General features: G+C 32.2%; 94 protein-coding genes. 79 read left to right on the top strand and 15 right to left on the bottom strand.

All coding sequences use genetic code 11. The features are described from left to right. The 4 genes from BUA21_RS10450 to BUA21_RS10440 form a co-directional block, all read left to right on the top strand. Positions 1-827, top strand: an 827-nt coding sequence (locus BUA21_RS10450; RefSeq protein WP_143147159.1) for an RNA-guided endonuclease InsQ/TnpB family protein, incomplete at its 5' end; no start/stop codon positions are given. A gap of 246 nt (positions 828-1,073) precedes the next feature. Then, on the top strand, positions 1,074-1,211 hold the full coding sequence (locus BUA21_RS14740; RefSeq protein WP_234973707.1) for a hypothetical protein: 138 nt from the start codon (positions 1,074-1,076) through the stop codon (positions 1,209-1,211). 48 nt (positions 1,212-1,259) lie between these two features. Beyond that, positions 1,260-3,050 (top strand): ABC transporter ATP-binding protein, encoded by a 1,791-nt coding sequence (locus BUA21_RS10445; protein ID WP_084604253.1) that lies wholly within the window; start codon positions 1,260-1,262, stop codon positions 3,048-3,050. After that, positions 3,047-4,879 (top strand): ABC transporter ATP-binding protein, encoded by a 1,833-nt coding sequence (locus BUA21_RS10440; protein ID WP_072744772.1) that lies wholly within the window; start codon positions 3,047-3,049, stop codon positions 4,877-4,879. The genes BUA21_RS10445 and BUA21_RS10440 overlap by 4 nt, the downstream gene beginning before the upstream one ends. A 207-nt stretch (positions 4,880-5,086) precedes the next feature. Here BUA21_RS10440 and BUA21_RS10435 read toward each other — a convergent pair whose 3' ends face one another. Then, a complete protein-coding gene (locus BUA21_RS10435; RefSeq protein WP_072744771.1) occupies positions 5,087-5,506 on the bottom strand; it encodes an acyl-CoA thioesterase in 420 nt (139 codons plus the stop codon). A 190-nt stretch (positions 5,507-5,696) separates the two neighbouring features. Between BUA21_RS10435 and BUA21_RS10430 the strand changes: the two genes are divergently transcribed. Beyond that, the gene (locus BUA21_RS10430; protein WP_072744770.1) at positions 5,697-6,893 is read left to right on the top strand and encodes a MalY/PatB family protein; all 1,197 of its coding nucleotides are present in this window, start codon (positions 5,697-5,699) and stop codon (positions 6,891-6,893) included. Between the two features lie 44 nt (positions 6,894-6,937). On the opposite strand, the gene BUA21_RS10425 is transcribed toward BUA21_RS10430, so the two are convergent. Next, positions 6,938-8,314 (bottom strand): MATE family efflux transporter, encoded by a 1,377-nt coding sequence (locus tag BUA21_RS10425; protein ID WP_084604252.1) that lies wholly within the window; start codon positions 8,312-8,314, stop codon positions 6,938-6,940. A gap of 209 nt (positions 8,315-8,523) precedes the next feature. Between BUA21_RS10425 and BUA21_RS10420 the strand changes: the two genes are divergently transcribed. From BUA21_RS10420 to BUA21_RS10320, 21 genes are all read left to right on the top strand, one after another. Next, on the top strand, positions 8,524-10,233 hold the full coding sequence (locus BUA21_RS10420; RefSeq protein WP_200796543.1) for an FAD-dependent oxidoreductase: 1,710 nt from the start codon (positions 8,524-8,526) through the stop codon (positions 10,231-10,233). A 13-nt stretch (positions 10,234-10,246) separates the two neighbouring features. Beyond that, a complete protein-coding gene (locus tag BUA21_RS10415) occupies positions 10,247-11,518 on the top strand; it encodes an NAD(P)/FAD-dependent oxidoreductase (protein WP_072744769.1) in 1,272 nt (423 codons plus the stop codon). A 2-nt stretch (positions 11,519-11,520) separates the two neighbouring features. Continuing rightward, the gene (locus BUA21_RS10410) at positions 11,521-11,880 is read left to right on the top strand and encodes a DUF1667 domain-containing protein (RefSeq protein WP_072744768.1); all 360 of its coding nucleotides are present in this window, start codon (positions 11,521-11,523) and stop codon (positions 11,878-11,880) included. A 22-nt stretch (positions 11,881-11,902) separates the two neighbouring features. Next, entirely contained in the window at positions 11,903-13,321 is a 1,419-nt protein-coding gene (locus tag BUA21_RS10405) for an FAD-binding oxidoreductase (protein ID WP_072744767.1), read from the top strand. Between the two features lie 16 nt (positions 13,322-13,337). Beyond that, positions 13,338-14,126: an electron transfer flavoprotein subunit beta/FixA family protein gene (locus tag BUA21_RS10400; RefSeq protein WP_072744766.1), complete on the top strand. Its 789-nt coding sequence runs from the start codon at positions 13,338-13,340 to the stop codon at positions 14,124-14,126. Further along, positions 14,127-15,101 (top strand): electron transfer flavoprotein subunit alpha/FixB family protein, encoded by a 975-nt coding sequence (locus BUA21_RS10395; RefSeq protein WP_072744765.1) that lies wholly within the window; start codon positions 14,127-14,129, stop codon positions 15,099-15,101. 12 nt (positions 15,102-15,113) lie between these two features. Beyond that, a complete protein-coding gene (locus BUA21_RS10390; protein ID WP_072744764.1) occupies positions 15,114-15,359 on the top strand; it encodes a hypothetical protein in 246 nt (81 codons plus the stop codon). Between the two features lie 42 nt (positions 15,360-15,401). Beyond that, positions 15,402-16,937 (top strand): FGGY-family carbohydrate kinase, encoded by a 1,536-nt coding sequence (locus tag BUA21_RS10385; RefSeq protein ID WP_084604249.1) that lies wholly within the window; start codon positions 15,402-15,404, stop codon positions 16,935-16,937. A gap of 105 nt (positions 16,938-17,042) precedes the next feature. Next, positions 17,043-17,978 (top strand): GntR family transcriptional regulator YhfZ, encoded by a 936-nt coding sequence (yhfZ, locus tag BUA21_RS10380; protein WP_159429103.1) that lies wholly within the window; start codon positions 17,043-17,045, stop codon positions 17,976-17,978. 216 nt (positions 17,979-18,194) lie between these two features. Next, entirely contained in the window at positions 18,195-19,136 is a 942-nt protein-coding gene (locus BUA21_RS10375) for a DUF1177 domain-containing protein (protein WP_072744763.1), read from the top strand. Positions 19,137-19,205: 69 nt separating this feature from the next. Further along, entirely contained in the window at positions 19,206-20,813 is a 1,608-nt protein-coding gene (locus tag BUA21_RS10370) for an ABC transporter substrate-binding protein (protein ID WP_072744762.1), read from the top strand. 89 nt (positions 20,814-20,902) lie between these two features. Continuing rightward, positions 20,903-21,868: a nickel ABC transporter permease gene (gene nikB, locus BUA21_RS10365; RefSeq protein WP_072744761.1), complete on the top strand. Its 966-nt coding sequence runs from the start codon at positions 20,903-20,905 to the stop codon at positions 21,866-21,868. Further along, a complete protein-coding gene (locus tag BUA21_RS10360) occupies positions 21,868-22,776 on the top strand; it encodes an ABC transporter permease (RefSeq protein WP_072744760.1) in 909 nt (302 codons plus the stop codon). The genes nikB and BUA21_RS10360 overlap by 1 nt, the downstream gene beginning before the upstream one ends. 31 nt (positions 22,777-22,807) lie before the next feature. After that, complete coding sequence (locus tag BUA21_RS10355) at positions 22,808-23,812, top strand: ABC transporter ATP-binding protein (RefSeq protein ID WP_072744759.1); 1,005 nt, start codon at positions 22,808-22,810, stop codon at positions 23,810-23,812. Next, positions 23,812-24,798 (top strand): ABC transporter ATP-binding protein, encoded by a 987-nt coding sequence (locus tag BUA21_RS10350; protein WP_072744758.1) that lies wholly within the window; start codon positions 23,812-23,814, stop codon positions 24,796-24,798. Before BUA21_RS10355 ends, BUA21_RS10350 begins: the two co-directional genes overlap by 1 nt. 15 nt (positions 24,799-24,813) lie before the next feature. After that, entirely contained in the window at positions 24,814-26,064 is a 1,251-nt protein-coding gene (locus BUA21_RS10345) for a M20 family metallopeptidase (RefSeq protein WP_072744757.1), read from the top strand. 27 nt (positions 26,065-26,091) lie between these two features. Beyond that, the gene (locus tag BUA21_RS10340) at positions 26,092-27,237 is read left to right on the top strand and encodes an amidohydrolase (RefSeq protein ID WP_072744756.1); all 1,146 of its coding nucleotides are present in this window, start codon (positions 26,092-26,094) and stop codon (positions 27,235-27,237) included. Positions 27,238-27,251: 14 nt separating this feature from the next. Then, a complete protein-coding gene (locus tag BUA21_RS10335; RefSeq protein WP_072744755.1) occupies positions 27,252-28,394 on the top strand; it encodes an amidohydrolase family protein in 1,143 nt (380 codons plus the stop codon). Next, a complete protein-coding gene (locus tag BUA21_RS10330; protein WP_084604247.1) occupies positions 28,369-29,067 on the top strand; it encodes an AroM family protein in 699 nt (232 codons plus the stop codon). Before BUA21_RS10335 ends, BUA21_RS10330 begins: the two co-directional genes overlap by 26 nt. Before the next feature lie 22 nt (positions 29,068-29,089). Further along, positions 29,090-30,430, top strand: a complete 1,341-nt coding sequence (locus tag BUA21_RS10325; protein ID WP_072744753.1) for a C1 family peptidase — start codon at positions 29,090-29,092, stop codon at positions 30,428-30,430. Between the two features lie 117 nt (positions 30,431-30,547). Further along, entirely contained in the window at positions 30,548-30,757 is a 210-nt protein-coding gene (locus BUA21_RS10320) for a hypothetical protein (RefSeq protein WP_072744752.1), read from the top strand. A 248-nt stretch (positions 30,758-31,005) separates the two neighbouring features. On the opposite strand, the gene BUA21_RS10315 is transcribed toward BUA21_RS10320, so the two are convergent. Further along, positions 31,006-32,169 (bottom strand): M56 family metallopeptidase, encoded by a 1,164-nt coding sequence (locus tag BUA21_RS10315; RefSeq protein WP_072744751.1) that lies wholly within the window; start codon positions 32,167-32,169, stop codon positions 31,006-31,008. 1 nt (position 32,170) lies between these two features. Then, a complete protein-coding gene (locus tag BUA21_RS10310; protein ID WP_072744750.1) occupies positions 32,171-32,584 on the bottom strand; it encodes a BlaI/MecI/CopY family transcriptional regulator in 414 nt (137 codons plus the stop codon). 316 nt (positions 32,585-32,900) lie between these two features. Here BUA21_RS10310 and BUA21_RS10305 point away from each other — a divergent pair, with 316 nt between their 5' ends. The 7 genes from BUA21_RS10305 to BUA21_RS10280 all read left to right on the top strand — a co-directional run bounded on the left by BUA21_RS10305 (position 32,901) and on the right by BUA21_RS10280 (position 41,608). After that, positions 32,901-34,151, top strand: coding sequence for a radical SAM/SPASM domain-containing protein (locus BUA21_RS10305; RefSeq protein ID WP_072744749.1), 1,251 nt, complete (start codon positions 32,901-32,903; stop codon positions 34,149-34,151). Continuing rightward, positions 34,142-35,164 carry a radical SAM/SPASM domain-containing protein gene (locus tag BUA21_RS10300; protein ID WP_072744748.1) on the top strand — a complete coding sequence of 341 codons (1,023 nt, stop codon included), beginning with the start codon at positions 34,142-34,144 and terminating at the stop codon, positions 35,162-35,164. Before BUA21_RS10305 ends, BUA21_RS10300 begins: the two co-directional genes overlap by 10 nt. 86 nt (positions 35,165-35,250) lie before the next feature. Then, positions 35,251-35,415: a hypothetical protein gene (locus BUA21_RS14735; protein ID WP_158281678.1), complete on the top strand. Its 165-nt coding sequence runs from the start codon at positions 35,251-35,253 to the stop codon at positions 35,413-35,415. Between the two features lie 31 nt (positions 35,416-35,446). Then, on the top strand, positions 35,447-38,014 hold the full coding sequence (locus tag BUA21_RS10295) for an ABC transporter permease (protein WP_072744747.1): 2,568 nt from the start codon (positions 35,447-35,449) through the stop codon (positions 38,012-38,014). 86 nt (positions 38,015-38,100) lie between these two features. After that, positions 38,101-38,763 carry an ABC transporter ATP-binding protein gene (locus BUA21_RS10290; RefSeq protein ID WP_072744746.1) on the top strand — a complete coding sequence of 221 codons (663 nt, stop codon included), beginning with the start codon at positions 38,101-38,103 and terminating at the stop codon, positions 38,761-38,763. A gap of 29 nt (positions 38,764-38,792) precedes the next feature. Then, positions 38,793-39,818, top strand: a complete 1,026-nt coding sequence (locus BUA21_RS10285) for a S8 family serine peptidase (RefSeq protein ID WP_072744745.1) — start codon at positions 38,793-38,795, stop codon at positions 39,816-39,818. Positions 39,819-39,853: 35 nt separating this feature from the next. Next, positions 39,854-41,608: an ABC transporter ATP-binding protein gene (locus BUA21_RS10280; RefSeq protein ID WP_072744744.1), complete on the top strand. Its 1,755-nt coding sequence runs from the start codon at positions 39,854-39,856 to the stop codon at positions 41,606-41,608. Between the two features lie 162 nt (positions 41,609-41,770). Here the strand turns inward: BUA21_RS10280 and BUA21_RS10275 are convergent, their stop codons facing one another. Continuing rightward, positions 41,771-43,420 (bottom strand): helix-turn-helix domain-containing protein, encoded by a 1,650-nt coding sequence (locus BUA21_RS10275; RefSeq protein ID WP_072744743.1) that lies wholly within the window; start codon positions 43,418-43,420, stop codon positions 41,771-41,773. Between the two features lie 229 nt (positions 43,421-43,649). Here BUA21_RS10275 and BUA21_RS10270 point away from each other — a divergent pair, with 229 nt between their 5' ends. From BUA21_RS10270 to BUA21_RS10245, 6 genes are all read left to right on the top strand, one after another. Further along, on the top strand, positions 43,650-44,450 hold the full coding sequence (locus BUA21_RS10270) for a M55 family metallopeptidase (protein WP_072744742.1): 801 nt from the start codon (positions 43,650-43,652) through the stop codon (positions 44,448-44,450). A gap of 70 nt (positions 44,451-44,520) precedes the next feature. Beyond that, complete coding sequence (locus tag BUA21_RS10265; RefSeq protein ID WP_072744776.1) at positions 44,521-45,888, top strand: MATE family efflux transporter; 1,368 nt, start codon at positions 44,521-44,523, stop codon at positions 45,886-45,888. 72 nt (positions 45,889-45,960) lie between these two features. Beyond that, positions 45,961-47,256 (top strand): amidohydrolase, encoded by a 1,296-nt coding sequence (locus BUA21_RS10260; protein WP_072744741.1) that lies wholly within the window; start codon positions 45,961-45,963, stop codon positions 47,254-47,256. 27 nt (positions 47,257-47,283) lie between these two features. After that, entirely contained in the window at positions 47,284-48,054 is a 771-nt protein-coding gene (locus BUA21_RS10255; RefSeq protein ID WP_072744740.1) for an S-methyl-5'-thioinosine phosphorylase, read from the top strand. 10 nt (positions 48,055-48,064) lie between these two features. Further along, the gene (locus BUA21_RS10250; protein WP_072744739.1) at positions 48,065-48,715 is read left to right on the top strand and encodes a class II aldolase/adducin family protein; all 651 of its coding nucleotides are present in this window, start codon (positions 48,065-48,067) and stop codon (positions 48,713-48,715) included. A gap of 126 nt (positions 48,716-48,841) precedes the next feature. After that, entirely contained in the window at positions 48,842-49,270 is a 429-nt protein-coding gene (locus tag BUA21_RS10245) for a ferritin-like domain-containing protein (RefSeq protein WP_072744738.1), read from the top strand. On the opposite strand, the gene BUA21_RS10240 is transcribed toward BUA21_RS10245, so the two are convergent. Both BUA21_RS10240 and BUA21_RS10235 read right to left on the bottom strand, forming a co-directional pair. Further along, entirely contained in the window at positions 49,267-49,518 is a 252-nt protein-coding gene (locus BUA21_RS10240) for a hypothetical protein (RefSeq protein WP_072744737.1), read from the bottom strand. The genes BUA21_RS10245 and BUA21_RS10240 overlap by 4 nt on opposite strands. Before the next feature lie 86 nt (positions 49,519-49,604). Beyond that, the gene (locus BUA21_RS10235) at positions 49,605-50,861 is read right to left on the bottom strand and encodes an MFS transporter (protein ID WP_072744736.1); all 1,257 of its coding nucleotides are present in this window, start codon (positions 50,859-50,861) and stop codon (positions 49,605-49,607) included. Positions 50,862-51,045: 184 nt separating this feature from the next. Here BUA21_RS10235 and BUA21_RS10230 point away from each other — a divergent pair, with 184 nt between their 5' ends. The 19 genes from BUA21_RS10230 to BUA21_RS10140 all read left to right on the top strand — a co-directional run bounded on the left by BUA21_RS10230 (position 51,046) and on the right by BUA21_RS10140 (position 66,544). Next, positions 51,046-51,648 carry a hypothetical protein gene (locus BUA21_RS10230; protein ID WP_072744735.1) on the top strand — a complete coding sequence of 201 codons (603 nt, stop codon included), beginning with the start codon at positions 51,046-51,048 and terminating at the stop codon, positions 51,646-51,648. Between the two features lie 12 nt (positions 51,649-51,660). After that, complete coding sequence (locus tag BUA21_RS10225) at positions 51,661-51,924, top strand: hypothetical protein (protein ID WP_072744734.1); 264 nt, start codon at positions 51,661-51,663, stop codon at positions 51,922-51,924. Between the two features lie 14 nt (positions 51,925-51,938). Continuing rightward, the gene (locus tag BUA21_RS10220) at positions 51,939-53,186 is read left to right on the top strand and encodes an NAD(P)H-hydrate dehydratase (protein WP_072744733.1); all 1,248 of its coding nucleotides are present in this window, start codon (positions 51,939-51,941) and stop codon (positions 53,184-53,186) included. Between the two features lie 19 nt (positions 53,187-53,205). Next, complete coding sequence (locus tag BUA21_RS10215; RefSeq protein WP_072744732.1) at positions 53,206-53,811, top strand: LolA family protein; 606 nt, start codon at positions 53,206-53,208, stop codon at positions 53,809-53,811. Positions 53,812-53,826: 15 nt separating this feature from the next. Next, on the top strand, positions 53,827-55,002 hold the full coding sequence (gene alr / locus BUA21_RS10210; protein WP_084604245.1) for an alanine racemase: 1,176 nt from the start codon (positions 53,827-53,829) through the stop codon (positions 55,000-55,002). Positions 55,003-55,188: 186 nt separating this feature from the next. Next, complete coding sequence (locus tag BUA21_RS10205; RefSeq protein WP_072744774.1) at positions 55,189-55,470, top strand: CopG family ribbon-helix-helix protein; 282 nt, start codon at positions 55,189-55,191, stop codon at positions 55,468-55,470. Next, the gene (locus BUA21_RS10200; RefSeq protein ID WP_072744731.1) at positions 55,467-55,817 is read left to right on the top strand and encodes a type II toxin-antitoxin system PemK/MazF family toxin; all 351 of its coding nucleotides are present in this window, start codon (positions 55,467-55,469) and stop codon (positions 55,815-55,817) included. The genes BUA21_RS10205 and BUA21_RS10200 overlap by 4 nt, the downstream gene beginning before the upstream one ends. A 121-nt stretch (positions 55,818-55,938) precedes the next feature. Further along, complete coding sequence (locus BUA21_RS10195) at positions 55,939-56,394, top strand: hypothetical protein (protein WP_072744730.1); 456 nt, start codon at positions 55,939-55,941, stop codon at positions 56,392-56,394. A gap of 18 nt (positions 56,395-56,412) precedes the next feature. Further along, positions 56,413-57,477 carry a GNAT family N-acetyltransferase gene (locus BUA21_RS10190; RefSeq protein WP_072744729.1) on the top strand — a complete coding sequence of 355 codons (1,065 nt, stop codon included), beginning with the start codon at positions 56,413-56,415 and terminating at the stop codon, positions 57,475-57,477. A gap of 11 nt (positions 57,478-57,488) precedes the next feature. Next, positions 57,489-58,421, top strand: coding sequence for a PIG-L deacetylase family protein (locus tag BUA21_RS10185; protein WP_072744728.1), 933 nt, complete (start codon positions 57,489-57,491; stop codon positions 58,419-58,421). 99 nt (positions 58,422-58,520) lie between these two features. Next, positions 58,521-59,642 carry a glycosyltransferase gene (locus BUA21_RS10180; RefSeq protein WP_072744727.1) on the top strand — a complete coding sequence of 374 codons (1,122 nt, stop codon included), beginning with the start codon at positions 58,521-58,523 and terminating at the stop codon, positions 59,640-59,642. Between the two features lie 4 nt (positions 59,643-59,646). Further along, positions 59,647-60,132 carry a DUF4330 domain-containing protein gene (locus BUA21_RS10175; RefSeq protein ID WP_072744726.1) on the top strand — a complete coding sequence of 162 codons (486 nt, stop codon included), beginning with the start codon at positions 59,647-59,649 and terminating at the stop codon, positions 60,130-60,132. Positions 60,133-60,147: 15 nt separating this feature from the next. Continuing rightward, positions 60,148-60,702 (top strand): hypothetical protein, encoded by a 555-nt coding sequence (locus BUA21_RS10170; protein ID WP_072744725.1) that lies wholly within the window; start codon positions 60,148-60,150, stop codon positions 60,700-60,702. Then, positions 60,693-62,024: an O-antigen ligase family protein gene (locus tag BUA21_RS10165; RefSeq protein ID WP_072744724.1), complete on the top strand. Its 1,332-nt coding sequence runs from the start codon at positions 60,693-60,695 to the stop codon at positions 62,022-62,024. Before BUA21_RS10170 ends, BUA21_RS10165 begins: the two co-directional genes overlap by 10 nt. A 14-nt stretch (positions 62,025-62,038) precedes the next feature. Next, positions 62,039-63,157 (top strand): polysaccharide pyruvyl transferase CsaB, encoded by a 1,119-nt coding sequence (csaB, locus tag BUA21_RS10160; protein WP_072744723.1) that lies wholly within the window; start codon positions 62,039-62,041, stop codon positions 63,155-63,157. Further along, positions 63,150-63,905 carry a WecB/TagA/CpsF family glycosyltransferase gene (locus tag BUA21_RS10155; protein ID WP_072744722.1) on the top strand — a complete coding sequence of 252 codons (756 nt, stop codon included), beginning with the start codon at positions 63,150-63,152 and terminating at the stop codon, positions 63,903-63,905. The genes csaB and BUA21_RS10155 overlap by 8 nt, the downstream gene beginning before the upstream one ends. Positions 63,906-63,924: 19 nt before the next feature. After that, positions 63,925-64,779: a YitT family protein gene (locus BUA21_RS10150; protein ID WP_072744721.1), complete on the top strand. Its 855-nt coding sequence runs from the start codon at positions 63,925-63,927 to the stop codon at positions 64,777-64,779. 15 nt (positions 64,780-64,794) lie between these two features. Further along, positions 64,795-65,622, top strand: coding sequence for a transketolase (locus BUA21_RS10145; protein ID WP_072744720.1), 828 nt, complete (start codon positions 64,795-64,797; stop codon positions 65,620-65,622). Further along, positions 65,615-66,544, top strand: coding sequence for a transketolase family protein (locus tag BUA21_RS10140; RefSeq protein ID WP_072744719.1), 930 nt, complete (start codon positions 65,615-65,617; stop codon positions 66,542-66,544). Before BUA21_RS10145 ends, BUA21_RS10140 begins: the two co-directional genes overlap by 8 nt. A gap of 56 nt (positions 66,545-66,600) precedes the next feature. Here the strand turns inward: BUA21_RS10140 and BUA21_RS10135 are convergent, their stop codons facing one another. The 3 genes from BUA21_RS10135 to BUA21_RS10125 form a co-directional block, all read right to left on the bottom strand. Next, on the bottom strand, positions 66,601-68,283 hold the full coding sequence (locus BUA21_RS10135) for an ABC transporter permease (RefSeq protein ID WP_072744718.1): 1,683 nt from the start codon (positions 68,281-68,283) through the stop codon (positions 66,601-66,603). An 11-nt stretch (positions 68,284-68,294) separates the two neighbouring features. Further along, positions 68,295-69,308, bottom strand: a complete 1,014-nt coding sequence (locus tag BUA21_RS10130; protein ID WP_072744717.1) for an ABC transporter ATP-binding protein — start codon at positions 69,306-69,308, stop codon at positions 68,295-68,297. Between the two features lie 84 nt (positions 69,309-69,392). After that, positions 69,393-70,490, bottom strand: coding sequence for an extracellular solute-binding protein (locus BUA21_RS10125; protein ID WP_072744716.1), 1,098 nt, complete (start codon positions 70,488-70,490; stop codon positions 69,393-69,395). Positions 70,491-70,744: 254 nt separating this feature from the next. Between BUA21_RS10125 and BUA21_RS10120 the strand changes: the two genes are divergently transcribed. From BUA21_RS10120 to BUA21_RS10110, 3 genes are all read left to right on the top strand, one after another. Beyond that, positions 70,745-71,593 (top strand): protein phosphatase 2C domain-containing protein, encoded by an 849-nt coding sequence (locus BUA21_RS10120; RefSeq protein WP_072744715.1) that lies wholly within the window; start codon positions 70,745-70,747, stop codon positions 71,591-71,593. Positions 71,594-71,687: 94 nt separating this feature from the next. After that, positions 71,688-72,812 (top strand): Sapep family Mn(2+)-dependent dipeptidase, encoded by a 1,125-nt coding sequence (locus BUA21_RS10115; protein WP_234973706.1) that lies wholly within the window; start codon positions 71,688-71,690, stop codon positions 72,810-72,812. 219 nt (positions 72,813-73,031) lie between these two features. Then, entirely contained in the window at positions 73,032-73,901 is an 870-nt protein-coding gene (locus BUA21_RS10110) for an AAA family ATPase (RefSeq protein ID WP_234973705.1), read from the top strand. 72 nt (positions 73,902-73,973) lie between these two features. Here the strand turns inward: BUA21_RS10110 and hflX are convergent, their stop codons facing one another. Further along, positions 73,974-75,785 (bottom strand): GTPase HflX, encoded by a 1,812-nt coding sequence (hflX, locus tag BUA21_RS10105; protein WP_072744712.1) that lies wholly within the window; start codon positions 75,783-75,785, stop codon positions 73,974-73,976. 471 nt (positions 75,786-76,256) lie between these two features. Between hflX and BUA21_RS10100 the strand changes: the two genes are divergently transcribed. The 5 genes from BUA21_RS10100 to BUA21_RS10080 all read left to right on the top strand — a co-directional run bounded on the left by BUA21_RS10100 (position 76,257) and on the right by BUA21_RS10080 (position 79,294). Next, positions 76,257-76,841 (top strand): HIT family protein, encoded by a 585-nt coding sequence (locus BUA21_RS10100; RefSeq protein ID WP_200796542.1) that lies wholly within the window; start codon positions 76,257-76,259, stop codon positions 76,839-76,841. Between the two features lie 92 nt (positions 76,842-76,933). Then, a complete protein-coding gene (locus BUA21_RS10095; RefSeq protein ID WP_200796541.1) occupies positions 76,934-77,164 on the top strand; it encodes a nucleoside triphosphate pyrophosphohydrolase in 231 nt (76 codons plus the stop codon). 128 nt (positions 77,165-77,292) lie between these two features. Next, the gene (locus tag BUA21_RS10090; RefSeq protein WP_072744711.1) at positions 77,293-78,045 is read left to right on the top strand and encodes a transposase; all 753 of its coding nucleotides are present in this window, start codon (positions 77,293-77,295) and stop codon (positions 78,043-78,045) included. Between the two features lie 94 nt (positions 78,046-78,139). Then, on the top strand, positions 78,140-78,550 hold the full coding sequence (locus BUA21_RS10085; RefSeq protein WP_072744710.1) for a PH domain-containing protein: 411 nt from the start codon (positions 78,140-78,142) through the stop codon (positions 78,548-78,550). Between the two features lie 96 nt (positions 78,551-78,646). Continuing rightward, positions 78,647-79,294, top strand: a complete 648-nt coding sequence (locus tag BUA21_RS10080) for a hypothetical protein (protein ID WP_072744709.1) — start codon at positions 78,647-78,649, stop codon at positions 79,292-79,294. 71 nt (positions 79,295-79,365) lie between these two features. On the opposite strand, the gene BUA21_RS10075 is transcribed toward BUA21_RS10080, so the two are convergent. Next, a complete protein-coding gene (locus tag BUA21_RS10075) occupies positions 79,366-79,623 on the bottom strand; it encodes a hypothetical protein (RefSeq protein WP_159429102.1) in 258 nt (85 codons plus the stop codon). Positions 79,624-80,075: 452 nt separating this feature from the next. On the opposite strand from BUA21_RS10075, the gene BUA21_RS10070 reads away from it, so the two are divergent. From BUA21_RS10070 to BUA21_RS10035, 8 genes are all read left to right on the top strand, one after another. After that, the gene (locus BUA21_RS10070) at positions 80,076-80,819 is read left to right on the top strand and encodes an SDR family NAD(P)-dependent oxidoreductase (protein ID WP_072744707.1); all 744 of its coding nucleotides are present in this window, start codon (positions 80,076-80,078) and stop codon (positions 80,817-80,819) included. A gap of 230 nt (positions 80,820-81,049) precedes the next feature. Further along, positions 81,050-81,496, top strand: coding sequence for a MarR family transcriptional regulator (locus tag BUA21_RS10065; RefSeq protein WP_159429101.1), 447 nt, complete (start codon positions 81,050-81,052; stop codon positions 81,494-81,496). 18 nt (positions 81,497-81,514) lie between these two features. Then, positions 81,515-82,879 carry an MATE family efflux transporter gene (locus BUA21_RS10060; RefSeq protein ID WP_072744705.1) on the top strand — a complete coding sequence of 455 codons (1,365 nt, stop codon included), beginning with the start codon at positions 81,515-81,517 and terminating at the stop codon, positions 82,877-82,879. Between the two features lie 112 nt (positions 82,880-82,991). Further along, positions 82,992-83,429 (top strand): protease complex subunit PrcB family protein, encoded by a 438-nt coding sequence (locus BUA21_RS10055; protein ID WP_072744704.1) that lies wholly within the window; start codon positions 82,992-82,994, stop codon positions 83,427-83,429. A gap of 122 nt (positions 83,430-83,551) precedes the next feature. Continuing rightward, complete coding sequence (locus BUA21_RS10050) at positions 83,552-84,484, top strand: LysM peptidoglycan-binding domain-containing protein (RefSeq protein WP_072744703.1); 933 nt, start codon at positions 83,552-83,554, stop codon at positions 84,482-84,484. Positions 84,485-84,555: 71 nt separating this feature from the next. Then, positions 84,556-86,940 carry a Lon protease family protein gene (locus tag BUA21_RS10045; protein WP_072744702.1) on the top strand — a complete coding sequence of 795 codons (2,385 nt, stop codon included), beginning with the start codon at positions 84,556-84,558 and terminating at the stop codon, positions 86,938-86,940. A 14-nt stretch (positions 86,941-86,954) separates the two neighbouring features. Beyond that, positions 86,955-87,665, top strand: a complete 711-nt coding sequence (locus BUA21_RS10040; RefSeq protein WP_072744701.1) for an arginase family protein — start codon at positions 86,955-86,957, stop codon at positions 87,663-87,665. A 66-nt stretch (positions 87,666-87,731) separates the two neighbouring features. Then, positions 87,732-88,823, top strand: a complete 1,092-nt coding sequence (locus BUA21_RS10035; RefSeq protein ID WP_072744700.1) for an AI-2E family transporter — start codon at positions 87,732-87,734, stop codon at positions 88,821-88,823. Positions 88,824-88,839: 16 nt separating this feature from the next. On the opposite strand, the gene BUA21_RS10030 is transcribed toward BUA21_RS10035, so the two are convergent. Next, positions 88,840-90,027 (bottom strand): coenzyme F420-0:L-glutamate ligase, encoded by a 1,188-nt coding sequence (locus BUA21_RS10030; RefSeq protein ID WP_072744699.1) that lies wholly within the window; start codon positions 90,025-90,027, stop codon positions 88,840-88,842. Positions 90,028-90,089: 62 nt separating this feature from the next. Next, positions 90,090-90,686: a 5-formyltetrahydrofolate cyclo-ligase gene (locus tag BUA21_RS10025; protein ID WP_072744698.1), complete on the bottom strand. Its 597-nt coding sequence runs from the start codon at positions 90,684-90,686 to the stop codon at positions 90,090-90,092. A 186-nt stretch (positions 90,687-90,872) separates the two neighbouring features. Between BUA21_RS10025 and ftsE the strand changes: the two genes are divergently transcribed. The 5 genes from ftsE to BUA21_RS10000 all read left to right on the top strand — a co-directional run bounded on the left by ftsE (position 90,873) and on the right by BUA21_RS10000 (position 96,108). Then, positions 90,873-91,562: a cell division ATP-binding protein FtsE gene (gene ftsE, locus BUA21_RS10020; protein ID WP_072744697.1), complete on the top strand. Its 690-nt coding sequence runs from the start codon at positions 90,873-90,875 to the stop codon at positions 91,560-91,562. Next, positions 91,546-92,448 (top strand): permease-like cell division protein FtsX, encoded by a 903-nt coding sequence (gene ftsX / locus BUA21_RS10015; protein WP_072744696.1) that lies wholly within the window; start codon positions 91,546-91,548, stop codon positions 92,446-92,448. Before ftsE ends, ftsX begins: the two co-directional genes overlap by 17 nt. Before the next feature lie 15 nt (positions 92,449-92,463). Continuing rightward, positions 92,464-93,606: a murein hydrolase activator EnvC family protein gene (locus BUA21_RS10010; protein ID WP_072744695.1), complete on the top strand. Its 1,143-nt coding sequence runs from the start codon at positions 92,464-92,466 to the stop codon at positions 93,604-93,606. 108 nt (positions 93,607-93,714) lie between these two features. After that, positions 93,715-94,941: a S41 family peptidase gene (locus tag BUA21_RS10005; RefSeq protein ID WP_072744694.1), complete on the top strand. Its 1,227-nt coding sequence runs from the start codon at positions 93,715-93,717 to the stop codon at positions 94,939-94,941. Positions 94,942-94,971: 30 nt separating this feature from the next. Beyond that, positions 94,972-96,108, top strand: coding sequence for a PDZ domain-containing protein (locus BUA21_RS10000; RefSeq protein ID WP_072744693.1), 1,137 nt, complete (start codon positions 94,972-94,974; stop codon positions 96,106-96,108). 5 nt (positions 96,109-96,113) lie between these two features. Here the strand turns inward: BUA21_RS10000 and BUA21_RS14730 are convergent. Continuing rightward, a partial coding sequence (locus tag BUA21_RS14730) for a hypothetical protein (protein WP_159429100.1) occupies positions 96,114-96,341 on the bottom strand: 228 nt, incomplete at its 5' end.

Raw genomic sequence — 96,341 nt, 5'->3', positions numbered from 1 at the left:
ACTTCAGACTATGCAAACAACAAGGCAACAAATTCTATGCAATATTTTGTATAGAAAGAAAAGACATAGACAAAAAAGAAATAAACAAATGGATAGCAATAGACCAAAATCATAAAAACTTCTTTGTAGCCATAGATAATACTGGAGTAAGTTATGAATTTGAAAAACTACCACAAATAAAATATTGGGATAAGGTAATAGATGAAATAAAATCAAAAAGAGACTTATGCAGCAGAAAATCAAAACTAATAGAAACAGAAACAGGAAAAAGCTATTACCTACCAAGCAAAAGATGGACAAAGCTAAACAATGCATTAGACAATGCTTACCACAAGAGACGAGAACAAATAAAGTCAAGTTGTTATAGCATTGCTAATTGGGTAGCAAAAAACTATGATTATGTAGCAATAGGAGACTATACTCCTAGTCTTAATACTGCAACTTATGATAATATGCATAGAAGCATGCTAAATCAAGAAATAATAGGAGAATTTAGAAACATACTAAAATGGGTAATGGAAAGAAGCGGTAAACACTATTCAAAAGTAGACGAAAAAGATACAACTAAAACTTGTTGTATATGTGGAAATAAAGAAAAGAAAGATTCACAGATAAGAGAATTTACATGTCAAAAATGTAAAACTAAATTATCAAGAGATATAAACAGCAGTGTTAATATAGCTAAAAAAGATAAATTATTGTCTGGTTCGGACTATGTTGATTGGGATTTATACAACTCAACATATACAGCTAAATGGAATTTTAAAAAAAGCAAAATTCTATTTACTGGCCATACGTTAGAGAAATCTAATATATGGATGAATTAAATCGAGAAGGTGATAATTCTTGAGCAAAATCTATTTGTATAAATATATTTTGATATATTTGAGTAGGTTTTGTAGAACGGTTTTAATATACTTTTTTATGAAGTGATATTATCAACAGTAATGAAGACTAAAATGTGAATTGTGAGGTATTATATTAAGTACTGCTTACTTTAGGCTCATTATTAGTTTTTAATGGGCTTTTAAGCTATGTAGCTGATCCTACTAATAGATTAGTAAGTGCTAATATTGAAATTCAACGTAGGGCAAGGTGGTAGTAGATTTAAGTTTGATGATGAAGGTGAGTATGAAACATCAAGTATAAACAGGGAAAAAAAAGATATCTTTACTTTTCGATATTTTAATGGTACAATTTCTATTAAATAGCAATATATATTTTTATAATAATAATTATTTAAAAAGGCGGTGATAGAAATGGAGAAAACCGACTATAGTTGGTGGGATATAATAAAAATCCCTTTCAGGTATGCTCCTTCATATTCGGCTTCAATTGCGCTCGAAAAAATTTTAAGCGGTTTAGTTCCCACTTTACAGGTAATAGTAACAGCTAAATTTTTGGATACTGCCATAGCTGTGGTTTCTGGCGATATGAATTATAGCGAGATATTTTTGCCTTTGATTTCAGTAGTTTTGCTTATAGTCTATTCTTGGGTATCGGAAGAACTTGTAAAGCTAATAAATGTGAAGTTACAAATGAGGCTCAGAGAAAAATTTAGGGTTACCATTACTGAAAAAAGGGCAAAACTGAAGTATAAACATGTAGAGAACAAAGACACCTGGGATTTGATTTCAAGGGTGTCGAAGGAACCTGAGATTCAATGCAAAAATGCTTACAACAATTTTTTGGAATTGATAGCTTTATTCATAAGAGTCATAGGATTGTTAGTCGTATTGGTTGCTTATGTTTGGTGGGCAGCATTAATTATATCTGGAATTTTATTTTCTTTATTTATGGTATCCTTGAGAAGCGGAGAAGATATGTATGAAGCAAACAGGGAAGTATCCAAGTACAGAAGAAGATTCGAGTATTTGGGAGAAGTCTTAACGGGAAGAGAAAGTGTGGAAGAAAGAACTCTTTTCGGATATACGGATGAGGTTAACAAAAAATGGGAAGAACAGTATGAAACAGCAAGAAAAATTGAATATAATACGGATAAGATGGTTTATAAGAGGACAATGGGAAGAAGTATATTCACTATATTTGTTTCCGTGATAATAATTATAATTTTAATAAGACCCGTATATAGAGGGCTGTTAAGCACAGGAATTTTTATATCAATTTCTACAGGAGTTATTGAGCTTACACAATTGATGTCTTGGCAGTTTACTTTTTATGTAACACAATTTTCTAAGGACAAGGAGTATTTGAAAGATCTAGATATTTTCATGAAGCTGAATGAAACAAAAGGTGCTTTGGATCTGCCTTCAACTGAAAATATAAAGTTTAATTCACTTGAATTTAGAAATGTATCCTTTAAATATCCGGGTACCGACAATTATATACTGAGAAATATTTCTTTTATTATAAGAAAGGGACTTCATTATGCTTTTGTGGGAGTTAACGGAGCAGGAAAAACTACTATAACAAAACTTGTGACGGGGCTGTATGATGAATTTGAAGGGGATATATTAATAAACGGAAAGAATATTAAAGAATATAGACAGAGCGAACTAAAATCCCTGTGCTCAGTGGTATATCAGGATTTTGCCAAGTACTTTATTTCGTTGAAAGATAATATCGCCATAGGAAATATCAACAGTATGAATCAAAAAGGTTCAGAAAACGATATCAAAGATTCCATGAAGATAATGGGGTTGGAAGAAGTAGCGGAAAAGCTGCCCAAAGGATGGGATACTCCTCTCGGCAAGATTAAGAGTGGCGGTTTGGATCTATCTGGAGGTCAGTGGCAGAGAGTAGGCATGGCAAGAGCAATTGTAGGCAATGCTCCGATCAAAATATTGGATGAACCTACGGCAGCCCTTGATCCCATAAGCGAAAGCCATATTTATGAAGAATTTGAACAGATAAGCAGAGGTGGGACCACAATTTTTATAAGTCACAGGCTGGGTTCAACTAAACTCGCCGATGAAATTTTCGTGATTGATCACGGGTCTGTTGCAGAGAGCGGTTCTCACAGTGAACTGATGAAGCTTGATGGAATTTATGCAAATATGTATGAGAGCCAAAGGAGTTGGTATCTATGATAGATGACAAAAATAAAAATGACATTTCTTTTTTTGAAATATTACATAAGATTGTTCCAATGGCCTTTAAAGCTTGCCCCATTTATGTTATTGTAAGTACTGGAGCTGGGATTCTCCACGGCTTGTCTCATGGATTTAGCGTATACATGACTCAAAAGTTTTTTGATTCCGTTGCTGATTTCATAAAAGTGACCGGTGGATTTAGGAAAATAATATTAATGGCGGCAGCCTTAGCAGCGGCATTAATATTATGCCGGATATTAAACGGTATTGATAATTTTATGTATAACAACAAAGAAAACTTGATTATAGGATATATGGGAAAAAGGATAAACGAAAAGGCTGGAAAATTGGATCCCATAGTTTTTGACGACACAAAATACTTAGACGATATAAAAAAGGCTCAAGAAGGGGCGGCGAGCAGTGTGGAATTGCTATCTGGATTGACAAGTATCTTTACGGTTTATCTGTTTTATTTTTTATTTATGGTTGTGTATCTTTACAGACTAAGGCCTATTCTTGCAGTATCCATAATATTAATATTTATCCCCACTGTTTTTAATCAGATAATGAGAGTAAAGACTTTCAGTGAACTTGCCGATGAATCCGTACCTATAAGGAGAGAGTATGAATACTACGAAAGATGTATGGGAGACAGGGAATATTATAAAGAAACAAGGCTTCTCGGAGCTTTCGGATATTTTAAAGATTTGTATCTATCGTCGTTGAAGATGCTTAACAAAAAAATATGGAAGGCTCAAAAAAAGTCAATTCTTATGGAACTTTCCATGAAGATGATAACCCTCTTAGGATATATGGGAGTTTTGTATTTGCTTTTTGATAGCCTTTTAAAAGGAGATATATCGGTAGGGGCTTTCGGAGCTGTATTTTCATCTATGGGATTTATGATATTTGTAATGGAAGAAATGATATATAGTCATATAGGAATCATTACACAGGACATGGGAACGGTAAAAAACCTTATAAGATTTTTTGAAATACCTGAAAGAACAGGAAAGGATATAATTGTTGATAAAGTTCCCGATATATCGGTAAAAAATGTTTCCTTTAGCTATCCGGGAACAAAAAGTTCTTCTCTGTCCGACGTAAATTTGAAAGTTAAATCTGGAGAAACAATTGCCATAGTGGGAGAAAACGGAGCAGGTAAAACTACGCTGGTTAAACTTATGCTGGGAATATACACTCCTACAGAAGGAAAGGTATTCATCGGAGGAGTCAATACTTCAGAAGCTTCCTTTGAAACCCTTTATGGAAATACCTCGGCGGTGTTTCAAAAATATCAGAAATATCAAATGACACTTAAAGAAAATATCTCCATAAGTTCGTTAGAGAATGGCTCTCAGAAAAGTTATGAGGCTGAACAGAAAGCATTAAAAGAAGCGGCATTGAAAGCTGATTTGGAAGTCAATGAGGAGAAGTTTCCCAAAGGGTATGAAACGATGCTTTCCCGTGAATTTGACGGGGTGGATTTGTCGGGAGGCCAGTGGCAGAGGATAGCAATAGCAAGAGGATTTTACAGAATTCACAATATGATAGTTCTTGATGAACCTACAGCAGCAATAGATCCCGTAGAAGAGACGAAAATATACCGAAAATTTGCAGAGATGTCCGAAGGAAATACCGCAATCATAGTAACTCATAGATTAGGTTCTGCAAAGATAGCAGACAGAATAGTTGTCATGGATAAAGGACGAATAGTTGAAATAGGAAATCATGAAGAACTGATAAATAAAAAGGGCAAATATGCCGAAATGTTTCAAGCCCAAAGTAAGTGGTATGTAAAGGAAGAAAATTTGGTGCATGCATAATTTCACAAGAAATTTGAAAGACAAAATTTCTGCTGGATGTTCAGAGTCAAATTATTTTATGTTTATAGAGAATGCAGTTTTATTTTAATGAAAACAATTATAAAATATATGAACAAATTGAAAAAAGATTATACTAATGTGTAGAGTATAAAAAATAGTAGCTTTATCAGCTACTATTTTTTAATGAAACTTTCATAATCTTTATTTTTATCTTAAATTTTTTGCTCTTTCTCTAATAGCTATTTCTTCACTACTTTTTGCTTCATCCATAGTGATATTGTGGGGAGTAGTTTTGCCATTTTCATCTACGAATACAAAAGTTACAAATCCATCTGAAACAATACGTTCTGAATTGTTTTTTGTGATTTTGCCATATACTGTAAAACTAGTTCTTCCAGCTTTAGCAACTGAAGTTTCCATGTTTATGATGTCTCCTTTGTTTCCAGGCTGGGTGAAAGTGAGACCGTGTATATTGACGCAGACCACATTTTGAGGTTTTTCTGTGACTTTTGCTGCACAAATAAAGCAAGCTTCTACAAACCATTCAGCCATTCTGCCAGCAAATAATGTACCATGATGATTTAAATCTTCAGATTTAACTAAATGTGCTACGTTTATCTTTTCCATAAATAAAACCCCCTTATCTGTCAAGTAAAAATATTCTAACACTTAAATAATTATTTTTCTACATAAGTTTGACAAGTTAGTGTATCAAATTTTTTATTTTCACAGATGAAACTTTGTTATAATATAATTGTGGTAAAGAAGATGTATAAAGAAAATAGCATAAATAAACAAGATGATAGGAGGAAGAAAAATGAACTATGATTTTGATGAAGTTATAGACAGAAGAGGCACCAATAGTTCGAAATGGGACGACTGCAAGGATGTATTTGGTAGAGATGATATAGTCCCCATGTGGGTTGCCGATACGGATTTTAAGGCTCCCATAGAAGTTATAGAAGCTATGAGAAAGAGACTTGAACATGGCATATATGGCTATACATACAGAGGACAATCCTACAATGAAACTGTAGTAGATTGGGTTAAAAAAAGGCATGGATGGGATATAGATAGTGAATGGATAACATTTAGTCCTGGTATTGTACCTGCCTTGAGCATGTGTGTTAATACATTTACACGTCCTGGAGATAAAGTGGTCATACAATCTCCAATTTATCCTCCATTTCAATCAGTAGTAGAAGCTAATGGCAGAATCAAGGTAGACAATGAACTTATTTTAAAAGACAATCATTATCATATGGATTTGGACAAGTTGAGAGAGCAAATATGCATACAAGATAGTGGTGAATTTGACAATAGGGTGAAAATGTTTTTATTGTGTAATCCTCACAACCCAACAGGTAGATCTTGGAGCAAAGAAGAGTTGTTGGAATTAGGCAGAATATGTGTAGAAAACAATATACTTATTGTTTCTGATGAAATACATTCTGATATTATATATAGTGGACATAAGCATATTCCAATAGCTTCATTGTCAGAAGAATTGGCCCAGTGCACAGTAACTTGTATTTCTCCAAGTAAGACTTTCAGCCTTGCAGGACTCTCTACCTCAGCTATTATCATACCTAATAAAAGAATTAGAAGTATGTTTAACAATACACTGGAGACTTTACATATAGATGGTGGAAATATATTTGGAAGTATTGCCTTGGAAGTAGCCTATAGAAATGGTGAAGAATGGCTGGAAGAACTTTTGGTGTATCTTGAAGATAATTTAAATTTTCTCATGAAATATTTTGAAGAAAAAATACCCCAAATTGTGCCAATTAGGCCTGAAGCTACCTATCTTGTATGGCTTGATTGTAGTGGATTGGGTTTAGAAGGGGAGCAACTCATGGACTTTTTTGCGAATGAAGCTAAAGTTGGAGTCAATTTAGGATCTAATTTTTCTAGAAGATGTGGAAGTTTTGTACGATTAAATATAGGATGTCCTCGCTCAACTCTTAAGGAAGGGCTAAAGAGAATAGAAGAAGCAGTGAATAGATTATAATAAATAAACACTCCTTAAACTCATAGTTTGAGGAGTGTTTTAAATTATGAAACTCTTTTATTTTCCCAAGTTCCTCTTTTATAGGCGATAAATACTATTAACATTTCCATAGCATCTGCAACTAAAAAACTAATCCATACGTATATTACTGATAGATGGAATACTTTTGTGGCTAAGAAAATGAGTGGTACTTGTACTCCCCATCTAGATACCAAACTAGACAATAAAAAAGGAGTATTGTGACCTGAACCAGCGAAAACTGAACCCAGTCCCATAGCAGCTCCACCAAAGGCTAATGCAGGTATCATTATTTGAATCATAGATTTTCCAACTTCTATTACATTTACATCATCTATGAATATTTTCATCAATTGTTTAGGAAATATAATAGCTATGATTGAAAGAATACCCATCATGACGAAGTTAAACAGTGCAGAAAACTTTGCTGTATCTTTGGCCCTTTTTATATCATTTGCACCTAAACATTGACCTACAATGGTACTGCTTCCCATGACTATTCCCATTATGGGCATAAATGCAAAGTTAAATAATCTTCCGCCAATTCCCATGGCAGCCACTGTATTGGTTCCATATAGGGAAACAAATTTTAGTGTAAATATACTTGCCAAGTTTCTAGAAAGAATTTCTATACCAGAAGGCAATCCTATAGTCAGTAGTTTCTTATCTATTTCCCAATCCAAGCTAAATAGGCCTTTAATAGAAATTTTAACTTTTTTATCTCCTTTAAGAAGCATTCCAAATCCTATGCTGAAAGCTACTACTGTTGAAATAACTGTAGCCAATGCTGCTCCAAATACACCTAAATTAAGTCCTGGTATATTGGTTCCAGGAAAGTATTCAAACATAAACAAGGGGTCCAAAATTATATTTGTAATGGCAGCTGCTATCATTATGTACATAGGGCTTTTAGCATCTCCTAAGCATCTCAAAGCCGTATTTACAGAATAAGAAGAAAACATTATAGGTAAAAAGAATATCCTTATATATCCATAATCAAGTGCAGCTTGTACAACTTCTTTTTCACTTGTGAAAAATCCCAAAAGAGGTTCTAAGAAAAAAGCCATAAATACTGCTGCTATGATTGCGACAAGTGCTTTAAAAGTAAGGGTTTGTTCAACAACCTTTCTTGTCTTTTCTGTATTTCCCATGCCATAGTTTTGGGATATGAGAGAAATAGAACTGGTGCCTATTATTTCATTTAATACTTCTACCATCCAGAATACTGTAGAAAAAATTGTCACTCCGGCGACAGCAGAAGCTGATATTCTACCTATCCATATCATATCTACTATATCATATACTGCTTGAAGGAAAAATCCCAGCATAGTAGGGATAGACATTTTGAGGAGATTTTTTCGAAGATCTCCTGTAAGAAGTTCATTGTCTAATTGTTCATTCATATTATCATCTCCTACAAATTGTTTAGTGTCTCTAAATATATAATATATACTAGTTCATTTTATAATGTATGTCAATTGGAAACTTCAAAATTTTAAACTTATTTAAATTTTTAGAAAATTTTATAAAAATCTATTGAAGTACGAAGAACTATGTAGTACAATGAAAGTACATAAAAATGTACATTGAAAAAGGAACGGGGGTTTTGGTATTGAAAATAAAGAATAAAATTTTAACTAAAATAAAACAAAATGAAAAACTATCCCGATACAACATTGAAGTTGAAGTCAATGAAGACAAGGTGGTTTTTCTTAAAGGTGAGGTAGATAGTTGGGATCAGGTTGTTGAAATTGGACATATTGCTGGAAAGACCAAAGGAGTATATGGAGTTGTCAATGATATAGGGGTCAAGGGTGCGAATGTACTTAAAAAGGATAAAAAGAAGCTTATAGAAAAAGGGAGAAAGATAGGAGTTGTAGATGAATCAGATGTCATCATAATAGGCGGTGGAGTGACTGGATGTGGCATTGCAAGAGAACTTTCTAAATATAAATTGAATATTGTTTTGCTTGAAAAACATGAAGATGTGGCTGAAGGAGCTTCAAAGGCCAACAATGGTATGATTCATCCTGGGAATGCTGCTTATCCAGGAACACTTAAGGCAAAGTTAAATGTAAAGGGCAATGCAATGTATACTAAATGGGCGGAAGAATTGGGATTTGAATTTAAGAGGACAGGTTCTATAATACTTGCCAACAGCAAAGAAGATATGAAAATTGTAAGACTTGCAAGTATAGCAGGAAAATTAAACAGAGTTCCCCATATGAAAAAGCTTAAGGGCGAAGAAGTAATGAAAATGGAGCCAAATATAAAGAAAAAGCCTCTTATGGGATTATATACTCCTACTACTGCTTATGTAGATGGATTTGGAGTTGTCATTGCGTTGGCGGAAAATGCGGCTACCAATGGAGTGAAATTTCATCTTAATACAGAAGTCGTAGATGTAATGACGGATAATGGAAAAGTCGCAGGTGTCATTACAGATAAAGGTATTTTTAAGGGAAAATATGTGATAAACTGTGCTGGAATTTATGCAGATGATATTGCTGAAATGGCAGGAGATAAATTTTTCACTCTGCATCCAAGAAGGGGTACTATATTGATATTTGATAAAAATAAAGCTGGGGTTACACGTTCTTCAGGACTTGTAAACAGTAAGAGAAATAAAGAGTCAAAGGGTGGTGGGCCACAACAAACTCCTGAAGGGAATCAATTGTGGGGACCTTCTGCTACTGAAATAATGGATAAGGAAGATTTGACTGTGACAAAGGTTGAATTTGACTATGCTTTTGAATCTGGTGCGAGAGTTGAGGAACATATAAGTAGAAGAGATGTGATCACATATTTTAGCGGGATACGTCCTGCAGACTATAAGGAAGATTTCATCATAGGTATGTCAAAGAAAGTAAAGGGATTTATAAATGTTGCCGGAATTCAATCCCCAGGCCTTGCATCAGCTCCAGCAATTGCAGAGATGGTGGAAAACATAGTTCTAAAAGATGCAGGAGGAATTGAAAAGAATCCAGATTATAATCCTATTAGAAAACCACCTGTACAATTTAGAAAATTGTCTTTTGGAGAACAAGACAAATTGATTAAAGAAAATCCATTGTATGGGCATGTAGTTTGCCGTTGTGAAACTATTACAGAAGCAGAAATTGTTGAGGCTATTCATTCACCAATTCCTGCCACAACTGTAGATGCAATAAAGCGTCGTACTCGTGCGAGTATGGGACGTTGTCAGGGTGGATTCTGTGGGCCAAAGATTGTCAAAATATTAGCTCGTGAATTGGGCGTGGATGTTACTGAAATCACACAAAAAGGCAAGGGCTCATATATCATTGAAAGTAAATCACGATAATGGAGGGAAAAATATGAAGACTATTCATAGAGACGTAGTAGTGATTGGGGGAGGACCAGCCGGCCTTGCAGCAGCTTTGGAGGCAAAAAGACAGGGAATAGAAAATGTGATGATACTTGAAAGAAATGATGAACTTGGCGGTATATTAGAACAGTGTATTCACGATGGATTTGGCCTTCACAGATTTAAAAGGCAGATGTCTGGACCTCAATATGCACAACATTTTATAGATGAAATAGAAAAGACTGATATAGATGTAAAACTAAATACTATGGTACTTGATATATCTGAGGACAAAATTATTCATGCTGTAAATAAAGAAGATGGTGTCATAAAAGTAGAAACAAAGGCAATTATTTTAGCTATGGGTTGCCGAGAAAGGACAAAAAATCAAGTATTTATTTGGGGAACTCGCCCATCAGGAGTGCTTACGGCTGGTGCAGTACAAAGATACATGAATGTAGAAGGCTTACTTCCTGGGAAAAAGGCAGTCATATTGGGTTCAGGAGATATAGGCCTTATAATGGCAAGGAGAATGACTTGGGAAGGAATAGAGGTGGAAGGTGTATATGAAGTCATGGCAAATCCAGGAGGACTAAATAGAAATATAGCTCAGTGTTTGAATGATTACAATATTCCATTGCATCTATCTACAACAGTAGTTGAGATACATGGAAATGAAAGGATTGAAGGAGTAACTGTTGCACAAGTTGATAAAAATTTAGAGCCTATAAAGGGGACAGAAAGATATATTGATTGCGATTTATTGGTCCTTTCTGTGGGACTTATACCTGAAAATGAATTGAGTAGAAAAGCAAATGTAAAGATTTCTCAAGTGACCAAAGGCCCTGAATTGGATAGCTATATGATGACAAATATACCTGGAATATTTGCAGCTGGCAATGTGGTGGCAGTATTTGACCTTGTTGATTATGTATCTGAAACTGGTGAATTGGCTGCCAGAGGAGCTTTAAATTATATAAAAGGGAAAAAAGCAAGTGAAATGCCTATTGAAATAACAGCTGGAGAAAATATTTCGTTGGTAGTGCCTTCAAAATTAAATTTGGAGGATTTAGAGGAAAAGGTATCCCTATATATGAGAACTAAAAAGGTCATTCCAAAATGTACTGTGAATGTATATTTAAACAAGGTGCTTATCTATAGTGAAAAACGTAGAATAGTTAGACCGGCAGAAATGGTAGTGGTGAAATTTGATAGTGAAAAGTTTAAAGACTATGAAAATAAGGGTCAAATTGTTGTAGAAATTGTAGAGGAGGGGAAATAGACATGGAAACAAAAAATTATACATGTATTGTTTGCCCTTTGAGTTGTCAAATAGCTCTTTCTATTGATAATGATGAAATAATCCAAGTGACAGGAAATACTTGCAGACGTGGTGAGGAATTTGCAAGGAATGAATACAAAAATCCAGTGCGTACATTGACAACTGTTGTTAGTCTCCAAAATTCAGAGTATCGTTGTCTTCCTGTCATAAGTGATGGAAGTATATCCAAGGACAAACTCATGGAATGTTTAGAATTTCTAAAAAATATCAAGGTGAGTGCACCAGTTTCAGGGGGGGATGTTATTGTTGAAGATATTTTATCAACAGGGGTAAATATCATTGCCGCCAAGACAATTAAATAAATAGATGAAAGGGGACAGAAAAATGATAAAAGAAAATTTAATTAGTGAAATTAAGTCAATAGTTGGTGAGTCTCAAGTATTGACTGATGAATCAACACTCTCACAAAAATCAGTAGATTTATATGCATTGCGTCTTTTGCAAAAACATTATGGTTGGAAACCAACATTGCCAGTTTGTGTGGTTAGACCAAAATCAACAGAGGAAATTTCAAAGCTCTTAAAATACTTAAATGAAAACAATATTCCAACAATTCCCTATGGTGGAGGCTCTGGAGTACTTGGTGGAGCAGAGACAAGAGAAGAAGGAACTGTTGTCATAGATGTAAGTGAAATAAATGAAATAGTTGAATTGAATGAAAAAGATATGACTGTTACTGTTCAAGGGGGAGTATTTTTAAAAGACCTTGAGGCATGGTTAAATGAAAGGGGATATATAACTGGACATTATCCTCAATCTATAGATTTGGCACAAGTAGGAGGATTGGCAGCTACTAGATCTATTGGTCAATTTTCAACTAAATATGGCGGTGCTGAAGATTTGGTTTTGGGAATGGAAGGTGTTCTTGCAGATGGTGAAATAGTTAGAATAAAGGCTGTCCCAAGACGTTCTGTAGGCCCTGACCTTCGCCAGTTATGGATTGGTTCTGAAGGAATGGCTGGAATCATAACGGAACTTACAGTTAAGGTATTTCCAAAGCCAGAGAAACGATGGCTACAAGCTTATGCTGTAGCTGAAATGAAAGATGGACTTGAAATAATCAGAAAGGTAATGCAAAAAGGGTATAAACCAGCTGTAGTTCGTCTACATGATTGGTTGGAATCAGAAAAACCTTATGGTGCATTTTTAAATGAAGGAGAAAGTATTCTATTGTTTTTATGTGAAGGAAATGAAGCCATATGCGATGTTGAAGGAAAGGGTATTGAGGCCATTGCTACTGCTGGTGGTGGAAGGCCTTTGGGAGAAAAGCCTGTAGAAATATGGTATGAACACAAAAACGATGCAGCTGATGAATATGAAAAGTATGGTTTGATGGGAGCATTGGTAGATACAATTGAAATATCAGCTACTTGGTCAAATATTGCTGATATATATGAAGAAACTTGTGATCGTGTCTTTTATGAAGTAGATGAAGCAGTTTATTTTTCTGGACATTCATCTCACAGTTATGTAAATGGAACAAATATTTATTTCCAAATGGGAGCACTTCCAAAAAAAGATGTAAAAGAAGTGGAACGAGTATATTATCAAATGTGGTCAATTGTCATGGAAACTACATTGAAATATGGAGGAACTATAGGGCATCATCATGGAGTTGGAAAACATCGTACAAAATGGCTTAAAGAAGAACTTGGTTCATCCTATGTGATGATGGAAAAAATAAAAGCCGCATTTGATTCTAATGGCATTATGAATCCGGGAGTTATTATTGAAAAGAAATAATGCAGGTGATAATTAAATGGAATTTGTAGTATGTATAAAGCAAGTACCAAGTTCAGATAAAATAGATATAAATCCTGAAACAGGTTCTCTAGTGAGAGAGAGTACAGGAGCTAAAACCAATCCCTATGATTTAAGTGCAATTGAAGCTTGTCTTCAAGTACGAGAAAAAGTGGGGGGAAAAATTCATGCTATATCTATGGGTCCAAAACAGGCAAAGACTGCTTTGAGGGAAGCTCTAGCACTTTCGGTTGATGAAGTTTTCCTCATTTCCGACTCATGCTTTGCTGGTTCAGATGTATTGACTACTTCTTACACATTGGCTCAAGCTATAAAAACAATAGCTAAACCAGATATTATATTTTGTGGAAAGCAATCAACAGACGGAGATACATGTCAGGTAAGCCCTGAATTGGCTGAATTTCTTGGGATTCCTCATGCACTATATGTAGTTGAAATAAATGATATCAATGATGAATATATTGTAGTTACTTGTGATATGGGTTCCTATAGAGAAACAGTTAAAATGAATTTTCCATGTTTGATTTCTGTAGAAAAGGATTCTTTTATACCACGATTTTCTTCTTTAAGAAACAAAATTGAGGCTCAAAAAAAACCAATAAATACAATTGAGCTGAAAGATTTAGAAGATAAAGACAAGAACAATTATGGCTATTGTGGATCTCCCACCAAGGTCAGTAAAATATATGTACCTGAAATAAAAAGAGAAACTACTATTTTAGATGGAGAAACGGATGAAGTAGTGGATAAATTGTTTTTAAAATTAGATGAGTGGGAGGTGCTTTAATTGACTCCTATCATTACAGTATTTATTGAAAATCATAAAAATACTATTGAACCAGTAAGCTACGAACTTTTGGGAAAGGCAAATGAAATTGCAAAAGAAAATAATATGAAGGTTTGTGGAGTATTGGTGGAAAATAGTGAAAATAGTTTAGATTTAGATGAACTAGAGTATTTAGTTGATTATATAGATATTTATAAATACAATGAGAAATTGAATTTAAATGTACTGGATTATAAGGACTCCTTGAAATCCCATATTGAAGAATATAAGCCAATGATTGTACTTGTAGGGGCAACACCCCTTGGAAGGAGTTTTGCTCCAAGGGTTGCAGCATATTTCAAAACTGGTATGACTGCAGATTGTACAGAATTAGATTTTGATGTAGAAAATGGGCTTGTCCAAATAAGACCTGCCTATGGTGGAGATGTAAAAGCAAGGATTATAACTCCAAAACATTGTCCTCAAATGGCAACGGTGAGAGCTGGCATCATGGAAAAATCTTTATGTAGAAAAGAAACTAAAGCTTCCATAAGAGTTTCTCAAGTTGATAGTTTTGATAGAAGAATAGAAGTGATAAAAAGAAAGTCCATAGAAAAATTAGAGGTAAATTTGGAAAAAGCAAATATAGTTGTATTAGCTGGCAATGGAATAAAATATTCTGAGGAATTGGAAATGATAAAAAAACTTGCTTTGTTACTTAAAGGAGAATGGGCAGTGACTCGCCCATTGGTTGAAGGAGGACTTGCAAAACATGATAGACAAGTAGGCGCAAGTGGAAAGACTATAAGGCCAAAATTGGTTCTAGCTTTTGCAGTTTTGGGTACAAACAAGACTTTTTCAGGTATAGAAAAAGCAAAAAAAATAGTGGCGATAAACAATGATGAAAAGGCCCCTATATTTAAGAATGCAGATTTAGGCATATTAGGGGACTGGAAGGTTATTTGTGAGGAAATGATAAATAGATTAAATAATTAGGAGGAATGAAAAATGGCAAAGGATATTATGGAAAATTTAAATTGGGAAGGCAATAGCAAGGCGATGTATGATGCTATAATTGCAGCGATACCAACTCTATATAGAGCAGGCATAAAGAAAAAAATAGGTATATGGATAGAAAAACACAATATTCAAGATGTGACTGAAGATATGGTATTAAAAGTAGTTGATGAAATGGCCCCCGAAGGCTATAAGAAAAAACTTTTATCTGGAATTGAAAATTTAAAGACAAAATAAAGGTAAAAATGTGCAGGGATTTGTATATTTGGGGGGATAGTTGTGGTCGGTACTGAATATGTGATGTCATTAGATATAGGTACTCAAAGTGTTCGTGCAATAGTATTTGATAGATTGGGAAATCAAATTGAAAAGGAGAGAATACTAAATAAACCTTATTATTCTTTGGAACCGGGCTGGGCGGAAGTAGAAGCTAATGAATATTGGTCCAATCTATGTATTGTGCTTAAAAAGCTTATGGAGAAAATGGGGGATGAAAAGTACAGTATAAAGGCTTGTTCTATTACAGCCAATAGGGACAATATAATTCCTCTTGATGAGAACGGAGATTATATAAGGGATTGGATTACATGGATAGATCAAAGAAGGGTACCTGAATTTAAATCCGAGGATATACTTAAATTTTCAAGTAAAGGCAAACTTTTAAGTATATTTGGCAAGAAGACTTTTGAAATGCTAGGGTATCAGTCAAAGTTCAATTGGTTTAAATATCATGAACCAAAAACTTATGAAAAGGCAGATAAGTATTTATCCATTGCTGGACTTATAACTTATAAATTGACTGGTGAATTTAAAGATTCAATTGGAATGCAAGTTGGAGTATTGCCTATAGATCACGAAAAACTTAAATATCATGATTTAGATATAGTATACGATGTGATTGGAGTTAGAAAAGATCAATTGCCTAAACTCTGCAAACCAAATGAAATCATGGGCTATGTGACAAAAGAAGCAAGTAAACTTACACTTCTTCCAGAAGGACTTCCAATTGTGGCAGCTGGAGGAGACAAACAGTGTGAAACTTTAGGAAGTGGATGTTTTAAGGATGGTCAGGCAGTTATAAGTTATGGTACTCTTGCAACTATTGCAATTACATCTAAAAAATATGTGAAGAATAAAAACAATACTTATTATACTTGGCCAAGCTCTATTCCAGATGCTTGGAATCCTGAATTTAATATTTACAGAGGATATTGGCTTATAACTTGGTTTTGTAGGCAGTATGTGGAAGAAAAAGGATTTCCAGATCTTATAGATGAGATGAATGAAAAAGCTAAAGATGTTCCTCCTGGGTCCAATGGATTGTTTGTATATCCATATTGGACTCCTCATCCAGCACTATGTCCTATGGCTAGAGGTGGAATCATTGGATGGACGGATTATCACAAAAAAGAACATCTATATAGGGCAATATTGGAGGGTATTGCCTATGCATTGAGGGATGGACTTGAAATCATTGAGAAGGATACAAAGAGAAAAATAGAAGAGCTATATGTAGTAGGGGGCGGAAGTCAATCAGATGTATCGATGCAGTTGACAGCAGATATATTTAATTTGCCAGTGAAACGATTGAGTACTCATGAAGTATGTGGAGTTGGAGCAGCTATAAATGCTGCTAGGGCTATAAATATGTTCCGTAGTGAAGAGGAAGCAGTTAAGAACATGACAAAAGTGTCTCAAGTATTTACCCCTATTAAAGGAAATGTGGAAGTATATGATGATATATATAAAAATGTATATAAACAGATGTATGCCAATGAGAAAAACGTTTTCAATGTATTGACAAGATACTGTTAAAAAATTACAAAGGCACTTCTGCAATATATCTATGATTATTTTAGAAAAATTTGATAAAATAAATATGATATAATCCATAAAAGATGGTGGAGGGAAGTGTTTTTATTGAATTTAGAATTTAAAATGATGAGTAAAAACGGGATTGTGACGACAAAATTGGCAAGAGAGTTCATGACTATGAAAAAGGGAGATAGAATAGATACGGTTTCAAGTTATGCAAAGAAATTTGAAAGTGCAAGGGGAACAGTTCAAAATGGGCTCAAGTTGCTAGAAGAGGAGAATTGCGTGAAGCTCTTAAAGAGAGGACATTTAGGTACTTTTATCACTTATATTGATTATGAAAAACTGTGGAAATTTACAAACTGGGGTGCACTAGTTGGAGTTTCTCCTCTTCCATATACAAGGAGACATGAAGGAATAGCAACAGCTATTTATTATCAAATGGAAGAAAGACATATTCCTTTCAACTTTGCATATATGCAAGGGGCAGGAAATAGGATAAGGGGACTACTAAATCAGAGATATGATTTTGCAATACTTAGCAAGAAATCTGCAATGAAATATCTAAAAGAATATGGAAATTTGAAAATTGCAATGGAATTTAAACCTTATAGCTATATAAGTGGATATGTATTTCTTTTTTCAGAAGCTATTTATGGAGAAATAGTTGATGGAATGAAATTGGGAATAGATACAAATTCCCCTGACCATGTGGAACTTACGGAAAAAATAGCCGAAGGGAAAACTGTAGAATACATAAATGTACCTTATAGCAGGATGATTCCAAGTATATTGGAAGGTCTTATAGATGGAGCTGTCTACAACAAAGATACTATAAATAAGCCAGAGATCAGGGGGGCTATCTCATACAAGGAAATAGATCTTAAAGGACATGATGCAGGAGAAAAGACTAGAGCAGTTATATTAGTCAACAAAGAGGCTTTTGGAGTAGAAAATTTGATAAAACAGTTGATAGATAGTGATGAAGTAGAACGGATTCAAGAAGAAGTTATATATGAAAAGATAATACCAACTTATTAAAGACATGGAAACATGTCTTTTTTTAGTTTTTGGAAACATGTTTTTTACTTTAATTCAGCAAAGTGCATATAGTTAGTTAAATAAGTTTGTTCACTTTTACATACTCCAATGCGGTAAGATAAAAGAAATAAATAATAAAATTCAGAATTAATTAAATTGTTATTCAAATGAAACTTATACTTTGAAACACATCAAAACATAAAGGAGGAGATAACAATGATTTTAAAACAGGTCATGGAAATGTTTGAATTACTAGATAAACCAAATGCAAATGGCAATGAAGTTGCAAAATATATTAAGGCTCGTGGCAATGAAAATGTAGAAATAAATGTGGAAACAGTTGAAGGTGAACAAGGTAGTACTGATTTTATAAAGATACTTATAAAAGGGAAAAATGGGAAAACTAAAAATGGCACTGCAAAGACATTAGGCATAATTGGCAGATTAGGAGGACTAGGTGCAAGACCAGATATGAATGGATTTGTATCAGATGGAGATGGAGCACTGGCTGCATTGTCAGCAGCTTTAAAATTAGTTGATATGAATGCAAAGGGAGATGTGTTGGAAGGTGATGTAATAGTTGCTACTCATATATGTCCTGATGCCCCAACTTTGGAACACTATCCAGTTTACTTTATGGATTCACCAGTAGATATGGATACTATGAATAGATTGGAAGTTTCACAAGAAATGGATGCAATACTAGCCATAGATACTACTAAAGGTAATGAAGTACTTAACTACAGAGGGTTTTCAATATCACCAACAGTAAAAGATGGATACATTCTTAAGATTAGTGATGATCTTGTAAATATTATGAAAAAAGTGACAGGAAAACTCCCTGTAGTATTCCCCCTTTCACAACAAGATATTACACCCTATGGCAATGATTTATACCATATAAATAGCATTCTTCAACCAAGTACTACAACAAGTTCACCAGTAGTTGGAGTTGCTATAACTACTGAAACTTCTGTAGCAGGTTGTGCTACAGGAGCAACTCAAGCTGTAGATGTGGAAATGGCAGGAAGATTTGCTGTAGAAGTTGCTAAAGAATATGGAATTGAAAAATGCAGCTTCTATGATGAAAAAGAATTTGAGTTGTTACTTAAATTATATGGAGAAAATAAAAGATTTCAGACAAAAGGAAGTATTTAATTTAAATATTAAGGATTTTAGCAAACAGTTGTTTAGGGAAAAACAATAATTTATAAGGAGGAGAAAAATATGAGAAAAAAATTATTGGTACTGTTTTTAGTTTTTGTCATGGTATTGTCATTAGCATTAACTGGTTGTGGCAATAAAGAAACTAAAGATCCATCAACTGGCAGTGAGGATACAACAAATGACAATTCTTCGAACGAACCAAAAGAAGGTGGGACATTAACTGTTGCATTAGCAGCTATACCAAAAACATTAGATCCTGTTAAGTATACTGGAATTTATGAAGGAAACGTTATTCATAGTATAGCTGACAATTTAGTTTATTACAATAAGGACCTAAATGAGATAATTCCTGGATTAGCGACAAATTGGGAAATATCAGATGATCTTAAAACATATAAGTTTACATTAAGAGATGATGTGCATTTTCAAAAAGGTAAATTCCAAGATGGAAGAAAGATGACAGCTGAAGATGTTAAATATAGTCTTGAAAGATCAGCAAAAGAATCTGTCATGAAAAGACTTAGAATGCTTGAATCGGTTGAAATTGTATCTGACACAGAAATTATTTGTCATTTAACGGAGCCAAATGCAGCGTTCCTAACAGTTTTAACAGATGCAGGAAATGTCATAGTTCCCAAAGAAGAAGTTGAAGGCTGGGGAGAAGATTTTGGTACACATCTAGTTGGTACAGGACCATTTGCATTTAAGGAATGGAAAAATAGTGACAGTGTTGTTCTTGAAAGATCAGAGAATTATTGGGGAGAAAAACCATATCTAGATGGTGTTACTTTTAAATTTATAACTGATCAAAATATGATGACAAATGCTTTGAGAACTGGAGAAATTGATGTAGCTACGGATATAACAGGCGAAAGTATGGAAGCTATAAAATCTGATCCAAATTTAGTACTAAATGAAAAACCAGCATTGAAAGTAATATATATGTCAATGAATTTAATGGAAGGGCCTACAAAAGATCCAAAAGTAAGAGAAGCAATCATTTCAGCAATAGATGTAGATGCAATGGTCAAAGGCTTATATCCATGGGGAGAGGCACAAAGAGCATATTTGGCATTACCTCCTGGATCATGGGGATATGATGCATCTTTAGAAGAAAAAGTTCCTAAATATGACCCTGAAAAAGCTAAAAAATTAATGGAGGAAGCTGGATATCCAGATGGTTTCCAAACTGAAATATATGTTGCAGGAACTGATAAAGCAGCAGTCATAATGCAAGACTATTTAAAGAAGAATTTAAATATTGACATGAAGATAAATTTACTTGAATGGGGAACATTTAGTGAAGTAGTTTCAAAGGGAAAAGCTCCTATGTATGCTATGTCATGGACATGGTATCCAGACCCTGACTTTTTCTTATATCAAATGTTCCATAGCAATCAAATTGGTTCGTTAGGAAATGGACAAGGATTTAATGATCCAAAGGTAGATGAATTGTTAGATAAAGCAGTATCAGAAACTGCTGACCAAAATGAAAGAGCAGAATTATATAAAGAAGCTTTAGGTATAGTAACTGAAAACAATGGAAGAATTAATTTTGCAAATGGAAAGATTATAGATGGAACAAACAAGAAAGTGCATGGTTTTGAAAGAAGTGCAGATGGTACTATAGTCATTACAAATCCAGAAATAAATGTATGGAAAGAATAATATATTGAAATTTAAAATTGAAAAACCTTATATAGCAATATATAAGGTTTTTCAATAACATCTAACAAAGAAGGTTGAGGTGAGCTAGATTGGTTAAATATTCATTAAAAAGAATACTAGAATTAATACCTACTATATTTATAGTAGTATTTATAGTATTTGTTGTAACTCGTGTCATACCTGGAGACCCTGCAGCTGTTATGTTAGGACCTCAAGCTAGCGTAGAAGCTGTAGAAGAATTAAGAGAAAGTCTAGGATTGAATGACAATATACTTGTACAATTTGGCAGATATTTAAAAGGGGTTATACAAGGAGATTTAGGAAAATCCTATTATTACAATCAACCTGTCACAAAGCTTATAAGTGAGAGATTTCCTAATACACTAGTATTAGCTATTGTAAGTATAATAATTGGACTTCTGGTAGGTATTCCTGTGGGAGTAGTATCAGCAACTAAACAGTATTCGGCATTTGACTATATATCCATGATTTTGGCTTTAATTGGTATATCAGTGCCTATATTTTGGTTAGCGATGATGGCGGTACTATTATTTAGTGTAAATCTTGGCTGGCTTCCATCTGTAGGAATGGGTGAAGGCAGTTTTATAGATATAGTAAAACATTTGATTTTACCTTCTCTTTGTCTTGCAACAGGACCTACAGCAACATTTGCCAGATTTACTCGTTCAAGTATGTTAGATATAACTAAACAAGATTATATAAAGACAGCAAGAGCAAAAGGGCTGAAAGAAAAATTGGTTATATGGAAACATGCATTTAAAAATGCTTTACCTCCAATTATTACCATAGCAGGTATGCAGTTTTCATCATTATTATCTGGTGCAGTTTTGACAGAAACTATATTTAGCTGGCCAGGATTAGGAAAATTGATAGTTGATGCAATACAAAATAGAGACTATACCCTTGTTCAGGGAAGTGTTGTATATATAGCATTTGTATATATAATAGTTAATTTAATTGTTGATATTTGCTATGCACTCTTAAATCCAAAGGTTAAAGCTTCCTTTGAAGGCAATGGAGGTGGAGATAAATAATGGCTGATGTAAAAGATAGCAAATTAATTGAACAAGAAAAAAAAGACTTAGAGATAATGAAAAAAGAACAAAAGGCCAACAGTTTTATAAAAAAATTATTTAGGAATAAAACTGCAGTTGTAGGCCTTGTAATTATAGTACTTGTAATTTTTCTAGCTATTTTTGCACCGGTATTAGCACCATATGATCCTACAGAGGTTAATTTAACAGAAGTATGTTTAAAACCAGGAACAGCTGGACATATTTTAGGAACAGATGAATATGGAAGAGATCTATTGAGTAGGGTCATATATGGCTCAAGAATTTCCATTGTTGTTGGTGTAGGAGCTACACTTCTAGGAGCCTTTTTAGGAATAGTTCTAGGATTGATTTCGGGATATAAAGGTGGAGTAGTAGATACAATAATCATGAGAATTATGGATGGTATGTTTGCATTTCCGTTTACACTTTTAGCCATAATACTTATGACTGTACTTGGTAGTGGCGTGAATAATGTAATATTTGCTATAGGTATTGCCAATATACCATATTATGCAAGAATAGTAAGAGGACAGGTTCTAATTGTTAAAGAGGAAGACTATTGCCAAGCAGTTAGAGCATTAGGTGCTTCTAGCTTTAAGATAATAAAAGATCATATACTACCTAATATTGCTTCTCCTGTAATTGTATATGCTACTTTGAATATAGCTGGAACTATTATTTCAGAGGCAGGACTTAGCTTTTTGGGATTAGGAATTCAACCACCAACTGCATCTTGGGGAAATATTCTAAAGTCAGGAAAAGATTATTTGTTGACATCCCCTCATATTGCAACATTTTCTGGTTTGGCCATACTCATTACGGTTATTGGCTTTAACCTTTTTGGTGATGGTGTAAGGGATGCATTAGATCCAAAGATGAACAAATAGTTATAAATAATACAAAATGGTGGTGAAAAAAATGAGTGAAAGATTATTAGAAGTCAATAATTTACAAACATATTTTTATACATCCTCAGGAGTAGTGAAATCGGTAGATGGAGTAAGTTTTTCTTTAGACAAAGGAGAGACATTGGGGATAGTTGGAGAATCTGGTTCTGGGAAAAGTGTCACTGCCTCTTCTATCATGAGACTTGTACCTTCACCTCCTGGGAAAATAGTAGGCGGGGATATAATATTTGATGGGAAAGATGTATTGGGATTGTCACAGAAAGAGTTGCTGGATTTAAGAGGAAAAGATATAGCTATGATTTTCCAAGACCCAATGACAGCTTTGAACCCAGTATTTACAATAGGGCAGCAGATAAGTGAAGCAATACTTGTCCATAGAAAGATGTCAAAGGGTGATGCGAAGACCCTTGCTATAAAGGCTTTAGAAACTGTTGGAATACCAGATGCGGAGTCAAGATATAAAAATTATCCTTTTGAGTTCTCAGGTGGAATGAGACAACGTGCTATGATAGCTATGGCAATTGCGTGTAATCCAAAGCTTTTGATAGCTGATGAACCTACAACTGCGCTGGATGTGACGATTCAGGCTCAAGTGCTGGAACTTATGAAAGATTTACAAAAAGAGCTAAACACATCTATTCTTATAATTACCCATGATTTAGGAGTAATATGGGAAATGGCTGATTATGTCATGGTTATGTATGCTGGAAAAACTGTTGAATATACAGATACAATAAATTTATATAAAAATCCTAGACATCCATATACATGGGGACTTTTGGATTCCATACCAAAGAGGAGCAGTGAAAAAAATGAACCTTTAAATACTATAGAAGGAAATCCTCCTGATTTGAGAAATACAGGAATAGGATGCAATTTTGCTGGTAGATGTCCTTATGCAAAAGATATATGTAGTAAAAAGCAGCCACCACTTATAGAATTAGAGCCAAATCACTTTGTTGCTTGTCATTTCCAAACAAAGGAAGAAGCTCTTACGAGAAGGAGTGAGATATAGTGAATAGTCCTATACTAGAAGTAAAAAATTTGAAAAAGTATTTCCCTATAAACAGTGGGAAATTGTTTGGAGAAAAAACTTATTTAAAGGCTGTAAATGATGTAACTTTTTCAATAGAAAAGGGGAAAACATTAGGGCTAATTGGTGAATCAGGCTGCGGGAAATCAACTATTGGCAAGGCTGTCATGGGGCTTTCAAAAGCAACATCAGGCAGTATTAAATATCAAGGTAGGGATATAAACTCTTACAATGCAAAAGAAATGAAAGAATTTCGTAGAAATGTGCAAATGATTTTCCAAGACCCATATTCATCATTGGATCCTAAAAAGAGAATTAGCTATGCAGTTCAAGAGCCTTTATATATACACAATATAGGAACTCCTAAAGAAAGACTTGAAAAAGCAAGAGAATTGCTAGAAACAGTAGGTCTTAGCTATTATCATATGAATAGATATCCTCATGAATTTAGTGGAGGACAAAGACAAAGAATAAATATAGCAAGAGCACTAACTTTAAATCCTGAACTATTGGTGTGTGATGAGCCTACATCAGCATTGGATGTATCTATACAGGCTCAAGTACTAAATCTTTTTAAACAGCTACAAGAGAAATTTGGATTGACATATCTTTTTATTTCTCACAGTCTAAATGTAGTTAAGTATTTAAGTGATGATATTGCAGTAATGTATCTTGGGAAAATGGTAGAATTGGGAGATTCCAATGGGATATATAAAAGACCACTTCATCCTTATACACAAGCACTTTTTTCTGCAATACCTACAGAAGATCCAACTGTAAAAGTTGATAGAATAATGTTGAAAGGTGAAGTACCAAGTCCATTAAATCCACCTTCAGGTTGTCAATTTCACAACAGATGTCCTTTTGTCAAGGATATCTGCAAGGAAGTGTCACCAGAATTAATAGAAATTGAAAAGAACCATAAGGTTGCCTGTCATATATATAAAGATGGTTGGACATCAATGTAAAGGAGAGAGGACAAAATGACAGATAATGAATTGAAAAATGAATTATGGAGAGCTATAGATGAAAAAAATGAAGAACTGTTGAAATTGTGTAGTCAACTCATAGCAATTCCTACAGAAAATCCTCCAGGAAACATGGAGGATATAACTTCATTTATTTGTGATTATTTAAAAAGCAAAGGTATTTCTTATAAGGTTTTAAGACCAAAGGAGAACAAACCAAATATAATAGCTAATTATGGAAAAGAAGAAGGAACCAAGCTTTTGTTTAATGGACATTCGGATGTTGTACCAGTTGGGGATTTAAACAAGTGGAATTTTGATCCGTTTTCTGGAGAAATAAGAGATGGGAAAATTTTAGGAAGAGGAACTTCTGACATGAAGGGTGGACTGGCGTGCATATTATTTGTCATGGGGCTTCTTAAAGAAAAGAACATATCCTTAAATGGACAATTGATACTAACTATTGTTCCTGACGAAGAGATAAGCGGAGACATGGGAACAAAATGGTTAGTAGAAGAAGGAATTGTTGATGGGGACTATTGTGTAGTTGCAGAGCCAACAGGATATGACAATTGTGAAGTTGGACAAAAAGGTGCTCTGTGGTTGAAATTAGATGCAACAGGAGTTTCAGCACATGGAAGCTTGTCACCTTATGTAGGAGAAAATGCTATAAGTAAACTCATGAATGTATTAGATGAAATTCAGAAATTGACAGAACTTCATGGTGAGTATGAAGGTGAAGTCAAGGAAGTCATGTTGGAATCTAAAAGAGTAGCCAAAGAATGTTTAAAAGCTTCAAATGTAGAAAATATATTGGATCATATAACGGTAAATATAGGTGAAATTCACGGTGGTACAAAGACCAATATGGTTGCAGATCATGCAGAAGCTTGTGTTGATATTAGGATACCTATAGGTATAAACTCAAGTGAGATATTAGATAGAGTTGATAAAATAATAGAAGATTTGGGCGGAGGAATCACATATACTTATAGTTGGAGATCTGAACCCAATTATGTTTCTATAAAAAGTCCATTGGTTAAATCAGTTAAAGCCAATGCGAAAGATGTATTGAATATGGATATAACTGCAACGTATCAATGGGCTTCTAGCGATGCCAGATATTTTAGATGCAAAGGTATTCCAACTATACAATATGGTCCTGCCAATACAGAAGGAATTCATTCATACAATGAAACGGTAGATGTAAAGGATTTGATAAGTTCTGCTAAAGTATATACTGGTATGATTTTAGATCTTATTTAATAATGGATTTCAAAAGAGGTGTTAAAAATGCTTTTATTAAAAAACTGCAATATTTTCGATTCTCTAAAGGGTCAGTTTTTTCTAAGTGATATTCTAGTAGAAGGCAGCAAGATAAAAAGTGTTAAGAAAAATATAATTGTAGATAATTTAGATACCCATGTTGTTGATGTAAAAGAAAACATAGTATGTCCTGGATTTATAGATGCTCATAGCCACATAGGAATGTGGACATTGAATGATAGTGGAAATGATGCAAACGAATGTGTAAAGCCTTTGACGCCAGTTCTAAGAGCTATAGATGGTTTGAATCCTTATGATGAAGCTTTCAAAGAAGCTTATTCATCAGGCATAACAACAGTTATGATATGTCCTGGAAGTGGGAATGCTATAGGAGGACAAGCAGCTATTATCAAGACTTATGGTACTAGTGTTGAAGATATGATTATAAAAAGTCCTGCTGCCATGAAACTTGCTCTTGGTGAAAATCCTAAAAATGTCTACTCAGCTCAAAGAAAATCTCCAAGCAGTAGAATGGCTACTGCATTTCTCATAAAAGAAATGCTAAATAAAGCAGAAAAATACTATGAGGAAGAAAAAAATGGGTTGAACCATGAATATGATGAGGAGCTGGAAGCTTTTTTACCTGTATTCAATGGGGAGATGCCTTTAAAGATACATGTTCATAGATTAGATGATATAATGATGGCTATAAGAATTGCAGAAGAGTTTCAAATTGATTATACATTAGATCACTGTACAGAAGGATATTTGGCAGTAGAATATATAAAGGAGAAAAATGTTCCAGTTATGTTGGGACCACTGTTTTCCTTTGCTACCAAAGTAGAAACCAGAGATGCTAGTGCAGAAGCTCCAAGAGTTTTCAATGACAAGGGAGTTTTAATATCCCTTATATCAGATCATCCTTTTATGAATTGTAAGTTTTTGCCTTTATATGCAGGTTTATTGTCTAGATACGGACTTGATATGATAGATGGTCTAAAAGCTCTTACAATAAATCCCGCCAAAGCGTTAAATATAGACGATAGAGTTGGCAGTATTGAAGAGGAAAAGGATGCGGATTTGGTAGTATTTAATGGGGAACCTTTGGAAACTACTACAAAGGTACTTTTAACAATTATTAATGGTAACATTGTATATAAAGATTTGGATTGATTGGGGGATTAAAAATGTTACTACTTAAAAATGGAAAAATATTTACAATGGCAGATAGCCAAGTTATTTATGGTGATATATTGATAGATGAAGGCAAAATTATTGATATAAATAGTTCTATACGAGAAGAAGATGCATTAGTTTTAGATGTGAGAAATCATATTGTTGTTCCTGGTTTTATTGATGGACATTGTCATGCAGGTATAATTGAAGGCGGAGTGGGAAGTGTAGGAAATGATATGGAGGAAGCAAATAACACTTTAAGCCCTGAACTTCTAGCAGAAGATGGAATAAATATTAGAGATTGTGTCTTTGAAGCTGGAGTTAAAGCAGGTGTCACAACAGTATCTGTTGCGCCAGGAGAATCCAATGTCATAGGAGGTAAATCATGTGTGATAAAAACCTATGGCCAAACATTGGAAGATAGACTGGTGAAATCTTCTTCTACTTTAAATATATCTATTGGAGAATTTGTCAAAAGGCTTGATGATGTAAGGGTAGAGATGCCTAGATCTAGAATGGCTATCACATATATGATAAGAAGTTTTCTAAACGGAGCTAAGAAATACTATGAAGAAACTAAAAATGAGGATGTAGATAGGAATACTTTTAATGAGAAATATGAAAGTGTTAAGTCTATATTTACAAAGGATACAAAGGTAGAGATATGTGCTCATAAGGCTCAGGATATACAAACTGCACTGAGATTGAAAGAAGAATTTGATTTTGATTTGATACTAACTTATTGTACAGAAGCTTATTTAATTGAAGACCAAATAGATAAAAGTATTCCTTTGATGCTAGGACCATATCTAACTGATAAATCAAATTTTGAAATAAAAAATAGAAATTCTAGTTCTCCAACTATTTTTTCTAACAAAGGATTCAATACTTGTCTTATCACAAATCATCCAGATATTCCTTTGGATTTTTTACCCATATGCGCAGCTATAGCAATTAAGGATGGGATGAGCTTTGAGAATGCACTTAAATCAATAACTATAAATCCTGCAAAGGCACTGGGTATAGATAATAGGGTAGGGAGTATTGAAATAGGAAAAGATGCAGATATTGCTGTGTTTGATGGAGATCCTTTTAAAGCTAGAACTAAAACATGCTTCACTATAGTTAATGGTGAAGTTGCTTATAGGAGATGAGTATATGGAAAGAGTGGCAACTATAACTATAGGTCAATCTCCCAGGGTTGACTTAGTTCCAGAAATATTAAAACTTATGAGGGATGATATTGAAATTGTGGAATATGGTATTCTTGACTCCTACACCTATGAAGAAGCAGAAAATATGCTTAGACCAAATAAAGGTGACAATGTACTAGTTAGTCGAATGAGAGATGGAAGACAAATAGAAATGAAAGAAGAATTAGTACCAAATCTTATTCAAGAATGCATAAATAATATTGAAAAAGAGGGAATAAACACTATATTCTTATTGTGTACGGGAAAGTTTCCTGAATTTGAACATAAAGGACTTCTTTTAGAACCTTTTTCACTGTTGCATTCAATAGTTAAAGATGTATCAAGTGGAAAGATTGGTGTCATTGTTCCGGATAGTTCTCAAATAGATCAGACAATTGAATATTGGAGAGAAGGAGGGAATGATATTTTTGTAAGAGCTGTTTCTCCCTATAAAGATTTCTTTGACAATATAGAAAAAGAAGCCTTAGATTTTAAAAATGAGGAATTGTCTTTAATAGTGCTGGATTGTATGGGGTATTCTTTGGAGATGAAGAAAAAAGTTAAGGAAATAACGGGAAAACCAGTTTTGCTACCGAGAATAGTTATGTCAAAACTTTTGGAAGAATTGGTATAAATGAGTTGTGGAGGGGATAAGTATGAAGAAAAAACCTATAACTATGGATATCATCAATAGTTGTTCAGAGCATTATAGAGCTGATAAAAACAACAAGGTTTATTCAGACGCAGTTATGAGAAATGGACTTGTAGAGGTTAGTTTAAATAATGATTCTATAAGAAGTATGCATTTTGATTTTTCTCATGAAATAGAAGTCGGAAGAGTTACAGCACAGAAAAAAACTGCAAGGTGTTGGATGTTTGCAGCTTTGAATGCAGTAAGATACAGTATTTCTCATAGTTTAAGGATGAGGGAAGTAGATTTTGAATTATCTCAAAACTATACATATTTTTGGGATAAGCTAGAAAAATCAAATCTATTTTTAGAAAATATCATAGAGACCATGGACAGAAAATTATCTGACCATGAAGTAGCAGGTTTACTAAAGGATCCTCAAAGTGATTGTGGTCAATGGGATATGTTTGCCAAGCTTATAGAAAAGTACGGTGTGGTACCATTATATGCAATGCCTGAGACTCAAAGTGGCACAGATTCAAAAATTATCAATGAAATAGTAAATGAAAAGTTAAGACAAGGTGCAAAAGAACTTAGAGATATGAATAGAGATGGAAAATCAATGGAAGAAATTGAAGAGCAAAAAGAATCCATTCTTCTAGATATGTACAATATTATATGTCATTTTCTTGGAGAACCTCCAAAGACATTTGATTTTGAATACTGGGATTTAGATGGGGTGTTTCACAGGGATCAAGATATAACTCCATTGGAATTCTATCACAAGTATTCTAAAGTTAAACCGATTGATTATATAAGCATCATAAATTTTCCAACAGAAGACAAACCTTTTGGGAATACCTATTCATTAAAATATCTTGGGAGTGTAGTAGATGATGAACCGATCAAGTATTTAAATCTTGATATTGAAGTTTTAAGACAAGCTGCTATTGCTCAAATAAAAGATGGAGAACAAGTTGTATTTGGATGTGATGTAGGGAAGATGTCTCATAGAGAATTGGGAATACTTGATACAAATTTATATAATTATGAAACGGTACTAAATACCAAATTCAATATGACAAAAGAAGAAAGACTTATGTATAGAGGAACAAGTTTAACACATGTCATGACATTCACAGGTGTTAATATTGTTGATGGAAAGCCAAACAGATGGAAGATACAAAATAGCTGGGGTGAGGCAGAAGGAAAGAAAGGCTTTTATATTATGAGTGATGAATGGTTTGATGAATATGTGTTTAAAGTCATCATAAACAAAAAACATTTGAGCAAAGAAATACTTAAACAATATGAAAAAGCTCCAACAATACTTAGCCCATGGGATCAAGTAGGACCATTGTTTTAAAGATAGGGACAAAATAGGCTTTCGTTGGAGCCTGTAAATAATTGAAATGGATAAAATAACGTAAGCGTCAAATAGCCTCCACCTATTAAAGATGGAGGCTATATATTATACTATTTTTTGCTAGGAACTTTACATTCTTATGGAATTGAATTTGACCAAGGTAGAAGATTATTTAGATCTATATTAGGCATTTTTTCAAATTTGAATTCTTTTTTGAATTTAAATAGTTTGTTGCAAAATTCAATGCCTTCTTTGGCATTAGTTCTCACCAGAGTTGAATCTTTAGGCAATGCTTTCAGTGCGTCGGCAAATCTTCTTCTATGTTAAATTTATTATTTTAATTCTATCTTTCTTTCTATATATAACAAACGGTAAATAAATAATTACTTTACTTGATTAGCAAGGTTCCCATTCACCAATCCATCTTTCTTTTGAATAATTATATTGACGCTTGTATACTTTTCCGTTTACTGTTTTATATCTCCAGCCAATGACATCGGAAAATGGAGTTATTGATTGATCGGATTGTACGTTTTCTGTAATCTGAATAACATTAACAGATAGATATTTTTCTATTACTTTTTTTCATCCTTTCGCACCTCCTTTATATTTTTATATATGGGTAAGTCTGCAGGCAAATTTTTAATATTATTGGCAGTACCAAAGAATTTATTATTGACGTAAAGATCATAAGTATTGTCTTGATTTTTAACTAAATATGAATTTTCCTTTGTAAGTTCAACTGTATCGGAAGCATCTTTCGGAGATATAGAATAAGGTTCAAATACAAAACAAAAAGATAAAACAACCAACAATAATACCGGCATAACCATAAAAAAGACATTCTTCAATTTGAATTTTTCTTTTTGATTAGAATTTTGTAAAACTATATGGAATCGCTGAGAAAGAGTAGAAACGTTTTCGCTGTCAAAGTTTAGTGCTACTTTATTTACACGTGTACTAGGATGATATTTTGCTATTTTTAGAAGACATTCCAGATATTCAATTCGTTTCGATTCACCCATTGATTTTGTGGCAGTGAGATCCGTATGTATTTCGAGTACTTTGGATACTTGTCCCCTTAGCAGATATATATAAGGATTCCACCAATATATGATACATAAAAGTTCAACAATTACTTTAATCAATAAATCGCCATGGTAGTAGTGGGCTACCTCGTGACTAAAAATGTAGTACCATTCGTTTTCCGAAAGTTCTATTTGAGGAATAACAATCCATGGTTTTCGCATACCCAGTACCATAGGAGTAGAGATAAGGTTGGCTTGTATAATCTTAAAACTCATCGGCTTGCTGTAGTTTTGAAGTACTTTCCGCAAAGCACCTTGAATCTCTGAATTTTTTACCGCAGGAAATTTATTTATCACTTTTGTAAAATTTTCATAAATGATTATTGCTCTACTCAATTGGATGATTGATCCCATTAACCAAATTAAACCCATAATGTGTAGAGGACAAATATTATGACCGTTTAGTTTTAATATTGGTGTTTTAAAGAAAAAAATAATTTTTGGGAAAAGCCGCTTACAAACTAAATTATTTTCAAAAGAAAATTCAAAAGGAATTAGCAGCCTGATAACAATAACAAAGATGCAAAAAGATAAGGTGCCAATTCCAAGTCCTTTGATCAGTTTATTATTTTGTAAAAAGAAGTACATTAAAATAATCGATATACTACTAAAAAAAAGAATAGTTAAAAAAGCAGTAAAAGAGAAAGACATTTTAATTTCCTTCTTTCAAAAGCTTTTTTCTTTCTTCAAGCATTTTTTCAAGCTCTTCTATAATAGCTTCCTCGTTTTTTTCGTGTTCCAATAAGGTAGCAACAATAGTGGGTGTGGAAATACCTTTATTTAAATTTTGAAACTGTCTGACAAATTGTTTAAGAAAAAAATCATGTGAACTTATAGTTGGTTTATATCTGCGTGAAAGAACGGTTCCGCTATAAACAATATCAGAAACCTCAATAAGCTTTTTTTTCAGTAGATTTCTTAAAACAGCTTGAGCTGTATTTATACTTATGGAACTATCTATTTTGGGGATGTCAGAGGCCAGTAACGGTTTTTCGGCAGACCATAAAATATTCAAGATATCTAATTCTCTCTCAGTTAATTCAAAACGATTATTTTGTTTTGGCATTGAAAACTCTCCTTTTATAAAATTAATATTAAAATTATTTTCAATTTCATTATAAACATAAAAATAAAGTATGTCAATTTTCAATGCATTGTTAAATTATAAAATATATTATATATATACTTGATAAAATATGAAATATATGATTTAATGACATTGTAAAATAAATACATTAACAATATTTTAGCTGCATTACAATTCAGACATAATAGTAAAAAGAATAATATAGTTTTGGGTAATAAACAGACTGTGAATAAATAATGGGTGATCATTTTTATAAGTGAACCTAAAGAATTATTTTTAAAATGGGGTGTACAGAATGAACCTTCCAAAGATTGCTTTTAGTAATTATACACGCACTATTGAATGTGATAATAAAGTTGTAATATATAATAGAAAAAATGGACAATGGATTAGGGTGTCGAAGGAAGTATATGATATATTTAAATATGCCGTAAATAATAAATTAAATATTAATGAATTAAATATTAATGAATTAAATAACTGCATAGTAAATGATGAAGATAAAAAGTTTATGACAGAAGTCTATAACAGACTTTTTAATAAAAAGCTTGTTAATAATACTTTTAAATCTAAGAATATTAAATCCATCAGTTTTGAACTGACTAATAGATGTAATTTGAAATGTATCCATTGTTGTGTAGATGCGGATATTAATCATAGATATGAACTCTCAACAGTACAGATAAAAACTCTTTTTGATAGGGTACTACCTTGGAACCCTGATTCAATAATGTTGAGTGGGGGAGAACCCATGATTAGAAAAGATTTTATAGAATTATTAATATATTTAAGAAATAAGTATAGCGGGGAAATAATATTAGCAACTAATGCAACATTAATCGATGATGAAAATATAAACTTTTTAGTAGAAAATGTTGATAAAATAGATATTAGTATCGACGGTATTGATGAAAAAAGCTGTTCACAAATTAGGGGTAAGGGTGTATTTAAAAAAGTTATAAAGAATATAGAAAAATTGAAAAAGGTGAACTATAATAATATAACTTTGTCGATGGTTGTAGGTGATAAAAATGAGGACATGGAAGAAAAGTTTATTGAATTAAACAAAAGTTTGGGGACTCATCCTGTGCTAAGGAGATTCTCACCTATAGGTAGAGGAAAATATAATGATGGGTATTTTTTAGATGATAGTGGAGGAAAATTTTTTATATCTAAAAAGTATCTTTCCGACGATTATAGCGGTTCGATTAATATATGTACATGCAGTGCAGGGAGTGAAGAAGTTATCGTAAGATATAATGGGGATGTTTATCCTTGCCCTAGTTTTATGAACGAAAATATGTTATTAGGGAACTTATGTTCGAATGATTTTGCCGATAAATTATTTACCAAAAATTATGATTTGTTAGAGGATGTTATTTATAAAAGATTTTCGGAATGCCGAGATTGTAAAGTTAATATATTTTGTTGGACTTGTCCGGGAAGCTTGGTAGATATTAAAAATATTAGAAATTTTTCTAATAGGTGTGATAAATTAAAACCAATTTTATTTAAAAGAGTGTGGGGTGAATATTTATGTCAATAACGTTATGGATAACAAATAAATGTAATATGAATTGCAAGTATTGTTATGTAGGTGATGAAAAAAGTAATTTTTCTATGCCAAAACTAATTATTGATAAGTCGATTGAATTTATATTTGAAAATTTCGGTAAATATAAAGATAACGTGAATGATTATCTTATGGTAAGATTTCATGGAGGAGAACCATTAATTGAGTTTAATTTAATAGAAGATATAGTAAAAAAAATAAATTATAGAAAGAAAGATAAAAATTTTAAATTTGCGATAACTACAAATGGTACGATATTAGATAAAGATATAATTTTATTTTTAAAGAACGAAATATACGACTTAACGGTTAGTTTAGATGGGAACAAAAAAACGCAGGATACTATGAGGCCTTTTAAAGATGGCAATAGCAGTTTTGAAAAAGTTTTAAAAAATGCTGAAATTTTAGAAAGAGAAATAGGTAACATTAGAATTAGAATGACCTATGATTCAAATACTGTTTATAATCTTTATGATGATATTAAGTTTTTAATTGATGAAGGCTTTAAATATATTGTACCGGCCAGCAATAATTATGATATTAATTGGGATGAGGATGATGTGGAATGTTTGAAAATAACAATAATTAAGTTGAGAGAATATATAAAGGCAAGGGGAACATCAAATGTTCATATATCATTATTAGAAAAACCTCAATATATTAATAAAGGAAAATGTAATATGGGGAATAAAAGCATAAATATATATTCAAACGGAGATTTATATCCATGTATTGCTTCTGCCGGCAGGAAAGGGTTTAAAATGGGAAATATTTTTTCTGGTTTAGATGAAGATAGAAGAAATAAAATAATATATGAATCAGAATGTGAAAGAGAATGTGCATGCAGAGGCTGCAGTATATATAATTATTGTGACGGCTCAAGATGCAGAATAGTAAATAAGCTGACTACAGGTGATTATTTTACTCCTCCGGCAATACATTGTGCAGTTGAAAATCTTAAATATAGTTTAAATAAATGTATATAAACTATGTTTTTAAGGATTAATTCCGGCAATAATAATTTGCTGTAATTACCGGAATAAATAAATCAAATCGGGAAGGAGGGGAGAATATGCTGAAGATTAAAAAAATTAATGATAAAAAATTAGTCGATATTATTGCACAAGATAATTGTACTAAACCAGGACAAAGTGTTGTTTACCAAAGAGGTCAAGACTGTCAAGATGATTGTCATAAGCAAGGTGAAGCACCAAGTTATGTAAGTACATTAACTTAATTTGTATTTTGTCAATAAGGAGGTATATTATATGTTTAAATTATCGTTAAAATATATAAGGTATTATAAAAAAAGGACTTTTTCTATTTTGATTGGCATGATTTTGAGTGTTGCCATTATTGTAAGTATCACAATATTAAATAAAAGTGCCAATCAGGCAGATGTTGACCGTGTAAAATACGAGATGGGGAGCTATAATACTGTTTTTAAAAATTTAGACAATATCCGGATAGAAAAAATTAAAAAAGACAAGTCGATAAAAGACAGAGGATTTGCAGGATACTATGATTCAGTTGCCTTAAGTGATGATTTTTATTTATATGTTATAAGAGCAAATACAGAATACATAAAATTAGGAAGTTCTTTTAATGAGAATTCATTTATCAAAGAAGGGAGATATCCGAAAAATGATAATGAAATTGCCGCCGAAGAGTGGGTTTTAGACGTACTTGGAGAAGAACTCAAGGTAGGCAGTAGTGTAAGACTCAAACTGAAAGACAGAAATGAAGAAAGGACATATAAATTAGTTGGTATATTAAGAGACAGGTCTGAATTTAAAAGGACAATGACACTTCAAGTATTTTTGCCTCTGGCTCATAATTTTGAGGGAAATACGAATGTGGGCATGGTGACTTTTAAGGATGAGAACAGTATAGACAAATCAACAGCCTTACTGTCCAAGAAACTAAATATGAAGAGCGATAACATAATAAAAAACAGGGAATTAATAGAGGCTTACAAAAATTTATATAATATTGATAAAAATACTGTTTTTTCATTTTTTATAGTGTTGGCAGTTTCTTTCATAGTTATATACGGGATATACAGCATATCCATCCTTGAGAGGATATCGGAATATGGAATTTTATTAGCCGTAGGGAGCAGCAGGAAGCAGGTGGTCGGAATAACATTATGTGAACTAGTCGTTTTAAGTGCCATAAGCATTCCAATAGGTTATTTGTTGGGACTAATCGGATCAGAGTTATTAAGCGGTTTAGTCGGAAATGTATTCACAGAAGGAGCCGTTACTATAGGGAAGCTTGTTATACCAAAGGAAGCTTTCATTATACCTGTATTTATTATAGTATCGGTTATACTTCTGATTACTGTGGCAGTATGTATGACCATATCAAAGATATCACCTATAGAAGCTATAAGGAAAAATTTAGGCAAGGGAAAAAATCACAAGAAGGAAACCTATAAAAAGGCAGCATCAAGGAATAATTTGTCAGTATATTCAATCATAACTATAAGGAATATTCTTTCCAACGGCAGGAGCTTTCTGATGATTGTTTTATCAATAAGTATTGCGGGAGTATTGTTTATAAACGCAAGTTACTTAAGTTTTATGGAAAAAGGGCAGGCAGACAACATATCAGATATGATGGGATACAATTCGGACTATAAGATAAATTTTGTACCCGGTGCAAAAAAAACGGACGGATTGAGCAGCGATGAATTAGAAGAAATAAAATTTTTGAAGGGAGTGAAGGATTTATCCGCCATACAGGTAATGTATTCGAGGCTGATGACAAGCAGAGAACATATATCGGAGCCAATGTATTTTGAAGACGTAAACAGCAAGCCTTATACAAAAGATATAATGAACGGGATGTTAGTCAAGAATTTAAAGGCAGCGGACAGATCGGAAGAATATATTTTAAAAAATAATATGTACGGCTATGACGATGAATCCCTTGACAAACTGAGAAAATACTTGGTAAAAGGAGAAATCGATATTGACAAGATGAAAAAAGAAAATATTGCCGTTATAAGGATACCTAATCCTGTCAATACGGAAAATAAAAATCCTTATGTTGCAAACTTTAAAATAGGAGATAAAGTAAGAATTGCTTTTTCAACCAAGGGGACAAATACGGAAGAGGGATGGAAAGTCAATTATAATGATGAAAGCTATGAGTATAAGGAGTATACTGTGGGAGCGGTGGTAAACAATCTTCTGGATTATGATAATTATTATACTACGGATAACAGTGTTGATGTTGTCTTATCTTCGGATATATTTAAAAAGGATACCGGAATAACTCAGTATAAAATTGTAAGCGTAAACAAAGAAAGAGGAATAAATCACAATGTTTTGAACAACAAAATTAAATCGGTAATTGAGAAGAAGCCGGGAGTAATTCTAAGAGATTTGGATAAAGAAATAGAAAACTTTAATATATTGAATAAAAATAAGCAGAGATTTATGAATGCAATTGTAATGGTGCTGTTTATTATGGGAGTATTTAATATAGCAAACAACATTAAATACAATATCGCATCTCGAATGAAGGAATTTGGGATGCTGAGAGCTATCGGCACTACGGACAAAAGCCTTAAGGAGATGTTTTTAATGGAAGGTTCCCTATACGGAGCCATATCAAGCATGGCGGTAATTATATTCGGAGTGCTAGTTCAGTATATCTTATATAAGAAATATCTAACTATATATATAAATCCTATTTTTAAGATACAATGGAGGGAATATCTCTTTATTATCGTTGTAAACTTTATAATAACAATTTTAACAACATATTTATCATCTATGAATATAAGAAAAACAGCAGTAGTTGATATGATAAGAAATAATGAATAAAAATTTTTAAAAAATAAGAAAAATTATAAATAAGTTGAACCTGTAAGTATTATAAAATAGAAAAATAATGAAAGGGGATTTAATTTATGCCTATATTAAAAACTGTAAACTTAAATAAGATTTACGGAGAAGATGAAAATAGAGTATATGCATTGAAGAATATAAATATGAGAGTAGATAAAGGAGAGTTTGTAGCAATAATAGGACCCAGCGGAAGCGGGAAATCGACGCTTCTTCATCTTCTGGGAGGCCTTGACAGACCAACGAAAGGTACCGTTGAAATAAACGGTGATGATATATATAAATTTTCGGAGGACATGCTGGCTAAATACAGGAGAACAAATATAGGGTTTGTATTTCAGCAGTATAATTTAATACCTGTATTAAAAGTAAGAGAAAATATAGAGCTGCCAATAAGACTTGATAAAAAAATACCTGATAAAGAATATATAGATAAACTGATAAATTTTTTGGGACTCACTGAAAGACGAGAACATTTTCCAAATCAGCTTTCAGGAGGGCAGCAGCAGAGAGTAGCTATAGGAAGGGCATTGGCAGCAAAGCCAAGTATAATACTTGCAGACGAACCTACGGGAAATTTGGATACAAAAACTACTGAAGAAGTAATGGAGCTTCTTGAAATGTCCAGCAAGGAATTCAATCAAACGCTGATAGTTATAACCCACAATACCAGTATAGCTAAGAAAGCAGAGAGAGTGATTTCTATAGTAGACGGAAAAATTCAATAGATGTTTTATAGTGAGCAAAGGTGGTACATATGAAAAATAAAGTAAAGGCAGTACTGATGGATACGGGAGTTGATAAAAATCACGAATATCTGAAAGATAATATAATAGGAGGAATGTCTTTTAGCTGTGATGATGAATATATAACGGTAGATGATAATTATGAAGATGAAAACGGCCATGGGACTTCCTGTGCCTCCGTTATAAAGAGAGAATTCAAGGATGTGAAAATATTTGCGGTGAAAGTCCTTGATGAAATGGGAAGGACAAACATACAGATATTAGAAGAAGCCTTAAAGTATTTCTTGGATAAGGATTTCAGGCTTATAAATTTGAGCTTGTCGGTTATAGAAAATGAAGAAGTGGAAGATCTGTACGGAATATGCAGGAAGTTGAAAGAAAAAGGCAAGATAATTGTATGTTCCCTTGCAAACGGATTTGAGAAAAGCTATCCTGCTTCCTTTGACAATGTTATAGGTGTTAAGGGTTTTATATTGGAAGATGAGAACTCTTTCTGGTACAACAAAGATAAAGATATTCAGTGCATCATGGACAATAACCCGTATATGAACTGCAAACCAGGAAATTCTTATGCTCTGTTCGGAAAATGCAACAGTCAGGCAGCGGGAAAACTTACGGGAAAGATTGCCCGTATGTTATCGGAAGAACCGGAAATGACATTTGAATCATTAAATGACAAACTCGAAAGGATGGCTTGTAGAAACAACTGGACAGAAAAGGATTTGGAAGCAAGCAAAAGGTACCCCGACTTTAAGAAAAATTTATATGACAAAAATAGTCCCATTCTTTTAAAGACAGCGGATGCCGTAAAAGAAGCACTAAAATTAGATGAATCTGATGGTATATATGAATACAGCCTTTTCAGCAGAAAGATCGGATTAACATATGATAACTGCTTTGAAGTGTTAAAGAAACTGGAAGGAGAATTTAATATTAAATTTGATTATCCTAATATATCAAGATATGATTTCGTATCAATAGAAACCCTAACGAATCTTGTAGCAAAGACCTTATCATATCAAAAAGATAATATATAATTTCCATTAACATAGATAATGATGGAGATGAAAAAATGAACGAAAGGAAAAACATAAAAAGGTTTTTAAAAATATTGTTAAAAAACAGTAAAGGCATTATGCTTATATACTTTATCATAATGCTCTCCATATCTGTATTGGGTCTTTTTCAGCCTCAGCTGATAAAGAGAATCCTTGACGATGCCATAAAGGGGAGCAATATTAAATTATTGATAAAACTTGCAATATTATACGGTTTAATAAGCCTCATAACAGCCATGCTCAATATAATACTGCAGTATATGTATTCCAAGATGCAGAAAAAAGTCTCAATCAATTTGAAGATGAATATCCTAAAACATATATCAAAACTATCGGGAAATTATTTTACAAACATAAAAACTGGGAATATACTCAGCACCATAGAAAACGACATATACACCATAGAAAGCTTCGGAGTCGACGTATTATTCTCATTAATAATAGACATTTTCACAGCCGTCATGGCTTTATTCTTTCTAATAAAAATGGAATCGAGCCTGCTGATTTTAGTTGTATTACTTCAATTCATTCTGATGTTCAGCCAATTTAAATTCAACAAGATCATATCGGAAAGAATAAGTGAAATAAGAAACAAAGCAGGAAACATATCAAACATAATAGAAGAATACATATCGAACATAATGAACGTAGTAATAACAAAATCCGTATTTAAATTCTTTAAAAACTATATACACAAAGAAAAAAGCATCATAAAAAAATTCGTAAAACTTGACGTCATAATTTCCTGCAATTCCTCATGGGGAAGATTTCTGGGCAGCTTAATAACAATATTAATCTATGGATACGGGGGATATAAAATAATAAACAAAGAGATGACCTTCGGTGAACTCATTGCATTTCAGCAATATGTAGGAATGTTCATAGGACCTTGCATGGAAATAATAAACGCAAACACCAAAATACAGAGAACTTCAGTCTCAATTAACCGAGTATTTAATATAATGGACGAACCAATAACCATAAAACAAGACAATAAAGGTAAAAGATGTACCGATGCCTTCAAAGGAAATATCTCATTCAACGAAGTCAGCTTTTCTTATAATAAAGGCAATAAAATCTTGGATAAGATAAATTTAAAATTTGAAAACGGAAAAGCGACAGCATTGGTAGGAGCAAGTGGATGTGGGAAAACAACAATAATCGAACTTTTGTACAGACCTTGGGATACAGACGAAGGGAACATAATAATAGACGGAATACCATTAAAAGAATACAATTTGAAAAGTATAAGAAAAGAGATCTCAATAGTAACCCAAGATCTTTTATTATTCGACGATACAATCATAAACAATTTAACCTTAGAAAAAAATAAAGATAGGAACTATGTAGAAGATTTATGTAAAAAAGCGGGGATCTATGATTTCATCTTAAATCTTCCCCAAGGATTTGACACAATAGTAGGAGAAAGAGGAGTAAAACTGTCAGGAGGACAAAAACAAAGAATAGCCATAGTAAGAGCCATATTGAGTAATTCAAAAATAATAATATTTGATGAAGCAACCTCAGCCTTAGACAACATATCTCAGAAAGAAATATCCGAAAACATGAAAGAATTTTTAAAAGATAAAACAGTCATAGAAATAGCTCACAGGTTATCCTCAATAAAAGATGCAGATGTCATATATGTAATACATAAAGGAAAAGCAGTGGAAAAATGGAACTTTGAAGAATTGGTAGAAAAGAAGGGATATTATTACAGATTTTTGAAGGAACAAAGTATGGATTCAGATGCAGATTCTATTGCATAAATTTTATAATATAAATGCTTCTATTATACAAAAATAAAGCTCCAACAATACTTAGCCCATGGGATCAAGTAGGACCATTGTTTTAAAGATAGGGACAAAATAGGCTTTCGTTGAGAAAATTCAACAACAAAGAAAGCCTATTTTTTTATCTTATGCAATATATTATTTTAAATTTAATGAAAAAAGGTCATGTATTTTAAGTCCTAAATGGAATACAAGTCTGGTTTCAGAACTATCCATATCCAAACCTGTAATTTCTTCAACTTTTTTAAGCCTTTGATATAATGTGTTTCTATGGATGAATAGTTTGTCAGATGTTTCAGAAAAATTGCAATTGTGTTTAATCAGTACTTGAACGGTTTCAAATAATTGAGTGTTGTTTTCTCTATCATATGCATATATTTTTCCTATTCCATTGTTATATAGTCTTTCAAGTATAGGATTGCTAGGATATTTATATAAAAGATGATATATTATCAAATCATCATAAGCATAAATACTTTTCCCATTTTTAAATATTTTAGCACCTATTTTCAAACTAAAAATTACATCTTCATAGGCTAAATTCAAATCATCTAAGGTATCATAAGCCCTACTTAATCCGATAGAAAATTTATATTCAGGCATTTGAAATTCCAATGTATTTAAAAGAGTATTGTATTTTTGAAGTAGTTTTTCATTGGGAATATCATGTTTTATTCTTATAAATACAATAGAGGAAGTATTTGTTATAGCATGGTCATCATAAAAACTAGCTTTGGCAATATTTAAAGTTTCATTTATAATATTTGCAGGTATTTTTTCTGATTCCAATGGATCTGAATGCCTTATTTTTAAAGGTCTTATGTTGATTATCCATACAAATCTTTTTAAATTATATTCTATATTGAAAAATTTGGCTTCTTTTTCAACAATATTTTTATCAGAATACAATCCGTACAATATACCTCTTACAAATTCTTCTTTGGACTTGTTGTATATAAGCTCCTTTTCATGATAAGTCATCAAAGATATAATTATAAAAGGTATAGCTTCATTGGAAATTTTGATATTGTATTCACTGTCACTTATCTTGTCAATTTCTTCCACTATGCAAAGATATCCTAAATCTCTATCATAAGTTTCTAATGGATATATTGTATAGATTTCATCACTACCATTATATACAATTGGATTAAGGGTAGATAAAGTGTTTGATTCATTGTCTTTGATTAAAGTCGACATAGTATCTGTAAGTATTTTTTTCTCTTCATCCAAAGGATTGGCATCGGCAAAATCAATTATTTCTCCATTGGTTGATAATAGCAGTACAAGACCATTTATATAATGTGTGAGTATATTAAGAATGTTGTTTGTAGAGAAATAATTCGTGTTTTTTAAACTAATAAGATTATTCTTAAATTGATTGACTAAGAAACTATTTATGTCTTTTGTATATTTAAGAGTAGAGATGATATCCTCATAAGTGTTGTTTGCTGGTATTTTAATGACTGGGAAATTGACTTCATAGAGTTTAATTATTTGTTGGAAGTGTTTAATAATTTCATCACTTATGCTATTGTTAGATACAAATCCCAATAAACCAATTTTTTGTTCTTTGAGTACATTTAAAATAGTGACAAGATTTATCTTTTCCTTAACAATAATATCAGGAGAAACTATAACAAAATCCCCTTTTTTAAATTGGGAGTTCTCATAAGGAATATCCATTATTCTAATATTTTTAATGCTGTTATTTAAATATTCATTTCCAGAAACAATTTCCAAGTCACTAAAATTTTTGCCAAGATCAAATAGTTCTTGAATTTTCATTGAGAGATCACCCCTATATTTAGAATGTTTTTACTAGTATACTTCATTAAATTAATATATGCAAGTGCGTATAACATTAGAGTTTTCCCATTTTTAGAAAATTTAATGAGTAAAAATTTTTTTAAAAATACAAGTAAAGATGTTGTAAGGATAAATTAAATGATATAATTGTTTTATAAAATATTGAATATATTTATAACTATTTTGTTTATATAAAGGAGGCGGAAATATGAAAGTTTTTTTGAGTGCAGATATTGAGGGCACTACCGGTATTACCCATTGGGATGAGACAACAAAGAGCAAACAAGACTATGAGTATTTTGCACAGCAGATGACAAGAGAAGTAGAAGCTGCTTGCAGGGGAGCCTTAAAGGCAGGAGCAGAAGAAATTTGGGTCAAAGATGCCCATGAGTCAGGAAGAAATATAAATCCAGCAAAATTGCCTGAAAATGTAAAGCTCATAAGGGGTTGGAGTGGACATCCATTTTCAATGGTTCAAGAATTGGATGAATCCTTTGATGCATTGATGTACACAGGATATCATTCTTGTGCTAGCTCAAATTTTAATCCTCTTGCCCATACTATGAACAGTTCTACTATTGACTATATAAAATTGAATGGAACTATTTGTAGCGAGTTTTTATTGCATTCCTATATAGCAGCTTATTTAGGAATTCCTGTTGCATTTTTAAGTGGAGACAAGGGACTTTGCGAAGAAGTAAATAATTTAAATGAGAATATAGTTACAGTAGCAGTAAATGAAGGAATTGGAGATTCAACTGTAAGTATTCATCCAGAATTAGCTACAAAACTCATCAAAGAAGGAGTAGAAAAGGCACTAAAGGGAGATTTAAATAAGTGCAAGATAGAATTACCTGATGAATTTGAACTTGAAATTAGATATACAGCTCATACCATGGCTTTTAGAAATTCGTTTTATCCAGGAGCAGTGCAAACTTCACCCAAGACCATAGTCATAAAAACTATAGATTATTTTGATGTGTTGAGAGCAGTATTATTTTTGACTTAATACTTGTTTAGGGGGACGAAATATATTATAATATCTCTGAATATATGTGTGAGGAGAATTGCTGTTGAAAATGGAAATAGATAAAAATGAAAATAAGATAATAAGAAAAAAGATACTTTCAATGATTCTACCAGTGACTGCGGAAAATATTTTGCAGATGATGGCAGGGTTTATCTCCATGGCTATGATAGGAAGAATAGATGCTATAGCTATAGGTTCTCTTGGAATAAGCAATAGAATCACCCAAATAGTATGGGCTCTTTTTAAGGGAATAGCTACTGGAGCTTCAGTATTTGTAGCTCAAGCTTATGGAGCCAATGACAATGAAAAATTGAGGAAAGTAGCTCAACAAACTATTATGTCATCAGTTATACTGGTTCTTGTTCTCCAGCAGATACTTTTTTGGAATGCATCTTATTTTTTAAAAATTTTTAATCCAAGTCCTTCTTTGCTCCAAAATGGTACAATTCATTTAAGAACAGTTTCCTGGGGGCTTCCATTTTTGACTATAGTTCTAATCGTGGCTGGAATACTTCAAGGAATGGGAAATGCTAAAACTCCTATGAAAATTGCATTGATAATGAATTTTCTAAATGTATTATTTGGCTATACCTTTATATTTGGACATTTCGGATTAAAACCTATGGGAATTCAAGGGGCTGCTCTTGCTACTGTATTATCACAGGCTATTGCAGCTATTCTTGGACTTTGGGTTTTATATAGCAAGGATGGGGTTCTTTCCAATTCCCTTGGAACAAATTCTTTTAAATTAGATAGAAAAGAAGTGTTTTCTATATATAAAGTTGGAATGCCAACATCACTTGAGTCTATATTTTGGCAATTGGCAGCTATTATTATCACTAAAGTCATTCTTTCCTATGGAGAAGTGGCTTTTGCTGCTTATCAACTTGGACTTCAGGCAGAGTCTATTTCCTATATGCCAGCGGCAGGATTTGGCGTAGCTGCCACTACTTTTATAGGTCAGTCCTTAGGTTCTGGAAACAGAGAAATGGGCAAAAAATATCTAAAACAACTGACTATAGGAACTTTTATAATAACTATATTTACAGGTGGAGCCCTTATCTTTTTCCCAAGACAAATCATGAGGATTTTGACAAAGGATGAGGAAGTTATAAAAATAGGAATCCAGTATTTATTTATCATGGGATTTGCTCAAATTCCTCAAAATATTGCTGGGGTACTAAATGGAGCATTGAGGGGTGCAGGATATACCAAAGTTCCTATGATTGTAGCAGGAATAGGACTTTGGTGTATTAGAATTCCATTTTCACTACTCATGGCTTATTATTTCAAAAAGGATATATTGGCACTATGGATAATAATAGCTATAGATATGACTTCAAGACTTATAACAAGCTATGGAATATACAAATCAAAAGATATATACAGTGGAGAGTTATTGATAGAGGAGCATTAGCTTCTCTTTTTGTTTTCAAACAAAGACATATTATGGTATACTAAATTTAAGAACAAAAAAGGAGGTTTTTTTATGAGTATTTTAATTAAAAATGTAACTTTATTGCCAATGGGAGCTAAAAAAGAGCCAATTGAAGATACAAATATTTATATAGAAGGAGATAAAATTCAATATATAGGAGAACTTAAGGAAGAGTTAAAAGTTGATAGGGTTATAGATGGAAAAAATAAAGTAGCTATGCCTGGCCTTGTAAATGCTCATACTCATATATCCATGTCTCTTTTGAGAAATTATGCAGATGATGTACCTCTTTATGAGTGGCTTACACAAAAGATATGGCCAGTAGAGGCAAATCTTACAGAAGAAGATGTATATTGGGGAGCAATGCTTAGTATTGCTGAGATGATTCAATCTGGAATTACTTGTTTTTCAGATATGTATTTTTTCATGGAGGAAGTGGGAAAGGCAGCGGAAGAAACAGGAATTAGAGGGGTACTTTCAAGAGGAACTATAGAAGAAGAAAGCGAAGCACTCAATAAAGAAAAATTGGATTATACAAAAAATCTATATAAAAATTGGAACGGAAAAGCTGATGGAAGAATAAAGGTCATGGTTGCACCTCATGCACCATATACTTGTAGCCCAGCTTATTTAGAAAAAATCATAGATTTAGCCAAAGAACTAGGAGCAGGAATACATATTCATCTTTCTGAAACTAAAAAAGAAGTTGAAGATAGCTTTGAACAATACAAAAAATCGCCAATAAAACATGTATATGATTTGGGACTATTTGAAATTCCAACTTTGGCTGCTCATTGTGTTCATGTATCTGATGAGGATATTGAAATACTAAGTGCAAATGGTGTAAGTGTTGTAAACAATCCAGGTAGCAATTTAAAACTTGCTAGTGGTTTTGCTCCTGTAGAAAAGATGATAAATAGAGGAGTCAATGTAGCATTGGGTACTGATGGTTCTTCAAGCAACAACAATTTGAATATGTTTGAAGAAATGAATTTGGCAGCTGTCATAAACAAAGCTGTAAATGAAAGTGCTGTATCTATACCAGCTATTACAGCTATAGAAATGGCTACATCAAATGGAGCTAAGGCTCTTAATTGGGAAGATGAAATTGGATCTATAGAGGTTGGGAAAAAAGCTGATTTGATTCTTGTTGATATGAATAAACCTCATCTTTATCCAAGACACAATGTAGTTTCAGCTCTTGCATATTCTTGTCAAGCTTCAGATGTAGAAACAGTAATAGTAGATGGCAAAGTTTTAATGGAGAAATATGAATTAAAGACTATTGATATAGAAAAAGTAATGTACAATGCAGAAAAAGCTGCTCATAGTTTAGTCAATAGATAATTTAAAACTTTGAGGGAAGGTGAGATGATGGAAAAAGCTATAATTGGCGGAACTGGAGTTTATGATGTAGGAGAGGAAAGCTACACAAAAAAGGTTTCTACTGAATATGGAGAAGTAGAAATTGAATTAGTGAAAATAGATGGAGAAGAAATAGCTTTTCTACCTCGTCATGGCAAAGGTCATTCAGTTCCTCCGCATTTAATCAATTATAGAGCCAATATGATGGCACTAAAAAATATTGGAGTAAAATATATTTATGCAACAGTAGCAGTAGGCTCTATGAATGAAAAATATACTCCAGGAGATATAGTTGTCATAACGGACTTCATGGATTTTACAAAGGCAAGACCTATTACATTTTATGAAGGTGGGGAGAAGGGAGTCATTCATACAGATATGACAAATCCCTATTGTGAAAATTTAAGAGAAGTTTTTTATAGAGTTGCCAATAGAGAAAATGTTGAGATAAAAGGCGAAGGGACTTATGTATGCACCGAAGGACCTAGATTTGAAACTGCAAGTGAAATAAATATGTATAAAATCCTTGGCGGAGATGTAGTTGGAATGACCAATGTTCCAGAAGTGATACTTGCAAAGGAATTGGGAATGTGCTATGCAGCTGTAGGAATCATAAGCAATTGGTGTACAGGAGTAGAGCCTAGTGGAACAACCATTCATGATATACAAGGAGCTATGAAAGGAAAAAAAGAGATAGTGACTAAATTGTTCATAAGTGCATTTATGAAAAATTTAGATCAAGATCATTGTACATGTAAAAATTCCCTTATAAAATTGTAGGAGGTTTGAAATGACAGTTAAATATGAAAAAGAGAGAAGAGAAGTTATAAATACTGGAATAGACATGGCTAAAACTAATTTAGTTGTAGGAACTTGGGGAAATATAAGCAGAAGAATAGATGACAATCTGATAGCTATCACTCCAAGCGGAATGGACTATTATTCACTGGAACCAGAAGATATAGTAGTACTTAATATGGATGGAGAATTGGTAGATGGAAATAGAAAACCTTCTATTGAGTACAATCTACATTTGGAAGTGTACAAAAATAGAAGTGATGTGGGAGCTGTTGTTCACACTCATAGTACTTTTTGCACAGCTTTTGCTATAGCTAGAAAAGGAATACCAGGAACTGCAGAAGATTTAGTTCAAATAGTAGGCGGAGATGTGAAAGTAAGTGAATATGCTCTTCCAGGAGGAATAGAACTTGCTCACAATGCAGTGAAAGCCTTAGGGGACAGAAATGCAGTTATTTTAGCTAATCATGGAGCATTGTCAGCAGGTAGAGATTTAAAAGAAGCATTGAAGATTTCTTTGATACTAGAAAAGACAGCAGAAGCTACAATATATGCTCAAATACTTGGTGGAGCAGTTTCTCTTTCTCAAAGTGATGTGGATTTCATGAGAGACTTTTATTTAAATAAATACGGTCAGAGATAAAAGAGGCACACAAGGGGACGGTTCTCCTGTGTTAATTAACACAGGAGAACCGTCCCCTTGTGTTTATAAGAACCTCTTAAGATTATTTGAATATTATATATTAGATAACTTAGGAGGTGATTTTTTATGGATTATGGATATTATGACTATGGATATTATATTGGGCTTGTAAAAAGGCTTGAAGAGTATATTCAAGATGAACTTCAAGATAGTGCTTATTATAAAGAGTTGGCTAAACTAGCTCCAACAGATTTTTCAAAAGAAATAATTCTTGGATTTAGCCAAGATGAAGCAATGCATGCAGAAAATTTTCAAAGAACCTATTATATGATAACAGGAAGATATTATATGCCAGGACCAATAGAACCAATAGTTATTTCTGACTATGAAGATGCTTTAAAACAACGTGTACTGGCAGAAACAAGAGATTATAAAAAATATGGAGAAGAATATCTTATGGCTCCAAATAAATATTTAAAAGATTTATTTTTTAATACAAGAACGGTAGAGGCTCAACATGCCATGAGAATTTCCATACTATTTGAAGAAGACTAATAGCAATGTATCCCTTCTTCAAAATTTATAGTGAAACTTATACTTGTAGAAGGATTAAGTGTTATAGTTAGGGTGGCTGATTTTTCTTCACTTCTTGTGGCTTGATCGAAAGATAAACTAAAAGGTATATTCATTTTTATCAATAAATTTATAGCAGCGTTCAGCTGCTCTATTTTTATGAAGTCATTGTCAATTATTTTTTGGAAAATAGATGTAGACAAAATATTTAAAATATCTTCATTTATCATTTTCTAGCCTCCCAACAATATCTACAATATTATATGTTAAAGATAAGGCCGGGGTTCAGACCAAACCATCCTCTTGTGTCATTGTGTTATGCATAAGAATTTTTCTTGTTGTGCTTGTCCCTCATGAAGAAGAATATACTTGCTATAAATCTCAAGATTCCTATAATCACTAATGCAACTTTTATACTGGTTGCATCTTTTATTGCAATGCCAAGTATTGGAGCTATGGCAGATATTATGGCTATAAAAGTATTGTACACGGCTATATATATAGTCCTATTTTTCTTTGGTGTTACTTCTAACAATATATTAAAAAGTATCAAATTAGTGCCTGCTACAGAAATGCCTACAATTACATTGAATATTACTAATTGTTTTATAGAATTGGATAGTGCATACAATATAGGAGTTATTCCCATACCCATTATGGCAATACTTAAAGCTAGACTATTTCCTTTTTTGTCAGCAAATTTTGCCCATTTTGTATATGCTATAATAGATGAAATACTGCTGGCTATGGAAAGGGCACTAAGCCAAATTTCATTGGCTTTCAGAACCTTTATAGAATATATGCTAAATAGTGGCTGAGCGCCCATCCATCCTATGTGAAAGAAAATAGAGCAAAGAGAAAAAAGAATAAAATCTTTTTCTTTTGGTATGTTTTTCAAAGTTTCCTTTAGACAGTCTATATAATGCTTATCTTTGCTTTTCTTTTTCTTCATTCCTCTAAATTTAAAGTAGGATACAACTTCTCCCATAGATACAAGAAATGCTATGGCAAAAAATATTTGATACAAATGAATAGCATCTTCATTTGTTTTAGGAACTCTTGTGAGGAGTTCTCCAGATAAAAAGGTAACCATCATGCCAAATATGGTAGCATACCTATTTCTAAGGCCCATGGCCCTTCCTCTGTCTTCAGGAAAAAATATATCCCCTATACTGGATTGAAAACCCATAGTCCCAATGGAACCAGGCAAATTCATAAGTCCTATTAGCATTACAAATAAAGTGGCTTGGTTTACGCCTTTAAAAAATGGGACACAGGCCAATAGTATATAAAAAAGTTTATGAATAGTCATGATGGAGCCAGTAATTTTTTTCTTATCTTTATAGCTTTCTATGAGAATAGCTCCAGGAATAAATGCAAATATACTTACGAAATGAGGCAAGCTGGTTAAGTAAGCAATTTCATAGTCTGTAGCACCCAATCTCTCAGCAAACTTTGCAAAATAAGGATTGACTAAATTTAATGCTATAGTAGCTAAAATCCCATTTACAATATTAACATTTATATTATAATTAACTAATTTATCTCTAAAAGAATAATATTCTCTTTTCATATAATCATCCTTTGAAGTAAAATTTAGAGTCATCAAATATTATATATCAACAGATGAATTATTTCTATATTGGAGATAAAGAGCATTATTTCAATATTAGAACAAATTCAAACAAATAGCCCTAAAATCTTATTTAAAATAGATTATAAAATATAGTATAATCTAAATAAGGGAGGTTGGAAAAATGTTTTCAAAAGATATAGATTTAGATGAGAATATAATTCTTAAAAATAAAATTCCCATATTAATAGAAGACGAAAATTGGATAAAATTATTTTCTGATGTAGATGATAAATATATAATAAATCATAAAGAAGAATTGGAAGAGCTTTTAAAAGAACAAAAAAAAATTGAAAATGAAATTTCTAGTTTGCAAAAAGAAAAATTGAAATGTATGAAGATGATATTGGGAATATCCGATGCTGTAAACAATGAGGAAAAAGTAGAATCGGTATCTCTACTAGATGAATATAGTGGGAAAATATACGAAATAAATGATAAATTAGATGATTTAACTTTTCAGTTGGAAACCATACCCAAACAAATAAGAGAAGCAAATTATGAACTTTTGAAGGCTACAGTCAAATATGGTTATAGGGAATTAAAAATAAAGGAAAAGAAGCTAGAAGAAACTACAGAAGAACTTGAAGAACTTAAAGAAAGATTAAAAGAACTTATAAATGAAAAACATGATTATGAAGAATGGGTAAGTGGTACATATACTTTTTTACATGGAATGCTTGGGAGCAAAGAAATGGAGAAGTTAGACAAGCAAATACTAGATTAGAAAGGAGAATATATGAAAATCAAGATATTTTTTCTAGTACTTCTTGTAATTGGAGTGTTAGAAATATTTTTTAATTTTTTTTCATCAATTATATATAATAAAATCTTAAAAAAGAAAAATACTGAAATAAGTGAAAAATTGGATACAGGAATAAAATTGTTTTTTGTAGCTATATTTTTTATAGGGCTTATTTATTTTTTGGTACAATTTGTACAAGTGATGGCAAGACTATTTGGAATTTCCTTAGACAAAGGAATTCTAGACATTTTTAAATAGAAGGGAAAGAGCATATGATTCAAGGTATAGGAGTAGATATTGTTCAAGTAGAAAGAATAGAAAAAATTTTAAATAAGAGCAAAGAAGGCTTTTTAAATAAGGTTTTTACAACTAAAGAAATTGAATATATAAGATATAAAAATGAAAATCATAGGACAATCGGAGGAATGTTTGCCTCGAAAGAGGCAGTAAGCAAAGTATTTGGGACAGGTATAGGAAAGGTAGGTTTAAAGGAAATAGAAATTGACCATGATGAATTTGACAAGCCAATTGTGAACTTTAATGGAAAGGCTTTGGAACTTATGAAGAAAAAAGGGATAGAAAATATACATTTATCTATAAGTCACGAAAAAGAATATGCTGTAGCTGTAGCTGTTGGAGAAGGGAAAATTCATTTTAAATGTGACGAAAAAATAAAAGCATTACTTCCTAAAAGAGAAAAAAATAGTCATAAAGGAACTTATGGAAGAATAGGAATAATTGCAGGAAGTTCTGGTATGACAGGGGCACCTTGTCTAGCCAGTCAAGCAGCTTTAAGAAGTGGAAGTGGACTTGTTTACACCATAGTTCCTAAATCCTTAGCTTCTATTGTATCCATAAAACTTACAGAAGCTATAGTTGTACCTGTTGAAGATTGTGAGAAAGGCTATTTTTCGCTAGAATCCATAGAAGAATTGATGGGAATCATTGAGAATTTAGATGCAGTTGGATTAGGACCTGGTTTGGGAGTGAATTTTGAAACGAATAGAGTAGTGGAAGAAATACTTAAAGGAACGGAAAAACCAATTGTACTGGATGCAGATGGATTAAATTGCATTTCTCAAAATCCAAATATTCTTGTGAATAGAAAAAATACTATTATTACACCTCATCCAGGAGAACTATCAAGGCTTGTTGACATAAATACAGGTGAAATACAGAAAAATAGAGAAAAATACTGCAAAGAAACTTCTCAAAAGTATAATATAATTACAGTTTTAAAAGGTTCAAATACACTGGTATCTACAGAAAGTGGAGAAATTTACATGAATTGTACAGGAAATCCTGGAATGGCAACGGCAGGAAGTGGAGATGTATTGACAGGTATGATAACTAGCTTTATAGGCCAAGGTATTGAAGTTTTAAATTCAGCTATTTTAGGAGTATATTGTCACGGATTAGCTGGAGATTTGGCAGAAATGGAAAAAGGTGAATATGGTTTAATTGCCAGAGATATAATAGAATATATTCCACAGGCTATTAAAACTCTTCAAGTATTTTAAAAAAGGTTGGGATATTTTAATGAAAAAAATATTGGTTGGTTTGGTATTAGTTGTTTCCATACTAATGACTTCTTGCAATAGACCAACTGATGAAATTGTTTTAGATGATATGAACAAAACCCTAAAAGATTTTAAAAACTATGAAGGTATATCAACCATAGTAGTTAAGAGCAACAAGGGACAATCAAAATATAAATATAAAGAAACTTTTATAAAACCAGATAAAATTAAATTAGAAATTATTGAGCCAAAAGAAAGTTTTGGGTGTATAATTATATATGATGGCTCTCAAATTTTTTTAAAACATCCCAATATAAGTCAAACCATTTCTATGAAAAGCATAAACTCACTCAACAAGGATTTTTTTATAGGTAACTTTTTCATGAACTTAAGTCTTTTAGAAGAACCTGAATTTCAAACAGAAAAAATAGGCAGGGAAGAGTACATAATATTTAGTATTGACATACCAGCTCAAAACAAGTATAGATGGAGTGAAAAAGCTTGGATAAATAAAAAAGATTTTACTCCATATAAGTTGGAAATTTTAAATAAAGAGGGGGAAGTAAATACTGAGATTTTTTATGAACAGTTCAATTATGATGTCTTGTTAGATACTGACATATAAGGGGGCAAACTGAAATTGAAGGGTTTAGAAGATATTCGACCAGCATGGGCTGAAATAGATTTAGATAATTTAGCTCACAATATGAGAGAAGTGAGAAGAATTGTCAGAGAGGATATATCAGTCATGGCTGTTGTCAAAGCCAATGCATATGGTCATGGTTCCATTGAAACTTCTAAAGTTTTTCTTAAAAATGGGGCTTGCTATTTAGCGGTAGCCACATTAGGAGAAGCAATAGAGTTGAGGAGAGCTGGTATTAATGCACCAATACTTATATTAGGATATATCAAAAATTCACAATATCATATAGCGGTAGAAGAAGATATAACTGAAACTATTTACAATATGGAAAGTGCAAAATTCTTATCAGATGCAGCTGTAAAATTAAAAAGAAAAGCTAAAGTCCATATAAAAATTGATTCAGGCATGGGAAGAATAGGGTTTAGGCCAGATGAAAAGTCTATTGAAGAAATAGTAAATATAGCTAAACTTCCAAATCTTGAAGTTGAAGGGATATTTACTCATTTTGCAAAAGCAGACGAATTAGATAAAACTTTTACAATAGAGCAATATGAAAAATTTCAATGGACTATAAAAGAATTGGGAAATAAAGGCTTAAACATTCCCATTAAACATGCTTCAAACAGTGCTGCTATTATTGATTTGCCAGAATACAATTTAAATATGGTGAGGGGCGGTATAATGCTTTATGGTCTCTACCCATCTGACGAAGTAATTAAAGAGAAAGTAAAGTTAAAACCTGCCATGACATTAAAAGCCGAAATATCAAATATTAAAGTAGTTCCAAAGGGAACTGGAATCAGTTATGGCCAAATATTTGTTACAGAAAGAGAAAGTAAAATAGCTACTATCCCTATAGGATATGCAGATGGATTTACAAGACTTTTAACTTCAAAATCTGAAGTGGCAATAAAAGGGCAAAGAGCACCTGTAGTAGGTAAAATATGTATGGATCAGTCTATGATTGATGTGACAGATGTAGAAAATGTTCATATAGGAGATGAAGTAATTTTATTTGGAGATGGAAGTTTTGGTTCTCCTCACATTGACGAAGTAGCTAAAACATTAGGTACCATAAGTTATGAAGTATTGTGCATGGTTGGAAGAAGAGTTCCTAGAGTTTACGTAAAAGATAAAGAAATTGTAAAAATTGTAGATTATTTGTTAGACTAATAAAAACTTGTATAATATATTCGAATTGTTGACACAATTATAGTTAATAAATATAATTGATTTGGTACTATTAAATATTGGGGTCATAAATTTTGTTTTTTAAATATATTTTCAGAACACATTTGGAGGCTTATCTTTTGTTTGGTTGTGGGGGGAATCTCAAAAGGCTTGGGGGTGCAATTGTTAATGGCTGAAACCAAAAGGATCATGATAAGTTTACCTAATAGCTTGTTAGAAGAAGTTGATTTTATAGTTTCTAGTGAGAAAAAAAACAGGAGTGAGTTAGTGAGAGAAGCCATGAAATTATATATTAGAGAAAAGAAAAGAGTAGATATATGCGAAAAAATGAAAACTGGCTATAAGGAAATGAGCAAGATAAATAGTAGTCTTGCAGAAATGGGCATGGAACAAGATATGAGAGAATTGTATATTTATGAAGCAAAACTTACAGGGTGTGAAAAAGTGTGATAGTTAAAAGAGGAGATATTTTTTATGCTGATTTGAGTCCAGTTATAGGTTCGGAGCAAGGTGGAGTTAGACCTGTCCTTGTCATACAAAATGACATAGGGAACAAATATAGTCCTACTATTATCATTGCGGCTATTACTTCTCAGATAAATAAGGCTAAACTTCCTACTCATGTTGAAATAAATGCTCCTGAATATGGACTACCTAAAGATTCGGTAGTTTTACTGGAACAAATTAGAACTATAGATAAAAAAAGGCTGCGAGAAAAAATTGGCAGGTTTAATGACGATATGATGGACAAAGTTGATGAATGTCTAAAGATAAGTCTTGGACTTGTAGATTTATAACGAATAATTTTAATAAGCATGGATAACATGCTTATTTTTTTGGGAAATTTCCTGGGAAATACATGCTAGATATTTAAAAGGTCACAAATCTATAGTATAATCTAATGAAGGAGGAATTTATATGAAGAAGAAAAATATTATATTATCAGCAATCATTATTTTGACAATAATATTTAGTATAGGGATTATAGCTTTTTCTGAACCAGGTTCACAAGATGATCCATTAGTTACATTGAGTTACGTAGAAAAACAAGTTAGAGAAATCAAAGCTTATGTTGACCAAAAGACAGCAAACAGTAGTTCATCCGGTTCCACTCTTGTAGTAGTAGAAATAGAAAGTGGACAATCTATTGTAGGAAAGGCTGGAACGGAAATAATTCTTCGTGGTGGCAAGGCTACTACAATTGCAGGAGAACTAGGTGGACTTTCAGATATTACAGATGGAAAAGATTTAAAGATGGGAGAAAGAGTGCCGGCAAATCATATGCTGATTGTTCCAAGAGATGATGGAAGAGGAGTTTATGCTGAAACTCACGCCATATTTATGATTCGTGGAAATTATGAAATAAATTATTAGGGGAGAGAAGGGATAAAATTGGCTGAAATAAGACCTTATAGAGTTGGGGATGAAGAACAAATTGTAAATCTTTTTAATGAAGTTTTTAAAAAAGATAGGAAAGTAAATTATTGGCATTGGCAGTTTCTAGAAAGCCCTTATGGACAAACTGCAATGGCATTAGCAGATGAAGATGGAAAAATAATAGGACAATGTACTTTGATGCCATCAAAAATGCAAGTAGGAGATAGAGAAATATTAGGTGGTCAGTCAATAGATGCAATGGTTCACAAAGACTTTAGAAGAATGGGATATTATGAAAATTTGGCTTTTTACTCTTATGATTTAGGTATAGAGATGGGAATCAAATTTAGATATGGTTTTCCAAGTAAAGAAGCATTGCAAGGAATACTTGAAAAACTAGGTGGAAAATTGGTTTGTGATATTCCACTATATATGGATGTATATAGACTAGATAGATTGGCTGCACATTTTTTGAAAAGTAAAGGATTATCTATTGTTTTGACTGCTCCTATAAAGTTTTTCATATGGCTATTTAAAGGCAAAAAAGTGAAGAGTAATGAGAAATATGAATTCGAGGAAATCAAAAACTTTGACCATAGATTTGATGAATTGTGGAGTAGAGTAAGTGAAAATTATGGTACTATGACTACTAGAGAAAGTTCTTTTTTGAATTGGAGGATTAGCAATCATCCCAATATTTCATACAAGACTTTTGCAGCTACAAGAAATGGAGAATTGAAGGGATACATTGTAGTTAAAGACGAAGAAAAGCTTGTACGTGGAAAGTATCCATTGAAAATAGGAAGTATTGTGGATATAATTGGAGAAGACGAAGATAGCTATATTGCTCTTTATGAGAGGGCAAAAGAGTATTTTAAATCTATAAAAATAGATTTTGTATTGTGTTGGATTCTTGATGGAATGTATCGTGAAGAGACTTTGAAAAAATTAGGATTTATGAAAACTAAAAGTAGAATTCCTTTTGCAGTAAAAAATTTGACTGACGACTCTAGTATTGATGAGTATATTTTTAAAGAAGAGAATTGGTATCTAATGCCTATTGAAGCAGATACGTATTAGGAGGTTTTGAAATGGCAAAGAAAATTATAAAAGCAATTTTAAAATATCCTTTAATTTTGATAAATCGGATATATACTTATTTTTATTATAAGAATAGTGATAAAAAAGACAATTATTTAGTTGATGATATGTTTAAAGGAGAAAATAAGGTTTTAGTATTTGCCCCTCATGTAGATGATGAGACCATAGGAGCTGGAGGAACACTTATAAGACACAAGAATAGATCAGATAAAATCGTTCTTGTATATATTTCTGATGGAGGGAGTAGTACTTCAGAACTTTCTAGAGAAGAAGTAGTTTTGGAAAGGAAAAATGAGGGGGAATGTTTAAAGAAAACATTAGGAATTTACAATTTGTATTTTTTGGATGAACCTGATGGAAGTGTAAATTCATCAAAAGAAGAATTAATAGAGAAAATAGTTCAAATACTTGAAATAGAAAAACCAGATATTATATATACCCCTTTTATAGTTGATGGTCATAGGGATCATGTTGAAACTACAATTAGTGCAATAAAGGCAATAGAAAAATGGAATAGTGAATTTGATAGTATATATATGTATGAAGTCAATAGTCCCATACTTCCAAGTACGGTTAATGCTTTATGTATTATGGATGAAAAATTGTACAATGAAAAGGAAGAACTATATAAAATATTTACATCTCAATGGGCTATGGGCTTCAGTGCATTTTCCCTTTTAAATAGGAGAAAAAAATTGATAGCTGGGGAAGGATATGGTGCAGAGGTATTTGTCAAATCCGATGTTGAAGAGGCAAGAAAGGCACTGGAAGTCATATTGGAAAGAGGATTTAAACCAGAACAGTTCAAACAGTTAAGTAGTGAATACAATTTGCTAATGGCCTATAGGCAAAATAGTCAATTGAAAAATGAGTACAATACGTTGGTAGATAAAGTAATAACTGAAGAGCTTGCAAGAAGATAAAATGGTGTAGGACCATAGATATTATTGTGATATAATATAGACTATGCTTATTTTTATTCTATTTGAAAGGAGGAAGCTCATATTTAGAGCTATAATATAATGAAGGTACTTCATCTTATAAGCGGCGGTGATACTGGAGGAGCTAAAACTCATGTAATTTCACTGGTCAAAGGTCTTAAAAAATATGCAGATGTAAAGATCATTTGCTTTATAGAAGATGCTTTTTATAGAGAAGCAAAAGAAGCAGGTTTAAATATTGAGGTATTTAATCAGAAAAAAAGATATGATATGTCCGTTATATCTCGTCTTAAAGAGGAAATATTAAAAGAAGATTACGATATCATCCATTGTCATGGGGCAAGGGCTAATTTTATTGCCATGTTTCTTAGAAACAAGGTAAACAAGCCTTTTGTGACTACAGTACATAGTGATTATAAATTAGATTTTAAAGATAATCCTTATAAAAAAATAGTATATACAGCAATTAATTCAACAGCACTCAAAAAATTTGATTACTATATTGCTATTTCTTCAAATTTCAAAAGGATGCTTATTGATAGAGGATTTGATGAGCACAAAATATTTACTGCCTACAATGGGATTGACATGGAAAGTAAAATAGATTTTGTAGAGAAAGATGAATTTTTAAAAAGATATGGTATTGATGGAAAAGACAAGACTCTAGTAGGAATTGTTGCTAGATTGGATTTGGTTAAAGATCATGACACTTTCATAAAAGCTGCATATAAAGTGCTTGAGGATAGAAAAGATGTTATATTTTTAATTGCTGGAAAAGGAAATGAAGAAAAAAGACTTATATCCATGGTAGAAGAACTTGGTATCAGTCAATATGTCTATTTTCTAGGATATGTGAAAGATCCATATTCTTTTTTCAATGCTATAGATATAAATGTTCTTACATCTGTAAGTGAAAGCTTTCCTTATGTAATTCTTGAAGGTGCAAGGCTTAAAAAACCTATTATCAGTACAGATGTTGGAGGAATAGGAGATTTAATTAAAAATGGGCACAATGGCTGGTTGATAAATGTAGGAGATGTAGATGGTCTTTCTAGATGTATCAACTCTTTCCTAGAAGATAAAAATAGAATTGAGACTTTAGGGGGAAATTTATATGAAACCGTAAAATCTGGTTTTTCATCACAAAAAATGGCTTTAGATCATTTTGAAATATATGAAAAAATATTGGAAAGCAGGAGGTAAAAATATGAAGATAATAAATGAAAAAGGAAAATTATTTGGACTAATAAATGTTATTGATCTAATTGTTTTAGTAATACTTGCATTGCTTATAAGTGGTGGTGTGAAAAGAGTTAGAAATGCTAAACCCGAAATGGTATCAGAGCCTAAGAAAACCTTAGTTACAGTAGAAGTTTCTGAAGTAAGAAAACCTACTATTGATGGACTTGTAGTTGGAGATCCTCTATACCATTATGACAAAGGAACTTATTTTGGGGAAATAGTAGATGTAAAGGTTGACAGTTATAAAGAACCTGTTGAAGGTGATGGGAAATGGATTTTAGCTGATGTTCCAGAAAAATATGTTGCTACCCTTACAGTTGAAGCAGATGGAATAGAAACTAATGATGCTATAATAGTAGGTGGGGAACAAACTAGAATTGGTCATCAATTTAGACTAAAGAATAAGAGAGTAGCAGTATTTGGCACTATATTAGGTGTGGAAATTGAGTAGCATTGGAGTGATATTATGTATAGTAGTGTTACTGTAACAGTTTTAGCAAAAATTTGGTCTGCAATTCAATTAGGATATGAACATAGCCTTTTTAAGAAAATAATGAGTACTATAGGCAAGGGATTTAAATATATAAGCAAAGGCTCAAATTTTTTACGCCTATTTTCTTCAAATAGAAAGATGGCAGGAGAGACTTTGTTTTATAAAATATATTGCAAATTTATTGATTTAATATATAAGCTTGTAGAAGCTATTAGAAAACTCATCAATAAGGGAAAAGGCGGCAGTATTTTAGATAGTAGTACAACTGTATTGTTTAGAGATGAAGTTGAAGTTCAAAACACATTTGCAGTTTTTTCACTTTTCTTTGGATTGACAGTATTTATCTTTAATGCTGTTAGAGGAAAATTTTTAGGGAAATCATTTTATGTATCTATTTTTGTACTATTGATAGGTATATTTGGATTGAAATATGAAGGTGGATACAAGATGCTTTTAGAAGAAAGCAATTCTTTTAAATTTTTAAAAAGCTTATTCACTATAGACAAGGGAGGGGAAAGATGGTGGTAGAAAAATTAAAACAAAGACAGTATATCCTTCCCATATTGCTAGGAATAGTATTTGGACTAATTTATTTTAAACTTCCTTTAAAATATTTTGCATTTGCATTTGTAGGATTTTTGGTAGTTGTTGCAACATTACATGATGTGAGAATAGGAGCTTTTTTGGCTGTATTTATAATGCCTTATATGCCCGATATTTTAAATCTTGTGTTTATGTTGTTTGTATTGGCGGCATTTATATATAGGGGAACTTTTAGAAGTATAAGTCCTTTAACTAAAAATTCTATAGATATGCCTATTGCACTTTTTGTCATTGCAATCATTATTTCCACTATTACATCTATAAATGTTCAAGGAAGTTTTAGAGATTTAGCTATTCATTTAGTGTCTTTGAGTTTTGTATTTGTCATAACCAATACAATAAAGGATAAGGAGGACCTGAATATACTCCTTACAACTATGGTCTTTACAGCAGTATTGGTTTCATTGTATGGATTGTACCAGTATAAAGTTGGGGTGGAAATGGAAGACAAATGGTTAGATGTCTCAAACAATTCAGGGATTACAACAAGGGTTTTTTCTGTATTCGGGAATCCCAATATATTAGCTGAATATTTGATAATGACTACGCCTATTTCCATTGCTCTTTTTTGGGAGACCAAAGAAATGCATAAGAAATTTATTTTCTTATTGACTTCTCTTCTTTTAATGGGGACTTTGGTATTGACTTTTTCCAGAGGTGGTTGGGTTGGATTTGCCTTTGGTATACTAGTATTTGTTCTACTTGTAGAAAAAAGATTGCTTTTATTGTTGATACCACTGGGACTTGGTGCCATGAAATTTCTGCCACCAACAGTGGTAAATAGAATATTGAGCATTGGAAACTTTGCAGATTCATCTAACAATTATAGAATAAAAATTTGGAAAATAACATTAGATATCATAAAGGATCACAAGATTGCCGGAGTTGGATTTGGATATATTCCATTTAAGCAAACTTTTGAATCCTATATTAGAACAATGCCTGCTTATCATGCTCACAATACCTATCTTGAGACTATGGCAGAAATGGGTATTCCAGGGCTTATAGTGCTTATAGTATTTATATTTATACTATATAAATACTCTATAAAAACTTTAGTGAAAGGCCAAGATAGATGGACTAAAATCATTTCAGCAGGTGTGATTTCAGGTATAAGTGCTCTACTTGCTCAAGGAGCTGTAGAAAGTGTTTTTTATTTACCTAAGATAATAATTACTTTTTGGACCTTAGTATCTTTCATACTAGTTCTTATGAGAATATCAGAAGAATTTAGGGAGATTGGTTAAAAAGGAGAATATATATGGAAGCAAAAGAAAGAATACTCATTTCTGGATACTACGGGTTTGATAATAGCGGCGATGATGCTATTTTAAAAGCTATAGTTAAGGATTTAAGAGAAAATAGTGAGAACGTTGAAATTGTAGCACTCTCAAACAAACCTTCCCATACAAAAAGAATATATGGGATCGAAGCCATAAATAGATTCAAAATGAGGGAAGTTAGGAGAGCTATAAAAAGCTGTGATCTATTCATAAGTGGTGGAGGAAGTTTACTACAAGATGTGACTAGCACTAGATCTATACTCTATTATTTATTGCTTATGAATTTGGCAAAGAGGCATAAAAAGCCAGTAATGGTATATGCCAATGGAATCGGGCCTATAAATAAAAAATTTAATAGATTTTTAACCAAAAGAATTTTAAACAAAGTAGATTTAATTACCCTAAGAGATGAAGATTCTAAAAAATTTCTAGAGCAATTGGGAGTTAAAAATACCAATATTCATGTCACTGCAGATCCTGTATTCACACTAATTCCATCTACTGAAGAGAGAATATCAGAAATATTTGAAATAGAGAATATACCTTTAGAAAGGCCTATGATTGGAATATCAGTTAGACAGTGGAAGAACAACGATGAATTGGTCTCTACTATAGCTAAAACTATAGACTATATTTTAGGCAGCTATGATGTGAATGTGTTGCTTATTCCTATGCACTATCCAGAAGATTTAGATATAAGCATGAAAATAAAAGAAAATGTAAATAGGGGAAACTGTTATTTACTCAAAGAAATGTATAGCGTAGAAGATATAATGGGTATCATAAAAAAAATGGAACTTATAATTGCTATGAGACTTCATTCATTGATATATGCCGCTACTCAAGGTACTCCTATGATTGGGTTAATATATGATCCTAAAATTGAGGGCTTTTTAAAGTTTATAGACATGGAATATATGTGTCATATTGAAGATATAGAGCTTGTAGAATTGTACACTGACATTGACAATGTGTGGAAAAATAAAGACAATATACGAAGAAATTTGATGAAAAAAGATGAAAAGTTAAAAGAAAAAGCATTAGAAAATGTAAAAATGGCCTTGAACCTTGTAGAAGAGGGTGGTAAAAATGGATAGTATAAAGATATTTGGTACAAGAGTTGATAAAGTAAGTTTAGATGAAGCTGTAAATATAGTAGATGAATTTCTCAAAAGAGAAGGGGCAAAGACCATATATACACCAAACACTGAAATAATAATGGAAGCTAGGGAAGATGAAAACTTAAAGGAGATATTAAACAATGGAGATTTAATCATTCCAGATGGTATAGGACTTATATATGCTTCAAAGATAAAAAAGAAGCCCTTAAAAGGGAGAGTTACGGGGTTTGACCTTTCTATGAAAATGCTCGAAATAGCTAATGAGAACGAATATAGTCTATTTTTACTAGGTGGGAAAGAAGGAATTTCTAAAGAAGCAGGAGAAAATATATCAAAAAAATATCCAAATATAAAAATAGCAGGTTACAACAATGGTTATTTTAAGGGTGCACATATAGGTTATCCTGGTCATGAGGAAGAAATAGAAGTTATTGAAAAGATAAATACATCTAATCCAGATATTTTATTTGTAGGATTTGGAGCTCCAAAACAAGAAAAATGGATGGATTTATATAAAGATAAATTAAATTGCAAGGTTCTCATAGGAAATGGAGGAACCATGGATATAATTGCAGGAAAAGTAAAAAGGGCTCCAGAAGTTTATCAAAAGCTAGGATTAGAATGGTTTTACAGACTTGTAAAAGAACCATCAAGGATAAAAAGACAAATGGTACTTCCAAAATTCATGTTAAAAATCATATTTGGCAAAAACGTAGTGGAATAGTTAGAAAGAGGGAAAGTGTATGAAAACAAGTGAAAAATGGTATAAAGAAATTATTTCTTATGTGGGAATTGCTCTAGGAGTTTTTCTAATGGCTGTTTCGCTAAACTTTTTTTTAGAGCCCAATGCTATTGCTCCAGGAGGAGTTACTGGTCTTGCGGTTGTAATCAAAAGAGGGACTGGCATACCAGTATATATTACAAACTTGATTATAAATATACCATTATTTATTATAGGAATTAAAATGTTGGGGAAAGCTTTTGGTGCGAAAACTCTTTTTGCGACATTGACACTTTCATTTTTCTTTAAGATTGTTCCCTATGAAGTAGTCACCAAGGACTTGTTGTTATCATCTGTATTTGGTGGAGTGCTTATGGGCGTAGGATTAGGAATAGTATTTAAATCTGGTGGAACTACTGGAGGAACTGATTTAGCTGGAGCAATACTAAACAAGGTTATTCCAAGATTCAGCATATCAACTTTTATGATGGCTATAGACATATGTGTTGTAATTATAGCCGGTATTGCTGATAAAAGGATTGAAACTTCTCTTTATTCAATCATAGCATTATATTCGGCTATTAAAATAGTAGATTTGATTCTTGAAGGGGCAGGTTATGTAAAGGCCTTTTTAATAATTACAGAGAAACCAGAAGAAATGAGCAAGGTTCTTGTGGAAGATTTAAATAGAGGAGTTACACTATTTAAAGGAAAAGGTATGTACACAAAAGAAGATAAAGATGTACTTCTTTGTGTTGTAAATAGATCACAGTTTGCAAAAGTAAAAGATATAGTCACTATGGTAGATGAAAATGCTTTTGTCATGGTGACTGAAATGTATGAAGTAATAGGTGAAGGCTTTAAAAGAGTAAAATAAAGTAGGAGGGATAATGTGAAAAATTATGAAGAATTAAAGTCCATTGCAAAAAGCTTAAGAATTAACATAATTAAAATGCTTGAAAAGTCTCAATCAGGACATCCAGGAGGGTCCCTTTCAGCTTGTGAAATTTTGACTGCTCTTTATTTTAAAGAGATGGATATTGATCCTAAAAACCCACATTGGGAAGATAGAGACAGATTTGTATTGTCAAAAGGTCATGGTGCACCAGTGCTTTATGCAGTATTAGCAGAAAGAGGATATTTTCCAAGAGAAGAATTGAACAGTCTTAGAAAGATAAATTCAATGCTTCAAGGACATCCAGATATGAAAGGAACTCCAGGAGTAGATATGACTACAGGTTCATTGGGGCAAGGCCTTTCAGCAGCTAGTGGTATGGCATTGGCAGGTAAAATTGATAAAAAAGACTATAGAGTATATGCTCTAGTAGGAGATGGGGAAGTCCAAGAAGGTATCATATGGGAAGCAGCTATGTCTGCAGCTCACTATAAGCTAGACAATTTAACAGTATTCATGGATCACAATGGTCTGCAAATTGATGGGAAAAATGAAGATGTAATGAATATTGAACCTATAGATGAAAAGTTCAAAGCCTTTGGATGGCATGTGATAAAAATAGATGGACACAATTTTGAAGAGATATTTGCTGCATTGGAAGAAGCTAAAAACACCAAAGGCAAACCTACTATGATAATAGCTAGTACAGTTAAAGGAAAAGGAGTTTCTTTTATGGAAAATCAAGCAGGATGGCATGGAAAAGCTCCAAGCAGTGAACAAGCACAACAAGCACTTGAAGAATTGGGAGGTGTTAAGAATGACTAATTCTATGGCTACAAGAGAGGCCTATGGAGAAGCACTAAAGAAATTGGGAAGTATGAATAAAGACGTAGTAGTACTAGATGCAGACCTTTCTGGTTCTACAAAGACTGCTGTGTTTAAAAAAGAATATCCTGATAGATTTTTCAATATAGGTATAGCAGAACAAAATCTTATGGGTACAGCAGCAGGATTGTCTACAGCAGGTAAAATTCCTTTTGCCAGCACTTTTTCTGTATTTGCCACTGGAAGAGCTTTTGAAATAATTAGAAATTCTATATGCTATCCAAAATTAAATGTAAAAATTGCTGCAACTCATGCAGGGCTTACAGTTGGAGAAGATGGAGCAACCCATCAATCTGTTGAAGATATAAGTCTTATGAGATCTCTTCCAAACATGGTAGTTTTAAATCCAGCAGATGGAGTAGAAGCAGAAAAATGTATAATGAAAGCTGCTGAATACAAAGGGCCAGTATATATAAGACTTGGAAGAAGTAAAGTACCTACAATATTTGATGAAAATTATAATTTTGAAATAGGAAAAGGTGTACTATTAAAAGATGGTTCTGATGCAACTATCATAGCTACAGGTATTATGGTTTCAAAAGCATTGGAAGCGAGTGAAATGCTAGAAAAAGAAGGCAAATCCATAAGAGTTATAAATATGTCAACCATAAAACCTATAGACAGTGATATCATCATTAAGGCAGCAAAAGAAACAAAGAAAATAATCACGGCAGAAGAACATAGTATCATTGGAGGATTGGGTAGTGCCGTAGCAGAAGTACTTTCAGAAAACTATCCAGTGCCACTAAAGAGAATAGGAATCAATGATACCTTTGGTGAGTCAGGAACAGCCGATGATGTACTCGAAAAATATGGTTTAACCGTAGAAAATATCGTAAAAACAACAAAAGATTTTATATAAAGAAAAGGGTGGCAAGGGGACGTTTTGTTTGCCACCTTTTTCTATTTGTTTTATTTCTAAAAATTTGAATCTTCTATTTTCATAATAATCATAGTCAATATGCTGCTTAATATGACAACTAAGACTCCATAGGCCATAGATAATCCTATGTCAAAATCATATAAGGCATTGACCATAGCAATGGATATAGGCTTATTAGATACTCCGTATAAAAATGCAGAAATACCGTATTCTCCTATACTTCTTATAAAGCCTAGTATGGTACCTGATAGTATTCCAGGAGTTATGATAGGAATAGTTACATGCATAAATGTATGCCACCAAGTAGCACCTAAACTTCTTGAAGCTTCTTCTAGATTATCACTTAAACTAGACAATGCCACATTGGTACTTCTAACAATAAGCGGGAACAAACTGATTGAATAGGCTAGTGGCAAAATCATATATCCACCTATTAATACATTTTGAAATGCAAATATATTAGGCTTATTAAAAGTATTTATAAGATTGATGGCTATAGTACTTGCAGGCATAGCCCAAGGTAACATAGATAGTATTTCTATTGCAATTTTGGACTTGTTGTTAGTTTTTACTATAATATAAGAGCAAGGCACAGCGATAACTAGCCCAAACAAAGAGGCCATAATAGACATGTGAATACTATTTTTAAAAGGTAAAAATGTTCTTTTTTTTGTAAAAATTTTAACATAGTTATCCAAGCTAAATTCTTTTGGGAATATTTCAATCATCCATGTGCCTGGTTTTACGAAAGATAATAGTACAATTGTAAGTATTGGCAATATAATCATTATGATAGATGACAAACAAATTATTGTAAAAATAAGTCTCACTATTCTGTTTTTTATCTTTACTGGCTTGAATGGGGTGCCTTTTACTGATGTTGAGAATTTGTTGTGGTTTTCATAATATCTAAGTAATAATAAAAATGTAATGGATACTAATAATAGTATCATTACTTGTACTGCTGCCATTTCCATATGCTTATTTGCTTTTGATAAGAGTATTTGAGTACTCATTACTCTATAAGTATCACCTAGCAAATTTGGAGCCGAAAATGAGCTAATGCCAGACATAAAGGTTATAATACTAGAAGCTATAAGTGCGGGGGATATCATTGGGAGTATTATAGTAAAGAATATTTTTGTCTTTGATGCTCCTAGATTTCTGGCAGATTCTATTAAAGAATAATCAAGGTATTTGATTGCAACGGATGTATTCATATAAAAATATACATATTGGGTATATGCATGCACAAATAATATACCTTTAAATCCAGAAAACTTGTAAGGAATTGTGTCTAAATTTAAAAGTAATTCTATAGTCTTAGTAACTAAGCCGCTTTCTCCATATAGCTGTATAAAGGCAATTACTATAATTATTCCCGGCAGCATTATAGGAGTCAATAGGATTCTGTGAATTGTTTTTCTAAAGGGAAAATCAAAAAAATTCACATAGAAAGCCAAGAAAGTTCCTATTATTCCACATACTAAAACAGTTGCAAAGCCTAAAACCAAGGTGTTTTTTAATGCAGTAATATTGGTATTAGACGTAAAAAACTCTTTATAATAGTCTAAAGTAAATACTCCGTTATTTGAAAGGCTGGTAATAAGAGTATTTACAGCTGGATATAGAACATATCCAATCAAAAACCAGAATATAACCAAATAAAAGATAATTTTCATAAACTTAGTTCCAATGTTTTTTGTTTTTATATTCATAATAATCACCTTTAATCTATTACTTTTATGGAATCAGGATTAATCTTTAGGCAAATTTCATCGTTTATAGATAAGCCATTTCCTGAGTTTTCAGTATTTAGCATTGTAACTTTTAGTTTTGTGCCATCTATATTACATATGTAATCCATAGATATTCCATTAAATTGAATACTTTCAATTCTAGCTCTAAAACTGTTCTTGTCCCCATCAAATTCTCTTGTTAGCTCAATTTCCTGTGGCCGTATAGATATAAACTCTCCTTTTTTATTTGAAGGTATGTTGAAGGGGAGAATATCATTTACTTTAAATAAGTTAGTTTCGCCTATAAATGAAGCTACAAAGCTATTTGTAGGGTTATTATAAACTTCTCTTGGAGTTCCTATTTGTACACATATTCCCTTATCAAAAACAGCTATTTTATCCGATATAGTTAGGGCTTCTCCTTGATCATGGGTTACAAATATAGTAGTAATCCCTAGCTTTTGTTGTAGTTCTCTTATTTCCATTCTCATTTTATCCCTAAGTTTTGCATCTAGATTTGAAAGAGGTTCATCTAAAAGAAGTATTTTGGGTTCTATTGCTAGGGATCTAGCAAGAGCTACTCTTTGCTGCTCTCCTCCTGATAATTCATATATTTTTCTATTACTATATTCACTTAAGTTTACTAATTTAAGGTAATAATTTACTTTTTCATCTATTGTTTTTTTAGGGAGCTTTTTGACTTTAAGACCATAGGCTATATTTTCATAAACATTTAAATGAGGGAAAAGAGCATAGTTTTGAAACACCATTCCTACTTCTCTAGATTCTGGTGGTAGATTAGTAATATCTTTATTACCTATGTAGACCTTACCATTATCAGGCTCTAAAAATCCTGCAATAATTCTTAATATAGTAGTTTTTCCACAACCAGATGGGCCTAAAAATGTAAATAGCTTTCCTTCATCAATAGAAAAATTTATATTATTTAATGCTATATTGTCACCGAATTTTTTATCTATGTTTTCTAAGCGTAATGTTTCCATCATATCCTCCACTAGAAAATATTGAATTTAATTTTGTAATAAAAAGGAGATATCCTCCTAAGAAGATACTCCTTTCTCATTAAACTATTCATTTACTTCTTTGTTGCCGTCCTTTATATCTGTGTCCCATTTTTGTAACCATTCAGCTTCTTTTTCAGAAACTACAGACCAATCTACATCCATTACTTTATAATTGCTTTCCTTCATCCACTGTTTACCATTTTTTATTGCTTCAGGATGAGTAGGTAGACGGTTGAAATCATTTGCTAATTTAGCTTGAATTTCAGGACTGCCTGCAAATTCTACAAAAGCTTCAGCTGCTTTAGGATGCTTTGCTCCTTTGATGACTGCTATAGCATCTGTGATTACAGGTGATCCACTTTCTGCATCTACTATAGTAAGTGGCATATCGTTTTCTTCAATATTGTCTATTATTGAACTAAGAACAGCATAGCTTATAGCTGCTTCTTTACGTCCTACTGCTTGGAATTGAAGTGAACCACTACCATAATAGTTCTTAATATTGGATTCCATCTCTTTCATAAATTCCCAACCATCATCTATTTTACCTTCTTTGTCGAATTGATAAAGTAAACTAGCATATGTAGCTCTAATAGATGAAGATAGTGTATTTCTAGTTACTATATTATCTTTAAACTCTGGTTTTGATAGATCATACCAGTCTTTTGGAGCTTCTTCTTCACTTAACATTTCGTTATTATAGAATATCATTACAGGAGTTTGGATAGTACCATACCAATATCCTTCTGAATCTTTGTACATTGGGTCGATATCCTTATCCCATGTAGGTATGTACTTTTCAAATAAACCTTCTTTATTAAGGTCTATAAATAGGGATGAAGCACCACCATACATTATATCAGATTGAGGATTTTCTTTTTCAGCACGTACTCTATCTGCTAATTCACCACGAAGGTTGATGAACTCAACAGTGACACCAGTTTCTTTTTCGAATTCCTCAGCTAGAAATTCAAGCATGTCCTCAGGATGAGTAGAATATATAACTAATTTGTCTTCAAGTTCCACTGCATCTTGTTGACTTTCTGAGCCCTGTTCTTCTGAAGAAGGAGGGGTTTGTTCATTTTTAGTAGTATCATTTCCACAAGCTACTAAGCTAAGGGTTAAAATTACTGCAATTATTAAACTAAGAAATTTTTTCATATGCTATACATCTCCTTTAATATAAATTAACATACCCATAGTATCAACATTATTTTTTTTAGTCAATTCAATAGAGATATTATAGAAAAAAATCATAAAGGGCGGACGAACTATAGATTTTTTCTATAGATAATCCAAATGATATTCCTGTGTAAAAAGTTATTTTGTACTATACTATTTATATGAAGTTAAAAATCCAATCTATATGAAATAGTATTAAAACAGGAGGGAAGCTGCTTATACATAGCAAATATATGAAAATACTAAATAGTGAAGTCTTATGTGAAAAAGGGAATCATACAAAAGAAGATATAGCTAATATAGGAAGTAATAGCACTTGGGTATTAGATGGAGCCACTGGGTTAAATGGAAGGAATATTATAGCTTCAGCAGAAAGCGATGCTCAATGGTATGTAAAATGGTGGGATAGTTTTCTATTGAACAATTTAGACAATATGGAAAACTCAATTCAAGATATTCTTAAGGAAGGCATCGGTCAAATAAGGAATGAATTCAATGCTCATATAGGCAATGAAGAAATAACCAATATTGATTTTCCTTCAAGCACTATATCTATAACAAGATGGAAGGATAATATTCTTGAGTATTTTACATTAGGAGATGGAACTATAGCTATTAGAAAAAACTGTAGAACAGAGGTTTATAGAGATAATTCCATTAAAATACTTGATGATAAGGTCTATGAAAGGATGAAGTATCTTATAGACCAAAAAGGACAATCTTTATACGAAGCTAAAGCTAATGCTATGGATATGCTAATTGACCATAGACTTAAAAAGAATAATTCTGATGGATATTGGATATTAGAATTTGATGAAAAAGCAATAGATAATGGATTATATGGAAGGATAGAAGTAAAAGATGAAGTGGAAATAATTCTTACTAGTGATGGATTCTCTGCTATATCTGATAAATATAATCGTTATCCTGTAGAGAAACTAATAGAGGAAGCTAGAATACATGGCTTGGGAAAAATATATAAAGAGATTAGAGATATAGAAATTGAAGATTCACGAGGAGAAAAATACCCTAGGTTTAAGATACATGATGATTCATCGGCTGTATATATTAGATTAGGATAGTCAGGGTGGCAACCTGACGTTTTGTTTGCCACCTTTTTGCCACATGTCTGTTATGTTATAATATAGGCAATAGATAAGAAAGCAGGGATGAATAGTGGAGAAAATTTTGAATGATAAGATTGAAGAATATAAAGAGGAATTGTTGAAATCCATTGTAGAAGTTGTCAATATACCCAGTATAAAAGGAGAAGCAAAAGATACTGCTCCTTTTGGACAAGGTCCCAAAGATGCATTGATAAAAGGATTAGAAATAGCTGAAAGACTAGGATTTAAAACCAAGAACTTAGATAATTATATTGGATATGCTCAATATGGCGAAGGTGAAGATTATATAGGAATTTTAGGGCATTTAGATGTAGTTCCTGTAGGAGAAGGTTGGATTTTTCCACCTTTTAGTGGACATATTGAAAATGGAAAAATGTATGGTAGAGGTGTATTGGACAACAAAGGTCCGATTATATCTGCACTTTATGGATTATATGCTATCAAGGAAGCTTACCTTAAATTAAGTAAACCAGTGAGAATCATATTTGGTACCGATGAAGAAAGTGGATTCAATGATATCCCATACTATTTAGAAAAGGAAAAGCCTCCTATAATGGGATTTACCCCTGATTGTCAATATCCAGTTGTCTATGGAGAAAGAGGAAGAGCAAATATCCAATTTCAAATAGAGTACAATGATGAAAATTATGAAAAGGCTTTTAAAGAATTCTCCAATTTTTTAAATACATATATTCTTTCTAGCAAGAAAAATGGCGATAGATTAGGTATTGATTTTGGTGATGAGGAATTTGGAACTATGGAGATGAGAAATTATAATATTGGAATAGAAGAGTCAAAATTCTTATTCAATATTAGTCTAAGCTATCCAGCCATTGTTGGCATTGATGAAATATTAGAAAAAATACAATCAAAGCTAAGTGATAATATAAAAATGAAATTGCTATTAAACTATAATCCAGTTAAATTTGAGAAAGACTCATTTTTAGTCAAATCTTTGCAAGATGCATATGAAGAAGTTGCAAATTTAGATGGTACTCCTATCATTACAAGAGGAGGCACATATGCCAAAATAATGCCCAATATTGTACCATTCGGCCCTTCTTTTCCAGGACAGGATGGAATATCTCACAATCCAAATGAGTATATGGACATAAGTGATATTGTTCTAAATGCAAAGATATTTGCTCAAGCAATATATAATTTAGCAAAATAGGTGGCAAGGGGACGTCAGGTTGCGTAAAAACGGATGAAACTTCCATTGACTTTCTTAAAAGTGGGACTATTTATTTAAAAAACTACCGATTTTTCACATCCAATCCCAAAATAAAGTCGTTTTAGACCGCAAAGTGGGGCTGGTATACATACCCAATTGAATTTCTGCGCAACCTGACGTTTTGTTTGCCACCCTTTGCCATTATTTACAAAATGTTAAATGAGGAAGATGACAATGATTTATTTAAATGCTTTTACATTTCCAGATAGGGATAGTGAATTTGATTTTTTCATGAGCGTAAAAAGAACATGCTATGATTCGTTCTATCCATTCAACATATTGTCAAGACATGGTTTTGAAAGAATTGATTTTGAGCCAGTAACGATTTTGTATGGTGGAAATGGTTCGGGAAAATCAACAGCATTAAATGTCATAGCAGAAAAAGCAGGAGTAAATCGTGACTCCATCTACAATAAATCTAATTTCTATATAAACTATGTCAATATGTGTGAGATGGAGCTTGAGGATGACATACCTGAAAATAGCAGAATTATCACCAGTGATGATGTATTTGACTATATGCTTAATATTAGGAATCTCAATGAAGGAATTGACCAAAAACGGGAAAAGCTTTTTGAAGAATATTTGGATGCGAAATATTCTGATTTTCAAATGAGTTCTATGAGAGATTATGAGGAACTTAGAAAAGTAACTACTGCAAGAAGTAAAACTCAGTCACGTTTTGTGAGAAATGAATTGATGGATAATGTACGAGAATATTCAAATGGCGAAAGTGCATTTCTGTATTTCACAGAAAAAATCGAAGAAAATGGGCTTTATCTGTTGGATGAGCCTGAAAACAGTCTTTCTCCAAAACGTCAAATGGAGTTGATGAAATTTATTGAGGACTCGGCAAGGTTTTTTGGCTGTCAGTTCATTATATCAACACATTCTCCATTTTTGCTCTCCATGCATGGAGCAAAAATATATGATCTTGATGCAAATCCAGTTGATGTGAAAAGGTGGACAGAATTGGAGAATGTGCGAACATACTATGAATTTTTCAAAAGACATGAAGAAGAATTTTAAGGTGGCAAGGGGATAGTTCTCCTGTGCTATGAAGCAAAGCACAGAAGAACTGTCCCTTTGTGTTTCTTGTGTTTATAGAGTTTTCACTTCAAAGTCTGCACATCTTTCGTAGATTTCTTCATTTACCAATGCCTTAATGTAAGTGCCATTTTCAGTATAATTTTTGTTAATTACGCTAGCATCTTCATGAAGCATTGAGATGAATTTCTGCCTATCATAAGGTATGATGAATTCTTTTTCTACTAGTTTATTTGGTATTTCTCTTTCAATTAAGTGCAATAATTGGTCTAAATTTATTCCCTTTTCTGCGCTGACTTCTACTATTTTTTCACCTTTCAAGAAATCCTTAACTTTATCTAAATTTCCTTGGCAAGCCTTATCAATCTTGTTTAAAACAATTATAGTATTTTTATCTTTAGCGTTAAGTTCATTGAGAACAATATTTACTGACTGTATCTGCTTTATAGCTTCTTCATTTGCAACATCTACTACATGTAAAAGCAAATCGGCTTCAATGACTTCTTCCAAGGTTGATTTAAAGGCTTCAACAAGCTCGTGAGGAAGTTTGCTAATGAAGCCAACAGTATCTGACAAAGTGATTTTTCTATTATCGCTCAAGGTGATAGCCCTAACAGTAGTGTCTAATGTTGCAAAAAGCATGTCAGCCTCTAAAACTCCTTCTTTACTTATATTGTCTGATGCAGAAATTTCACAAAGTTTGTTTCGCAAAGTTGATTTGCCTGCATTGGTGTATCCTACAATAGCAACCTTGCTTATATTGTTCTTGGTTCTTTTTACTTTTTGGACAGCTTTTCTTTCTAATACCTTAGACATTTCATTTTTAATTTCTTCTATTCTGCTTTCTATATGTCGTCTATCAGTTTCAAGTTTTTTCTCTCCAGGTCCCCTTGAGCCAACGCCACCTTTTAATCCAACACCACCTTTAATCCTTGCAAGGTTTGCGTTTGAATTTCTCAATCGTGGCAATTTATGATTAAGAATAGCAAGTTCAACCTGTAGAATGCTTTCCTTGCTCTTAGCACGTCTTGCAAGAATATCTAATATCAAGGTGGTTCTATCGATTACTTTACAGTTAATAGCTTCTTCCAAATTTCTAACCTGAGAACCTGATAGTTCATCATCAAATATTATTAAATTTGCATTTCTAAGTTGTCTTAAATTTGCTATTTCTTGAACTTTACCTTGCCCCATATAGTATGCAGAGAAGACTTTGTTTTTCTTTTGAAATATTCTGTCTATAGGAACAATATTGCAAGCTTCAGCAAGGCCAGCAAGTTCCTCAAGACTTTCTTCTGTGTCAGTTCCAACTAATATAGCTCTTTCCACTTGATCTTCACATGTATTAATGCTGCCAATTATTTTGTCAATATAATCTACCTTATTTTTAAAATTTAACTGCAATGAAGCTTCTAAACTTAGGTTTTTCAGTTCATTATATGTCAGATTGTTATCATAGATATCACAAAAAGCTATATTTATCTTGATGTCTTCCATATTTTCTTGAACTCCTATGGCAGCAATAGCATCTAGTTTAGAACCTATCAAAGCAGAAATATCCAATAAAGAAAGTGTGCTGCTTCCAGAAGGATGGGTATGAATAACCCTAAATCCACTTAGCTTTTTGCTTGAAACCTCGATAGAAGGAATTGGGGCGCTGTCTATTTTGCCAACTGAAATTCCTTCAATTTTACCTCGCCTATTTATAACAACACATAGCTCTTTTTTTATTATTCCACTAATCTCATTCATTTGTTCTACCAATTCATAAGAAAAAACTTTGTCATTATCTATTGTTAGCTCGAATAAGTTTTCAATTTTATCAAGCATTACTTTTTTTATGCCATCAATATTTCCTGTTATCATAAAATCTCCTCCAATAAAAATTTATTAATTTTATTTTTATCTATAATAATCTAATTCTCATTTTCTAAACCCCCAGTTTAATTTTTAATTCTTTCTGCCTATTACGATATTATTTTAGAATCATTTCAATCTCCCCCAGATGAATTTTAGTAAGTGAGTATAAAAAAACCGCAAAAATAGTCTATGCTCTAAAAGTATAGAACTATGTTGCGGTTAAAATATCATTAAAAATTTGAAATTAAAAAACCGCAGGCATACAGTCTGCAGTCAAAATTTTCATACATAAATAATAATATACTATAGCTTAATATATATGATTTACTGACAGTAGACTGTATGTTTTATTGTTAAATTTTGTTCTAATCTTACTTTTATAAATTAACATTTTACAGTCTCCTTTCAGAATTTTTTCTTGTACTAATATAAACATTATAAACCAAATTTTCTCAATTGTAAAGACTTTTAAGATTTTTGTATGAAATAGATGAACTAAATGAAATTGAAAAGAAATGGATTGATACAGTTGGAGAGGAATTTCTCATAGAAATCGAGAAAACTGCTATGTCCAAATCATATAAAATACCCGTTTTGCTGTCATTTATAAAAGGTGATAAAATGGTTACAGAAGTTTCAATAGAAGAAGTAGGAGAGTGCTTTATGGATTATTATTCAAACGATAAAGTACATAGCAAAGATTTCAGAGATAAAAAACATAAAAATTGGAAACAGTGGAGCTTAGAAAGATATACAAAAGAAGCAGTACAAAATCCAATAAAATTTTTATCAAGAAGCAAATTTTTTGCGATAGAGATTTTTTATGAATCTACAGAAGAAGAGCTTGTAGCTATATATGAAATTGTACAAAAATGCAAAGAAATTGTTGATGCTAAATATAAACCTACTGGATACAATATTGGAATAAATATAAATGAAAGCGCTGGACAAACTATTATGCATCTTCATGTCCACATGATACCAAGATATGATGGAGATGTAGAAGATCCAAGAGGCGGTATAAGAAATTTAAAATCTCAACTTGTACCCTATAAAGGATAGGAGGATGGAAATGGAAAAGGTTTATAACAAATTAGTCAGAGACAATATACTTGAAATTATAGAGAAAGCTGGAAAAAAGCGTCATAGAAATTATGGATGAGGATGAATTTTTAGAAGAACTAAATAAAAAGTTGATTGAAGAAACAAAAGAATACATTGAAGATGAAAACATTGAAGAGATAGCAGATATTTTAGAAGTTATATATGGAATATTGAAAGCCAAAGGAGTATCCTTTGAAGAAGTTGAAAAAATCAGGCTCGAGAAAAAACATAAAAGAGGCGGATTTGAAGAAAAAATAAAATTAGTCAAAGTTATAGAATAGGTGGCATATTTGCCACCTAAATTTTCAAAATAAGAAGGAAATTGTAGACAAATATAGAATTTATATATAGCGTGGCACAGGGACGTTTTGTTTGCCACCTATTAGAATAATGAGAAATAGGTGATATTATGCCAAGAGGGACAAGAGAGAAAAGTGAAAGTGGGATATATCATGTAATGCTCCGAGGAATAGATAAAATGGATATTTTTTTATCAAATAGTGATTATGAAAAATTTTTGTACTATATAAGAGAGGCAATGGATAAAAGTGATTTTGTTGTATATGGATACTGTCTTATGACAAATCATGTACACCTTTTAATTAAGACAGAAACAGAAGAAATAGGAGATATAGTTAGAAGAATAGCGGTTGGTTATGCCCAATATCACAATTTAAAAAATGGAAGAACAGGACATCTTTTTCAAAATCGTTTCAGAAGTGAAACTGTTGATAGTGATGCATATTTTTTGACAGCATTAAGATATATTCATCAAAATCCAATTAAAGCAGGAATGGTAGAGAATATGGAGGATTATAAATGGAGCAGCTATACAGAATACATCAATGTTGCGAAAAAGAAGGACATGATAATTGATCCTACATTTGCATTAAATTATTTCTCAGATGTAAAGAGTTTTATGAATTATATGGGAATGAAAAATGAAGATCAATGTTTAGAATATGATGAAAAGATAAGATATACCGATGAAGAACTAATGGAGGTAATTTCTTCTTTTACTGATATTTCAAGATTAAAAAGTTTGGATGTGAAATCAAGAAATGAAATTCTTAAAACGATAAAAGCAAATACAAAGGCAAGTAATAGACAGATATCTAGGATAACTGGAATTGGGAGAGGTGTATTGGAAAAAATAAAGTAGTTGGTGGCGGTAAGGGTGGCAAACAAAACGTCCCCTTGCCACTTTGCCCTTGCCACTTTGAATCCCAAAGGAAATCAGAAACTGGAGGTAAAGTATGCGTGTAAAATCTAAGATTGATTGCTGGTTTAATATCTTAATATGGTTGATAGTATTTATAATGCTTGTAAATATAATATTAGTACCTCAAAGTGAGAAAGTGACTGCCTATGCTGTTGGGATACCAATGATACTTTTTGTATTTTGGATATATTTTGGTACTTATTATGAATTTAGAGATGAATATCTTTACTGTAGAAGTGGACCTTTTTCTGAAAAGATAACCTATGAAAATATAAGATCGATAAAGCTTAGCCGAAATATGCTATCCTCAATGGCGTTATCAATAGATCGCATTCAAATTAAACAACATGGTAAAGGCTATATTACAGGAACTACTTTTATATCACCTTTAAATCGAGAGGAGTTCATGAAGGAACTAATTAGCAGGTGCAAAAAACTAGAATAGTGTTTTGTTTGCCAATTTGGGATAGGGACGTTAGACTGTGTAGAAAATCCAACAATTGGTTGCCACACCTACATTGATATTATAAGGAGTGATTTGATGAAAACAAAACAGGAACGTTCAGAAATGTTTAAGTCCTTTCAAACAAATATAAAGAAGAAAAGTTCTTTTGAACTTGGCAGGCAAAATCTACTTGAGCTTAGAGATGAATTGATGTCAATATATGATTATATATTGACTACTTGTAATAAAGAGGATTTCGTAAAAATGCCTCTTTCAACAGATAAGACAATAGCATATTATCTATATCATCTGACTAGAATTGAAGATATTACATCAAACACTTTAATTGCAGCAAAAGAACAAATTTTCTTTACAAAGAATTATGACAAATCACTGAATTCTCCTATTATAACTACAGGTAATGAGATATCACGTGATGAATTAGTTGAATTTAGCACGATGTTAGATATAAATCAATTGAGAAATTATACAATTGATGTTTTAACTAATACAAATAATATAATAAAAGATATGAGTTATGAAGATTCAAAAATTAAAGTGTCCGACGAGAGAAAAACAGAGTTGTTGAAACTTCATACTGTGTCAGATGATGAGAATGCTTTTTGGCTTGTTGATTATTGGTGCAACAAAACCTTTGCTGGATTGTTGCTAATGCCTTTTTCAAGACATCAGATGTTACATCTTGATGGTTGCTTAAGAATAATCAACAAGATAAATAGGTGATATTATGCAAAGAGTGACAAGATGCAACGTGGCAAGGGTGTCAAACAAAACGTCCCCTTGCCACTTCTACTTTATATAGATCTACCCGCTGTATTGGTAGCCCAAATTGGCACATTTGGTTGATAAATAACCACATTACCGTCATTTTGAAGAACCAAATAAGACCTAGGCCTTCCACTAGTATTTGATGCCCATAATGGACTGTGATTGCGATCATAAATTACAAAGTTACCGTCATTTTGCATAACAGCCATTTGTACAGGTTTGCCATTTGTACCTGATGCCCAAAGTGCACCAGATGGACTAATGAAACCGGTTCTATATAGCACAAGGTTCCCATCATTCTGAAGTACAAATGTGAATCGCCCATCAGAAGATATCAGTTGATTTAGTCCCGGTGTCCCCGTTGGAACAAGATATTGGTTTGGGCTAAGCGTATTAGCCATATTAACACATCCTTTCATAAAAACGTTTTAAATTAATCCTCAATAAAGTGTATTCGGTAAGAATAAATAGTGTGCGTAGGCTTGATTAAATTTTATAATTTAATACTGAGTTAGCTGTATATATTAGAATTAAAAGCTGGATAGGCTATACTAAATAGGACAATTTGCCACTTTTTTAATTAATATAAATTTTTGTTTATAAAAGCATGTAAAGTTGGTATAAATAAGAATAGAAATATTTTTATATTTTGTTGGCTTGAAGTGTAGAACTATAAATAAATAACATAATACCGCATTAAAAGTAAAGATAAAAATTATAGGGAGGGAGATTTAAAATGCTAAAAGGAAAAGTAGCAGTTGTTACAGGAGGAACTAGAGGAATTGGTTTTGCAATTGTTAAAAAGTATCTAGAAAATGGAGCTACAGTAGTACTTTGTGGGTCAAGACAAGAAACAGCAGATAAGGCTGTAAAAGAATTAAAAGAAATAAATCCAAATTATAATGTTGGAGGTATAGGATTAGACCTTAACAATCCAGAGGAAGTTGAAAAACAATTTAATAGAATTAAAGATCAATATGGAAGTTTAGACATCCTAGTAAATAATGCAGGAATATCACAAAGAGAAAGTATATATGATTTAAAACCAGAAGAGTTTGACAATATTCTAGAATTAAATGTGAATGCCATGTTCTACTGCTCACAAGTAGCTGCTAAGATTATGAAGCCTCAAGGCGGTGGAGTTATATTAAATACGAGCTCTATGGTAAGTATCTATGGACAAAGCACTGGTGTAGGATATCCTACTTCAAAGTTTGCAGTAAATGGTATGACAAAATCTTTGGCGAGAGAACTTGGAAAGGATAATATTAGGGTAAATGCCGTAGCACCAGGAGTTACTAATACAGATATGGTAAAAGCTTTACCAGATGAGATTATCAAGCCTTTGATAGCTACTATACCACTAGGCCGTGTAGGAGAGCCAGAAGATGTAGCTAATGCATTCCTATATCTTGCAAGTGATATGGCAAGTTATGTAACAGGAGAAATTTTATCTGTAGATGGAGCAGCTAGAAGCTAATTAAAGGAGGGAAATACAAAAAAGAACCTATTTAGGTTCTTTTTTTTGTTAATTCAACCAAAATGAATCATGCTAAAAGAATTAACTTGTAGTGTAGGGGTGGAAGGCTATCCAACATAATGGGGGTTTGGATATGATGTTCAGAGCCGCTTTTTTAGTTGACTTTTGAACTATATTTGATGTATAATCAATATAGTTCAAAAATAAACTATATTGAAAGGAGAAAAGAAATGTCTTTTTATAAGGAGGAATCTAATATTTTTTATATTTATTTTCAAATAATAAAAAAATATAAAAAATATATGGAAGAATCATTGTTAGAATTTGAATTAACACCAGCAGAAATAGATGTTTTAACATTTTTAATCAACAATATGGACAAGGATATTACAGCAAGTGAAATCAGTATGAATAGGGGAATATCTAAAGGCTTGGTATCTCGTGCTGTCAATCTGCTTAAAGATAAGAATCTAATTGGCACAGAGGAGAATTTGGAAGATGGGAGATCAGTATATCTTAAAATTATAAATGAAGAAGATGATGTAGTTAAAAAGGTAAAAGAGGCAAATGAAGGATTCAAAAACCAATTGATTAAGGGAATGGCTTTAGAAGATTTAGATTTGTTTGTAAAAGTAAATAACAAGATGTTAAACAATGTAAAAGATATAGAAATATAATAAGGGGCGATTGTAGAAATGTCAGAGAAAAATAGATTAGGGACAGAAGATGTAAAAAAGTTGTTGTTTTCATTAGCAATACCAGCTATTATAGGGCAGTTAATAAGCCTACTCTACAATTTGGTAGATAGAATGTATATAGGTCATATAGAAGGAATAGGTGGTGAGGCCTTAACTGGTGTAGGAGTCACAGCTCCACTTTTGATTATAATAGCAGCATTTTCCGTATTGATAGGCATGGGAGGAGCACCAAGGGCTTCTATCAAAATGGGGGAAAAAGACAATGAAGGCGCAGAAGAAATCATGGGAAATTGTTTTGTGTCTTTAATTGGAATGTCAATTGTATTGACAATATTGTTTTTATTGTTTAATGAAAAGCTGTTGATTTTGTTTGGAGCAAGTGAAAAGACCTTGCCTTATGCGCTGGAATATATGCAGATATATACCTTGGGAACATTATTTGTTCAATTGGCGGTTGGAATGAATCCTTTCATAAGTTCCCAAGGCTTTGCCAAAACAAGTATGATCACAGTCTCCATAGGAGCTATTATAAATATAATACTAGATCCCATTTTTATATATGGACTTAAAATGAATGTAAAAGGAGCGGCATTGGCAACGGTTATATCTCAAGCTGTATCAGCTATTTGGGTAATCGAATTTTTAAAGGGAGACAAGAGTATTTTAAAACTAAAAAAGGAAAATTTTAAAATAGATATGAGTATAATGAAGCCAGTATTGTTGTTGGGATTATCTCCTTTTGTAATGCAGATAACAGAGAGTTTTATCATCATAGCATTTAATTCTAGCTTACAAAAATATGGTGGAGATGTAGCGGTAGGTGCAATGACAATATTGTCTGCATCTATGCAATTTACATTTTTGCCACTTTCAGGATTGACTCAAGGAGCACAGCCAATCATAAGCTATAACTATGGTGCAAAGAATAAAAAAAGAATGAAAGATGCTTTTAAATATTTGTTTATTTCAACAGTAAGTTATAGTACATTGTTTTGGCTATTAATGATGATAGCACCACAATTCTTTTCAAGAATATTTACAAATGATAAAGCTATAATAGATATGGCTACAGCAGGGATTAGGATATATATGGGAGGGGTTTTTGCACTGGGAGTACAAATAGCTTGTCAGCAAACATTTATCGCTATGGGAAATGCAAAGACATCTTTATTTTTAGCATTACTTAGAAAGGTATTTTTGTTGATTCCTCTTGTACTTATATTGCCTAAAGTTTTATCGAATAAGGTTTTTGCAGTATTTTTGGCAGAACCCATATCAGATATAATAGCTGCAACAGTGACAGGAATATTGTTTTATAGAAACTTTAGCTCAACTTTGCGGAGCATGCCAGATTCATTGTAATTGGAAAGGGTGGCAAACAAAACGTCCCCTTGCCACCAAATTTTTCTAACATAATTTGTCCTCTTCTGGAATAAAAATATAGATATAAATTTATTTTGGTGGAGGGGGACAAATGAAAAAAGTTGTGATTACTTTAATGGTGTGTATTGCTGTTTTGGGAATTGTTTTTTTGCCTAAATATTTAAATGGAGGAAATAGAAATGTGAAATTTAAGGTCCTTGAAAATGATGAGGTTCCTAAAAAACTTGTAGATGTTCTTCCAAATTATTTGGCAGTTGAAAGGGCTCTTGGATGTAAAATAGATGGAGAAGTGTTTGTAGTAGTGACAAGAGGAGAAAAAAAGACAGAAGGGTATTCAGTTACTATAGACAAAATTGAAAAGGTTAAAGGAGAAAATGGTGAATTTGATATAATTGTCCATGCACTTTTTAAGGATCCAAAGCCGGATGAAATGGTTGAACAGAGAATTATATATCCCTTTGTAATTGTGAAAACCGGTTTAGATGAACTTCCAAAGAATATTGAATTAGAAACTGAATACATTGAGTGAAAAAAGGCATATAAATATATGCCTTTTAAATTTCCAAAAATTACAGGGAGGAACTTTGAAATTTATGTAGAAGTATTATATGATAAATAGAAAAAAGTCAAAAGTTGGAGGGGAAAATACTTATGAAGAAGATAAAGGAAAAAGTTTGCATAGGTCTGATAGTTTCAACGGTGGGAATAAGTTCAACTTCATTTGCAGCGCCCTATACAGTTAAATCAGGAGATTCTTTTTGGAAGATAAGCAATCAATTCAATGTTAGTTTAGAAAGCCTATTAAAGTCCAACAATGCCAATGACAAAACAGTTATTTATCCTGGACAAGTATTAGAAATTCCAAATGGAAAGAAAACGATTGTTACGACTACAAATAGAAGTACGACAAGTAGAGAAATACCTAAAATTATAGTACATACAGTTGAATCAGGAGAGAATTTATGGATAATAAGTCAAAAATACAATGTATCTATGGATCAAATAACAAATGCCAATGAAGATTTAACTGAAAATGCAGTTTTAAATATTGGACAAGAGCTTATAATACCAATATCCTATACTCAAGTGGACAAGCCTATAGATGAAAACTATGGAGAATATTTAGATTGGTTCAGTGACGTAAACAATGGTGTCCTTCCTATAGGGACTGTGTTTAAAGTAAAAGATTTTTATACAGGAAAGACTTTTACTATGAAGAGGACTATGGGTTCTTATCATGCAGATTGTGAAGCTTTAACTTCAGAAGATACCGAAGTTATAAAGGATATTTGGGAAGGATTTAGTTGGGTTAGAAGACCGGTGTTGGTTCAAGTAGGAGATAGGGTTGTTGCTGCAAGTATGACAGCCATGCCTCATGCTGGAAATGACAGTGCAGAAGGTGGAAAATATACTGAATGGAGAAGTGGTGGATATGGTCCTGGGACAAATCTTGACTATATAAAGGGAAATGGAATGGATGGACATATTGACATACACTTTGCTGGTAGCAAGAGACACAAAGATGGGCAAATAGATCCTGATCACCAAAAATGTATAAAAATTGCTGCAGGATTAACTAAATAAAGAGTAAATATTTTTCGTATAAATAATATATATAATATTGTAGGGGTATATGAATATTGGAGGTGCTCAGGGTGCTGGAAAAATATGAAGTACCTATTTCTAAACTAAAAAAAAGATGTGATCCTGATATTTTCGACTATGCTACTACTTTAAATGTTCCAGTTAAAAGAGAACTTATAGGTCAAGAAAGAGCTATGGAAGCGTTAAAATTTGGCTTGTCAGTAAAGAGAAAAGGATACAACATATATGTATCAGGAATGACAGGTACAGGTAGAAATAGCTATTCTTATCTTGTAGCTAAGGAATTTGCTGAAAAAAAAGAAAGCCCTAAAGATTGGTGTTATGTTTTTAATTTTAAAAAAGCCCATTCTCCTATAGCTATATGTTTAGACACTGGCGAAGGCAAAACATTTAAAGCTTATGTAGAGAAAGCCATTTTAAATATCAAATTAGATATTCCTAAAATACTTTCATCCAAGGATTATGAAGACAACAAAAATGTAATCTATAATAGACATCAAAAAAGGGCCCAAGAAATAATAAATGAGTTAAATGAGTTGGCGAGGGATTACAATTTTACATTTAAGCAGACAGAACGAGGAATTTTAAGTTTACCAACAAAGAATGGGAGGACTTTGACAGACGAGGAAATTCAAAATTTAACGGAAGAGGATGTTGAAAAATTAAGGGAACAATCTGAAGAATTGAGTCAAAAAGCTTTTGAATTTGTGAAGAAAATAAGAGAAGTAGAAAGTGATTTGAGAGAAGAAATAAAAGAGCTAAAGGAAAAGATGGTTTTAGAAGTTGCTCAAATTTATATAGATCCATTGATAGATAAATTTAGTGTTAATCAAGGAGTTAAACAATATCTATTAGATATGAAAGAAGATATAGTTAAAAATTTTCATATGTTTTTGGATGAAAAAGAGGAAGAAAGTATAGAGAATTTGCTGCTTCCCGTAGATAAAAAAGAAGATTTTTTTAAGAGATATGAAGTGAATTTATTTATTGGCAATGGTTCTACTCATGGAGCTCCTGTTATAAAGGAGATGAATCCAAATTATTACAATCTTCTTGGAAAGATAGAATATGTAAATGAATTAGGAGGCCTTAAGACTGATCATACAAAGATAAGACCTGGATCTCTCCATGAAGCTAATGGTGGGTACTTAATTATACAAGCAAAAGATATTCTTCAAAATAGAGAATCTTGGGAAGGTCTTAAGCGAGCTATATATACAGAAAAGATAATGATAGAAAATGTTACGGGATTAAGCATTATATCAGAAACCATAAGACCAGAGCCTATACCATTAGATGTGAAAATAATCCTTATTGGAGATTATTTAACTTATCATTTACTTTATCAATATGATGAGGATTTTAAAAAGCTATTTAAAATAAGAGCAGATTTTGATGTGGAGATGGAAAGAAATAAAGAAAATATAAAAAAGATAGGTTCTTTTGTGGCATATCGATGTGAAAAAGAAGGATTAAATCCTTTTGATAGCTCAGCTATTGCTGCTATAATAGAGTTAAGCAGTAGAATTTCTGAAAGTCAAAACAAATTGACAGCCCAGTTCAATGAATTGGTAGAGATAATTTATGAAGCAGATGCTATAGCTGTAGAAGAAAATAAAAGCATAGTTACAAGAAAAGAAGTAGAAAAGGCTATAGCTAAAAAAGTATATAGAAACAATATTTATGAAGAGAAACTATTGGAATTTATTCAAAATGAAACTATACTCATAGATACTGAAGGATGGAAAGTTGGAGAGATAAATGGATTAGCTGTAATTGATATTGGACAATATTCTTTTGGGAGACCAAACAAGATAACAGCAAATACATTTTTAGGCAAAGAAGGTATTGTAAATATAGAAAGAGAAGTAGAACAAAGTGGGGATATATATGACAAGGGAATGCTAATTTTAAGTGGCTATTTGGGAGAAAAATATGCTAAAAAGGTTCAGTTAGCTGTAACAGCAAGTATTGCATTTGAGCAATCCTATGATGGTGTGGATGGAGACAGTGCTTCTAGTACAGGACTCTATGCTCTTCTTTCCAGTTTAGGAGATATACCTATAAACCAAGCTATTGCAGTGACTGGTTCTGTAAATCAAAAGGGAATTATTCAACCTATTGGAGGAGTTAATGAAAAAATAGAAGGATATTATAAAGCTTGCAAACTAAAAGGATTTACAGGAGAAGAAGGGGTTATAATTCCACAAAAGAATATAGAAAATTTGATGTTGAATGATGAAGTGATAAATGCAGTTGAAGAAGGAATATTTAAAATCTATGCTGTCAAGACTATTGATGAAGGAATAGAAATATTGACAGGCATAAAAGCGGGAGAAATGGATGAAGACGGAAATTATGAGGAGGAAACTGTAAACGGATTAGTTCAAAACAAATTAGAATATTATTCTGATTTAAGCAAGGACTATGAATGATTAGGAGGGTTAGAATGATCATACTGAAAAATAAAGGTAGATATGAGGAGGCACATTTTGAAATAGTAGATATAGTGGATGCCTTAAAGGAGTATGATGTTCGGCCAAAATATTTTTCGCTAGATAATGAAATGATTATAAAACAGTTTATGAATTCCCTGCCTGAAAAGTGCTTAGCTTATTTGGGTTCAGGGGATTTTCACTATTTGACTTATTTTCTCATAAAAAGACTAAATATAAGACCCTTTGTGATTTTATTTGACAATCATTTTGATATGAATAAGGCTCCAAAAGGGTTTATTACATGTGGTTCTTGGGCAAGACAGTGTATAGATGAAAACTTGGTTTCAGGTATACTTGTGATTGGGGCCAATAAAAAATATTATTTCAATGATATGAGATATCCTTTTATGTATTATATAGAAGATGGAAATAAATCTATAAATACAAAATTTATGAGAAAAATTAAGGGAAAAGATTTCTATATAAGTGTGGATAAAGACGTGCTTTCGGAAAAATATGTGAAGACTAATTGGGATCAAGGCAATATGGAATTGGTCAATTTGTTGAACAAATTAAAACTTTTCAATAGATTGGGAAAGGTTTCAGGAGTAGATATTTGTGGAGATATTGCAAACAATCCAATAGAAAATTTTATTCATCCTGAATTTAGAAAAGCTCACGAAGAAGTAAATCATAAAATATTTGAGATGTTTTTAAATTAATTCTTTATTATGAAAGTAAAAGATGATAGAATATAGTAACAAATATTCCAATGGGAGTGATTACAAATAGACAAAAAAAATAATTATGGCAAAATATTTTTCTTACTTGTTATTGCATTTATTCTTTTTAAATTGGTCAACAGTGATGAATTTTTAGCTACATTAAATAAAATATTAAAACCTTTTATTTGGGCTTTTGTCATTGCCTTTTTTTTAAATTCACTATTAGTAAGTATAGAGAAAAAGCATAAATCTAAAAGGTGGGTCAATATACTCATTGTATACTTGATATTTTTTGGAATAATAGCTTTGTTTTTTATAGTTATTACTCCAACTGTTGTAGATAGTATCAAAAATTTAGCGAGAGATTTACCTGGATATATGAGAACAACTCAAAGATGGCTTGAAACTCTGCCTTCACGATTCTCTGGTGCTGATAAATATGGAATTGTTGAAGAAATTCAATCGGCATTGGATAATTTGATACTTAAAGCTAGCGAAGGAATCGGACCACTTTTAAACAAGACTTTAACTCAAATAATCAATTTTACATCTGGGTTTGTAAACTTTGTTTTGGGAGCTATAATATCTATATATATATTGAAAGATAAAGAAGGATTTGTAAAAGGATTTAAGAAACTTAATTATGCTTTATTTTCAAAAGAAAGGGCAGAATCTATCATAACTGTGCAAAATGAAATAAAAGAAGCTTTTTCAAAGTTTTTTGTAGGTAAGATAATAGATTCAGCAATTATAGGTGTATTGTGTTTTATTGGGCTTATAATCATGAAAGTACCTTATGCAGTTTTGATTAGTCTTATAGTTGGAGTGATCAATATGATACCTTATTTTGGCCCATTCATAGGAATGATACCAGCAGGAGTTATCACATTGTTTGATAGACCTATAAAAGCACTTTGGGTTATCATATTTATATTTGCATTACAACAATTTGATGGATTGTATTTAGGACCTAAGATACTTGGAATACAAGTTGGGATGAAACCTTTCTGGATAATAACAGCTATTTTGGTAGGTGGCGGATTCTTTGGAGTATGGGGAATGCTATTTGCAGTTCCTGTAGCAGCAGTTGTCAAAACTCTTTTTGATAGATATACTAAAAGACAATTTGAAATAAAAGGATTAAACAATAAATAACAGAGTAGCCATTTGGCTACTCTGTTGCATAATTGTCGAAGTATCCTTGTATGTGTATTATAGGAGTTCCTTTGTCTCCACTTCCACTGGTTAAATCACATAAACTTCCCAACAAATCCGTCAATTGTCTTGGAGTAGTTCCTAAGGATTCAGCTTTTCCTACAAGGTTTTCATTTTTTTCTTTTATTTTATTTTTCATTGCTTCTTTCATTTCTTCTCCACTAAGATTTTTCAGATCTGTATCAGCAAGGTATTTTAGTTTTATCTCATTTGGAGTGCCTCTTAGACCATCAGTATATCCTGGTGAAACTACTGGGTCAGCAAGCTCCCATATTTTACCCACGGGATCCTTAAAGGCTCCATCTCCATATATCATTACTTCTACATGTTTTCCTGTGGCTTCTTTTATCTTTCTTTGAATTTCATCTACATAATATTGACAATCTTTAGGAAACAATTTCAATCTTGTATTTGTAGATAAATTTGACCCTAGTAGTCCATATTCTGGATTGTATCCACTGCCATCTACAGAAGTACTTAATATATCATCTAGTCCATAGACTGTTTTTGCACCAGCATTTTTAAGTATTCTTTTAGTTCTCTTTCTTTCATGAATATTGGCAACCAATACTTCAGCAGTATATTGTAAAATAGTTCTTGGATCATTGGAAAGAATTATCTCAATATTGTCATTTACAGCTAAATCCTTGTACATGCGTACATAGTCGACACCTGTGAAAGGATGAGCAACTACTTCTCCAAATAATTCTCTATATTTTTCTTCGCTTATCACATCAGTATAAGGGTTTAGCCCCAGTTCATCCATTTTGTCAATATCCATAAGAGAATTCCCTTCTTCATCAGAAGGATAATTAAGTACTAGATATATTTTCTTTTCTGTCATTGCTATTGCTTTTAGAATGATAGAAAATCTATTTCTACTTAGTATTGGAAATATAATTCCTATGTCCCCTTTAAATTTGTTGTTTATATCTTTGGCAATTTGATCTATAGTAGCATAGTTTCCTTGTGCTCTAGCTACTAAAGATTCTGTAATTCCTATTACATCTCTATCTTTTATTTCATAGTTTTCACATTTTGCAGAATTTAGCACTGAATTCACTACAATATCTACTATATCATCTCCTTCTTTAATGATAGGAGCTCTTATACCTCTAGCTGTAGTACCTACTGTTCTAACCATTTAAATTCCTCCTAAAATAGAATTAAAGAAATTTCCTTATACATTATACCACCTTTTTGGGCTTAATAGAATTTTTCGCTATTTTTTGTTTTACAATTGATAAATTCTTTTTCTGTGAGGATAAAATCTACTGGCAAATCATAATGTCCCCTTGGTACATTATCTATCAATTGTAAATTGTATGCAAGTCCTATTGTGATAGCTTTTTTATTTAAATTAGGTAAAAATCTATCATAATATCCGCCCCCATAGCCAATTCTATATCCATTTCTATCAAAAGCAGCTCCTGGAACTAAAACTAAATCTATGATAGAAGGATGAATTCTTCTTATAAATTCGCTTTTAGGTGCTAAAATATTGTAGGTACTTATCTCTAATTCTATATCAAAATCTTTCAATTCAGATATCAATAATTTCCGTTCTTCTTTTATTGTGATGGGAATTCCAATTCTTTTCCCGATATCTATAGAATGCCTTATTATTTCTTCAGTTCGTACTTCTTTGTTAAAATCCACATAAGTCATGATGAAAGAACTATTTTTATATATGTCTAGTTTAAATAAATTCATCGCTATATTGTGACTAATTTCTTCTACTTCTATATTTGAAAGACTACTTCGCTTTTCTATACACTGTTTTCTCAAAGTTTTTTTATCCATAAGCTCACCTCTTATAGTTTATTTATTGTTCAATTTATATTATAATATAATAATATAATAGATAATTGAATATGGCAAAAAATAACGAAAAAAATTTGTAAAAAATAAGAGGATTTATGATAAATTAGTAGAAGAAGTTATTGTATATTATTTATATAGTAGATTTATAATAAGGGTGGTAAAAATATGATAAAATTTATCAATGTAACCAAAGTATATGAAGATAATGGTGCTAAAGCATTAAGCAATATAAATATGTTTATAGAAAAAGGAGAATTTGTTTTTCTTGTTGGACCAAGTGGTGCTGGAAAATCGACTATAATTAAATTGCTTTTAAAAGAAATAGACCCAACATCAGGTACTATCATATTAAATGATATGGATATAACAAAGGTTAAAAATAGAAAAGTTCCTTACATAAGGAGAAATATTGGAGTTGTTTTTCAAGATTTTAGATTGCTTCCAAACAAGACTGTATATGAAAATATAGCTTTTGCTATGGAAATCATAGGCTCTCATCCAAAGGAGATAAGAAGAAGAGTGCCGATGGTTTTAAGTATGGTGGATTTAAGTGGAAAAGCTTATTGTTATCCAGACCAATTATCTGGTGGAGAGCATCAGAGAGTTGCTATAGCCAGAGCTATTGTGAATAATCCACCTGTTTTAATAGCGGACGAGCCTACAGGAAATTTGGATCCAGATACAGCGTGGGAGATTATGAAAATAATTAAAGATATAAATAGAAGAGGTACTACAGTACTTATGGCCACTCATGCCAAGGATATAGTAAATTCTATGAAAAGAAGAGTCATAGCTATCGAAGGAGGAAGAGTTGTAAGAGACGAAGAGAAAGGTGTGTATGAGTATGAAGTTTAGGATATTTAAGAATATAGTAAAGCAGGGATTTCAAGGTTCTTGGAGAAATAGAGGTATGGGGCTTGCTTCAGTAGGTTCTATCACAGCCGTGCTTATCATACTAGGAATGGTTTTAATCATTATATTGAGTATAAACAATGTAGTAGTTGAAACTAAAAACAAATTCGATGAAATACAAATTTATTTGGAAGATAACGTAGAAAGTGAGAAGATGGCAGAAATAGAAGATAAGCTCAAATCTTCTGAAGGAGTTACAGATGTGTATTTTGAATCCAAAGATGAAGCTTTAGAGATAATGAAGAAGGATTGGGGAGAGGAATCCTATCTACTTGAGGGACTTGAAGAAAATCCACTACCTAATTCATATATTGTCAAATTAAAAGACATAGAATATGCGGACAATGTAGTTTCTAAATTGGAAGGTATAGATGGAATAGAAGAAGTAAAATATTACAAAGATGTCATTGAAAAACTTCTTGCTGCAGCTAATTATATAAAAGTCGGAGGAATGATCATTATAGCTATTTTGATGTTTATTTCTGTGTTTATAATTTCAAATACTATAAAGATTACAGTTACAGCTAGAAAAAGAGAAATAAATATCATGAAATATGTTGGAGCTACCAATGGATACATTAGGGGACCTTTTGTCATTGAGGGAATCATATTAGGTCTTGTGGGAGCGGGGCTATCAATTCTTATTGTCAATTATGGATATGAATATCTTTTTAAAGTCATAAATGAAAAATTGTATGTAATATTTACAGTTTATTTAGTAGCACCTCATGCACTTTTAAATGATATAATTATCATGTTTATGGCAATAGGAGTTGGAATTGGAACACTAGGAAGTTTAATATCATTAAAGAAGTTTTTAAATGCGTAGAGAGGGGGACTTGAGATGAAAAGAAAAAGAAACATTGCGTTGTTACTTTTATTTGCTATAGTCATAGGGGCATTTACAGGGGCTTATGCTGAAAAGGGAACTGTTGAAAGTTGGAACAAAAAGCTTAAAGAAACTGAAAAAAAACAAGATACAATAAAAGGTGAAAAAAAGGACTTAAAAAAAGAACAAGTTGATTTAGCTAAAGAAATTGATGAATTAGATAGAAAAATATCTGAAACTGGAAAAGAATTAAATGATGTGGAAAATGAATTGGCAAAGATAAATGGCAATATAGAAAAGACTAAGAAAGAATTGAAGGAAGCAGAAGAAAAAATTGGTGAAAAAAATGATACACTAAATTCTAGATTGAGAGTTATGTACAAGAATGGAAATATCGGATATTTAGAAGTACTTCTCTCTTCTGCAAATATCAGAGATTTTCTTTCAAGAAAAGATATGGTACAAGCTATAGTAGATCATGATACAAATTTGCTTAAATACATGAAAGAACAAAGACAAATTGTAGAGGACAAAGAAAGGGAATTGCAAGTAGCAAGGGCTTCGCAAGAAACTGCAAAGCGAAAAATAGAAAGTAAAAAGCATGATTTAATTGTAGCTACAAGAAGCAAAGAAGGCCGAATGAAGGATGTAGAAAAAAATATAAAGCAATTGGAAAAGATGGAAGATGAATTAATCAGAGAGGCAAAAGAATATGAATCTAAAATTAAGGCATTGCAAGTAAAGGCTGGTCCTTATTCAGGTGGGAAAATGGGTTGGCCAGTACCAGGACATTCAAGAATTAGCTCGCCTTTTGGATATAGAATTCATCCAATATTTAAGACGAAAAAATTACATACAGGTATAGATATTCCAGCTCCAACAGGTACAAGTATTGTGGCTGCAGCTGATGGTACAGTTATTTTTGCAGGATGGCTTGGAGGTTATGGAAATGCTGTCATGGTTGACCATGGTGGTGGCATAGTGACTCTTTATGGACACAATTCTTCTATATCTGTGGGCGTGGGTACAGATGTTTCTAGAGGGCAAACTATAGCTAAAGCTGGAAGTACAGGATATTCAACAGGGCCACATTGTCACTTTGAGGTTAGAAAAAATGGAGCTTATCAAGATCCTATACCTTGGTTGAGGGGAAATTAATTTCCCTCTTTTTTTTCTTTTTTTGAAAAGTATTATTGCTAATGGTATAATGTAAAAGTAGTTTTAATAAACTAAACTACATAATGCTTATTAATTGAGGTGAATATAATGTCAAAAAAGAAGAATATTGCCCTTATTGTAACAATTGTCATTATAACTAATATTATGACATATGTTGTTGGAAATGTATTACCGACCCCATTAAATAACAAAGTACTTATTTCTAAATCCGAGTTTGATGAACTAAATACATTTTATAAAAAGTATGCTAAGGTTATGACTGCAGAGGAATCTATAAAGAAAAACTTCTTAAAAGAAGTAGACGATGAAACCCTTACAGATGGTCAACTAAAGGGTATGTTTGAGGTACTAAAGGATCCTTATTCTCTATACATGACCAAAGAAGAGTTTAATGATTTTATGGAACATACAAAGGGCATTTATGGAGGAATTGGTGTTATTGTAACTCCAGGAGAGGACAATTTGATCACTGTGGTTTCTCCTATAGAGGATACACCGGGTGAAAAAGCAGGTATAAAAACTGGAGATAAGATAATAAAAGTAAATGGAGAAGAATTTTCTGCTGATAAAATGGATGCAGCAGTAAAAATCATGAAAGGAAAACCAGGTACAGAAGTAAGTTTGACTATCTTAAGACAAGATAAAGAAGGAAAATCTAATGAAATAGAAATGAAAATTGTGAGAGAAGAGATTAGATTAAAAAGTGTTAAGTCTACTGTATTAGAGGATAAAATCGGGTATATAAAGATAACTTCTTTTGATGATTTGACTTATAAAGATTTTAAGAGTGAATTAAATAGTTTAGAAAAACAAAATGTAAAAGGAATTGTATTGGATTTAAGGAACAATCCAGGAGGATTGTTGGATGTATGTGCAGATATAGCTGATGAATTTTTGGGAGAAGGAACTATAGTATATACTGAGACCAGAGATGGGGAAAGAGAGTATTTGAAATCAGATAAGAAAAAAACAGATTTGCCTTTGGTTGTACTTGTAAATGAAGGAAGTGCCAGTGCCTCTGAGATTTTGGCTGGAGCAATTAAAGATACAAAGAGGGGAGAGCTTATAGGAACTAAGACTTTTGGGAAAGGTATAGTACAGAGGATTATAAAACTTCCAGATGGTTCAGGATATAAACTTACTGTTTCAGAATATTTTACACCAAATGGGACCAATATTCATGGCATAGGAATTACTCCAGATGTTATAATAGAATTGCCAGAAGATGTAGAAATGATTGGTGTTGAAAACATAAAGCAAGATGTTCAGCTTCAAAAAGCTATTGAAATGATGAAAGCTAAAATAGCTAAATAGATATAAATATGTTCATTAGGGGAGTAGTAGATGTTTGAATTGTTATATTCTCTTTTATCTTCTTTGAAATCACCAGTGTATTGGATTGTAGTTGCCATTGTGATTTTTCAGTATAAGAAATTAGGGAAAATGGAAAAGATGATATTGGGCTCCTATAGGGAGCCCTTATATAAAAAGGCTATTGTTTCAACTGTATTGGGACTACTTGGTGGAATAGTTGGAAGCATTGTATTTATGATTTTAGGAACAAGAGTTAATTCAAGTGATTTTATTTATATATTGCCTTTAGCGATTTTACTTTCTTTAATTCATCCACGATTTATTTGCTTTTCTTATGCTGGTGGGATAATAGCACTTATCAGTTTGTTGTTTGGATATCCAAAAATAAATATAATAAGTGTTATGACTATAGTAGCTGTTTTACATTTGATAGAAGCTTTTCTCATCATTATAGATGGGCACAATGGAAAAATCCCAATATTTATGGAGAAAGATAATGAAATAGTTGGTGGATTTAATATGAATAGGTTTTGGCCCGTGCCTTTTTTAGTTTTTCTAGAGGGAGGCAGTCCTCTTCCTGTGACGGTAGTAGCTATTTTAGGATATGGGGATTTTGCCTTGGCAAAGTATCCAAAAGACAAGACCAAAGAAACTGCTGCTATGCTTTTTATATTTAGTGCCTTGCTTTTGGTATTGTCAGAACTTGCAAAATCATATTCCAAAATGTTGTATGTATTAGCTATTGCTTCTCCAGTATTTCATGAGATGATAATTCAAATGGGAAGGAAAAGAGAAAGATTGGGAGAAGCCATTTTTACACCTTCCCAAAGAGGTCTAAAATTGTTAGATACTATGCCTTACGGTGTTGGAGAAAAAATGGGTTTAAAAACAGGTGACATAATATTATCTATAAATGGAAATGGTGTGCAAAGCAAAGAAGATATATTAAATGCGCTTTATTTTTCACCAAAATATATATGGATAGATGTACTTAATGAAAAGGGCAAATTAGTTACTTTAGATTATAAAGACTATAGAGAGGGTATACAAAGTTTAGATGTATTGTTTATTCCTAAAGAGTCAGATTACTCATTTGTTGTTGAGGAAGTAAAGAGCCCATTGTCAAGACTTTTGAAAAGGATAAAAATAAAGGGACTATTTAAATAAGTCCCTTAATTTGTGTTCAATTTTAATTTGCTTAAATCTATAGAATATATAATATGTCTTTTGCTATTTTCTATAGGAGGGGATAAACTTATATATCCCTTATTTAATTCTTCATCGTAAAACAATTTGTCACCAGTTATATTTGCAAATTCTTTAAATGAATTGTCTTTAATATTGTATTTCACAAGGGTATAATCATTGTTGCAAGAGTTCTTTGCAATTATAATCAAATT

The organism is Sporanaerobacter acetigenes DSM 13106 (assembly GCF_900130025.1).
In the GTDB taxonomy this organism is placed as follows: domain Bacteria; phylum Bacillota; class Clostridia; order Tissierellales; family Sporanaerobacteraceae; genus Sporanaerobacter; species Sporanaerobacter acetigenes.
This window is presented reverse-complemented; position numbering and strand designations above follow the sequence as displayed.

Excerpts from the sequence above, each read along its gene's own strand:
- BUA21_RS10445 (WP_084604253.1), top strand. The coding sequence starts at position 1,260 with ATGGAGAAAACCGACTATAGTTGGTGGGATATAATAAAAATCCCTTTC.
- BUA21_RS10440 (WP_072744772.1), top strand. The coding sequence starts at position 3,047 with ATGATAGATGACAAAAATAAAAATGACATTTCTTTTTTTGAAATATTA.
- BUA21_RS10435 (WP_072744771.1), bottom strand. The coding sequence starts at position 5,506 with ATGGAAAAGATAAACGTAGCACATTTAGTTAAATCTGAAGATTTAAAT.
- BUA21_RS10430 (WP_072744770.1), top strand. The coding sequence starts at position 5,697 with ATGAACTATGATTTTGATGAAGTTATAGACAGAAGAGGCACCAATAGT.
- BUA21_RS10425 (WP_084604252.1), bottom strand. The coding sequence starts at position 8,314 with ATGAATGAACAATTAGACAATGAACTTCTTACAGGAGATCTTCGAAAA.
- BUA21_RS10415 (WP_072744769.1), top strand. The coding sequence starts at position 10,247 with ATGAAGACTATTCATAGAGACGTAGTAGTGATTGGGGGAGGACCAGCC.
- BUA21_RS10410 (WP_072744768.1), top strand. The coding sequence starts at position 11,521 with ATGGAAACAAAAAATTATACATGTATTGTTTGCCCTTTGAGTTGTCAA.
- BUA21_RS10405 (WP_072744767.1), top strand. The coding sequence starts at position 11,903 with ATGATAAAAGAAAATTTAATTAGTGAAATTAAGTCAATAGTTGGTGAG.
- BUA21_RS10400 (WP_072744766.1), top strand. The coding sequence starts at position 13,338 with ATGGAATTTGTAGTATGTATAAAGCAAGTACCAAGTTCAGATAAAATA.
- BUA21_RS10390 (WP_072744764.1), top strand. The coding sequence starts at position 15,114 with ATGGCAAAGGATATTATGGAAAATTTAAATTGGGAAGGCAATAGCAAG.
- BUA21_RS10375 (WP_072744763.1), top strand. The coding sequence starts at position 18,195 with ATGATTTTAAAACAGGTCATGGAAATGTTTGAATTACTAGATAAACCA.
- BUA21_RS10370 (WP_072744762.1), top strand. The coding sequence starts at position 19,206 with ATGAGAAAAAAATTATTGGTACTGTTTTTAGTTTTTGTCATGGTATTG.
- BUA21_RS10360 (WP_072744760.1), top strand. The coding sequence starts at position 21,868 with ATGGCTGATGTAAAAGATAGCAAATTAATTGAACAAGAAAAAAAAGAC.
- BUA21_RS10355 (WP_072744759.1), top strand. The coding sequence starts at position 22,808 with ATGAGTGAAAGATTATTAGAAGTCAATAATTTACAAACATATTTTTAT.
- BUA21_RS10345 (WP_072744757.1), top strand. The coding sequence starts at position 24,814 with ATGACAGATAATGAATTGAAAAATGAATTATGGAGAGCTATAGATGAA.
- BUA21_RS10340 (WP_072744756.1), top strand. The coding sequence starts at position 26,092 with ATGCTTTTATTAAAAAACTGCAATATTTTCGATTCTCTAAAGGGTCAG.
- BUA21_RS10335 (WP_072744755.1), top strand. The coding sequence starts at position 27,252 with ATGTTACTACTTAAAAATGGAAAAATATTTACAATGGCAGATAGCCAA.
- BUA21_RS10330 (WP_084604247.1), top strand. The coding sequence starts at position 28,369 with ATGGTGAAGTTGCTTATAGGAGATGAGTATATGGAAAGAGTGGCAACT.
- BUA21_RS10325 (WP_072744753.1), top strand. The coding sequence starts at position 29,090 with ATGAAGAAAAAACCTATAACTATGGATATCATCAATAGTTGTTCAGAG.
- BUA21_RS10315 (WP_072744751.1), bottom strand. The coding sequence starts at position 32,169 with ATGTCTTTCTCTTTTACTGCTTTTTTAACTATTCTTTTTTTTAGTAGT.
- BUA21_RS10310 (WP_072744750.1), bottom strand. The coding sequence starts at position 32,584 with ATGCCAAAACAAAATAATCGTTTTGAATTAACTGAGAGAGAATTAGAT.
- BUA21_RS10305 (WP_072744749.1), top strand. The coding sequence starts at position 32,901 with ATGAACCTTCCAAAGATTGCTTTTAGTAATTATACACGCACTATTGAA.
- BUA21_RS10300 (WP_072744748.1), top strand. The coding sequence starts at position 34,142 with ATGTCAATAACGTTATGGATAACAAATAAATGTAATATGAATTGCAAG.
- BUA21_RS14735 (WP_158281678.1), top strand. The coding sequence starts at position 35,251 with ATGCTGAAGATTAAAAAAATTAATGATAAAAAATTAGTCGATATTATT.
- BUA21_RS10295 (WP_072744747.1), top strand. The coding sequence starts at position 35,447 with ATGTTTAAATTATCGTTAAAATATATAAGGTATTATAAAAAAAGGACT.
- BUA21_RS10290 (WP_072744746.1), top strand. The coding sequence starts at position 38,101 with ATGCCTATATTAAAAACTGTAAACTTAAATAAGATTTACGGAGAAGAT.
- BUA21_RS10285 (WP_072744745.1), top strand. The coding sequence starts at position 38,793 with ATGAAAAATAAAGTAAAGGCAGTACTGATGGATACGGGAGTTGATAAA.
- BUA21_RS10280 (WP_072744744.1), top strand. The coding sequence starts at position 39,854 with ATGAACGAAAGGAAAAACATAAAAAGGTTTTTAAAAATATTGTTAAAA.
- BUA21_RS10275 (WP_072744743.1), bottom strand. The coding sequence starts at position 43,420 with ATGAAAATTCAAGAACTATTTGATCTTGGCAAAAATTTTAGTGACTTG.
- BUA21_RS10270 (WP_072744742.1), top strand. The coding sequence starts at position 43,650 with ATGAAAGTTTTTTTGAGTGCAGATATTGAGGGCACTACCGGTATTACC.
- BUA21_RS10265 (WP_072744776.1), top strand. The coding sequence starts at position 44,521 with ATGGAAATAGATAAAAATGAAAATAAGATAATAAGAAAAAAGATACTT.
- BUA21_RS10260 (WP_072744741.1), top strand. The coding sequence starts at position 45,961 with ATGAGTATTTTAATTAAAAATGTAACTTTATTGCCAATGGGAGCTAAA.
- BUA21_RS10255 (WP_072744740.1), top strand. The coding sequence starts at position 47,284 with ATGGAAAAAGCTATAATTGGCGGAACTGGAGTTTATGATGTAGGAGAG.
- BUA21_RS10250 (WP_072744739.1), top strand. The coding sequence starts at position 48,065 with ATGACAGTTAAATATGAAAAAGAGAGAAGAGAAGTTATAAATACTGGA.
- BUA21_RS10245 (WP_072744738.1), top strand. The coding sequence starts at position 48,842 with ATGGATTATGGATATTATGACTATGGATATTATATTGGGCTTGTAAAA.
- BUA21_RS10240 (WP_072744737.1), bottom strand. The coding sequence starts at position 49,518 with ATGATAAATGAAGATATTTTAAATATTTTGTCTACATCTATTTTCCAA.
- BUA21_RS10235 (WP_072744736.1), bottom strand. The coding sequence starts at position 50,861 with ATGAAAAGAGAATATTATTCTTTTAGAGATAAATTAGTTAATTATAAT.
- BUA21_RS10230 (WP_072744735.1), top strand. The coding sequence starts at position 51,046 with ATGTTTTCAAAAGATATAGATTTAGATGAGAATATAATTCTTAAAAAT.
- BUA21_RS10225 (WP_072744734.1), top strand. The coding sequence starts at position 51,661 with ATGAAAATCAAGATATTTTTTCTAGTACTTCTTGTAATTGGAGTGTTA.
- BUA21_RS10220 (WP_072744733.1), top strand. The coding sequence starts at position 51,939 with ATGATTCAAGGTATAGGAGTAGATATTGTTCAAGTAGAAAGAATAGAA.
- BUA21_RS10215 (WP_072744732.1), top strand. The coding sequence starts at position 53,206 with ATGAAAAAAATATTGGTTGGTTTGGTATTAGTTGTTTCCATACTAATG.
- BUA21_RS10205 (WP_072744774.1), top strand. The coding sequence starts at position 55,189 with ATGGCTGAAACCAAAAGGATCATGATAAGTTTACCTAATAGCTTGTTA.
- BUA21_RS10195 (WP_072744730.1), top strand. The coding sequence starts at position 55,939 with ATGAAGAAGAAAAATATTATATTATCAGCAATCATTATTTTGACAATA.
- BUA21_RS10185 (WP_072744728.1), top strand. The coding sequence starts at position 57,489 with ATGGCAAAGAAAATTATAAAAGCAATTTTAAAATATCCTTTAATTTTG.
- BUA21_RS10180 (WP_072744727.1), top strand. The coding sequence starts at position 58,521 with ATGAAGGTACTTCATCTTATAAGCGGCGGTGATACTGGAGGAGCTAAA.
- BUA21_RS10175 (WP_072744726.1), top strand. The coding sequence starts at position 59,647 with ATGAAGATAATAAATGAAAAAGGAAAATTATTTGGACTAATAAATGTT.
- BUA21_RS10170 (WP_072744725.1), top strand. The coding sequence starts at position 60,148 with ATGTATAGTAGTGTTACTGTAACAGTTTTAGCAAAAATTTGGTCTGCA.
- BUA21_RS10165 (WP_072744724.1), top strand. The coding sequence starts at position 60,693 with ATGGTGGTAGAAAAATTAAAACAAAGACAGTATATCCTTCCCATATTG.
- csaB (WP_072744723.1), top strand. The coding sequence starts at position 62,039 with ATGGAAGCAAAAGAAAGAATACTCATTTCTGGATACTACGGGTTTGAT.
- BUA21_RS10155 (WP_072744722.1), top strand. The coding sequence starts at position 63,150 with ATGGATAGTATAAAGATATTTGGTACAAGAGTTGATAAAGTAAGTTTA.
- BUA21_RS10150 (WP_072744721.1), top strand. The coding sequence starts at position 63,925 with ATGAAAACAAGTGAAAAATGGTATAAAGAAATTATTTCTTATGTGGGA.
- BUA21_RS10140 (WP_072744719.1), top strand. The coding sequence starts at position 65,615 with ATGACTAATTCTATGGCTACAAGAGAGGCCTATGGAGAAGCACTAAAG.
- BUA21_RS10135 (WP_072744718.1), bottom strand. The coding sequence starts at position 68,283 with ATGAATATAAAAACAAAAAACATTGGAACTAAGTTTATGAAAATTATC.
- BUA21_RS10130 (WP_072744717.1), bottom strand. The coding sequence starts at position 69,308 with ATGGAAACATTACGCTTAGAAAACATAGATAAAAAATTCGGTGACAAT.
- BUA21_RS10125 (WP_072744716.1), bottom strand. The coding sequence starts at position 70,490 with ATGAAAAAATTTCTTAGTTTAATAATTGCAGTAATTTTAACCCTTAGC.
- BUA21_RS10120 (WP_072744715.1), top strand. The coding sequence starts at position 70,745 with ATGAAAATACTAAATAGTGAAGTCTTATGTGAAAAAGGGAATCATACA.
- BUA21_RS10110 (WP_234973705.1), top strand. The coding sequence starts at position 73,032 with ATGAGGAAGATGACAATGATTTATTTAAATGCTTTTACATTTCCAGAT.
- hflX (WP_072744712.1), bottom strand. The coding sequence starts at position 75,785 with ATGATAACAGGAAATATTGATGGCATAAAAAAAGTAATGCTTGATAAA.
- BUA21_RS10095 (WP_200796541.1), top strand. The coding sequence starts at position 76,934 with ATGGATGAGGATGAATTTTTAGAAGAACTAAATAAAAAGTTGATTGAA.
- BUA21_RS10090 (WP_072744711.1), top strand. The coding sequence starts at position 77,293 with ATGCCAAGAGGGACAAGAGAGAAAAGTGAAAGTGGGATATATCATGTA.
- BUA21_RS10085 (WP_072744710.1), top strand. The coding sequence starts at position 78,140 with ATGCGTGTAAAATCTAAGATTGATTGCTGGTTTAATATCTTAATATGG.
- BUA21_RS10080 (WP_072744709.1), top strand. The coding sequence starts at position 78,647 with ATGAAAACAAAACAGGAACGTTCAGAAATGTTTAAGTCCTTTCAAACA.
- BUA21_RS10070 (WP_072744707.1), top strand. The coding sequence starts at position 80,076 with ATGCTAAAAGGAAAAGTAGCAGTTGTTACAGGAGGAACTAGAGGAATT.
- BUA21_RS10065 (WP_159429101.1), top strand. The coding sequence starts at position 81,050 with ATGTCTTTTTATAAGGAGGAATCTAATATTTTTTATATTTATTTTCAA.
- BUA21_RS10060 (WP_072744705.1), top strand. The coding sequence starts at position 81,515 with ATGTCAGAGAAAAATAGATTAGGGACAGAAGATGTAAAAAAGTTGTTG.
- BUA21_RS10055 (WP_072744704.1), top strand. The coding sequence starts at position 82,992 with ATGAAAAAAGTTGTGATTACTTTAATGGTGTGTATTGCTGTTTTGGGA.
- BUA21_RS10050 (WP_072744703.1), top strand. The coding sequence starts at position 83,552 with ATGAAGAAGATAAAGGAAAAAGTTTGCATAGGTCTGATAGTTTCAACG.
- BUA21_RS10040 (WP_072744701.1), top strand. The coding sequence starts at position 86,955 with ATGATCATACTGAAAAATAAAGGTAGATATGAGGAGGCACATTTTGAA.
- BUA21_RS10030 (WP_072744699.1), bottom strand. The coding sequence starts at position 90,027 with ATGGTTAGAACAGTAGGTACTACAGCTAGAGGTATAAGAGCTCCTATC.
- BUA21_RS10025 (WP_072744698.1), bottom strand. The coding sequence starts at position 90,686 with ATGGATAAAAAAACTTTGAGAAAACAGTGTATAGAAAAGCGAAGTAGT.
- ftsE (WP_072744697.1), top strand. The coding sequence starts at position 90,873 with ATGATAAAATTTATCAATGTAACCAAAGTATATGAAGATAATGGTGCT.
- ftsX (WP_072744696.1), top strand. The coding sequence starts at position 91,546 with ATGAGTATGAAGTTTAGGATATTTAAGAATATAGTAAAGCAGGGATTT.
- BUA21_RS10010 (WP_072744695.1), top strand. The coding sequence starts at position 92,464 with ATGAAAAGAAAAAGAAACATTGCGTTGTTACTTTTATTTGCTATAGTC.
- BUA21_RS10005 (WP_072744694.1), top strand. The coding sequence starts at position 93,715 with ATGTCAAAAAAGAAGAATATTGCCCTTATTGTAACAATTGTCATTATA.
- BUA21_RS10000 (WP_072744693.1), top strand. The coding sequence starts at position 94,972 with ATGTTTGAATTGTTATATTCTCTTTTATCTTCTTTGAAATCACCAGTG.